The sequence below is a fragment of the Streptomyces sp. NPDC028289 genome (genome assembly GCF_055565975.1).
In genome coordinates, this window is the sequence record NZ_JBVHTI010000017.1 from 1 (window position 1) to 93,503 (window position 93,503).

84 protein-coding genes and 13 pseudogenes are annotated in these 93,503 nt (G+C 71.1%); 48 read left to right on the plus strand and 49 right to left on the minus strand.

Annotated elements, in window-relative coordinates; genetic code table 11:
• A partial coding sequence (locus ACZ4UV_RS49575; RefSeq protein WP_451019443.1) for an AAA family ATPase occupies positions 1-1,978 on the minus strand: 1,978 nt, incomplete at its 3' end.
• A gap of 428 nt (positions 1,979-2,406) precedes the next feature.
• Here ACZ4UV_RS49575 and ACZ4UV_RS49580 point away from each other — a divergent pair.
• The 5 genes and pseudogenes from ACZ4UV_RS49580 to ACZ4UV_RS49600 form a co-directional block, all read left to right on the plus strand.
• Positions 2,407-2,917, plus strand: a pseudogene (locus tag ACZ4UV_RS49580) (MDR/zinc-dependent alcohol dehydrogenase-like family protein); the annotation flags it as partial.
• A 122-nt stretch (positions 2,918-3,039) separates the two neighbouring features.
• Positions 3,040-3,435, plus strand: a complete 396-nt coding sequence (locus ACZ4UV_RS49585) for a carboxymuconolactone decarboxylase family protein (RefSeq protein ID WP_451019444.1) — start codon at positions 3,040-3,042, stop codon at positions 3,433-3,435.
• A 352-nt stretch (positions 3,436-3,787) separates the two neighbouring features.
• Positions 3,788-4,354, plus strand: coding sequence for an RNA polymerase sigma factor (locus ACZ4UV_RS49590; protein WP_467848966.1), 567 nt, complete (start codon positions 3,788-3,790; stop codon positions 4,352-4,354).
• Positions 4,351-5,568 (plus strand): CU044_5270 family protein, encoded by a 1,218-nt coding sequence (locus ACZ4UV_RS49595; protein ID WP_467848970.1) that lies wholly within the window; start codon positions 4,351-4,353, stop codon positions 5,566-5,568. The genes ACZ4UV_RS49590 and ACZ4UV_RS49595 overlap by 4 nt, the downstream gene beginning before the upstream one ends.
• 384 nt (positions 5,569-5,952) lie before the next feature.
• The gene (locus ACZ4UV_RS49600) at positions 5,953-6,738 is read left to right on the plus strand and encodes a L,D-transpeptidase family protein (protein WP_451019447.1); all 786 of its coding nucleotides are present in this window, start codon (positions 5,953-5,955) and stop codon (positions 6,736-6,738) included.
• A 580-nt stretch (positions 6,739-7,318) separates the two neighbouring features.
• Here ACZ4UV_RS49600 and ACZ4UV_RS49605 read toward each other — a convergent pair.
• The 8 genes and pseudogenes from ACZ4UV_RS49605 to abc-f all read right to left on the minus strand — a co-directional run.
• Positions 7,319-7,417, minus strand: a pseudogene (locus ACZ4UV_RS49605) (dihydrofolate reductase family protein); the annotation flags it as partial.
• A 30-nt stretch (positions 7,418-7,447) separates the two neighbouring features.
• Positions 7,448-8,010, minus strand: a pseudogene (locus ACZ4UV_RS49610) (transcriptional regulator).
• A 55-nt stretch (positions 8,011-8,065) separates the two neighbouring features.
• Positions 8,066-9,671, minus strand: a pseudogene (locus ACZ4UV_RS49615) (helix-turn-helix domain-containing protein).
• Positions 9,668-9,967 carry a helix-turn-helix domain-containing protein gene (locus ACZ4UV_RS49620; protein WP_451019448.1) on the minus strand — a complete coding sequence of 100 codons (300 nt, stop codon included), beginning with the start codon at positions 9,965-9,967 and terminating at the stop codon, positions 9,668-9,670. The pseudogene ACZ4UV_RS49615 and the gene ACZ4UV_RS49620 overlap by 4 nt, the downstream one beginning before the upstream one ends.
• Positions 9,968-10,049: 82 nt before the next feature.
• The gene (locus tag ACZ4UV_RS49625; protein ID WP_390035345.1) at positions 10,050-10,244 is read right to left on the minus strand and encodes a hypothetical protein; all 195 of its coding nucleotides are present in this window, start codon (positions 10,242-10,244) and stop codon (positions 10,050-10,052) included.
• 685 nt (positions 10,245-10,929) lie between these two features.
• Positions 10,930-11,493 (minus strand): CGNR zinc finger domain-containing protein, encoded by a 564-nt coding sequence (locus tag ACZ4UV_RS49630; RefSeq protein WP_451019449.1) that lies wholly within the window; start codon positions 11,491-11,493, stop codon positions 10,930-10,932.
• Between the two features lie 114 nt (positions 11,494-11,607).
• Complete coding sequence (locus ACZ4UV_RS49635) at positions 11,608-13,272, minus strand: ABC-F family ATP-binding cassette domain-containing protein (protein ID WP_451019450.1); 1,665 nt, start codon at positions 13,270-13,272, stop codon at positions 11,608-11,610.
• Between the two features lie 79 nt (positions 13,273-13,351).
• Positions 13,352-14,986: a ribosomal protection-like ABC-F family protein gene (gene abc-f, locus ACZ4UV_RS49640; RefSeq protein WP_451019451.1), complete on the minus strand. Its 1,635-nt coding sequence runs from the start codon at positions 14,984-14,986 to the stop codon at positions 13,352-13,354.
• A 435-nt stretch (positions 14,987-15,421) separates the two neighbouring features.
• Here abc-f and ACZ4UV_RS49645 point away from each other — a divergent pair, with 435 nt between their 5' ends.
• The 5 genes from ACZ4UV_RS49645 (at position 15,422) to ACZ4UV_RS49665 (ending at position 20,262) form a co-directional block, all read left to right on the plus strand.
• Positions 15,422-16,144 (plus strand): molybdopterin-dependent oxidoreductase, encoded by a 723-nt coding sequence (locus ACZ4UV_RS49645; RefSeq protein WP_451019452.1) that lies wholly within the window; start codon positions 15,422-15,424, stop codon positions 16,142-16,144.
• Positions 16,092-16,805 (plus strand): cytochrome b/b6 domain-containing protein, encoded by a 714-nt coding sequence (locus tag ACZ4UV_RS49650; RefSeq protein ID WP_467848986.1) that lies wholly within the window; start codon positions 16,092-16,094, stop codon positions 16,803-16,805. Before ACZ4UV_RS49645 ends, ACZ4UV_RS49650 begins: the two co-directional genes overlap by 53 nt.
• A gap of 446 nt (positions 16,806-17,251) precedes the next feature.
• Positions 17,252-17,644, plus strand: a complete 393-nt coding sequence (locus ACZ4UV_RS49655; RefSeq protein WP_467848989.1) for an ATP-binding protein — start codon at positions 17,252-17,254, stop codon at positions 17,642-17,644.
• Positions 17,645-18,019: 375 nt separating this feature from the next.
• Positions 18,020-19,633, plus strand: a complete 1,614-nt coding sequence (locus ACZ4UV_RS49660) for a tannase/feruloyl esterase family alpha/beta hydrolase (RefSeq protein ID WP_467848991.1) — start codon at positions 18,020-18,022, stop codon at positions 19,631-19,633.
• A gap of 44 nt (positions 19,634-19,677) precedes the next feature.
• Positions 19,678-20,262 (plus strand): DUF308 domain-containing protein, encoded by a 585-nt coding sequence (locus ACZ4UV_RS49665; RefSeq protein WP_451019456.1) that lies wholly within the window; start codon positions 19,678-19,680, stop codon positions 20,260-20,262.
• A 121-nt stretch (positions 20,263-20,383) separates the two neighbouring features.
• Here the strand turns inward: ACZ4UV_RS49665 and ACZ4UV_RS49670 are convergent, their stop codons facing one another.
• From ACZ4UV_RS49670 to ACZ4UV_RS49695, 6 genes are all read right to left on the minus strand, one after another.
• Positions 20,384-21,616, minus strand: a complete 1,233-nt coding sequence (locus ACZ4UV_RS49670; protein WP_467848996.1) for a cytochrome P450 family protein — start codon at positions 21,614-21,616, stop codon at positions 20,384-20,386.
• Between the two features lie 158 nt (positions 21,617-21,774).
• A complete protein-coding gene (locus tag ACZ4UV_RS49675; protein WP_467849000.1) occupies positions 21,775-22,623 on the minus strand; it encodes a Bax inhibitor-1/YccA family protein in 849 nt (282 codons plus the stop codon).
• A gap of 180 nt (positions 22,624-22,803) precedes the next feature.
• A complete protein-coding gene (locus ACZ4UV_RS49680; protein ID WP_467849003.1) occupies positions 22,804-23,271 on the minus strand; it encodes an SsgA family sporulation/cell division regulator in 468 nt (155 codons plus the stop codon).
• Between the two features lie 293 nt (positions 23,272-23,564).
• Positions 23,565-23,951 carry a hypothetical protein gene (locus ACZ4UV_RS49685; protein WP_467849008.1) on the minus strand — a complete coding sequence of 129 codons (387 nt, stop codon included), beginning with the start codon at positions 23,949-23,951 and terminating at the stop codon, positions 23,565-23,567.
• A 72-nt stretch (positions 23,952-24,023) separates the two neighbouring features.
• On the minus strand, positions 24,024-24,245 hold the full coding sequence (locus tag ACZ4UV_RS49690; RefSeq protein ID WP_451022159.1) for a hypothetical protein: 222 nt from the start codon (positions 24,243-24,245) through the stop codon (positions 24,024-24,026).
• Between the two features lie 412 nt (positions 24,246-24,657).
• Positions 24,658-24,789 carry a hypothetical protein gene (locus tag ACZ4UV_RS49695; RefSeq protein WP_467849186.1) on the minus strand — a complete coding sequence of 44 codons (132 nt, stop codon included), beginning with the start codon at positions 24,787-24,789 and terminating at the stop codon, positions 24,658-24,660.
• 220 nt (positions 24,790-25,009) lie between these two features.
• Here ACZ4UV_RS49695 and ACZ4UV_RS49700 point away from each other — a divergent pair, with 220 nt between their 5' ends.
• On the plus strand, positions 25,010-25,402 hold the full coding sequence (locus ACZ4UV_RS49700; protein ID WP_467849192.1) for a hypothetical protein: 393 nt from the start codon (positions 25,010-25,012) through the stop codon (positions 25,400-25,402).
• An 83-nt stretch (positions 25,403-25,485) separates the two neighbouring features.
• Here ACZ4UV_RS49700 and ACZ4UV_RS49705 read toward each other — a convergent pair.
• From ACZ4UV_RS49705 to ACZ4UV_RS49715, 3 genes and pseudogenes are all read right to left on the minus strand, one after another.
• Positions 25,486-25,674, minus strand: a pseudogene (locus ACZ4UV_RS49705) (helix-turn-helix transcriptional regulator); the annotation flags it as partial.
• Positions 25,675-25,893: 219 nt separating this feature from the next.
• Positions 25,894-26,250: a DUF2255 family protein gene (locus ACZ4UV_RS49710; RefSeq protein WP_451022160.1), complete on the minus strand. Its 357-nt coding sequence runs from the start codon at positions 26,248-26,250 to the stop codon at positions 25,894-25,896.
• Positions 26,247-27,122 (minus strand): helix-turn-helix domain-containing protein, encoded by an 876-nt coding sequence (locus ACZ4UV_RS49715; protein ID WP_467849016.1) that lies wholly within the window; start codon positions 27,120-27,122, stop codon positions 26,247-26,249. The genes ACZ4UV_RS49710 and ACZ4UV_RS49715 overlap by 4 nt, the downstream gene beginning before the upstream one ends.
• Before the next feature lie 202 nt (positions 27,123-27,324).
• On the opposite strand from ACZ4UV_RS49715, the gene ACZ4UV_RS49720 reads away from it, so the two are divergent.
• The gene (locus tag ACZ4UV_RS49720; RefSeq protein WP_451022162.1) at positions 27,325-28,248 is read left to right on the plus strand and encodes an alpha/beta hydrolase; all 924 of its coding nucleotides are present in this window, start codon (positions 27,325-27,327) and stop codon (positions 28,246-28,248) included.
• 66 nt (positions 28,249-28,314) lie between these two features.
• Here the strand turns inward: ACZ4UV_RS49720 and ACZ4UV_RS49725 are convergent, their stop codons facing one another.
• The gene (locus ACZ4UV_RS49725; RefSeq protein ID WP_451022163.1) at positions 28,315-28,743 is read right to left on the minus strand and encodes an SRPBCC family protein; all 429 of its coding nucleotides are present in this window, start codon (positions 28,741-28,743) and stop codon (positions 28,315-28,317) included.
• Between the two features lie 121 nt (positions 28,744-28,864).
• Between ACZ4UV_RS49725 and ACZ4UV_RS49730 the strand changes: the two genes are divergently transcribed.
• Entirely contained in the window at positions 28,865-29,404 is a 540-nt protein-coding gene (locus ACZ4UV_RS49730) for a CGNR zinc finger domain-containing protein (protein WP_467849023.1), read from the plus strand.
• A 75-nt stretch (positions 29,405-29,479) separates the two neighbouring features.
• On the opposite strand, the gene ACZ4UV_RS49735 is transcribed toward ACZ4UV_RS49730, so the two are convergent.
• Positions 29,480-29,860 carry a TetR family transcriptional regulator C-terminal domain-containing protein gene (locus tag ACZ4UV_RS49735; protein ID WP_451022165.1) on the minus strand — a complete coding sequence of 127 codons (381 nt, stop codon included), beginning with the start codon at positions 29,858-29,860 and terminating at the stop codon, positions 29,480-29,482.
• A gap of 527 nt (positions 29,861-30,387) precedes the next feature.
• Here ACZ4UV_RS49735 and ACZ4UV_RS49740 point away from each other — a divergent pair.
• Together ACZ4UV_RS49740 and ACZ4UV_RS49745 are read left to right on the plus strand one after the other, a co-directional pair.
• A complete protein-coding gene (locus tag ACZ4UV_RS49740; RefSeq protein WP_467849029.1) occupies positions 30,388-30,822 on the plus strand; it encodes a hypothetical protein in 435 nt (144 codons plus the stop codon).
• Positions 30,823-31,024: 202 nt separating this feature from the next.
• Positions 31,025-32,233: an ATP-binding protein gene (locus tag ACZ4UV_RS49745; RefSeq protein ID WP_467849033.1), complete on the plus strand. Its 1,209-nt coding sequence runs from the start codon at positions 31,025-31,027 to the stop codon at positions 32,231-32,233.
• A gap of 577 nt (positions 32,234-32,810) precedes the next feature.
• Here ACZ4UV_RS49745 and ACZ4UV_RS49750 read toward each other — a convergent pair.
• The 3 genes and pseudogenes from ACZ4UV_RS49750 to ACZ4UV_RS49760 form a co-directional block, all read right to left on the minus strand.
• Positions 32,811-33,089, minus strand: coding sequence for a hypothetical protein (locus ACZ4UV_RS49750; protein ID WP_451021502.1), 279 nt, complete (start codon positions 33,087-33,089; stop codon positions 32,811-32,813).
• 419 nt (positions 33,090-33,508) lie between these two features.
• Positions 33,509-33,816 (minus strand): annotated as a pseudogene (locus ACZ4UV_RS49755) (IS5/IS1182 family transposase); the annotation flags it as partial.
• Between the two features lie 270 nt (positions 33,817-34,086).
• Positions 34,087-34,656 (minus strand): TetR/AcrR family transcriptional regulator, encoded by a 570-nt coding sequence (locus ACZ4UV_RS49760; RefSeq protein ID WP_467849038.1) that lies wholly within the window; start codon positions 34,654-34,656, stop codon positions 34,087-34,089.
• A 292-nt stretch (positions 34,657-34,948) separates the two neighbouring features.
• Between ACZ4UV_RS49760 and ACZ4UV_RS49765 the strand changes: the two genes are divergently transcribed.
• The 7 genes and pseudogenes from ACZ4UV_RS49765 to ACZ4UV_RS49795 all read left to right on the plus strand — a co-directional run bounded on the left by ACZ4UV_RS49765 (position 34,949) and on the right by ACZ4UV_RS49795 (position 41,770).
• Positions 34,949-36,325 carry a carboxypeptidase regulatory-like domain-containing protein gene (locus ACZ4UV_RS49765; RefSeq protein WP_467849042.1) on the plus strand — a complete coding sequence of 459 codons (1,377 nt, stop codon included), beginning with the start codon at positions 34,949-34,951 and terminating at the stop codon, positions 36,323-36,325.
• 224 nt (positions 36,326-36,549) lie between these two features.
• Positions 36,550-37,461 (plus strand): NAD(P)H-binding protein, encoded by a 912-nt coding sequence (locus ACZ4UV_RS49770; RefSeq protein WP_451021499.1) that lies wholly within the window; start codon positions 36,550-36,552, stop codon positions 37,459-37,461.
• Positions 37,462-37,510: 49 nt separating this feature from the next.
• A pseudogene (locus ACZ4UV_RS49775) lies at positions 37,511-37,603 on the plus strand (IS5/IS1182 family transposase); the annotation flags it as partial.
• An 823-nt stretch (positions 37,604-38,426) separates the two neighbouring features.
• On the plus strand, positions 38,427-38,744 hold the full coding sequence (locus ACZ4UV_RS49780; RefSeq protein WP_451021498.1) for a hypothetical protein: 318 nt from the start codon (positions 38,427-38,429) through the stop codon (positions 38,742-38,744).
• Between the two features lie 113 nt (positions 38,745-38,857).
• Entirely contained in the window at positions 38,858-39,004 is a 147-nt protein-coding gene (locus ACZ4UV_RS49785) for a glutamate synthase-related protein (RefSeq protein ID WP_467849167.1), read from the plus strand.
• A gap of 1,411 nt (positions 39,005-40,415) precedes the next feature.
• Positions 40,416-41,353 (plus strand): IS5 family transposase gene (locus ACZ4UV_RS49790; protein ID WP_451021803.1). Its coding sequence is split into 2 segments (ribosomal slippage): positions 40,416-40,758 and positions 40,758-41,353, totalling 939 coding nucleotides; the frame shifts between segments, so codons are not numbered across the junction.
• Positions 41,354-41,437: 84 nt separating this feature from the next.
• On the plus strand, positions 41,438-41,770 hold the full coding sequence (locus ACZ4UV_RS49795; RefSeq protein WP_451021804.1) for a type II toxin-antitoxin system PemK/MazF family toxin: 333 nt from the start codon (positions 41,438-41,440) through the stop codon (positions 41,768-41,770).
• 104 nt (positions 41,771-41,874) lie between these two features.
• On the opposite strand, the pseudogene ACZ4UV_RS49800 reads toward ACZ4UV_RS49795, so the two are convergent.
• From ACZ4UV_RS49800 to ACZ4UV_RS49815, 4 genes and pseudogenes are all read right to left on the minus strand, one after another.
• Positions 41,875-42,111: pseudogene (locus ACZ4UV_RS49800) on the minus strand (IS701 family transposase); the annotation flags it as partial.
• A 58-nt stretch (positions 42,112-42,169) separates the two neighbouring features.
• Positions 42,170-43,744: an FMN-binding glutamate synthase family protein gene (locus ACZ4UV_RS49805; RefSeq protein ID WP_467849174.1), complete on the minus strand. Its 1,575-nt coding sequence runs from the start codon at positions 43,742-43,744 to the stop codon at positions 42,170-42,172.
• Positions 43,745-43,859: 115 nt separating this feature from the next.
• Positions 43,860-44,264 (minus strand): alpha/beta hydrolase family protein, encoded by a 405-nt coding sequence (locus ACZ4UV_RS49810; RefSeq protein WP_467849196.1) that lies wholly within the window; start codon positions 44,262-44,264, stop codon positions 43,860-43,862.
• Positions 44,168-44,455 (minus strand): serine aminopeptidase domain-containing protein, encoded by a 288-nt coding sequence (locus ACZ4UV_RS49815; protein WP_467849052.1) that lies wholly within the window; start codon positions 44,453-44,455, stop codon positions 44,168-44,170. The genes ACZ4UV_RS49810 and ACZ4UV_RS49815 overlap by 97 nt, the downstream gene beginning before the upstream one ends.
• 435 nt (positions 44,456-44,890) lie before the next feature.
• Between ACZ4UV_RS49815 and ACZ4UV_RS49820 the strand changes: the two genes are divergently transcribed.
• Positions 44,891-45,169: a hypothetical protein gene (locus ACZ4UV_RS49820; RefSeq protein ID WP_467849056.1), complete on the plus strand. Its 279-nt coding sequence runs from the start codon at positions 44,891-44,893 to the stop codon at positions 45,167-45,169.
• A gap of 140 nt (positions 45,170-45,309) precedes the next feature.
• The gene (locus ACZ4UV_RS49825; RefSeq protein ID WP_451021807.1) at positions 45,310-45,825 is read left to right on the plus strand and encodes a hypothetical protein; all 516 of its coding nucleotides are present in this window, start codon (positions 45,310-45,312) and stop codon (positions 45,823-45,825) included.
• A 37-nt stretch (positions 45,826-45,862) separates the two neighbouring features.
• Here the strand turns inward: ACZ4UV_RS49825 and ACZ4UV_RS49830 are convergent, their stop codons facing one another.
• From ACZ4UV_RS49830 to ACZ4UV_RS49840, 3 genes are all read right to left on the minus strand, one after another.
• Positions 45,863-46,453 (minus strand): malonic semialdehyde reductase, encoded by a 591-nt coding sequence (locus ACZ4UV_RS49830; protein WP_467849062.1) that lies wholly within the window; start codon positions 46,451-46,453, stop codon positions 45,863-45,865.
• A gap of 32 nt (positions 46,454-46,485) precedes the next feature.
• Positions 46,486-46,809 carry a hypothetical protein gene (locus ACZ4UV_RS49835; protein ID WP_467849066.1) on the minus strand — a complete coding sequence of 108 codons (324 nt, stop codon included), beginning with the start codon at positions 46,807-46,809 and terminating at the stop codon, positions 46,486-46,488.
• Between the two features lie 377 nt (positions 46,810-47,186).
• A complete protein-coding gene (locus ACZ4UV_RS49840; protein WP_451021810.1) occupies positions 47,187-50,039 on the minus strand; it encodes a helix-turn-helix transcriptional regulator in 2,853 nt (950 codons plus the stop codon).
• A gap of 157 nt (positions 50,040-50,196) precedes the next feature.
• Between ACZ4UV_RS49840 and ACZ4UV_RS49845 the strand changes: the two genes are divergently transcribed.
• Positions 50,197-51,732 carry a 4-hydroxyphenylacetate 3-hydroxylase family protein gene (locus ACZ4UV_RS49845; protein WP_451008874.1) on the plus strand — a complete coding sequence of 512 codons (1,536 nt, stop codon included), beginning with the start codon at positions 50,197-50,199 and terminating at the stop codon, positions 51,730-51,732.
• A gap of 19 nt (positions 51,733-51,751) precedes the next feature.
• Here the strand turns inward: ACZ4UV_RS49845 and ACZ4UV_RS49850 are convergent, their stop codons facing one another.
• The 4 genes from ACZ4UV_RS49850 to ACZ4UV_RS49865 form a co-directional block, all read right to left on the minus strand.
• Positions 51,752-53,971 carry a winged helix-turn-helix domain-containing protein gene (locus ACZ4UV_RS49850; RefSeq protein ID WP_467849072.1) on the minus strand — a complete coding sequence of 740 codons (2,220 nt, stop codon included), beginning with the start codon at positions 53,969-53,971 and terminating at the stop codon, positions 51,752-51,754.
• 134 nt (positions 53,972-54,105) lie between these two features.
• Positions 54,106-54,594 (minus strand): flavin reductase family protein, encoded by a 489-nt coding sequence (locus ACZ4UV_RS49855; protein ID WP_451020148.1) that lies wholly within the window; start codon positions 54,592-54,594, stop codon positions 54,106-54,108.
• A gap of 106 nt (positions 54,595-54,700) precedes the next feature.
• The gene (locus ACZ4UV_RS49860) at positions 54,701-55,570 is read right to left on the minus strand and encodes a dioxygenase family protein (protein WP_451020149.1); all 870 of its coding nucleotides are present in this window, start codon (positions 55,568-55,570) and stop codon (positions 54,701-54,703) included.
• On the minus strand, positions 55,563-56,885 hold the full coding sequence (locus ACZ4UV_RS49865) for a maleylacetate reductase (RefSeq protein ID WP_467849078.1): 1,323 nt from the start codon (positions 56,883-56,885) through the stop codon (positions 55,563-55,565). Before ACZ4UV_RS49865 ends, ACZ4UV_RS49860 begins: the two co-directional genes overlap by 8 nt.
• Positions 56,886-57,113: 228 nt before the next feature.
• On the opposite strand from ACZ4UV_RS49865, the gene ACZ4UV_RS49870 reads away from it, so the two are divergent.
• The 9 genes and pseudogenes from ACZ4UV_RS49870 (at position 57,114) to ACZ4UV_RS49910 (ending at position 65,652) form a co-directional block, all read left to right on the plus strand.
• On the plus strand, positions 57,114-57,956 hold the full coding sequence (locus ACZ4UV_RS49870) for a sigma-70 family RNA polymerase sigma factor (RefSeq protein ID WP_451020151.1): 843 nt from the start codon (positions 57,114-57,116) through the stop codon (positions 57,954-57,956).
• Between the two features lie 61 nt (positions 57,957-58,017).
• Positions 58,018-58,389, plus strand: a complete 372-nt coding sequence (locus ACZ4UV_RS49875; protein WP_467849083.1) for an SsgA family sporulation/cell division regulator — start codon at positions 58,018-58,020, stop codon at positions 58,387-58,389.
• 53 nt (positions 58,390-58,442) lie between these two features.
• Positions 58,443-59,303 (plus strand): DMT family transporter, encoded by an 861-nt coding sequence (locus ACZ4UV_RS49880; RefSeq protein ID WP_451020153.1) that lies wholly within the window; start codon positions 58,443-58,445, stop codon positions 59,301-59,303.
• Positions 59,304-59,525: 222 nt separating this feature from the next.
• Positions 59,526-59,837: pseudogene (locus ACZ4UV_RS49885) on the plus strand (CoA transferase subunit A); the annotation flags it as partial.
• Positions 59,838-59,873: 36 nt separating this feature from the next.
• Positions 59,874-60,919 (plus strand): annotated as a pseudogene (locus tag ACZ4UV_RS49890) (thiolase family protein); the annotation flags it as partial.
• A 101-nt stretch (positions 60,920-61,020) separates the two neighbouring features.
• Positions 61,021-63,198: a SpoIIE family protein phosphatase gene (locus ACZ4UV_RS49895; RefSeq protein ID WP_451020154.1), complete on the plus strand. Its 2,178-nt coding sequence runs from the start codon at positions 61,021-61,023 to the stop codon at positions 63,196-63,198.
• A 147-nt stretch (positions 63,199-63,345) separates the two neighbouring features.
• Complete coding sequence (locus tag ACZ4UV_RS49900; RefSeq protein WP_451020155.1) at positions 63,346-63,966, plus strand: TetR/AcrR family transcriptional regulator; 621 nt, start codon at positions 63,346-63,348, stop codon at positions 63,964-63,966.
• Positions 63,963-64,718: an SDR family NAD(P)-dependent oxidoreductase gene (locus ACZ4UV_RS49905; RefSeq protein WP_467849091.1), complete on the plus strand. Its 756-nt coding sequence runs from the start codon at positions 63,963-63,965 to the stop codon at positions 64,716-64,718. Before ACZ4UV_RS49900 ends, ACZ4UV_RS49905 begins: the two co-directional genes overlap by 4 nt.
• A 58-nt stretch (positions 64,719-64,776) precedes the next feature.
• Complete coding sequence (locus ACZ4UV_RS49910) at positions 64,777-65,652, plus strand: ABC transporter substrate-binding protein (protein ID WP_467849094.1); 876 nt, start codon at positions 64,777-64,779, stop codon at positions 65,650-65,652.
• A 378-nt stretch (positions 65,653-66,030) separates the two neighbouring features.
• Here ACZ4UV_RS49910 and ACZ4UV_RS49915 read toward each other — a convergent pair whose 3' ends face one another.
• The gene (locus ACZ4UV_RS49915; RefSeq protein ID WP_451020158.1) at positions 66,031-66,744 is read right to left on the minus strand and encodes an SDR family NAD(P)-dependent oxidoreductase; all 714 of its coding nucleotides are present in this window, start codon (positions 66,742-66,744) and stop codon (positions 66,031-66,033) included.
• Positions 66,745-67,176: 432 nt separating this feature from the next.
• On the opposite strand from ACZ4UV_RS49915, the gene ACZ4UV_RS49920 reads away from it, so the two are divergent.
• Both ACZ4UV_RS49920 and ACZ4UV_RS49925 read left to right on the plus strand, forming a co-directional pair.
• Positions 67,177-67,506, plus strand: a complete 330-nt coding sequence (locus ACZ4UV_RS49920) for a hypothetical protein (protein WP_467849201.1) — start codon at positions 67,177-67,179, stop codon at positions 67,504-67,506.
• A 77-nt stretch (positions 67,507-67,583) separates the two neighbouring features.
• Positions 67,584-67,757 (plus strand): annotated as a pseudogene (locus ACZ4UV_RS49925) (IS630 family transposase); the annotation flags it as partial.
• A gap of 66 nt (positions 67,758-67,823) precedes the next feature.
• Here ACZ4UV_RS49925 and ACZ4UV_RS49930 read toward each other — a convergent pair.
• A complete protein-coding gene (locus ACZ4UV_RS49930) occupies positions 67,824-67,979 on the minus strand; it encodes a hypothetical protein (protein ID WP_451020159.1) in 156 nt (51 codons plus the stop codon).
• An 872-nt stretch (positions 67,980-68,851) separates the two neighbouring features.
• Between ACZ4UV_RS49930 and poxB the strand changes: the two genes are divergently transcribed.
• The 10 genes and pseudogenes from poxB to ACZ4UV_RS49980 all read left to right on the plus strand — a co-directional run bounded on the left by poxB (position 68,852) and on the right by ACZ4UV_RS49980 (position 77,632).
• Entirely contained in the window at positions 68,852-70,585 is a 1,734-nt protein-coding gene (gene poxB, locus ACZ4UV_RS49935) for a ubiquinone-dependent pyruvate dehydrogenase (protein ID WP_467849102.1), read from the plus strand.
• 276 nt (positions 70,586-70,861) lie between these two features.
• Positions 70,862-70,921: pseudogene (locus tag ACZ4UV_RS49940) on the plus strand (MarR family transcriptional regulator); the annotation flags it as partial.
• Positions 70,922-71,303: 382 nt separating this feature from the next.
• Positions 71,304-71,793 (plus strand): annotated as a pseudogene (locus ACZ4UV_RS49945) (MFS transporter); the annotation flags it as partial.
• A gap of 632 nt (positions 71,794-72,425) precedes the next feature.
• Entirely contained in the window at positions 72,426-73,046 is a 621-nt protein-coding gene (locus ACZ4UV_RS49950) for a TetR/AcrR family transcriptional regulator (protein ID WP_451022213.1), read from the plus strand.
• Between the two features lie 42 nt (positions 73,047-73,088).
• Positions 73,089-74,222 carry a glycosyltransferase gene (locus tag ACZ4UV_RS49955; RefSeq protein ID WP_451022212.1) on the plus strand — a complete coding sequence of 378 codons (1,134 nt, stop codon included), beginning with the start codon at positions 73,089-73,091 and terminating at the stop codon, positions 74,220-74,222.
• Between the two features lie 211 nt (positions 74,223-74,433).
• A complete protein-coding gene (locus ACZ4UV_RS49960; RefSeq protein ID WP_451022211.1) occupies positions 74,434-74,907 on the plus strand; it encodes a nuclear transport factor 2 family protein in 474 nt (157 codons plus the stop codon).
• A 33-nt stretch (positions 74,908-74,940) separates the two neighbouring features.
• On the plus strand, positions 74,941-75,318 hold the full coding sequence (locus ACZ4UV_RS49965) for a hypothetical protein (RefSeq protein ID WP_467849110.1): 378 nt from the start codon (positions 74,941-74,943) through the stop codon (positions 75,316-75,318).
• Entirely contained in the window at positions 75,293-76,129 is an 837-nt protein-coding gene (locus ACZ4UV_RS49970; RefSeq protein WP_451022209.1) for a prephenate dehydratase, read from the plus strand. The genes ACZ4UV_RS49965 and ACZ4UV_RS49970 overlap by 26 nt, the downstream gene beginning before the upstream one ends.
• A gap of 121 nt (positions 76,130-76,250) precedes the next feature.
• Positions 76,251-76,700 (plus strand): HAD-IA family hydrolase, encoded by a 450-nt coding sequence (locus ACZ4UV_RS49975; protein ID WP_467849114.1) that lies wholly within the window; start codon positions 76,251-76,253, stop codon positions 76,698-76,700.
• A gap of 11 nt (positions 76,701-76,711) precedes the next feature.
• On the plus strand, positions 76,712-77,632 hold the full coding sequence (locus ACZ4UV_RS49980; RefSeq protein ID WP_467849118.1) for a TIGR03619 family F420-dependent LLM class oxidoreductase: 921 nt from the start codon (positions 76,712-76,714) through the stop codon (positions 77,630-77,632).
• A 156-nt stretch (positions 77,633-77,788) separates the two neighbouring features.
• Here the strand turns inward: ACZ4UV_RS49980 and ACZ4UV_RS49985 are convergent, their stop codons facing one another.
• A complete protein-coding gene (locus ACZ4UV_RS49985; RefSeq protein WP_467849123.1) occupies positions 77,789-78,331 on the minus strand; it encodes a TetR/AcrR family transcriptional regulator in 543 nt (180 codons plus the stop codon).
• A 208-nt stretch (positions 78,332-78,539) separates the two neighbouring features.
• Between ACZ4UV_RS49985 and ACZ4UV_RS49990 the strand changes: the two genes are divergently transcribed.
• Entirely contained in the window at positions 78,540-80,108 is a 1,569-nt protein-coding gene (locus tag ACZ4UV_RS49990; RefSeq protein WP_467849128.1) for an MDR family MFS transporter, read from the plus strand.
• Positions 80,109-80,167: 59 nt separating this feature from the next.
• Here the strand turns inward: ACZ4UV_RS49990 and ACZ4UV_RS49995 are convergent, their stop codons facing one another.
• The 3 genes from ACZ4UV_RS49995 to ACZ4UV_RS50005 form a co-directional block, all read right to left on the minus strand.
• Positions 80,168-80,650, minus strand: a complete 483-nt coding sequence (locus tag ACZ4UV_RS49995; protein WP_451022454.1) for an SRPBCC family protein — start codon at positions 80,648-80,650, stop codon at positions 80,168-80,170.
• Positions 80,651-80,790: 140 nt separating this feature from the next.
• Positions 80,791-83,583, minus strand: coding sequence for a helix-turn-helix transcriptional regulator (locus tag ACZ4UV_RS50000; RefSeq protein WP_467849137.1), 2,793 nt, complete (start codon positions 83,581-83,583; stop codon positions 80,791-80,793).
• Positions 83,584-84,307: 724 nt separating this feature from the next.
• Complete coding sequence (locus ACZ4UV_RS50005; protein ID WP_451022456.1) at positions 84,308-84,703, minus strand: GMC oxidoreductase; 396 nt, start codon at positions 84,701-84,703, stop codon at positions 84,308-84,310.
• 250 nt (positions 84,704-84,953) lie between these two features.
• Between ACZ4UV_RS50005 and ACZ4UV_RS50010 the strand changes: the two genes are divergently transcribed.
• Positions 84,954-86,348 carry an FAD-binding protein gene (locus ACZ4UV_RS50010; protein ID WP_467849181.1) on the plus strand — a complete coding sequence of 465 codons (1,395 nt, stop codon included), beginning with the start codon at positions 84,954-84,956 and terminating at the stop codon, positions 86,346-86,348.
• A 95-nt stretch (positions 86,349-86,443) separates the two neighbouring features.
• On the opposite strand, the gene ACZ4UV_RS50015 is transcribed toward ACZ4UV_RS50010, so the two are convergent.
• The 9 genes from ACZ4UV_RS50015 to ACZ4UV_RS50055 form a co-directional block, all read right to left on the minus strand.
• Positions 86,444-86,707: an EF-hand domain-containing protein gene (locus ACZ4UV_RS50015; protein WP_451023181.1), complete on the minus strand. Its 264-nt coding sequence runs from the start codon at positions 86,705-86,707 to the stop codon at positions 86,444-86,446.
• Between the two features lie 980 nt (positions 86,708-87,687).
• A complete protein-coding gene (locus tag ACZ4UV_RS50020; RefSeq protein WP_451023182.1) occupies positions 87,688-87,897 on the minus strand; it encodes a hypothetical protein in 210 nt (69 codons plus the stop codon).
• A gap of 48 nt (positions 87,898-87,945) precedes the next feature.
• A complete protein-coding gene (locus ACZ4UV_RS50025) occupies positions 87,946-88,278 on the minus strand; it encodes a TetR/AcrR family transcriptional regulator (RefSeq protein ID WP_451023183.1) in 333 nt (110 codons plus the stop codon).
• 146 nt (positions 88,279-88,424) lie between these two features.
• Complete coding sequence (locus tag ACZ4UV_RS50030; RefSeq protein WP_451023184.1) at positions 88,425-88,754, minus strand: hypothetical protein; 330 nt, start codon at positions 88,752-88,754, stop codon at positions 88,425-88,427.
• 54 nt (positions 88,755-88,808) lie between these two features.
• The gene (locus ACZ4UV_RS50035; protein WP_467849151.1) at positions 88,809-89,693 is read right to left on the minus strand and encodes a helix-turn-helix domain-containing protein; all 885 of its coding nucleotides are present in this window, start codon (positions 89,691-89,693) and stop codon (positions 88,809-88,811) included.
• 105 nt (positions 89,694-89,798) lie between these two features.
• A complete protein-coding gene (locus tag ACZ4UV_RS50040) occupies positions 89,799-90,650 on the minus strand; it encodes an alpha/beta fold hydrolase (protein WP_451023366.1) in 852 nt (283 codons plus the stop codon).
• A 246-nt stretch (positions 90,651-90,896) separates the two neighbouring features.
• Positions 90,897-91,682 (minus strand): creatininase family protein, encoded by a 786-nt coding sequence (locus tag ACZ4UV_RS50045; RefSeq protein ID WP_451023272.1) that lies wholly within the window; start codon positions 91,680-91,682, stop codon positions 90,897-90,899.
• Positions 91,683-91,700: 18 nt separating this feature from the next.
• Complete coding sequence (locus tag ACZ4UV_RS50050) at positions 91,701-92,768, minus strand: alpha/beta fold hydrolase (RefSeq protein ID WP_451023271.1); 1,068 nt, start codon at positions 92,766-92,768, stop codon at positions 91,701-91,703.
• A 242-nt stretch (positions 92,769-93,010) separates the two neighbouring features.
• The coding region (locus ACZ4UV_RS50055; RefSeq protein ID WP_467849159.1) for a helix-turn-helix domain-containing protein at positions 93,011-93,503 on the minus strand (493 nt) is incomplete at its 5' end.

Consider the following 93,503-nt stretch of genomic DNA (forward strand, 5'->3'; position numbering starts at 1 on the left):
TGTCGACGTGGGCCTGGAGTTCGCGGGCGTGGTCCGTGTCGCCGCGCAGGGCGGCGAGCAGACCGAGGTACGCCCGGCTGTGATGGGCGAACAGCGCGTGCCGGTGCGAGGTCGTCAGCTCCAGGCAGCGCTGTCCGGTCTGCTCGGCCTCCGCCCACTCGCCGACCGCGATCTGGTCGAGCATGATCAGGTGCAGCATCGTCATGCCGGTGACCATGGCCCCCGTCTCCACCTCGCGGTCCACGATGCGCTGGAGGTGCGGGCGGTACCGGCTGAGGGTGTCCACGTGGTACGCCGCGACCCCCAGTCTGCTGACGTCCCACGGTTCGAGGTCACGCAGTTCGGCGAAGGCGCGGTCCACCCGTGTGTGCACACCCGTACCGCGGCGCACCACGTCCCCCCAGGCGTCCTGGTAGATCCGGGAGAGCGGGGGCACCAGGTCGCCGAGGGAGCCCAGCACCTCGTGCGCCTGCTCCCACCCGGCCTCGTCGCCGGCGTACTGGCTGATCGCCAGCAGCAGGTTGACCAGACGCGTGAGCACCTCGCCCGGCTCCCGCGCCCCGCTGTCCCGGATGGTCTCGACCGCCGCCAGGACCTGGTGCCGGGACGACCGCACGTCTCCGTCCTCGTACAGCGCGACGTAGGCGGAGGTCACCACCGAGGCCGGGGACTCCTGCCTCCCGGACGCGGTGTCCGAGCGGACCAGGTGCTGCGCCTGGTCCAGCAGGCCCGCGTGTCCGGCGATGAAGGCCGCGTCGGCGATCCGGCGGGAGCGGTCCTCGCGGCTCTCGCTGAGTTCCGCCGCGCGGGTCAGCCAGGCGACGGCGGCCAGTGCCCCGCCGCGCCGGGTCGCGGACTGCGCCGCCCGCTCCAGCGCGGCCGCCACCTCCTCGTCCGGGTCCACCGTGGCGGCCGCCAGATGAGTGGCCCGCCGCTCCACGTCGTCCCGGTGCACCCCCGCCAGCGCCGCGTGCGCCGCCCGCCGCTCGTTCGGGGTCGCCATCTGGACCACCGTCGAGCGCACCAGCGGGTGCCGGAAGAGGAAGTCGCCGGTGAGCGGGTCGATGTCCAGCAGGCCGCAGGCCGCGGCCTCGTCGGCGTCCATCATGCGGTAACGCGTGCCCCGGGTGCGGCCGGCCGCCGTCCCCGCTCCGACGCCGTCCAGGGCGCCGCGCAGCAACTCGGCCCGCACCGGCCCGCCGAGGGACTCGATGCGCGCGCCGTACACGTGCTGGAGGCGCTGGGGGAGCGGGATGCCGGAGTAGCCGAGCAGTTCCTCGGGGGTGCGCTCCGCCCGGCGCCCCCGCACATAGGGAGGCAGTTCCAGCAGCGCCAGCGGGTTGCCCTGGGCCTCGTCCAGGACGAGACGGCGGACGTTCGGCTCCAGCCCCGGGTGGTGCATGTCCAGCAGTTCCTCGGAGGCCTTCTCCGAGAGGGTGGTCACCGTCAGGCCGGCCAGGGCGGCCGTGTCGAAGCCGGAGGGCACGTCGCAGCGCAGGCCGACGACGAGCTTCACCGAACTGCCGGTCAGCCGGCGCCCCACGAAACCGCACACCTCGGTGCTGGAGGTGTCGAACCACTGACCGTCGTCGAGGACCAGCAGCAGCGGCTTCTGCGACGCCGCGAGGGAGAGCAGGTCCAGGACGGCGATGCCGAGAGTCATGACGGAGGGCGGCGCGCTCTCGCTGCCCCTGCCGAAGACGACGTCGAAGACCCGGCGGTGGCCGTCGTCCAGCCGGTCGATGTAGGTGAGCAGCGGATACAGGAACTGGTGCAGCCCGGCGAACGGCAGCTCCGACTCGGCCTCCACCCCGGCCGCCCTGATCACCCGGTGCTTCTCGGCCGTCGCGATGTCGGCGGCGTGGTCCAGCAGAGCGCTCTTGCCGACCCCGGTGTCACCCCGCAGGACGAGGGCCCGTCCTCCCGGGTCCGTCACGAGAGCCGACAGCGTCTCCTGCTCGCTCTCACGGCCGACCATTGTCCCGACGCTCGACTCCACAGTCGCGCACTCCCTTCACCGCTGAACCAGTCCGGCCCGGACACTCCCGTCCGTGCGCGCGGATCGGCAGGCGTCATGGCGGGAGTACGTCGTCCTTGACGCCCGCCTGGCGAACACTTCCCCGCCGTCCGCCCCCTGGATCGAGGGTGTGTGCGGCCGGCCGCCGTGCCACACACCCGCTGTGTCCACAACTCACGCATACCTCGGGCACACCTTCACGCAGGAGACTAGATGCCTCCGGGGGGTTCCGTCACCTGGTATGGCCGAAATAGTTCTTGTTGAGGGACTTCCCGGCCCCCTACGGACCGTCCGGTCGGGCCCTCGGGAGCGCACGAGGAGTGTGTACCTTCTGCTGCGAGACATGTTCTGCCGGTCCGACGGCCCCGCCCGTCAGGAGGAACACTCCGATGCCCCACTCCGCCCGCGCGTTCTGGCTGCGCTCGCCGAGCCACGGCGAGATACGTGACGTCGTCCTGCCGGACCCCGGGGACGGTGACGTCGTGGTGCGCACGCCGCGGTCCGGGGTCAGCCGCGGCACCGAGACGCTGGTCTTCCGCGGTCAGGTGCCCCGCAGTCAGTAGGATGTGATGCGGGCACCGTTCCAGGAAGGCGACTTCCCCCGCCCGGTGAAGTACGGCTACCTCAACGTCGGCGTCGTCGAGGCGGGTCCGGCCGGCCTGACCGGCCGGACGGTGTTCTGCCTGTACCCGCACCAGACCCGTTACGTCGTCCCCGCGAGCGCGGTGACCCCGCTGCCCGACGGCGGGCCCGCCCGGGCGGGCCCTCCTCGCCGGCACGGTCGAGACCGCCGTGAACGCCCTGTGGGACGCGGCGCCCCTGATCGGCGACCGGATCGCGGTGGTCGGCGGCGGCAGGGTCGGCTGCTCGGTGGCGGCCCTGCTGGCCCGCCTTGGCGGACGGCTCCACCCAGAGCCGGGAGATCGCGATCTTCGGCACCTTCGCCGAGGACGGCCACTTCCGGAACCTGAGTGAGACCGGCTTCGACATCGCCGCTGATTCCCGAACGATCGGAGTACGACATGCCCCGCCTGACCGATCCGGACGCCGCGTCGTTCCCGGCCGAGACCCGCGCATTCCTCGACACCCTGCCGCCCGACCCGATGGTCAGGATGATGTCCCACTCCGCCGGGACGGTGCAGCCGTTCGTGCAGCTCGCCAGAGCGCAGTTCACCTCGCTGGAGCTGTCGGCTCGCGCCCGTGAACTGGTGATCCTCACCGTCGCCGAGTACACCGGCAGTACCTTCGTCGCCGCCCAGCACGACCCCATGTCGCAGTCGGCCGGGGTCGGCGAGCGGACCCGGCAGCTCATCCGTGCCCGGCAGATCGACAGCCCCGAGCTCGCGCCGGCGGACCGCGCCTGGCGCTACGGGGTCATGGTGCTCGGCGCGCTGCGGGACTGCACCTGCACGAAGTGACGGTGATACGGGGCAGTTCGGCGCGGCCGCGGCCGTCGGGCGCTCCTGGGCGCGGGGCCGCTGGGTGTGTTCCAGAGGCGCAGGCCGCTCCGTGATGTGCCGCCACCTCGCGGTATCGCGCTGTCGGCCGACAGGCGCTTCGGCGGAGCGAACCCGCCTGGAGGTGTGCGCTGTTCGGGAGACATGCAGTCGGTGGCAGGGCGTGTGCCCGCGCCGTGGTCAGCAGCAGGGCAGGTGATCCGGATACTCCTCGGCGTGACGCCGGTCACGGGAAGTTTTTTCGCGTCCACATGTAAGAAACAGGTCGCTGCGCGCATTCCCCGGTGTGAAAGCCGAGACGAGAGGAGGGCGCGTGACGCCTGCCGAGCGCTTCCACGGTGTCTACGAAGACCACTACTCGCGTGTCCTTGGCTATGCCACGAGCCTGGTCGGCAGGCAGATGGGGGAGGACATCACCAGCGAGACCTTCACCATCGCCTGGCGGCGGGTGGGCGACATCCCCCACCCGCCGCTGCCCTGGCTCCTGGGTGTGGCCCGCAACCTGGTGCGTGAACTGCGTCGCCGGGACGGCCTCCGGTACATGCTCGCCGCCGAGGAGGCACACCGCATCAGCAGCGGCCGGACCGACACCGGTGACATCGCGACGGTGGTCACGGACCGGCACGCCGCGCTTCAGGCCCTTGCGAGCCTCTCGGAGACCGACCGGGAACTGCTCACGCTGATCGCCTGGCACGGCCTGAGCGCCCGAGATGCCGCTCGGGTCCTGAACTGCACCGTCGCGACCCTGACCGTCCGGCTGTACCGGGCCCGGCGCCGTCTGGAGAGGGCTCTGGAGACGGCACAGGTGCCAGAGACGGCACTGCCCGTGGACGCCGCACACATCTCATGTCCCGCACATGGCCAAGGAGCGCCTGCATGAAGAACCCCACCAAGCGATCCGGGCGGCCCGACGTCATGAAGGCGCTCGCGGACGCGCGGCCCGGCGCGCTGGATCCCTCCCGGCTGTCGGATCCGACGCGGCAGCGGCAGGACTTCGCCCGCATCACCGCCGAAGCCTCGGACGACGGCCGCGCGCCGCGCCGCAGATGCGGTTTCCGTCCGCTGGGAGCGGTGGCCCTCGTAGCCGTGGCGGCGTCGGTGGTGGTGGCCGTGGGTACGGTCGGCCGGCAGGCACCGGCCGACCGGCCCGTCGCCCAGCCGCGTTCCTCCTCGGGGACGCAGTCGTCGGGCACCGGCAAGGACGTCCGCGTCGACGGTCACATCGAACTGCTCAGCGCGGCCAGGAACGCGGCGGCCTCGGCCGCCGAGGGCACGTACTGGCAGACCACCACGCGGTCGCAGAACGTGGACGTCGCCGAGGCGAACGAGCGGTCCTTCGCCGTGGGCAACTCCTCGACCCAGGAATGGTCGGTGGGTGTGCGGACCGGAACCAGGAGTCTGATGGTCACCGGACTGGACGACGTGACCGAGCCGTTGACCGCGGCGGACGAGGCACGCTGGCGTGCCGCGGGCTCGCCCCGCAACGTCACCGTGAAGGCCTGGAAGAAGGGTGACGTCGACAGGTCGTACACGTTGGGAAGCGGCCGGCCGACGGTCATGCGGACGAACGTCGATGACAAGATCTACGCCGTCGGTCCGGACAACGTCTCCTACCAGGACCTTCGGGCGCTGCCCGCCACAGGCGCGGAGCTGCGCCGCTACCTGGAGGGACTGTACGCGCAGGGCAGCAGCGCCGACAGCGGCACGTCGGACCGCAGCACCTGGATGCTGCGTCAGGCCGGCAACCTCGTCACGATGCCCGTGACGCCGGCCGTGCGGGCGGCGGCGTACCGTGTGATGGCCGCGCTGCCCGGAGTGCGGGTGGTCGGGCACGTCACCGACCCGCTGGGGCGCGAGGGTGTCGGCGTCGAGTTCCCCGAGACGTACCGGACGGCGTTGGGCACCACGAAGCAGCGGCTGATCGTCGATCCGGCCACCGGCGCGATGCTCTGCGATCAGCTCCTGCTGGTGGCACCCTCTGTCAGGGCCGAGGCGGCGGGCCTCGAGGCGGGCACGTCGGTCAACTACCAGGCGACCACCCGGATGAGCTGGGGCGAGCACCAGATCAGCGTGCCGAAGAACGCCCGCGGCTGAGCCGAGCCCCAAGCGGCGTGGCCCGCGCGAGGCAGGGCGGCACGCCGCCCTGCCCATGGCGGGCAGCGGACGGCCGGGGCGGGGACTGCCACTGACACGGCACGGCGGATCCCCGAAAGACGGCTCATGTCCCTGACCGCGTCCGCCTTGTGCGGGGCGGAGCGCCGTCTCGGCGCCACGGCCCGCGATTTCGGCGCCGTGGCCGGTCCCCGGCCTCCGGGCGGTCCCTGGCGTGTCCGTGGTGTCCCGGTCCGAGCTGCCGTGGAACCTCTGCGCGGCCTGGGCCGGCTCCCGTGACGTTCGTGGACGACACCTGTGCCGACGTCAGGTGTCCGTGCCCCCTCTCCCCCGATTCCTCCCCCTCTTCCGAGAAAGCCTGTACCCATGCGCCTTCCCAGGCCTTATCTGTCGGCGTCCGTGGCGGTCATCGCGTCCGCACTCGGCGTCGCCGCCTACCTCCACCTGCCCGAGGGCGGCTCCGCCCGGTCCGCGACCGTGCAGGACGCCGCCCGGGCGGCGGTCGGACAGCAGGCGCCCGCGCCCGCCGCGCCCCGCACGACGGCCCGGCCACGGCCGCCTCTTCCCGCCCGGTTGCCGGGGCTCGGGCCCAAGACCCTCGCGCGCATCCCGGCCGCCACCCGCCAGGTGCTCCTCGTCACGGGAGCGGGCAGGACATCGGCGTCCTCGAAGGCCGTGCTCTGGCAGCGTGTCGACGGGGGCTGGCGTCCGGGCGCGGTGTGGGCCGCGCACAACGGCTACCGGGGGTGGACCGACGAGCACTACGCGGGCGACCTGCACAGCCCCATCGGCGTCTTCGGCCTCACCGACGCCGGCGGGCGTCTGGCCGACCCCGGTACCAAGCTGCCGTACCACCGGTCCGGTGCCTTCTCGGTCGGTGGCACCGGCTTCGAGGGCGAGCCGCTCAGCGGGGCCTTCGACTACGTCGTCGCCATCAACTACAACCGGCAGCCCGGTACGTCACCGATGGACGGCGCCCAGCCGATGGGCGCGAACCGCGGCGGGGGCATATGGATACACGTCGACCACGGCGGCCCCACGCACGCCTGCGTCAGCCTCTCCAAGTCACACATGAAACGGCTGCTGCGCGCCCTCGAACCCGCTGACCACCCGGTCGTGGTGATGGGTGACGCGGCCTCCCTCGCCCGGTGATCCCGCGCGCGGGCCGGCAAACACTACACCGAGCGGTCCAACGTCGGCGTCTTCGGTCCGGCCCTCGGCGACACGACCATCGCGCCGCCCGTCCTCACACCCGGCATCTCCCGGAACGGGAACGCCGTCCGGGCCTACCTGCCGCAGTACGACGACGGCGCCCGGCGAGGAGGTCTCCGATCCCAACGGCGTCTCCCCGGCCGAGGACGTCGCACGGTACACCCTTCCCGCGAAGGACAGCGCATACAGGCTGACCCTGGACACCTCCCGTGATCCGGCGCTCACACCGGCCAGTACCCGTGTCAGGACGGTGTGGACCTTCCGTTCCGCCGAGACGCCACAGGGCGCGTGGCCCGCGCTGCCGCTGTCCGTGGTCCGCTTCACGCCCCGTCTGACGTCGGCGAGTACCGCGAAGGCGGGCCAGAGGTTCGACGTGGCCTTCCACATCGAGGGCGCCGCGGCGGGACATCCGACAGCGGTCCCGGGGAGTGTGTCACACACGTGCGGGTCCGCCCGCACTGTGCGGACGGACCCGTGATCGAGCGCCGGACAGGTCGTGCACCACGCGGTCGCCTCAGGGGAACTGCCGGATGGTGGAGACCCCGCCGCCGAGCCGTACGTCCTTGCCCCGCGCCGTCTCCCTCGCCCATGCCAGGGCCATGGCCGGATCGCCGTCGACGGTGCCGTGGGGGTGGTCCGGTGGTGGGGGTCAGGCCGCGAAGCCGACGTTGGTGACGTATTCGTACTGGCCCCACTCCGAGCCGAGGTCCACCGTCGCGTCGTTGATCCAGGCGTCGTCGAGGGCGTCCTCGTCGTCGTTGGCCCAGGCCTCCACGATCCGGTCCCAGTGGCGCACGTTGAGGGTGCGGAAGGAGACCACGCGCTGGTGCGGGCGGGTCACCTGGGACTGGTTGAGGGGATGGAACTCGACGCGGGTGCCGCGGCCCTCGCGGTTGGGGCGGGCGGTCAGGTAGCGGGCCACGTTGTGGCGGCGGACCGTGCGGTAGGCGGTCTCGATGGCCTGGAGGGGCTGCGTCTGCCGTCCAGCCAGGCCTTCAGGGTGCGGTCGGTGACGGTGAGGCCGGCCTCGCGGGCCGCCCGGCGGGCGTGGTCGGTGCGGTTCAGGTAGTGCAGCCGGGCGAGCAGACCGCGGCGCTGCGTGATCGGGGTGGTGACGAAGCCGGCGAGTGCGTCGAGCTGGCGGGCCGCCGCCTCGTGCCACTTGACGCCGCGGGCTCCGAACTTGCCGAAGTCGATGTTCCTCTCCGGCATCTCTCCACTCCTCGCTGCGCGGCCGGGTGACGGGTGCTCATGAGGGTACAGCGGTTCACGTGTCGTCGTCGGACGGCCCGGTGGCCACCGTGTACACGTCCTTGACCTTCACCTCGGCGACGCCCCGGCCCTCGGGGAACACCGCCCGTCAGTCGCCGGTGACGTGCAGTTCGTCGGTGCCCATGGCGCGTAGACCATCAGGCCCTCGTCGTAGGCGCGGTGGGCCTTCCACCACAGGTTGGCGAAGGCCTGGGAGCGGATGAGGTGCATCCAGTCGGTGCGGTACAGCTCGCGGTTGTAGTTGGACTCCCCCAGCGTGGAGACGAACTTCGAGTACATGGCCTTGACGTACTCCAGCGTCACCTCGTCGTCCTCGGTGATCGCCCGGTCCCGGGCGTCCTTCAGGGCGACGCGGAACTTCTCCAGCAGGCCCTCCGTCGCGCCGGACGTCCACGACTCGTGGATCCGCGGCGGTTCGCACAGCCCGTACTTCGGGCCCGACACCCGCAGCAGCAGGCACAGGGTGGGTTCGGTGACCCACAGCGGGCCGGGTTCGTCACGGCTGCCGATCGGGTTGGGCAGGAAGGCGTCGTGCTCCCAGGCGGGCGGGGTGATCAGGTGGACGCCGACGCGGCGGCGGTCGTGCTGGTCGCCGGTGGAGTGTTCGAGCTGGCCGAGCGGGAGGTGGGTCTTGAGCGCGCTGAGGTAGGCGCCGTTGACGTCCAGGGCCGTGATCTCGTGCTCGTCGGGCGGGAGTTCGGGCCTCGTCCACTTGGGGCGGGCCTCCCAGATCTGGTCGGCGCCGCGGGAGGACTGCTTGCGCAGCACGTCGGGCAGCCAGGGGTGGGCGACCAGTTCGTAGCGGCCGCCCTTGCGGCTGTGGTCCAGCAGGGCCATCGCGTCCGGGATCGCCCGTTTCACCAGTGCCGCGGTCGCCGCCTCGACGTCTCCGGAGTGCTCGGCGAGGGCGGCGGCGACGGCGGAGCCGGTCAGGTCCGGGGCGTCGGCGGACTTCAGGCGCCGGCCAACGGGCACGACCTTGACGCCGCGCCGCGGGGGCACGGGCGCGGATGTGGGTGTGGGTGTGGATGCGGATGCGGTTCTGCCGCCGTGGTCCGGGAACCGGGGGCGGTCGGCCGCGTCGCGCCGTCGGGTCTCGGGTGTGCCGAGCCGGGTGGGGGTCGAGGGGGATGGTGCGTCCTGCGCGGACGGGGTCGAGGGGGACGGTGTGTTGCAGTCTGCCGGGTCCAGGTGCTGGGCGAAGCCCGCTACCTGGTGGTGGGCCGGCTGTCCGCACAGGACACAGGGCTGGGGAGTGGTGAGCACCTCCCCGTCGTCACCACCATGGACGACCGCCCGAGTGTCGTCGGGTTCCTCCGGGTCGCCGTCCGCTTCGGCGCGGCGGGACCCGGCGGCGACGGCGGCGAGCTTGGTGCGTGCCCCTTCGAGGAAGTACGCGTACTTCTCCCGGGTCTCACCGCTCGGGTCGCGGCCGGTCTCCCAGCCTGCGACCGCGGACGAACTGACCCCCAGGGCCTGGGCGAGCTGGGGGCGGGAGAGGTTCAGCTCCTCGCGCAGCCTGCGCCGTTCCGCGGCGGCCGGCAGCGGGACCTCGTTCCTCGCCCCGGCGAGCAGGGCTCGATCGCTCCGAAGTCCGTCATCGCACCGCCCCCTCGACGGCGGTGGTACGTGCGCCGCCGGGTGTGCGGCGGCGGGCGACGGGCAGCGCCTCGACGGCCCGGGTCGGTCCCGCGAGGAGATCGAGCGCGTCGATGCCGTAGTGCGCGGCGACCGCCTCGCAGTCGCTCAGACTCCACGCGGCGGTGCCGGACTGACGGCGGCTCACCTGGGCCTGGGTGACCCCCAGCGCCTGGGCGAGCCTGGTCTGCGATTCGCCGGTGGCGTGCAGAAGCGCCGCCACCGCCGACCGGACCCGCTCCTCGAGGTTCATGCTCACGCCGCCGCCCCTATCGCTCGAAGCGCACCCGTCATACGGATAGCGCATCGCCGTTCGCCGGTTCGGCGGTCGGCCCGGGAGGCTACAGGCCCAGGTCGAGGGCCAGGCACGAGTAGTACTTCCAGCTGCCTTCGGGGGTGTACGAGTCCTTGGCGCCGCCGGGGGCGGCCTCCACCTCCTGGGTCATCTGGTCGAAGCGGATGCGCTCGGGGAGCCGGCCGAACCGGGCGTGACGCAGTTCCGCCGCGGCGGCGTCCGTGGTGAGTTCCTTCTTCATGACCATTCTCCACTTCGTGGATCGCATCCCTGCTCGTCGCCTGGACGGATATCAGCATGCCCCTTCGATCGTCACCAGTCAAGGCGGTGACGGAAGCGTGAGATCCAGACCCGGCGCGACCTCTCCACGTTTGATCAGGTCGGCAGTCAGCACATCCGCGAGTGGCAATGTTCGAAGGGGCCATGTGAAGGTCCGCGGATACCTCTGGTGCGTCCGCGCCCTCGCCCCCGAGGGGACGGAAGCGGGGCTGGGGCAGGATCATCGGCGTCCGCTCCGTCCGGCGTGACCGTGGGAACGGTGATCCTGGGATGGTCCAGCAGCCTGTTCTCCGGGTCCGCGTACCAGGGGTCGTCGGGCGCGGCGGCCAGTCGGTGCCGGTAGTTGTGGATCACCACGTTGACGTTGTCCGGTTGGTCCACGACGCTGCCGCCTGTGCGAACTCGGCCTCGGTGAACTGCCGTCGGGGCGAGTCGCGGTGCCAGACGACGCGCGCCAGGCCCTCCCGGTCGCGCTGTAGCCCCTGCCGTGCCACGCCCGGTCAGGAAGTAGAAGAAGTACCAGTAGCCCTCCTCCGGCGAGGGGGCCGGCGGGTTCTGGGCGGCGGCCGGGTTCTGGATGAGGTAGCCGTCGACGGAGACCGGACCGGTGCGGCGTCCGGGCCGCAGCGCGGCGGGGAGTCGAACGGTCAGTGTGCGGCCGCGGCGGGTTCCGTCTTCTTGCGGGCGCGGTAGGCGGCGGCCTTGATCCTGTTGCCGCAGGACTCCATGCCGCACCACTGGCGCCGCATGCCCCGGGAGCGGTCGATGTAGACGCGCGTGCACTCGGGGTTGCCGCACTCCTTCATCAGGGGGACGTCCGGGCCGCTGAGCAGTTCGACGGCCTGCCGGGCGACGGTCGCCAGCGCCTGTTCGGGGGTCGCCTCGGTGAGCCGGCCGTTCTCGGTGAGCTGGGGCGTCACCGGGGTCTTGCGGGCGGCGGCGTTGACCGTCTCGAGTGCCTCGGGATCGAAGCCCTCGCCGAGGCGGCGGTCGGTGACGAGCCGGTAGACCGCCTCGCGCACGGCGGTCGCCTCCCGGACGTCGTCCTCGCCGCCCGGCGTGATCGTGTCCACCAGCCCGGACTCCAGGTACCAGGCATTCAGCCGCTCCGGGGTCACGAACATCTCGAACCGGGTCGAGCGCCGGGCCCGGAGCGTGGCTGCGAAGTCGAGAGCCGGGTGGCCGCATACGAACACATGGTTAAGATTCACATCACCATCTTGACAGGTGACTCCAGGCGAAGCAAGGGTTCGTCACCGCTCCAGGTGGTGCGCGGTCGTGGGGCGTGCACGGAATCGTACGGCAGTGCGGGAGTTTTGTAGAGGTCAGGGCCCGGTCCGGGAGGGTTTCCTGGTCCCCCTGCCCGCCGCTCCCGGCGCCAGCCGCAGTTCGCGGCCCTGCCACCGCCGGCGCAGCCAGCGGTCGTGGCTCGCCACGACGATCGCGCCGGGGCCGGGGCCCAGCGCGGCCTCCAGTTCGTCGCACAGGGCAGGGGAGAGGTGGTTGGTGGGCTCGTCGAGCAGCAGCAGCTGGGGCGGGCGGGCCACCAGCAGGGCCAGCGCCAGGCGCCTGCGCTGCCCCACGGAGAGTTGCCCGACCGGCTTGCCGAGGTCCGCGTCGTGCAGCAGGCCGAGGGAGTTCAACGGCACCTTCTCGGCCCGCTGTACTCCCAGTGACAGCTCGTAGGTGTCCCGGACCGTACGGTCGGGCCGTTCGAACACGGTGTCCTGGCTGAGCAGCCCCACCGTCAGCCTGCGCCGCCGGTGCACCTCGCCCTCGGCGGTGAGCCGCCCGGCGAGCACGGCGAGCAGCGTCGACTTGCCCGCCCCGTTGCCGCCCGTGACCAGCAGCCGGTCGGTCGGCGACACCTCCAGCGCGTCCAGCGCCAGCCGGCCGGGCACCCGCACCCCGTGCAGCGCCATCAGCGGCTGCGGGCCCTCCTCGGCGTGTGCCGCGAGTTCGCCGCCGGTGAAGCGCAGCGGCCCCGGCGGTTCGGCGACCCGGGTCCGCTGCAGTTCCTCCAGCCGCCGCGTGGCGTTGCGTACCCGCCGGGAGACCGAGTTCTGCACCCGGCCCGCCCGGTGGCCGTAGCCCATCTTCTCGTTGTCGGTACGACCCCGGTCCGGCGCGACCCGGTGCGCGGACACGCCCGCCGCCTCGCGCAGCGCCTCCAGTTCCTCCTGCTCCTCGGCGAACCGCCGTTCCCAGCGCTCCCGTTCGGCGCGCTTCGCGGACAGGTAGGCGCTGTAGTTGCCGCCGTAGCGGACCGGGCCGTCCACCGCCGGGTCGAGGTCGACCAGGTCGGTGCAGACCGCGTCGAGGAACGCCCGGTCGTGGCTGGCGATCACCACGGTGCCGGGCAGGCCGCGGACCTGCTCCTCCAGGAAGGCGGCGGCGCCGTCGTCCAGGTGGTTGGTCGGTTCGTCCAGGAGCAGTGCGGACGGGCGCCGTACCAGCAGTGCGGCCAGGGCGAGACGACCGCGCTGGCCACCGGAGAGCGATCCGAGGGCGCGCTCGTGCCCGAAGGCGCCGAGGCCCAGGCCGTCCAGGACCAGGGCGGCGCGGCGGTCGGCGTCCCAGGACTCCCGGTCCTGGGCCAGTTCCAGGCGGCGGCCGTAGGCGTCGAGGAGTTCCCGGTGGCCGGGGTCGGCCTCCGGGACGAGCGCCAGCCGCTCGCCGAGCCGGTCCAGCTCGGCGAGGTCCTCGCGGGCCTCCCGCAGGGCCTCGGCCAGCACCGTGGCGATGGTCGACGACGCGTCGAACCGCATCTCCTGGTGGAGGAAACCGAGGTCGGCGGGGCGGGTGACGCTGCCCGCGTCGGGTTCGTCGACGCCGGCGAGCACCCGCAGCAGGGTGGACTTGCCGACGCCGTTCTCCCCGATCAGGCCGATGCGGTGGCCGGGGGAGGCGGTCAGGGAGACGCCGTCGATGACACGACGACCGCCCAGGCTGCGGACGAGGTCGTGGGCGAGCAGAGCGGGCTGGGGCACGGAAAACCGTCCAAGGTGATCGGTGGTCGGCCCGCCGGGCACGGGGCCTCGGACGCGGGCCACGTCACACACCGGCGGCTCACACCGCGGGAGCCCCCGCATCCTTGAGCGTCCCGTCGGCCAGGCGCAGCCGGCGGTTCACGCCGATCTCCGTGAGGAACCGCTCGTCGTGGCTGACCACCAGGAAGGCGCCCTGGTAGGAATTGAGCGCGCTCTCCAGCTGGCCCGCGCCGACCAGGTCGAGGTTGTTGGTGGGCTCGTCGAGCAGCAGCAGGTGCGGGGCCGGTTCGGCGCACAGCACACACGCCAGGGTGGCGCGCAGCCGCTCCCCGCCGGAGAGCACCCTGACGGGCAGATGTGCCCGCGCGCCCCGGAAGAGGAAGCGGGCGAGCAGGTTCATCCGCTCCGCGTCGGACCGCTCGGGTGCGAACGCGGCGAAGTTCTGTGCGACCGTGCGGTCCAGGTCCAGCAGGTCCAGGCGCTGTGAGAGATAGGCGATCCGGCCGTCGTTGCGCTTGATCTCCCCGCTGTCCGGGGCGAGTTCGCCGGTGATCAGCCGCATCAGGGTGGTCTTGCCCGCGCCGTTGGGGCCGGTGAGCGCGATCCGCTCGGGGCCGCGGACGGTCAGGTCGACCCCGCCCGCCGCGAACACGTCCTGGTCTCCGAGGCGGACCTGCATGCCCTCGCCGAGGAAGAGGTTGCGGCCGGCCGGTACCTGGGTGTCGGGCAGTTCCAGGGTGAGGCGCTGCTCGTCGCGCAGTGCGCGGCCGGCCTCGTCGAGGCGGGCCTTGGCATCGCTGACCCGGGAGGCGTGCACGGTGCCGGACCTGCCCGCGGCCTCCTGCGCGCCGCGCTTCATGTTGCCGGCGAAGATCTTCGGCAGACCGGCGTTCTTGAGGTTCTTGGCGGCGTTGCTCGCACGGCGCTCGGCGCGTTCGCGGGCCTGCTGCATCTCCCGCTTCTCGCGCTTGAGTTCCGCCTCGGCGTTGCGGACGTTCTTCTCGGCGACCTCCTGCTCGGCGCGCACCGTCTCCTCGTACTCGGTGAAGTTGCCGCCGTACAGGCGCAGTTCGTCGCTGCCGAGTTCGGCGATCCGTTCCATGCGGTCGAGCAGCGCGCGGTCGTGGCTGACCAGCAGCAGGCAGCCGGAGAAGTCGGAGAGCACGTCGTAGAGCTTGTGCCGGGCCTCGAGGTCGAGGTTGTTGGTGGGCTCGTCGAGCAGCAGGACGTCGGGACGCCTCAGCAGCTGGGCGGCGAGGCCGAGGGAGACGACCTGGCCGCCGCTGAGGGTGCTCAGGCTGCGGTCCAGGGCGAGGCCGGCGAGGCCGAGGCGGTCGAGCTGGGCGCGGGTGCGCTCCTCGATGTCCCAGTCGTCGCCGATGGTGGTGAAGTGCTCCTCGTCGACGTCGCCGGACTCCACGGCGTCGATGGCGCGGATCACCGCGTCGACGCCGAGCACCTCGGCGACGGTGAGGCCGCCGGTCAGCGGCAGGCTCTGTGGGAGGTGGCCGAGGGTGCCGCCGACCGACACCGAGCCGGTGGCGGGCCTGAGCTCACCGGCGATCAGCTTGAGCAGGGTGCTCTTGCCGGAGCCGTTGGGGGCGACCAGGCCGGTGCGGCCGGGGGGCACGGTGAAGGACAGGTCGTGGAAGACGGGGGTGTCGTCGGGCCAGGCGAAGGACAGGTTCGAGCAGACGATGGAAGCGTCGGACACGGCGATGACCTCGAACGGTGTGAGGGCAGGGAAGAGACCTCTGCCCAGGGCAGACGTGGGAAAAGGGGTACGACGAGACGGGCCACGTCAGCCGCGCTCCTGTGCGCCTGCCGGTGGCCGTCAGAACCGGGTCTCACCCGGAGATGTCGTCTTCACCCGCCACGTCTGTCACTCCTCGATACACGGTCAACGTCTTCCTGAGCCTAGCAGCCGATGCCCCGCGCCCGTTCCGTACGGGACTCGTACGTGTGTGCTCTGCGACATATGCCGTCGGGCTGGTCCCGTCTGCCACGTTGTTGACAGGCCGAGGAAGGCCGTGTCACGATCGTCACCAGTTTAACAGGTGACGATGTCGTACGAGGGTCCGACAGTGTTCACACGTGTGGGTACATCCGGCAGCGCCGGATCGTCGCCGCCTCGAAGGAGCACACTGGCATGACAAAAAGGCCGAAGCGGGGGTCCGAGGGCGCGCCGGTGGGCCGGCGGGCGATACTGGGCATGCTCGGGGCGGGTGCGGCGGGGCTCGCCGCGGCGCCCTTTCTCCAGCGCGGCTGGGAGAGCTTCCTCGCCACGGCGTCCCAGGTCGACGCCACGGGCCTGACCGGACTCCTGCCCGACCCGGGCGGCTTCCGGTACTACAGCGTCGTGGGCTCGGTGCCGCGCAAGGACGAGACGAACTACGCGCTGCGGGTCACCGGGCTGGTGGAGCGGGCCAGGAGCTACACCCTCGACCAGCTGCGCGCGATGCCGCAGACCCGGGTGGTGCACGACGTCGTGTGCACCGACGGATGGCGGGTGGAGAAGACGCCTTTCGACGGGGTGCGGTTGGCGGACATCCTCGACGACGCCGGGGTGCGCTCGCCGGGCGCGGCGGTCCGCTTCACCTGCTTCGACGGCGCCTACAGCGAGAGCCTCACCCTGGAGCAGGCCCGCCGTTCGGACGTCCTGGTGGCGCTGAACATGCAGGAAAAACCCATCACCCACGAGCACGGCGGGCCGGTGCGCCTCTACGTGGCCCCCATGTACTTCTACAAGTCGGCCAAGTGGCTGTCCGGTATCTCGGTCACCGACAAGGTCGTCCCCGGCTACTGGGAGGAGCGCGGTTATGCGGTCGACGGCTGGCTCGACGACGCCGACCGGCACGGTGACGCGGCCTGAGGCGGCCGAGCGGCTCCGCCGCTTCACCGCCGCCGAACGCTGGGTCCACCGGACCACCGGCCTGCTGATGCTGGTGTGCCTGGTCACCGCCGCCTGCCTGTACCTCGGGCCGCTGGCCCTGCTCGTCGGACGGCGGCACCTGATGGTCACGCTCCACGAGTGGTCCGGCATCCTTCTGCCGCTGCCCGTCCTGCTGGGACTCCTGTCGCCCGCGTTCCGCGCGGACCTGCGCAGGCTCAACCGCTTCGCGGTGCACGACCGGCAGTGGCTGCGCGCCGTCCGCAGGCGACGCCACGGGCCCGGAGTCCGTCCGGCCGGCAAGTTCAACGCGGGGCAGAAGCTCTACGCGGGCTGGATCGCCGGTGCGGCGCTGGTGATGATGTCCACCGGCCTGCTGATGTGGTTCATGGGCCTGCTGCCCTTCGTCTCCCGCACCAGCGCCATCTTCGTCCACGACATCCTGGCCTGGGCGATCGTCCTCGTCGTCCTCGGCCATCTGCGCAAGGCCTTCGAGGACCCGGAGGCCAGACTCGGAATGCGAACCGGATACGTCAGCCGGTCCTGGGCCGAGCGGCACCACTCACGGTGGCTGGCGGAGGACCGCACGGGTACCGAAGCCGGGAAAGCCGGGAAAGCCGACAAGGTGCGACATGTCCCATGAGCGGGGACGGGTCGTGCCGGAGGGCTCATGGGCGACCGCAGCGTGCCGGACGCGGAAGAACCGGTGCCGTACGGCCGGGGACAGGCCTCCGCCGGGGTGCCCGGCGGAGAGCTGACCGCCGTCCTGAACCGGGCCGTGCACCAGAACGCCCATCACCTGAATGCGGCGGCGGCCGTCTACCTGCTGGCTCCCGACGGCGGCGAACTGCGTGCCGCCGTGATCGGCGGCCGCCCGCCGTTCGTCCCCACCCTGCCCGGCCGGATGACCCTGGACTCCCCGTACGCCTCCGCGCGCGCCCTGGCCTCGGCAGCTCCGGCGGTCCTGGCGGACCCCGATCCCCTCGCCGACCCGCGCCACGACGCCCTCGTTGTGACGACGCCGCGCTGCTGCTGGCCCGGTACGAGGGGACGGACGGCGGCCGGGCCACGCGCGTGGCCGGGATGCACGTGCACCGGCGTGATCTGCGGGCGGTCCGGGAGGCCCGCGGCTTCGTGCCCGAGCACCTGGACGACTGGGGCCTGGCGGACATGTCGGACGACCTCACGCTCATCACGTCGGAGCTCGTGACGAACGCGCTCGTCCACGCGGGCAGCGATGTGGACGTGCGGCTGCGGGTGACCGGTGACCGGCTCCGGCTGGAGGTGCGGGACGCGGACGCCGACCCGCCGGTGCCGGCCGCCTACTCGCTCACCGAGGAGGGCAGCGCACAGGCCGAGCACGGGCGCGGCCTGTACCCGGTCGACGCGCCGGCGCACACCTGGAACACCTCGCCGAGCGGCCGGGGCAAGACCGTGTGGCTGGAGATGGACATCCCCGGTGCGGACGGCGAAACCGGCTGACGGCAGTACGGGGGCCGTCGTCTGACCTAACACGTTTTTCACCGGGCGGGCCGGTGCCGTCGGTGTACAGACCGTCAACTGACTGATGTGGCGGGGTGGGCTGTGCGGCCAGGGTGGAGCCGGGTTCGAGACAGCCCGCACAACCCGCCCCTTCGATTCGGCACACCCCCTTTCGTCACCGCCTTAACCGGTGATAAAGTCTGGCTCAGTCTTCGGCGAGCCCGAGCCTGCCCCGGGGCGCATACCGAGGTCACGGAGGTACCCGCGGACGCCGTCCGCGGTGAGTCCCGTCGGCCCGCCCACTGTCGTTCGCGATGTGACGTGCACATGTGTCGCCGCAGCCGGGCGCACACCTACTTCTCTGATGGGAAAGCGATGAAGAAAGTTCTCACTGTCCTCGCGGCCGGCGTGCCGCTTGCTGCGGCGGTGTACCTGCCGACCGCCTCGGCGGAGCCCCTCACCTCCGTCGCCGCACCGCCGGCCTGTGCGGCGCCGTCGGTGAAGGCCCCGTCCGGCACCAAGGTGGAGTCCGTCACGGCGGTCCGCCAGGAGGGCGGCACCATCCACGGCACCGGCCTGCTCGGCGGCGACGTCTCCGGCGTCCCCGCCTTCTGCCAGGTCACGGTGACCATCACCCACCCGGGCGACAACGACCACGCCAAGGTGCAGACGTGGCTGCCCCTGACCAAGTGGAACGGCCGCTTTCAGGCCATCGGCGGCAGTGCCTACAGCGCCGGTGACAACGGCGTCGGACTGGGCACCGCCGTCAAGAACGGCTACGCGGCCACCACCACGGACGCCGGCATCGGCGACGTCCTTGACACCAGCTGGGTGCTGAACAGCAAGAACCAGGTCAACGCCGCGCTGCTGAAGAACTTCGCCTCCCGCTCCCAGCACGAGGCCGCGGTCGTCGGCAAGGAGGTCGTGAACGGGGTTTACGGCAAGCGTGCCGCCTTCTCCTACTTCACCGGCTGCTCCACCGGCGGGCGCGAGGGCTACATGGAGGCCCAGCGCTACCCCGACGACTACGACGGCATCCTCGCGGACGCGCCCGCCATCAGCTGGGACGAGTTCGAGGTCGCCACCCTGTGGCCACAGGTCGTCATGAACAACGAGAAGACCTACCCGACCGACTGCGAGTTCAAGGCCTTCACCAATGCCGCAGTCAAGGCCTGCGACAAGCTCGACGGCGTCCGGGACGGCCTGGTCGACGACGCGTCCCGCTGCGACTTCGACCCCCGCCGTCTGATCGGCACCAAGGTCGTGTGCGACGGCAGGGAGCTGACCATCACGGCGGCCGACGCGAACGTGGTCCGCAAGATCTGGGACGGTCCGCGCACCGCCTCGGGCAAGAAGCTGTGGTCCGGTGTCCCGGTCGGTGCCGACCTGAGCGGTCTGGCCGGCACCACGACGGACACCGACGGCACGGTCAAGGGCGCGCCCTTCCAGGTGCCCGCCCTCTGGACGCAGCTCTTCCTGGAGAAGGACCCGTCCTTCGACGTCTCGAAGATCACCTACAGCGACTTCACCCGGCTGTTCAAGCAGTCCGAGGCCGAGTACGACAAGGTCATCGGCACCGACGACCCGGACCTGTCCGCCTTCCGCAAGTCCGGCGGCAAGCTGCTCACCTGGCACGGCGGCGCCGACCAGTTCATCCCGACCGACGGCACGGTGCAGTACCGCGACCAGGTCGTGCGGGAGATCGGGAGCGCCAGCAGGACCGCAGACTTCTACCGTCTGTTCATCGCCCCGAACACCGCCCACTGCGGTCTCAACGGCCTCGACGGCTCGGCCGACGGCCTGGCCGCGCTGACCTCCTGGGTCGAGCACGGCAAGGCGCCCCGGACGCTGCCCGCCACGCTGATCAACGCCGACGGCAGGCAGGTCGAGCACGACCTGTGCAGCTACCCCGCGGTGTCCCGCTACAGGGGCCACGGAGACCCGGCCCTCGCGTCCAGCTTCCGGTGCGTCTCCCCGTCCCGGCACTGACCGGCCCCGCGACCACCCTCTGACCTGAGAAAGGCCGAACCGACATGAGCACGCAGACAGCCACGCCGGCGAACGCGGCGGGCGAACGCTCCTCCCTGCTGAGGCTTTACCTGACCCGCGGTGTCCTGGCGGTGGTGTGGGCCCTGGCGTTCGCCAAGGCGCACGAGGACGTCGACGCCGTGGCGATCACCCTGCTGGTCGTCTACCCGCTGATCGACGCGGTGTCCTCGCTGATCGACCACCGTGCCACCCCTGAAGGGTCCGAGCGCCGCGTCATCGCGTTCAACGGAGTGCTCAGCACAGTGGCCGCCGTCGCGCTCGGTGCCGCCGGCGCCGGCGGTGTGGCACCGGTGCTCCATGTCTTCGGTGCCTGGGCCCTCGTCTCCGGTGCCGCCCAGGTGGTCGTCGGGGTACGGCGGCGCGGTCCCGAACTGGGCAAGCAGTGGCCGACCCTGATCTCGGGCGGTCTGTCCTTCCTGGTCGGCATCACCTACAACATCCAGGCCGCGGGCGACAACCCCTCGCTCGACGTGCTCTCGGTGTACGCCACGGGCGGCGGGGTGTGGTTCATCCTCCAGGCCCTGCTGCTGGGCTGGAAGTCCCGCCAGCTGCGCACCCGTACCGTCTGACGGCCGTACCCCTCCGGGGCCCGACCCGGCCCGCGCCTCCCCCGGCGCGGGCCGGGACGTTTCCGTGTGCGGGCCTGGCCGTTCTCGTACGAGAGCCTGGGCGTTGCCGTGCGGGGCCCCGTCAGCCGACGCGGTAGCGCACCGGGAGGGACAGCACGCCGCGGATGATGCCGGAGCCGATCCACTCCAACGACTCCACCGGAGCGGCCAGTTCGAGTTCGGGCACGCGGGAGAGCAGGACCCGCAGGGCGGTCGTGGCCTCCAGACGGGCCAGCGGGGCGCCCAGGCAGTAGTGGATGCCGTGCCCGAAGGCGAGGTGGCGGGCGCCCGGCCGGGCCACATCCAGCGCGGCGGGGTCACCGCCCTCCGGCTGCGGGGCGTCGCGTCCCGCCGCGCCCAGGGCCACGACGACCATGCTGCCCCGGGGGACGGGCACCCCGCCCAGCTCGATGTCCTCGGCCGCGTAGCGGCTGGTGGAGCGTTCGACGGAGGTGTCGTAGCGCAGGAACTCCTCCACCGCGCCGGGCATCAGCTCGGGGTGCTCCCGCAACAGCCGCAGCTGCCCCGGGTGTTGCAGCAGGGCGAGCACGGCGTTGCCCAGCAGGTTGACGGTGCTCTCGTGGCCGGCGACCACCAGCATCATGGCCGTGCCCACGAGTTCCTCCTCCGTGAGCCGGCCGTCCTCCTCGTCGTGTACGGCGACCAGGGCGGACAACAGGTCGTCCCGGGGACGGCGCCGCTTGTCCGCGACGAGCTCCGCCAGCAGGCCGTGCAGCCCGGCCAGGGCCGCGCGGTGTCCGGGCGAGGCCACCTGGAGCGCGTGGCCCGCCCAGCGGCGGAAATCCTGGTGATGCTCCTCGGGGATGCCGAGGAGTTCGGCGATGACGGTGGCCGGCAGCGGGGCGTTGAACGCCGAGACGAGGTCCGTCTCGCCCGCCGGTGGCAGCGCGTCGACGAGACCGTGGGCGATCTGCTCGACGCGCGGTGCGAGTTCGGCGGTACGGCGCGGGGTGAAGGCGGCCGCGGCCAGTCGGCGCAGCCGGGTGTGCTCGGGCGGGTCGGCCTCCATCATCTGCGCGCCGAGACCGACCGACGGCCTGTGCAGGACGTAACCCGCGGCGGCCAGTGCCTCCGCCGCGGGCGTGGCGTCCTTGAGCAGGGCGGGGTGGACCAGCGCCTCCCGGGCCAGGTCGTGACCGACCACCACCCACCCCTTCAGGCCCAGGTGGAACTCGGCCGGGTGGATGGGGCCGAGCTCCCGCAGCCGGGCGTACCGGGCGGGGGCATCGGCCTTGAAGGCGGGATCGATGACCACCCGGCCGTCGCGGTACGGGCATTCCTCGTCGAGGCTCATGGCGCATCTCTCCCGTTCTCGCCGTCGGACCGTCGTCATCAGAACGAGCCGGGGACCGGGGAAGTTCAGGGGGCGGACCCGCGCACGAAGGCGCCGAAGGGGCACGCGCGGTGCGCGTGCCCCTTCGCCGCCGGGAACCCCCGGGAGGGAGGAGGAACTCAGTTGTCGTTGTTGAAGAGGGTCAGCACGCGCAGTACCTCCAGGTAGATCCACACCAGTGTCGTGACGAGACCGAAGGCGGCCAGCCACGCCTCCTCGCGCGGGGCGCCGTAGGCGACGGCGTCCTCGACCTGCCTGAAGTCCAGGGCGAGGAATCCGGCGCCGAGCACGATGCCGACGATCCCGAAGAGGATGCCGAGGCCGCCGCTGTGGAAGCCGAGTCCGTTGCCCGCGCCGAAGGCGGAGAAGAGCAGGTCGGCGGCGAGCAGCAGCAGGAAGCCGGTCGCGGCGGAGGCCACGAACCCGGCGAACCGACGGTCGACACGTATCCAGCGCATCCGGTAGGCGAGGAGTACGGCGGCGAAGACCGTGAAGGTGCCGAGCACCGCCTGGACGACGACACCGGGGGAGAGGTACGTCGAGACCGTGCTGGAGAGCACACCGAGGAACACGCCCTCGAACGCCGCGTAGCCGAGGATCAGCGCCGGGGACGGCGTCCGCTTGAACGACTGGACCAGCGACAGGACGAAGGCGACGAGGGCGGCGCCCACGGCGAGACCGTAGGAGCGGCCGAGGTCCGCCTCGTCGACGGGCAGCAGCAGCCAGGAGAGCACGGCCGTCAGGGCGACGGTGCCGAGCGTCGTACCGGTGCGGACGACGACGTCGTCCATCGTGACGGCGTCGCCGGTGCCCGCCGCCGAGGTGCCGGCAGCGGGGGCGTACGGGTTGTCCTGGTAGCCGTCCGCCGGCCGGCCGCCGACCGTGGCGCCCACCGGCTGGGGCGCCCGGGCCGGCTCCGGGGCGCGGGCGGCGCCCCAGCGGGAAAAGACCGGGTTGCTGGTCCTCACGTTCTTCCTCCTCGTCCGCCGCACACACGCGGCCTGCGGCAAAGTGTTGTCATCGGGGGCCTGGGGCGGCATACGTGTGGCAGTGGCCACGCACCGGCTGACGACGGCAACCCTGTTCGTCACCACTCTGACAGGTGACGCAGGTGGAGGCAAGTCATTCGCGGGCAGATCCGGCCGGCTTCATTCGGAGGGTGCCGCCGGGCCGCCGAGCAGCTCCCGCAGGAAGCCGTCCCAGTTCAGGCCGTCCAGCTCCGTCTCGGCGGAGGTGATCCGGTAGGTCGCGTCCAGCCACTCGGCCAGCTCGGCGGTCGGTACCTCGAACAACGCCTCGACCTCCTCCGATTCGAGGAGCAGCCAGGACGCGGGCTGCCTGCCGGGCAGCGTCGGCCACATCCGTACGTCACCGGTTCCGCTCATCGCCGTGATGCCCCGGTGCAGGAGTTCGCGGCCGAAGAGCCAGACCAGGCTCGGTCCGCGTTCCGCCAGGAACTCGACCGTGATCACCGCGGGCATGTCCGGGTCGAAGCGGAACCTCGCCCGTATCGGCAGCCGGGTGAACTCGTCGAGCATCTGGTCCAGGTCCAGGAACAGCGAGGGCACGAGCTCGGGCGCCGAACGCGCCCGCAGGGGTGGCAGGTCACGGTGCATCACAGGAGTTCCCCTCCGTGGGACGAAGTCTGTGTCCACCACTCTTGGCCGGGGGGCACCACCGGCACATCGGTCAGTTGACGGTCAAGGCGGGAGCCGTGGTGCGGCAGGGACCGGAGCGTGATCCGCGGCGCGGACGGCGCCTGACGTAAGTCACATGTCTGCCGTGCATCTTCACCCGGTGACCGTGCCGGGCGACGCTGCCGCACTGCACACGCAGGTACACGGCGAACCCCCGCCCGCGGCCGGAAGGAGAAAGGGACCACGGGCGGGGGCGTCGGGGCGCTCCGGTGTCAGGTCACCGGCGCGAGGTTGGGGCCCGTGGTGCCGAGCTGCTCGGTGGAGACCACCGGGGGCACCGGCCAGGTCACGCCCTTGGGCGGCCAGCTCTGCCCGGTCGCTTCCAGGAACCCGGCCGGCGGCTCGTACAGCGGCGGCTGGTTCCCGTCCGGGATCATCGAGGCCCATCCGACGCCGTCGGTACGGTCCTTGTACTCCTGTTTCGTCGCGTCCAGCGGGTCCGGCTGCTCGATCAGGTCCACCGCGGCCGCAGCCAGGTAGCGGGCGGCCGACAGCAGCGCCTGGTGGCCGATGTTGGTGGCCGCCGTCGCCGTGACACCCCAGTTGTGGTTCGGGATGCCGGGCGGGTAGGCCGCGGACAGCAGCACGGCGGTGGGCACCTGCCAGCTGATGTCGGCGGTGTCGGTCGCCAGCCCGCCGGTATAGGCGGCGGCCGGGGGGAGCGAGCGGGGTCAGCGTGGTCGGCAGCCCACCTCGGGCTTGCCCAGCGACTTCTGCACGGCCTTCGCCAGGGCGTGGTCGGCGTCGGTGAACCGTGGGGCGCCGATCTGCTGCATGTTGTCGTTGAGCAGCTCCGCGCCGGCCTTGTTCGCGAGGAGGTTCCAGGTCGCGGAGTGGAACTTGTGCACGAGGCGGGTCTGGCTGGCCTGCGCGGCGGCCTTCCCGCACTCCACGTCTTGTCGTACAGCACCTGGGCGCGAGCCGGGCTGCCCTCGCGGACGAAGAACCAGATGGAGCACATGTCCGGGGTCACGTTGGGCGCGCCGCCGCCGTTGATGATCGCGTAGTGGAAGCGGCCCGACGGGGCGACGTTCTTCTCCCGCAGGTACTCCGACATCGTCGCCATCAGCAGTGCGCCGTCCAGGCGGCTCTTGTTGCCGAGCGGGGTGCCGCCGTGCCCGGAGGCGCCGAGGAAGGTGAAGGTGGCCGAGACCAGCGCGCTCGTGGTGTTCCAGAACGGCACCGTGATGCTGAACGGGTGCCAGTCCAGGAACGCGTCGAGGCCGTCGTAGACGCTCTCCCTGACCGCGTACGCCTTGCCGACGAGCTGCTCCTCACCGGCGCTGCCGAACAGCTTCCGGGCCTTCAGGCCGCCCGCGCGGATCGCCCGGCGGCGGTGCCGCCCGCCCCCAGGGCGTTGTGGGCGTCGCCGTGACCGGCACCGTAAGTCGGGCCGTAAGCGTCGTAGTTGTAGACCAGCGGGTCGTGGCTGCCCACACCCTTCTTCTGCGACAGGCCGGCGCGTCGTACTCGGCGTTGAAACCGAGCGCGGGACCCTCGGTGCCGTACGTGGCGACGAAGGCGGTGGGGAAGCCCGCCGCGCCCCACTCGACGGTGAAGCCGTTGTCCTTCAGGAGTCTGGCGTGGGCGAGGGAGGACTTCCACTCGCGCAGCGACAACTCCGCGTGCCGCCACACCTCGTCGCTCAGCGGACGGAATGGCCGTCCTGCGGGACCGTGCCGAGGGCCGTGACCTGTGGCACGTCGGCATACCGGGCTCGGAGCCCGGACAGCTCGTCCTGCACCCCGACGGGCGGCTGGTCCTGGAGGCCTGGCCCGCGGTTCCGCTCCGGGGCTCGGGCGACATCGACCGCAGGGTGGCCGCCGCCGTCACCGACCAGGGCCGTCTGGTCCTCACCGACCCCGACGGGGGCCTGCGCTGGAGCAGGGATCCGCTGAGCGAGGCCGAACTGGCCGCGTACCGGCCGGCGACCGGCTGCTGCCCGGACAGGTGCTGTCGGCGCCGCCGCACCGCGGCGATCACGGCATGCCTGGCCTCTGCGTCAGCCTGCCCGGCGAACCGGTGCACGGCATCGAGGGCCCCCTCGTGACCCCGGAACACCGCGAGGTCGGGCGGGAGCTGCCGGGGGACCTGGTGGGTGCGCGGGGTGGCGGCCTGCACGAGACGCCGTCGCTCGGACTCGTCCAGCTCGAGCGAGTCCAGCAGTTCGCTCAGCGTGGAGCGGCGCGGCAGGCTCCGGCCCCGTTCCATGTCGCTGATGGCCCGGACACTCACCCCCGAGGCCTCCGCGAGACCCTCACGTGTGAGTACCGACCGCTGCCGCATCTCCCGCAACAGGCCGCCGAACATCTCCTTGCTCATCCCACTCCCGCTGTCGTGCCCTGGGATGCCTGCCGTGAGCTCGGCGTCATACTCCGCGGCGCTGAGCAACGTAGCAGTTGTGGAATGAGTGTTCAGCTCCGATGTCACATGTTGGTCCCACACCGGTTCCACACCGGTTCCACACCGGTTCCGCGTCGGTCGAGGTGTCGACGGGAGGGGTGTCGCCGTCCCGAGTCTCGGACGACAGCGGCTCGGTTCTCACACCGGATCGATCCGGATCGTGGCGGCACGGGCCTTCGGGGCGGCGACCAGGGCGTCCGCCACCGGGCCGTACTTGTCGCGGAAGGCGGCGTCGAGTCCGGCGGGCGGCCGGAGGCCGTCCGCCGTCAGGCGGACGTCGCGGGTCACGGAGCCCAGCCGGATCCTGCCGCGCCCGTGTTCCCGGGCCGCGCGGTACCAGCGGGAGCCAACGCCCCGGTAGGCCCGGACGTACAGTTCGCCGTCCACGAGCGCCATGCCGATCTCCACTCCGGGGCCCTCCCCGTCCCCGGCGGTCAGGACCAGGGAGTAGGTATCGGTGAGCAGGGTCCGCTCCTCGGGTGTCCAGGTGTTCATCGGGTCAGGTCCTCGGTTCGTGGTGTGCCGGGTCTGCGCGCGGTCCACGAGTTGAGGATGCGCAGGGCGTCGTGGGAGGTGGTGCCGGTCTCGGCGGTGAGGGTCATCAGGCGCTGTCCTGAGCCGTCCGGGCTGGTCCAGGTGTCGCAGTCGAGGGTGAGGTCGCCGACCAGCCGGTGGCGGTAGTGCTTGGTGCCGTGTCCGGCGCCGGTCACGTGGTGTTCGGCCCACCAGGTGCGGAAGTCCGCGTCCTGGATGGTCAGGGTGCCGACCAGACGGGTGAGTTCCGGGTCGTCGGGTTCGGCGGCGGCCGCCATGCGCAGGGCGGCGACGGCGTCCCGGGCGTCGTGCTCCCAGGAGAGGTGCAGTTCACGGACGACCGGGTCGGTGAACAGCAGGTACACGTAGTTGCGCCGGTCGACCGGTACGGCGGCGAAGTCGGTGTAGAGGGCGACGGCGGCCTGGTTCCAGGCCAGGATGTCCAGGCGCCGGCCGAGGACGAGCGCCGGTGTGTCGGTGAGCTGGTCGAGCAGGCGGCGCACGGCGGGCCGCACCTGCTGGGCGGGCCGGCGGCGGCGCTGGCGGGCGCCGCTCCGGCCGGCGAGTTCGTACAGGTAGGTCTTCTGGTCGTCGTCGAGGCGCAGGGCGCGCACCAGGGTGACCAGCACGGGCCCGGAGGCGCGGACCCGGCCCTGCTCGAGCCGGGTGTAGTAGTCCACGCTGATCGCGGCGAGCCGGGCGACCTCCTCGCGGCGCAGCCCGGCGACCCGGCGCGGGGTGTCCGCCTCGGGCAGACCGCACTCCCGTGGCGTCAGCTGCGCCCGACGCGCCCGGAGAAAGGCACCGAGAGGGGAGTCGGGTGTCTGTTTCATGTCCCCAGTGTCATGCGGCCGGGGCCGGCGCGACACAGGTGTGAGGGGGCAGGATCTTTCCCAGGCAGAAACCTGGCTCTCCCGGCCGGGGCCGGCCGGACGCATGGTGGATGTGTGCCCGGCACGGACGGTGCGGACACCGAGCCCACCGACCGGTGCGGCGGCCACCGGACTTCATAGTCACCCACAGGAGAGTTCCCCCATGACCAGGACCCGTGTCACCTTCGACAGCGCCGGCATCGAGATCGCCGGTCACCTCTACACCCCCGGCACCGCGGCACCGGGTCCGCGGCCCGCGATCGTGGTCGGTCACCCCGGCAGCGGGGTCAAGGAGCAGACGGCCGGTCTGTACGCCGGCCGGCTGGCCGAACAGGGCTTCGTGGCGCTCGCCTTCGACTCCGCCTTCCAGGGCGAGTCCGGCGGTCTGCCGCGCGGTCTGGAGGACCCCGCGCACCGGGTCGAGGACCTCAAGGCCGCCGTCTCCTTCCTCACCACGCGCGACGAGGTCGACGCCGACCGCATCGGCGCCCTGGGCATCTGCGCCTCCGGCGGCTACGTGCTCACCGCCACCGGAGGCGACCACCGGATCAAGGCGGTGGCCACCGTCAGCGGCGTCGACATCGCCCGCCAGTTCCGCCTCGGTGCCGACGGCACCCAGGACCCTGCCGTCTTCCAGGGCATGCTGGACGCCGCCGCCCAGGCCCGTACCGCCGCCGCCCGCGGCGCGGAGCCGGCGGTCCTGCCGATCTTCCCGGAGACGGCCGAGCAGGCCGCGCTCGGCGGCGAACACGGTGCCGACGGCTTCGACTACTACTGCACGCCCCGCGGGGCGCACGAGCGGTCCGCGAAGTTCTTCGTCTGGGAGAGCGTCGACAAGATGGCCGCCTTCGACGCCTTCCAGGCCGTTCCCCTGATCGGCGACCGTCCGCTGTTGCAGATCGTCGGCACCCGTGCCATCACCTCGTGGATGGCCGTCGACGTCCACCAGCGTGCCACCGGCCCGAAGGAACTGCACTGGATCGAGGGGGCGAGCCACGTCGACCTCTACGACAAGAAGGAGTACGTCGACCCGGCCGTCGCGAAGCTCACCGACTTCTTCACCGCGGGCCTCGGCGCCGGGAAGTGACCCCGCCCACGACGGCATGACGAAGGGGCCGGCGGCTGGTGCCGCCGGCCCCTTCGTGCCGGGGGGTCACTTGGCCTGGAGGGGACCCGCGAAGGACTTGCGCAGGGAGCCGGGGGCGGCGAGGGGGAGCAGGGAGGCGAGCATCTTGCCCTTGAGGGTGGCCGGCTGTCGGGTGAGCTCGACGTCGACGCGAGTGCCGTCGCCCTCGGGGGTCATCCTGAACACCCAGCCGCCGCCGGCGCCGAAGAGCTTGGAGTCGAGGGTGGTGACGGTGACGGTGTCGCCGCCGGGCTGCCATTCGTAGCGGGCCCGCTCCCAGGCGGCGGCGGTGCCCTCGGTGACCTCGGCCCAGGTGTCGCCGAGGTCGTGGACCTCGAAGTGGTCCGCGTGGATGGTGGGCCAGGACTCGGCGCGGGAAGGACCGAAGTCGGTCAGCACCCCCAGCACGTCCTTGGGAGCGAGCGTGGAGACGAGGTGGAAGCGTACGACTGCCATGGGATGTGTCCTCACCGAGAAGTAACTGGTCTGGCCGGTGACGAAAGGCTCGCACGCATTCCCGTCACCCGTCAAGCCGGTTACTCTTGAAAGGTGTTCAGCCACCTGTCAGGAGGGTCTCGTGAGACATGTGTTTCCGTGCGGGACGCCCGCGCTCGACTTCGTGGGCACCCTTCAGGCGCGGCGCGCGCCCGCTCCGATCGAGCGGCTCACCACCCCCGGACTGCTCGACTCCTGGTTCGTCGAGTCCGGCCTGCTCGATCGGGAACCCGGCTCCGGTCAGGCGGACCTGCGCGCGGCGACAGCGCTGCGCGAGGCGATCTACGCCCTGGTCGGGGCGCGTCTCGCCGGTCGGCTGCTGCCCGCCGTGGCGGTCGCCGCGGTGAACCGGCAGGCCGCCTCCGTGCCGGTGACGATGTGCCTGGGTGCCACGGGCACAAGTCGCTACGGTACGGCCGGCCAGGCCCTGACCGACCTGGCCCGCGCCACGGTGGAGATGGTCGCGGGCGCCGAGGCGGACCTCCTGCGTGAGTGCGGGCACCCCGACTGCACACACGTCTACCTCGACCGCTCGAGAGGCCGCCGACGTGAATGGTGCGCGATGCGGACCTGCGGGAACCGTGCCAAGGCGGCTGCCCTGCGAGCCCGCCGCCGAGGATGAACGCGGGCCGGATCCGACCGGTTGAGCGCGGCCTCGGGTTCGTCTCCGGAACGTGCCCGCGGGCCCGACGCGTGCTCAGTCCAGGGCCCGCAGGGCTCCGCTGACCGCCGATTCCAGGAACGTGCGGTCCACGCGTGCCTGGCCCACCACACGCATGCCCTGGACGAACGTGGTGAGGAAACGGGCCAGTTCCACCGGACTGCGCTCGCCGTTCAGCTCCCCCCGCTCCCGGGCCCGCTCCAGCGCCTCGGTCAGCACGGACTCCAGGGCGGTCATCGTCAGCCGCACCTGCTCCACCGTCACGTCGTGCGCTGCGCGTTCGGTGGCCGCGTTCACCAGCAGACAGCCGCGCTCGGGGTCGGCCGCGTCGGCCGCGACCATCGCCACCAGCAGCGCGTGCAGAGCCGTACGGATGTCGGCGCCGGCCCGCACGTCCCGGTCGAGGGCCGCCACCATGACGTCGCAGTAGCGGGCCAGGGCGCGGGCGTACAGGCCGTCCTTCGAACCGAACGCCGCGTACAGGCTGCCGGTGCCGATCCCAGCAGGGCCGTGAGCTGCGGCATCGCCGTGGCGTGGTAGCCCTGCCGCCAGAACAGGCCCATGGCCTGCTCCACAGCCACGTCGGTGTCGAACTCACGAGGGCGTGCCACCCCGGGCTCCTTTCCTCGGCGGGGCCGTCGGGCCGGTGTGCGCCGGCGGGGTCTCCGCGGCAGCACGAGGGCGTCGATCGGCGTACGGCGGGGGTACCCGGTCCGGGGCCCTGGACATGGAGAAGCGGAACACGGGCCCGACACTTGCAGGACGGCCACCCACCGGCATGAGTCGATCGACTGCAAACATGGAATCGGGGGGGTGTTCTCGTCCTTGCCCCGGTGCGACTCCGCGTGCGGCCGGGTTCCATGTCGATACGGGGAGGGGCATGCTCGGCCGGGCATTGTGCGTTTAGCCTCGTCCACATTGACGGCAACAGCCCGAGGACCAACATGCAGGTGCACCTGAACCCCCCGCTTGAGCCCGGCAACGCGTCCCGGCACGCCGCCGCCATCGTCGCGACCGCGGCCGACATCAGCGGTGCGGACCTGGACTACAGTCCGGAGAGCATCGTGCTGGTGGAGGACATCGTCGACGGGTTCCGGGCCGAGGGTGTCACCGGTGAGGACATGGCGGAGTCCCTCGTCGCCTTCGGCTGCTACGTCGGTGAGATCCTCACCCGGCACGCCGGCGGAGTCTGGCGGTACGCGCAGGCCCCGCAGTCGGCGGACCTTCCGCTGGTGGTGGAGCTGCCCGACGCACGGGAGTGCCACCCGATCGACTGGGTCTTTTGCCGTCTCCGGTTCGGAACCGATGTCAGCATCCGCGACCTCTACGCTGCCGCCGGCACCGGGCACGGGCCCTCGGACGAGCCGGCGTCCGGATGACCACGTATGCGGCGGCACGCCACGCACATGCGACAGAGGTGAACGCACAGGGGCATGGGTACGCAGACGGGCGGTAGGGGCGCATACCGGTGCTGAACACACACCCGCGAGTACGTACGCGAACGGAATCTGCCGGGGACGGCGCACGGAAGGAACTTTCGTCGTTCCGGGAGATGTTCCGGGAGATGTGGGAGGGCGTGGAGTGAGGACGCACATCGGCCGGAACAGCACGGACCGCGACAGCATGGGTCCCGGCAGTGCGGGGCCGGGGGAGACCGGTCCGGACGATGCCGGTCTGGTGGGCCGTGACCACGAGAAGCAGCTGATCACCGAACTGCTGGCAGAACTTCCCCGGGGCGGACGGGTGCTGCGCGTCCGCGGCGCCGCGGGGACGGGCCGGTCCGCGGTCGTACGCTTCGCGGAGGCGGCCGCCGGGCGCCGGGGCATTCGGGTGCTGTCGACGGCATGGGCGTCCGCCGAGCGGACCCTGCCGTACGCCGCGCTGCACGGCCTGCTCCGTCCCGAACTGGCACGGCTGGGCGAGCTTCCGGCCCCGGAACGCGCCGTGTTGGACGCCGCCTTCGGCGGTGGCCCCGCCACGCCGGACCCGGCCGGTCCGGCAGCAGCCGCACTGTGCCTGCTGGCCGGGGCACCGGAGCCGGTGCTGCTGTGCGTCGACGACCTCGACCGGCTCGACTCCGCGAGCCGCGACACCCTGAACGCCCTGGCGCGGCTCTGCGGTGACACGCATGTGGGCATGATCGTCGCCGAGCGCGCGGCCCCCGGGACCCCGTCCGCGCCGTCGGACCCGCTCACCGCCGCGCTCGAAGGCCTGCCCGCCCCCGAGGCCCGGATCCTCCTCCACCGCGCGGGACGGGTCGTCGGGTACACCGAGGAGCAACTCGTCCTGGCCGTCGCCGGGGGGAACCCGCTGGCCCTCACGGAACTCTCGCTCGGGGCAGGCCCGCTCGGCGACACCGCGGGCTTCGGCATGCTGCCGGCCACGGCGCGGCTGGCCGAGGCGCACCGGGAGGATCTCAAGGGGCTGTCGGTGCCGGCCCGGAGTGTACTGCTCGTCGCCGCGCTGAGCGCGGCACCGCTCGCACGGGACGTCCTGGCGGCGAGCACCCTGCTGCTGGGCAGCACCGACGCGGCCCGAGCCGGACTCGCCGAGCTCACCGGTCACGGCCTCCTCACCGCGCCGCCGCCCCGGGCCGGCCCGGATCCGGCCCCGGCCGGTCTGGAGGTGCCCGGCACTCTCCGGGGGAGATTCCCCTCGGGTCCGGGCGTGCGTGGAGGTCTCATGGGTTCCTTTCCGGCGTGGCCGAGGACGGTGCGGTGCTGCGGGGAGGGGGCGGCCGACCGGTCTTCTCGGCGGTCGGGCCCTGCCACACGTGCGGCACACGACTGATACCGGTCCGCGGACGCAGACTCAAACCGGCGCATCGGCGGCGCGGCCGAGTGCGGGCGGCGCACCACCGAGCGCTCCGTGTCGCGGACGGCGTTCGGCAGTGGGGGAGTTGCTCCTAACCGCCCATCCTGTGAGCGATGACGGAAACAGGGCGCCGCCCCGCGCTCCTGAGTCCAGATGCCCATGTGTGCCGGGTCCCCGAGCGGCTCGAAGTCGCAGGGGGTGGTGCGAACGAGCCTGCCGGCGGACGCCGGGCCACGGACGGAGTCCAGCGCTCGTCGGCCTGCTGAGCAGGCCGGGAAGGTCCATGACGTCTTCGAGCAGACGCCAAGGGATCTCAGCCGACGTGGGCTGCCGAAGGCAGCACGCAAACCGTTCGGCGAGCCGGGGAGCGCTTATGCCGACACACTTGCCCACCCCGGAGATGTGTGCCGCGGTCTGGTCTCCGTTGCGCAACCACGCCGTGATGCACGCATCGCGTAGGGCGGCAGCATTCCGGCCGAGTGGCGAGTCGATCTCGTGCGATTCCAGCACCGCCGACCGCGCCTGCCTCCACACCTCCGATAGGCTGAGCCCGTCAATGGGCGCCCGTCGTCGAGGACGAACATGAGGTCATCGGGGTGGAGATCACACCGGCAATCTCAGCCTCCAGAAGCGCCACCAAGTCCGGGCACGCGGGAACCCGCCGCGCGATGACCGCACCGGTCGCATCCTCCACACGACGCTGTCGGCCCTGCGAGTGGATCAGCAGAACCTTGCTGTCATCTTCATCGAATTCCAGGTCTCGTACACGCAGCGCCAGCCCTTCCTCCGACCGCAGTGCCGCAAGAGCCACGGACGCCAGAAAGGCACGCATCACGAGTCATTTCTGCGACCGTGAACCACCCAGTCCAAGATCAAAGAATACTGCCGCTCGGTCAGGAACGACGATCCTTCGTCAGCAACTACATTCACGGGAAGGCTCCTTGGGAGTAAAAAATGGGGACGGGCATAACGCCGGGTTCGCCGCACGCGATCCCAGAGCAGCCGAACATCTTCAATGATCCGGAGAATCAGCGGTTTGGGTAACCGGCGATCCCGTGTTATGTTGCCGCTCGCACCGCAGGCGTCGCTGGTGCCGCCGCCTTCCAACAACCGTTCTAGGTTTGCTTGAAGTCAGCGATCTATTCCAGCCCGTTCGGGCCTCAACCTGTCTGCTGTCGGCGAATCATCGTGAAGGCCGCACCCCAAAGCACCCATGACAAACACCTCAACCACAACTATTTAGACCGTGTCCTATGTGGTGAGGGGGACTAGTCGCTTGTAGCGGCACAAGGCGGCGAGGCCGGGAAAGGCCAGGAGTTGCGGGGGTGGCGTTCGTAGCGGGGGCCGAGCCGGCGGTAGCCGGACAGCCACAAGATCGTCCGCTCGATCACCCGCCTGCGGCGGCCCAACCGTTCGCTGGACTCGATGCCTTTGCGGGCGACGCGCACGCCGATGCGCATGCCTCGTAACCATTTACGCAGGTGGGGGACGTCGTACGCCTAGTCGGCGTGCAGGCGTTGGGGCTTGAAGTAGCGGCCGCGATGGGGGTCGTGTCTCCTTACGTTGTTCCTGGGTCTGATTCCGGTCACTCGTAGGATCGGAAGGCCCAGGGATGCTGGGTGTGGCTGCGTGTCTCCAGTCCGTTGGTGGCTTCAAACGATTGGCCGCCTGGCATCCCACGACGACTCGGCCACTCATTGGGATGCGCGGCAAAGGATCGCTTGGTAAGAACACGCTGGCGAGGTCGTCTGTTGGTACACGGGAACGACCTCGGAGGTGGCGGTGCCTGCGGGGTGATACCGAGACCCGAAGCGGTCGGGGGCGCGGGCTCAGTCGGCCGTCGTGACCGCGTCCCTGATGAGGCGGCGGGCGGCCGCGTCGGTACGGGCGACATCATGGGTCACCAAGCGGTCCTGGCACAGACCGCGTAGGCCGGAGACGATGAGCGTGGCCGCTGTCCGCGCCTGCTGTGGCGGGTGACCCAGCCGGACGTAAGCCGCGGCGATGGGGCCGATCATGACCTCGACGGTCTCGGCCGCGATGTCGCCGTACTGCTCGGGATCGGTGGCGGCCAGGCTGAGCAGCTGCAGCAGCATGCGGACCGGCCCGGACTGCTCCCCGACGGTCATCGCCTCCCACAGGGTATGAGCCGCCTTGCGCAGCCCCGCGCTGTCGCGGACGTCGTCGAACATTGCGTGCGCGTCGGGACGGCAAGCGGCCAGCGCCTGGGCCAGCAGGTTCTCACGGCTGCCGAAGTAGTACAGAAGCATGCGTTTGGTGGTGCCGATCGACTCGGCGAGCGGACTCAGCGACATCTGCGCGACGCCGTGGTGCTGCAGGTGGTTCACCACCTGCTTCAGCAGCTCGGCGCGCTTCTCGGCGTTGACGGGGCGAGGCACGCTTTGACTGTACCGACCGGTACGCGTATGGTCCAGGCAGACGTAAATGTGCCGATCGGTACGTTAATCGAGGTGGCGCCATGGCGACGGTCAGGCGCGGCACAGCCGAGGGAGGCGCCGTGAACCTGGTTGGATCGCGAACAGTGAGGGACCACCGGTACCGGAGGGGCGGCCTAGTGGTGACCGGGGATCTGGTCGGCCGAGTGTGCCGCGGTCTCTGCGGCTTGGCCCGCCGTGGCGGCCAGGGGGTGGTCCTGTGAAACACCGGATCGCGCGTCCCCGGGGCATATCCGTGGCCAGAGTCCTCGTCGAGACCCTCACGATCCCCGCAGTGCTCTTCCTCGGCCTGCTGTTCAGCTTCCCCATGGCCTTCCACCAGCCTCAGCCCCACCACACCAAGCTCGTGATCGCCGATCCCGCGGTGGAACACAGGGTCGAGGCCGCACTGCAGCGGCAGCATCCCGGCGGGTTCGACGTCACCGCCGTCCCGGACGCCCGGGCAGCCCGCCGGGCGGTGCTGGACCGGGACGCCGCGGCAGGCTTCGCCGCCACGGGTAGACATGCCGCGGTGCTCTACGTGGCCAAGGCCAACGGCGCGTCCCTCGAGCAGGCGCTGTCCAAGGGCTTCACCCAGCTCGCGGCGCACAACCACCAGAAGCTCACCGTCACGGACGTAGCCCCCACGGTCAGCAAGGACGGGTCCGGCGCGACCCTGGTCTACTTCGGGATCGCCTGGAACGTCCCCGGCTACATACTCGCCACGACCCTGCTGCGGGCGGTGACCTTCAACCGGCGCAACAAGCTCATCACGGTCGCGGGCGCCGCCGGCCTCTTCAGCGCCGTGGGTTTCCTCGTCGGCGCGGGACTGGGCTTCTTCCCCAACAACCCCGCGGCCCTGGCGATCGCCTTCCTGCTCACCACGGCCGTGGCCACGTTCTCCCTCGGCATGGCTCCCTTCGTCAAGCACTTCTTCCCCCTGGCGGGTCTGGGCCTGTACGTCGTGCTGAGCGTTCCCTCCAGCGGCCTGGTCCCCGTCCAGCTGCTGCCGGGGTTCTTCCAAGCCCTGCACGCCGTCATGCCGCTGGGCAACGCGGTCGACGCCCTGAGAGGAGTGCTGTACTTCGGCGGCGCCGGGGTGCTGAAGCCGGTCCTCGTCCTGTGCGGGTGGATCGCCGCGGGTTGGGCGCTGCTGGGCCTCGACGCCTGGCACCACCACCGCATGGCCGTACGACGGGGAGCGCAGGACGAGCCGCAGGACATTCCCGAACCGCCGGTGGAGGACCCCTCCCTGGAGACGCCCACACCCACCGCGCTACCTGTCCACCCCCACCACTTCGGCGAGCCGTTGCCGATGCTGGAGGGCACCGTCCACGACGGCGAACAGCAGCCCGTCCGCCATGCCGCGGTGACCGTCATGGACACCGGCGGCCGGCAGTTGGTGCGGACCACGACGAACGCGCGCGGCGAGTACGCCGTGACCGGACTGCCCGAGGGATACATCAGCGTCGTCGTCTCGCACCCCGGCCGAGACCCCCTGGTCCACCAGAAGCTGCTGCAGTCCGGTGTGGCCGTCCGGGCCGACTTCACCCTGCACGACCGGCGCAACGGCACGTCAGTCCGCGCGGGCGCTCCACGCCTCGACCTCGGACACGCGAGACACGGATCCTGAGACCACACGGATGGCGCCAGCCGGGGCCGACGAGTTCGATGCCCCATGCGCGATGCACACCGCGACGATCTTGGTTTCCCGGGAAGCCGCCGCGCCGCGTGGCGGTGGCCCCCGGAACCATCGCACGGCTGGAGGATGCGGCCGAAACCATCGCTCTCTTTGCTGGATGTAAGCGGAAAACAAGAACGCCGGGATCGGCAGCGGCCCGCCCTGGAGGGAAACACATGTCTGACAAGAATCACGCCACGGTGGCGGTCACCGGGGTGACCGGTGCGCTCGGCAGCCGGATCGCAGCCCGACTCGCCGACCACGGCGTCCCGCAACTCCTCGTCGGACGTAGTCCCGACCGCATCCCCGAACTGCCAGGCGCCCAGCGACGCGGTCCGGCCGCCTACGCCGACGCCGCAGACATGCGCAGGGCGCTCGAGGGCGCATCGACCCTCATCCTGGTCTCCGGACACCGTACGGGTCGCCGGCTGGAAGAACACGCCACCGCGGTCGAGGCCGCGATCGCGGTCGGCGTGAGCCGGGTCCTGTATGTGTCCCTCGTCAGCGCGGCGCCCACCGCCACCTACCTCAACGCCCGTGACCAGTGGCTGACCGAACAGTTCCTGGCAGGGACCAGGATCCGCCACACAGTGCTCCGGGCGGGCTTCTACGCGGCGACCCCTGCCGCCCTCGCCAACGAGGAACTTGTCGTAAGCGGCCCTGCGCCGACAGGCCGGGCCGCCTTCGTCACCCACGAGGACATCGCCGACGTGATCACGGCCGTCGCCATCGAGGACGGTCCCCGCTCCGAGTACGACGGCGCGACCCTGGAGATCACCGGGCCCGAGGCCCTGACTCTCGACGAAGCTGTCACTCGGATCGCCGCAGCCACCGGTCGGCACTACCGCTACGAACCCGAGACCCTCGAGGAAGCCTTCGCACGGCGATGGCGACTGGGCATGAGCGGGGAACAGATCGAGACCTGGATCTCGTGGTATCAGGCGATCGAGAGGGGCGAGGTTTGCACGGTCACCGACGTGGTTCCTCGGCTCACCGGCTCACCGGCGACCCCGATCTCGAACGCAGCCTGGTGGCCCGCGCCGAACACCGCCCGGGGTACCGCTGAGTTCAGGCGGAAGCGAAGCTAAGGCGGTGCCCTGTGTGGTGAGGCGGTCGTTGGGCTGTGCATGGAGCGGGGTGAGTTGGGTTGTCCCGGACGGTCTATCGGGGATCGCAAAGCCGCTGATGCCGCGGTCGAAGGTGCGGCCTCAGGGTGGCGGGACGCACGACAATCGACGGTGCCGCGAAGTGCTCACGCAGGTGGTCGGCGGCGCGCACGAGACCGTCGGAGCTGAACCTGCTGCCGGCGAAGTCGCCCCGGGCTCCTCGATGCCGGCGAGATTCACATTGAGGACCGCGATTCCGTGTCCGGCCAGCTCCCGGCGGATCCGGGCGGCCGCCAACCAGTCCCTGCCGCACGTAAAAAGCAGGGGCGAATACGGCGTACGCCCAAGGCGTCCCCTCAGGAAGGCCCAGGCGAGCCTCGGGAGCGCTGTCCATCAGTGCGTGCAGGCATGCTGCAGTACGAGAACAAGGCTGACACCGAGGACGAGTGCGATCACTCCCAGGACCATCACTTTCGTCTGATCGCAAATCTGCGGCCGTTCATTCGTGCGGAGGGCTCGGTTCCTACCGGCGACTCGAAGTCCTTGACGGCCCGGACAGCGAGCCGGCCGTCGCCCGCACTGCAGGCCCGCAAGACCTGCCGGACACACCCGACATCCGCGCGGGCGAGGGGCTACTGGTTTTCTACCTGGTCAGAATGGCACGGCAAGGAACTGAGGCGCATCACAATGATCTGGTGTCCGACCGTTCCCTCCCTTGTCGCGAGTAATTCCTCCTTACTGGTGACCGTGCGTTGGCGACGAGATACCCGACGACGCACACAGGGATCGCCCTGAGTCGATCTTTCTGCGGTCAAGCCCGAAAGGGACGCCTCGAAGAAGGGTGGCGAGTCGCACGCCGACCAATCACTCGATCGTGCGATGCTCCCCGCCCTTTTCCGATCCATAGTGATTCCTGTTAGCGGTCGATAAAACAAGGAGAAATAATCATGGAAAAGCTCGCACATCGCATCGGGATCGCGACTGCGTCTCTTGCAGTCACCGCAGGTGTTCTCTTCGCTTCCAGCAGTTCGGCGAGTGCGGCCGCTTTCCCGGCGATAACGCCCACCCCCGCCCAATCAGGTGTGGTTGCGGGGACGGGAGCCACCGGCTGGAACCACGGCGGGTACGGCGGAGTCAGGAGTGAGGGCTGCCGCCACCACGGGAACCCCTCGGACGGGCACTGCGGCCGCTACGCCTACGACCGCCTCGACCGCTTCTACCCCTGGGTCTGGGACCAGCTCACGGAGCTCGGACACGTCAGCTGACCCGGGGTGTCCGTCAACGCGAGACCCCCGCACCAGCATCACACCCCGAGCAACCGGCAGCGCCAGAAGCCGCCCAGCCCTCCACCCCTCGCCGTCGAACGCATCCAGCGCATATCTGCCACACCAACACCTGCCCCGTCGGCCTCGCCACCCAGGACCCGCTTCGCGTCAGCGCATCGGACGTCCACGAAACATCGGCTCGAGTCCACCGCTTCCAGTCCGCCACGGCGCAAGATCATCGCTTCGCCGGCCGCATGTGAACCCGCTGATTGTGCCAGCGCACGCTGCGCCGACGTGTAGACCTGGTCACTGCCCAGTCCCATGCGGAGGAGAGGGAGTCTCCTCGTGGCCAGAACCTCGCCCCCCGTCATTGAGGCTGGAGGAGCGCCACCAGCTTGCGGTGAGGCCGCAAGCTCCTCATCCACGCCTACCGCGTACTGCGCGAACTCGACGCAGCACACCAGGGAGAAAGTCCAGCTCACGACTTGATGACCCTCCGCACACGGACTTGACGACTAATCAGTGAGAGCATCACCCTGCGTCATTAGATCTGTCGCGATGCCCACAAGGAGCTCCGCGCCAGGAGTGCTGACTGCGCAAGGACCGCTCACTGGATTATGCGATGCACAGCGAACACTGATGGTGTTGCTATTCAGTTCCTGATAGAAGCCGGGGGTGTTTTGCACGATGAGCGGTATTGAAAGTGCCCTGAGCTCTACGCCAGCTGAGTCTCAACCTTCCTCGTCTTGTCACACGCGCATCCCGGAGTGCGCCACCACCGATCTCGACTCTCCGAAGTATGAGCCAGGCCAAACATTCACAGACGGACTGGAGCCCTGGCTTTCAGCCTGGCTGGCAGTCGGTCAGGAGAATCACTGACATGAAATGCCATTCACCTCGTTGAAGCTGATGAGCCGACAATGGTTGACACCGTCATCTGGTTGATCGGATTCTGCTACCACGTTGCCCCCGATCGTATAATTCGGTGCTTCTACCTGGTCGACAACGCCAGGGACCAGCAAGAGACTCGGCGGATCGCCGCCGAACGGGCAGAGACACCCGCCGAACGTGGACGACGCAAGCACCTCATTCTTGACCAGGCTTGGACCGAAATACGGTGCCTGCACTGTGACTCCATCGGCAGATGGAAATTTGAGCTCGCGGAGGATTCCCGCTGAACGTCGTCCGCCACGGCCCAGCACGGAAGCGCCAAGCCGGGCATGGTGCAGTAGCCGGTGAGTCAGTCAGAGCTGGGGAGCGTAGCGAGGGTTTGGCATGGGTGGGACGGTCTCGGACGGGCTGTCCCACCAACGTGTGTCCGCGCCGCAGCTCGTCACAGCGGCGGGGGCGTACTTGGTGGCGACGCCACCATCCGGACCAGTTCACCGCGTCGTCGCGGCATGCAGGAGGGTGGCGGGCTTCAGCTGCCAGCCGACGACGGATTTCAGCTGGTGTGAGGTCCACGAGGTCGGGTGCGTCGGCCGGGTCACCCCATATTCTCACTTCTGGACGGCCCTCACCGTGAGGAACGCGTGGGTGAGCATGGTGAGCATGATGTGCCGGTAACGTGCCATGTAGCGGCGGACCTCGTACTTCTACGACAGTGGCCGCCAGCGGGGCGCAGGCGAGCTAGGGCGTGTCTCTTCGATCAGGTAGCTCGTTGTTCTGGGCATGCTCAGCAGGGGGGATCTGACCGACGACGAGTGGGCCGTGCTGCAGCCGCTGTTGCCGGTGAGCAACAACCGGTGTGGCCGCTGGCGGGACCACCGCCAGGTGGTCAACGGGATCATTCACCGGCTCAGCACCGGGGTGCAGTGGCGTGAGCTGCCTGAACGCTTCGGCCCGTGGAAAACCGTGCACAAGCGCCACTTGCTGTGGTCGGCCGACGGCACTTGGGAGATGTTGCTCCAGCACGTCCTGGCCCTTGCTGACGCCGAGGGGAACATCGACTGGGCCATCAATGTCGATTCCACCTCGGTGCGTGCCCACCAGCACGCCGCCGGAGCGCCCAAGCAGGCGCCGCCGGCACCGCCCAGCTCTTCAAAAGGGGCTCCAGAAAGATCGGTTCCGGTGTCGACCACGGTGAGTCTGCGGCTCCTGCTGGAGGAGGCGGTGCGGCAGGCGAGGCCCTCGGCCGCTCCCGTGGCGGTCTGACCATGAAGATTCACCTAGCGGCGGAGGGGAAGTGCCGCCCGCTGTCGATGGTCATCACGCCGGGGCAGCGGGCGGACTGCACCCAGTTCGAACCGGTCATGGAGAAGATCTGCGTGCCCCGCAGGGGGCGTGGCCGTCCGCGTCGCACCCCTGCCAGCGTGAGCGCGGATAAGGCGTACAGCAACCGCAAGATCCGCTCCTACCTCCGTAAGCGCGGCATCCGGCACGTGATCCCGGAGAAGAAGGACCACAAGGCCGCCCGCCTGTGGCGGGGTTCACGTGGCGGACGGCCCCCGGGCTTCGACAAGGAACGGTACAAAGACCGCAACACGGTGGAGCGGGCCATCGGGAAGCTGAAGCAGTTCAGAGCCGTGGCCACCCGGTATGACAAGCGCGGATACGTCTACCTCGGCACCGTCACCGCTGCAGCAGTCGTCATCTGGCTCCGCTCGTGATCGGCCGGAGCCTCTGGGGGGCGACAATGGGTGTTCGAACCGGGGTTCACAGCAGTGTTCGCCCGTTCCATGTCAGGAGGAGCTATGCAACGGGGCGAAGTCTGGCGGGCCGATTTCGGCGAGCGGCGCCTGGTCGTGCTGCTCTCGGGGGAAGAAGCATCCGAGGTCCGGGCGATGCAGGTCGTCGCTCCTGCGGGCACCGAGCTCAGCGGTATGGCCGCTGAGCTGGCAGTAGGAGCCTGCGAAGGATCCCCTCTTGAAGGTGTGTTGCGGGTTGCACTTCCGCGGCCAGGCCTGATCCCCTGCACGTGGCTGGTCACCCTCACCCGGGAAGACCTGATCGAGCGGGTGGGAGCCCTGTCGTCCGCGAAGCTCGGTGAACTCCAGGATCTCCTCCGCCTCGGAGGACTTGAGTAGGCGCTCGTGGGACAGCGATCACCCGCTACGACAGGCGCATACGTCCAGCCCGTCACCGCCTCCGCACTCCTCCTCTCCGATCATGATCGGAGAGACGCGACCTAGTACGCGAATTCGTCGGGCTCGCTCATGCTGCGGCGAGCCAGCATCCGCCGCTGCCGGGTCGGCTCGTCGCCGCCGAACTCCCACACTGCGGGCAAGCGGGCGGCTGCCCAGTCGTAGAACCGTTCGCCCATGGCTCCCGCACCCGCCGACAGATGCTGCCATGCCTCGGGCGGGGCCTGGGCGAGGACGTGGTCGATGCGCGGGCCGTGCACGGGCCGCGACTTGGGCACGGCGAAGAGCGGCGGGGGGCCGGCGTCGATGGCGCACCCCGCCCGCTCACCGCGGCGAGACCAGTCAAGCGGCGAAACGATCAGGATCGGCGGCCTTCCAGTCCACCGCCCAGGACTCCGGCGGCTCGATCAGCAACTGCCCCGGGTCCAGCCATTCATAGAGCTCCGCGTAGGAGCGGACCGTGACCGGATCCACGCGCCGGCGCAGCATGTGCGGGCGCAGCTCGGCCGGTCCGTTCACGCCGAGCGAGGCGATGATCTTCAGGGAGCTGTTCACCGTGGCGGACTGGAAGCGCTGGACCCGGATCGACTTGTCGCCGACGTGCAACGCGCGGGCGCGGCGCGGGTCTTGTGTGGCGACTCCGGCGGGGCAGGTGTTGGTGTGGCAGCTCTGCGCCTGGATGCAGCCGATCGCGAACATCATGGCGCGAGCCGCATTGGTGAAGTCGGCGCCCTGCACCATGCGCTTGACGATGTCGGCTCCGGTGGCCACCTTGCCGCTGGCGCCGATCCTGATCCGGTCCCGCAGGCCGGCGCCGACCAGAGCGTTGTGGACCGTGATGAGGCCCTCGGTGAGGGGGCTGCCCAGATGGTCGGCGAACTCCAGCGGGGCGGCTCCGGTGCCGCCCTCCGCTCCGTCGACGATGATGAAATCGGGCGCGGTGCCCTCCTCGATCATGGCCTTGCACACCGCCAGGAACTCACGCCGGGAGCCCACACAGAGCTTGAAGCCGACCGGCTTGCCCCCGGACAGCTCGCGCATCTCGGCGATGAACCGGATCAGTTCCCTTGGGGTACTGAAAACCTCGTGGTAGGGGGGCGAGATGACAGTCCGCCCCTCGGGGACTTCGCGTACCCGGGCTATCTCGGCGGTGACCTTCTCCCCGGGCAGCACTCCTCCGATGCCGGGTTTGGCTCCCTGGGACAGCTTCAGCGACACGCACTTCACGCTGTCGTGAGCAGCCTTTTCCGCGAACCGTGCCCGGTCGAAACGGCCGTCCGCGGTGCGGCAGCCGAAGTATCCGGTACCGATCTCCCACACCAGGTCGCCACCGTGCCGCAGATGGTATTCCGACAGGCCGCCCTCACCCGTGTCGTGTGCGAAGCCCCCGAGGGCGGCGCCCTGGTTCAGGGCGAGGATGGCGTTGGCGGACAGCGAGCCGAAACTCATCGCCGAGACATTGAACAAGGCCATGTCGTAGGGCTTGGTGCAGTCCGGACCACCGATGCGGACCCTCGGCTGCTCCGCCGGCACCGGGCGTGGCCTCATCGACGACTCGAAGTACTCGTAGCCTTCGGCATAGACGTTCCGTTCGGTCCCGAACGCTTGCTCCGCTTCCAAGCCCTTGGCGCGCTGATAGACGAGGCTGCGCACATCCCGGTCGTAGGGACGGCCGTCGTAATTGCGCTCAATGAAATACTGCTGCAACTCCGGTCGGATCGACTCCAGCATGAAGCGCACATGTCCCAGCACAGGGTAGTTGCGCAGCACCGAGTGGCGCTTTTGGAGGAGATCGTGGGTACCCACGCCCGCCAACGCCGCGCACAGCGCGGCGGCTGGCCACCACCAGGGAGATACGGTCGCTGCGAAGGATCCGAATGCGACTGCGAGGACTCCAATAAATGCGATCGCTGCAATTCTAATCACGTGCGAAACCTACTCCTGCCTCAGTGGCGTCACAATGTCTGAATGATGCGATATACGGCACATTCGGCGCACGGAAGTCCTATCGGCTCGGGGTATGCGAATTCCGTCACGCCGGCCCGGCCTGGACCGAACCGCGTGCGTAACGGCCGGCCCATGCGGCCAGCAGCGTCGCGACATAGCGGGCGTCGGCATGATCGGTGAGCAGATGGTCGGCGCCATCTATCGCGACAAAGGACTTGGGGTGCCGTGCTGCGTCGAGGATCCGCTGGGCGTTCTCCACACCTACCGTCTCGTCGATCCGCGAGTGCAACACCAGGAGCGCGTGCCGCAGTCGGCGGATGCGCTCGGCCTGAGGCTGCGCGGAGATGTCGTCGAGGAACTCCCGACGGATGTGGAATCCGCGGCCTCCGAGACTCACCTCGGCCTCCCCGTTCCGCTCGATCTCCTCCCGGCTGCCGCCGAAAGTGTGCACGACGTGCTCCGGCTCCGCAGGCGCACCGAGCGTGGCCACGCCGCCGTCCCGGGTATCCGGTGCGCGGCGGCCAGCACGGCTGCGCCGCCCAGCGAATGCCCGATGAGGAGCGACGGTGCCGTGAAGTTCTCGCGCAAGTGGTCGGCGGCGCACACGAGATCGTCCACATCGGAGCTGAATGTACTGGCGGCGAAGTCACCCCCGGACTCACCGATGCCGGTGAAGTCCACACTGAGGACCGCGATTCCGCGTTCGGCCAGCTCCCGGCAGATCCGAGCGGCCGCCAATCAGTCCTTGCCGCATGTGAAGCAGGGGGCGAATACGGCGTACGCCCAAGGCGTCCCCTCCGGCAGGTCCAGGCGCGCCACGAGCGGGACGCCCTGCGAGCCTACGAACTCGATTTTGCTACTGCGCCTGGACATCCCGGCCCTCCATGCCCCCGACCCCGATCTGGTTTCGTGTGCCACTTTTCTTCGGCAGACGACCGCCGAGTCAAGAAAACTTGTGACTACCAAGTCTCGACTCAAGCTCACAATACATACCTGCAGCACGGCCCCACCTGGGCAGCAGTCAATCACCAGATCATGCGATGCACTACGCACCTTCCTGATCGAATCTGGCTGCGTTGACGGTTTCTACTCTCCGGAAACCGAGGAATGATTGTTTTGCGCACCAAGAACAAGCTCGTACAGCGTATAGCGACCACCGCCGCCGCTCCGGCATTCGCCGGAGTCACCCTCCTCGTCGCCGGGGGTTCCGCGAACGCGGCTGCTCTTCCGGCCGACGCGCGCGTCCCTGCGCGAGCGGGTGCGGTGGCCGAGACGGGAGCCGTCGGTGGGCACCACGACGGACATCGCGGGCACGTCTGGGACTGTTCCAGGTACGAACGCTTCTACCCGTGGATCTGGGAGCAGCTGGAGACGTTCGGGTTGGCACGCCCGTAGTGGGTGACACCGGCATCGCCCGCGGCCTGAGAAGTTCGGTGGCACACCGCGGGAATATCCGGAACGACGTTACGGCTGTGCCCATGTGGAATCCGGGAAACCTGCCGGTGTCGGAGGAAGTGCGCGAGGACGGACCGCAAGTGACCAAGGAACATACCGGCCACCGCGGCCTCGCGCCGGACCGCCGCAGGAGGCACACCGCTGAGCTGCTCGCCACGTGCGCCGCCTGTCTCATACCCTGGACCGTGATGCTGGGTCTGACGCTGCCGTCGTCCCACCACGTGCACGAGTGGCGCCTGACCTGGGTCGGATTCGACGTGCTGCTCATCATGGCGTTGGCGTCCACGGCGTTCCTGGCCTGGCGGCGCAGCCGTTCGGTCATTCTGTACGCGCACGCCACAGCAGTCCTGCTGATCTGCGACACCTGGTTCGACATCTCGCTCGATGTCGGAACTGAGGACGTCTGGATGGCGGGGGGCCTTGCCCTGGCCACCGAACTGCCGCTCGCCGCCTTCCTCATCCACCGGGCCCACTCCCTGATCGCCCTGCTGCCATGGCCGCCCGTGCACACCGCCATCGGCGACACCGCCGGGAGCCGGACGGAACCGGTCCCGGAGGGGGAGACCATCCCCCCGGGCCTGCGGACGCGTGGATGACCGGAGGGGTTCCGGAGCTCAGATGCCTGGCAGTGGATCAGACGGTCGTGACCACTTGGGCGTACGTCAGGCGTGGGGAGCGCGGGAACCAGGCATTCTCGCCCGGCCTGCCGATGTTGACGACGGCGAGAACCGAATGCTCGCCGCCGCTGAAGAACTCCTTGTCGATGCCCTCGGCGTCGAAGCCGGTCATCGGTCCCGCGGCCAGGCCGGCCGCGCGGACGCCGATGATGAAGTAGCCGACCTGGAGGAGCGCATTGAGCGTTGCGGAACGCTCACGCACCGCACGCTCGGCGAAGAGATCCCTTGCCTGCGGGAAGTGGGGGAACTGGCTCGGCAGTTCCTCATGGAACTCATTGTCCGCGGCGAGGACGGCGACGAGAGGGGCGGCCACGGTCTTCTTACGGTTTCCCTCGGACAGGTGTCCGGTCAGGCGTTCACGCGCCTCGGCGGAACGAACCAGCACGATCCGCAGGGGCTGCTGGTTCATGCTGGTGGGACCGTACTTGACCAGTTCGTAGATGGCCTTCACCTGATCGTCCGCCACCGGGTCGTCGGTGAAGGTGTTGGCGGTACGAGCCTCCCGGAACAGAAGGTCCTGGGCTGCGGGGTCGAGTGCGAGTGACATGGTGAACCTCTTACTGTGTGCGGCTTTGGCATCTAGGTGGTTCGGCGAACTGAGAAACAGAGGAACTGGGCGCTGACAGCGAGCAGATAGACAGCCGTCGTGGTCGTCCCGACGAGCCCCCACAGGAGGGGACCCGAACAGCACGATGCGAGCAACAGGCTGACCAGCGCAGCGAGAGCCGCCATGGGCAGATGGAAGGCGGCCCATATCCACGTGCCGGCCGGGGCGGATCTCTCCGGCTTCATGGGGGAGCCGCCGTACGCGACGGCACCCAGCCCGACGAAGGCGAGCGTCGCACCGGCGAGGAGTGCCAGGACTTCGCCCGTCCCTGGGGCGCCCCGATCGGACGACGTCATGGCGGTGGCGGTCCACAGCGCCAGGGTGTATCTCCGTGCGGGGCCGCGCTCGCGGCCACGGCTGCACGGAGCTGGCCGCGGTATCCGCGTCCGGCGACCGCGCCGGTGCCGACCGACCCGGGCCGCGGTTGACCATCCGTCCGCGACACGGGGGAAAGTCCTCCCACGCCGGTACTCCTTCTCGAGCGTCTGGTACGCGGCCCGGTCTGCGCCAGGGGAACGACCCGGTCGGTCTCCGGGCTCAGCCGTCCGCATGTGATCGGGTCGCTGACGGCACCGTGCCTGTGGCGCCGTCGCGACCAGGATCACCCGTACGTCAGCCGCCTGCATCGCCCATTCACGGGATCCTCGCCGCCGCGCCCCGCCGCCGGCGTCGCTCAGTCCGCCCCGTCGGCGATGCCGCCCCGTTCGATCGCCAGCCGGGTCAGTTCGACTCGTGTGTTGATGCCGAGCTTGGTGAAGATGTGCTTCATATGCGTGTTGACGGTATGCACGGACACGTAGAGCCGGTCGGCGACGGCCCGGTTGGTGAGGCCCTCCACGACGAGCGGGATGAGCTTCCGCTCGGATTCGGTCAGGCTCTCCCATCCCGCTGCGCCGGTCGTGTGGTGCCGTGGGGCAGCTGTGCGCACGCCGAGCTGTCTGAGGCGCCGCATGATCCGTTCGTGATCGCGCAGGGCTCCGCATGCCGACGCCAGCTCACCCGCCTCTTCGAAATACGGGATCGCCGACATGCTGTCGCCCGACGCGGCCACGCAGTCCCCGAGGTCCTCGCAGACCGCGGCCAGGGCCAGCCGCCTGCCGGTGCTCCGGTAACCGGTGACGGCGGACGCCAGTGCGCCCCGGTCGTGGTGGAGCAGGCCGTCCACATGAGCGCGGACCGTCCCGACGATCTGCTGGCCGCCGTCCTGTGCGGCCAGGGTGCGCAATGCGCCGGACACGGCCTGCGCGAGCGAGGGGTCCTCGCCGCGGAGCGCCATGCGCACGATCCCGGGCCAGTGGGACGGCGGCACCGCAAGCAGGCGAGCCGGCTCGGCGTCCGTGAAGCTGCCGCCCATCGCCGCTGCCGCTGCGGTGTCCCGGCCCTCCGAGTCGGCCAGGCAGGCGCGTGCGAGCGACACCCACAGGCCGAACCGCTGGGTGCTCGTGCCGGATCCGGCTTCGGCGGCGCGGAGATGGTTCCTGGCTTTGGCGAGGTCACCGCGTCTGATCTCCACCAATGCCAGGACGGAGCGGGCCTGCGGATTCGGTTGGGTGATCTCGAGTTCGTCGGCCACCATCAGACTGGACTCGGCCTCCACGGCCGCGTCGTCCAGCGCCCCCTGTTCGAAAAGCGCGCAGGCACGGCTCGCATGCCAGTGGGGAAGCGACCAGCCCAGGCCCAGCGTCTCCGCTTCGCGCTGGCCCTCCCGCAGCACCCGCTCGGTGTCCGCGAGCCGGTCGGTGGCGGTCAGCACCGTGGCCAGCCACAGCGCGGGAATCCGCGGAGGCCGCAGGTAGAGTACGCCGGACTCCGTGCCGGCGGCGCGTGCCGTGGCCTCCTCGGCGAGCTCAAGGGCGCGGGCCAGGCGCCCACGGTAGAAGAACGTCTGCGACTGGAACACCATGGCGCTGACGACGACGGCCGGGTCCTCGCTGCGGTAGGAGGCCTCGACCAGTCCGATGTCGGTCTGCTCGGCAGCGGTGATGTCCCCAAGGTACACGTGGCCCGTCGCCTTGGTCTTCAGCAGCCTGATTCGCAGGTCAGTCGGCAGCCCGGGAAGGACCAGAGCCTGCTGGAGGTGTGTCATCGCTGCGGCGTCGTCGCCCGCGGCCTGGTGGATCTCGGCAGCCACCAGGCGCAGACGCGCCTCCTGCACCGGCTCCAGCCGGTCCGACAGGGTCGCGTCGACCAGGTCGAGCGCCTGGTAGACCCGGCGGGTCCGGCCGAGGTACTCCGCGGCGTCGGTCAGCAGGGCGATGCGCCGCCGGTCGTGCAGGGGCAGCAGTCCGGCGATCTGCTGAGCCAGGTCCGCGGCCGCGTCAGGGGCCGACGAGGACAGTTCCCGTACCGCGGTGGTCAATGTGGTCACGGCGTCGTCGTCGACCGGGCCGCCCGACAGGACGACGTGCCAGGCCACCTCGGCCGATCGTGCCCCGATGCCCCGGAGAATGTCGGCGGCCTCCCGGTGCAGAGCGGTCCGTACGGCCGGCGCCAGATTCTCGTGGACGGCCTGCCGCATGAGGTCGTGGCGGAACGCCAGTCGCGGCCCGTCGCCGGAGAGCAGACCGGCGTTCAGGGCCGCCTCGACGCCCGACAGCAGGCTGCCGACCTGCCTGCCGAGCATGCGGGCGGCCGTACCGAGGTCGAACTCCCGGCCGAGGACGGACCCGATCTGGAGGAGGCGCACGGCATCCTCCGGGAGCCGGTCCAGACGCGCGGCGACGCTCCGCCGGAAACCGACGGGGATGCCGTCGTGCAGGCTCGCCACGCCCGCCTCCACTTTGACAGCGTCCGTGTCGACGAAGGCGCGCACCAGTTCGATCGCCAGGAACGGATTGCCCCCGACGCCCCGCAGGAGCCGGGCCAGACCGGGTGACGGTTTCGCCCCGAGGACGTCGGCCGCGATGTGCTGCAGCTCCTGCTGCGGCAGGGGACCGAGGGTCAGCCACCTGGCTCCGAGGCGTTCGAGGTCCTCCCGCACCCTGGCAACGGTCGGCCGCTCGGTCTCCGACCGTACCGCCAGCACCCACAGGATCCGCGAAGCCGCCAGTCGCCGGGGCAGGGTGCGCAGCACCAGGAGCGTGGCCGGATCCGCCCACTGCGCATCGTCCACCAGCACGGCCACCGGGGCGCGCTGGGCACGCTCCTCGAGAGCGTCCGTGATGCTGTCCAGCAGCCACAGCCTCTGATCGTCGGTGGCCGCGGCCGCTCGTTCGGAACCGTCGGAGAACTGCAGGGCGGACTGCAGGGCGGCTCCGGCGGCGTACTGGTCGAGTTCGTCGGCCCGTACGGACACCACGTCGAACCCGGACCGCCGTGCCATCTCGTCCAGCTCCGCCAGCAGCCGGCTCTTGCCGACGCCGGGTGCGCCTTCCACGACGACGCAGGCACCCCGCCCGCCACGCACCGCGTCCAGGGCCTCACGGACTGCCGCCATCTCGCGGCCCCGTCCCCTGAAGCGAAGGCCGTTCACGGCCCGGTGCCCACGCCCACTGGGCCGGTCACCCACGGGGTCTGTGCTGCGCATGGGGCCAGCATGCCGCACGGCCACATCGCCCTCAACGCCGGTTCATGTGTGCCCGGCGCTTTCACCCGGGTGATTGCCGGTTCCGTGCCGTCCGCTCACCCCGCCACGACACATCCTTCGAGGCGTCCAGATCTCTTGCCCCCGAGAGGAGCACGACGTGCGTACAGGCAAGGAATACCTCGCGGCACTGAACGACGGCCGCACGGTGTGGGTGGGTGACGAACTCGTCGACGACGTGTCCACGCACCCCAAGACCAGGGCGTACGCCCGGAGCATCGCGGACTTCTACGACCTGCACCACCGTCCCGACCTCCAGGACGTCATGACGTTCCTGGACGAGGACGGTGTCCGGCGGTCCATGACATGGTTCCAGCACCGCTCCAAGGAGGACCTGCTGCGCAAGCGGCGCTACCTGGAGACGGTGCAGCGGGAACTGGGCGGCGGTGCGATCCCGCGCACGCCGGACGTCAACAACTACGTCCTGCTGACCTACGTCGACGACCCCGAGCCCTGGAGCAGCCAGTCCGTCGGGACCGACGGGCGGGACCTCACCGGTGGGATCCTCGACTTCTGGAACGTGATGCGGGACGGCGACCTCAACGCGACGCCGGCCTTCGTCGACCCGCAGGCGGACCGCTCGCGCGATTCCGCACAGGCCATCTCCCCCGCACTGCGGGTGGTCGCCACCTCGGACGAGGGCATCACCGTGCGGGGTGTGAAGTCGATCAGCACCGGCGCGGCCTTCGGGGACTGGATCCACATCGGCGTCTTCTACCGCCCCGGCATCGTGTCGGAGCAGATCATCTACGGGGCGGTGAAGCCCAACACCCCCGGGGTCACCATCATCTGCCGCGAGAGCAACGTCCGCGACGGCGAGGAGGTGGAGCACCCGCTCGCCTCGCAGGGTGACGAGCTGGACAGCATCATCGTGTTCGAGGACGTGCTCATCCCCTGGAACCGGGTCTTCCACATCGGCAACCCCGAGCACGCCTCGCTGTACCCGCAGCGCGTCTTCGACTGGTTGCACTACCACTCGCTGGTGCGTGCCATGGTCAAGGCCGAGCTGATGCTCGGTCTGGCCCTGCTGATCACCGAGCACATCGGCACCTACCAACTGCCGCCCGTCCAGGCGCGGATCGCCCGGTTCGCCGGCTTCCTCCAGACGCTCAAGGCGCATGTGATCGCCTCGGAGGACGAAGGCTTCTTCACTCCCGGCGGCATCTACAAGCCGAACGTCCTGATGTTCGACTTCGGGCGGGCGTACTACATCGAGCACATCACCGACCTGACCCACGAGCTCATCGACCTGTCCGGTCGTGCCGCGCTCATCTATCCCACCGAGGGGCAGTGGGAGCGGCCCGAACTGCGGCCGTGGCTGACGGCGCTGCAGACCGGACCGGTCGGCAGGCCGCACGACCGGCTGAAGATCAGCCGGGTGATCCGCGACATGTTCCTGTCCGACTGGGGCGACCGCATCAGCACCTTCGAGAACTTCAACGGCACGCCCCTGCTGGCCATCCGAAGCCTCACGATGAAACGTGCCGAGATGTCCCCCACCGGCAGCATGGCGGACCTCGCGCGCAAGGTCTGCGGCATCGAGAGCGTGAGCAACGACGGGGAGCAGGAGACCGCGTACCTGGCCCAGGCGGACTACGCCCGACGTCAGGACGCCTCTCGTCAGAACGCCTCGTAGCAGGATGCCGGGGCCCGGGTCAGAGCATGCCGCACTCCCGGGCCCTGGCGACCGCTGCGCTCCGGTCGTGCGCACCGAGTTTGCGGAAGACCGCCCGTACCTGTGTCTTGACGGTGTTGTGGGACACATAGAACTCGGCGGCGATCTCACGCAGTGTCAGCGGACCGCACAGGGCGCGGAGCACCCGGCGCTCGCCGAGCGACAGCTCCTGGGGGCCGGACACGAGGAGCGGCACGACGGTGTCCTCCCCGACTCCCCCGAGCAGATCCGTGAGCACTCCTGGTGACTCGCACCGGGCCGCTGCCCGCTCGGCCGCCTCACGGGCTTCCCGCGCGGCGTCCGCGTCGCGTCGCGCAGTGGCAAGTCGTGCCCGTGTGCCGTGATACAAGGCGTGCATCTGGGGTTCGCTTCCTGTCCTGGACGAGTCCGCGAGCGCCGCTTCCGCATCGGCCAGGGTCCGTTCGGCCTCGTCGGCCCGTCCCTCATCGAGGAGCAGGCCGGCCCTGCCGATGTAGGCGGGCGCCGCGACGAAGTGCCGCTCCAGCCCGGCCGTCCCGGCCGCGTCCAGGGCTTCGTCGCTCAGCATGCGCGCCGGCTCATGGCGTCCGGCCAACAGGGCGCACAGCGCCCGCAGCCCCAGCGCGCGGACGAGCGTCAGGCCGTGCCCGGCGGCATGCGCGTCACGGGTCGCCTCGCCGAGCAGCGCCTCGGCCTCCGCGTACCGGGAGGTCCACAGCAGAGCGGTACCGCGGGCCGTACAGGCCAGGGCACGCCAGGAAGTCAACGGGACGGTGCCGGCGAAGACGGTTTCGGCGAGACGGTCGCCGGTCAGGACCTCCCCCTGCAGCCAGCAGGCCACTGCCCGGGCGACGGCCGCCGCATCGGACACCGTGCTGCCTTCGCCGACCTTCTCCGCTCCCGGCCCTCTGAGCCGGACCACGTCCAGCCAGCGCCGGGCCGTTTCCGGAGCACCCCCCGACAGGGCCGCCATCGCCGCCACGACGCACAGTCTTGCGTCGGCGGCGACCGTGCGGAGCGGCAAGAGCTCCAGCCATTGTCTGACCTCCCGACCGCGGCCTGCCGAGATCGCCTGTTCCCAGCCGTGGAGTATCGACGCGACGGCGGCGGCCTCGTCACCGCCGCGCACCCAGTGCCGTACGGCCGCGGTCGTCTCGCCCTGCCGTGAGTACCACCGAGCCGCCGTCCGGTGCAACGACACGGCGGTCTCTCGCCCTTCGGATCCGAGAAGGTCGCGGAGCAGCGCGGACAGTGCGCGGTGACGCCGGTATGCCGAGGGATCGGCGGCCACGGGTACGAGCAGTTGGACGGTCCGTGCGAGCTCGCGCAGCAGTACGCCCGCCCGGTCCCCGGCGAGCGCTCGGCACGGCCCGGCACTCAACTCGTCGAGCACACTGGTACGGAGCAGGAACTCGCGCTGCTCGGTGGTGAGCCGGTGGAGCACCTCGGTGGCCAGGTACTCGTTGACCGCTCGCCTGCCGCGGGCCAGGTCGGCCGCCGTGTCGGCGTCGTCCGACGAGCGAGCGAGGGTACGGCCCATGATGCACAGCGCCGCCGCCCACCCCTCGGTGGTCTCGTACACCGCGCTCAACGTGTCCGGGGCCGGAGCGGACCCGAGCAGATCGGTGAGCACGGCCTGAGCCTCCTCGGGGGTGAAGGCCAGGTCGTGCCGGTCGAGTTCGGCGATCACGCCCCGGGCGCGCAGGGTGGGTACGGGTCCACCCGGAACGTGACGGGTCGACAGAACGACGCGAAAGCCCTGCGGAAGCCTTGTCAGGAAGTCCGAAAGGCTGCGGACCGCGTCGACGTCCGTGATCGATTCCACTCCGTCGAGGATCAGCGCGAGCGGTCCCTGTCCGTCCAGTCCGCTCAGGAGGCTCGGCAGGATCTCCTCGAGCCACGCTTCGAGTGTCCACTCGCCGCTGTGGGGGCGGACGGGCAGTTCCGGCCGTACGTGCTGCAACGCCCGCAGGATGCCGGCCCAGAGCCGGCCCGGGGCGTTGTCGTACGCGTCCAGGCCGAGCCAGGCGCACGCGCCACGAGTTGCGAGGCTTCGCGACCACTCGGTCAGGAGCACCGTCTTTCCGGCACCGGCGGGCGCGGAGACCACCACCACGGGCTCGGTCGACGCGTCCAGCCGGCGCAGCAGCCGGGGGCGGGTCAGCTGGTGCGGGGGCTGGTCCCCAGGACGCAGCTTGAAGGTCGGCACGGAACTGGTCATGGCACCTTCGGTGGAGTCGTCAGGACCGTTGGAGCCCCCGGCGTCCGTGGCTCGCCTGCAAGAGCCGGACGCCGGGGGCCGTAGTGGACCGGGGCAGGGATACGGCAGCCTTCGTCGGGCCGCTGTCACCCGCGCTAGCAGGGGACCCTGAGCGTGCCGAAGTCTCCGCCGAAGTGGAGCAGCGGCCGGCCTTCCATCCGGTGTTCGAAGTGACGGACGTCGCCCACGAATATGGTGTGATCGCCGCCGGGCAGCGCCGCGGCGACGTCGCACACGACAGCCGCGATGGCGTCCTTCAGCACCGGCACGCCGTGGTCGTCGATGGTCTCCACACCCGCGAACTTGTCCGGCTTGGAAACGGCGAAGTTCCGCGCGAGGTGCTCGCTGTCCTCGCCGAGGACGTTGACGGCGAAGCGGCCGTGCTCCGCGATCGCGGTCCGCGTGTAGAGCTGGTTGCCGATGCACACGAGCAGTTGGAGCGGCTCCAGCGACAGCGCGGAGACGGCGCTCGCCGTCATGCCGATGGGCGTACTGCCCGAGCATGTGGTGATCACGCTGACACCCGTGGCGAGCCGGCTCATCGTGGCTCGGAACCCGAAGACGACATCAAGGGTTTCACTCATTTGAGGACCTCCGTGAATTCGGGGCTGAACCCCGCGGTGTGATGGAGTGTTCGACGTCGGCCGTCCTCGTGGATGACCGGCTCCCGTCGTGGTGACGCCGTGAGGATCAGTCCGTGACGCAGGGTTCGAGGACGAAGGTGTGGCGCAGTAGGGTGTACGGCACGTCGGTCATGCCCCGGCAGGGCCCGGCCTCGGCCGGGTAGGTGTCGTAGCGGTCGACCAGCGACTCCTTGACGCCGAACACCGGATCGGTGTCCAGGTGCGGGTCGTCCGAGGGGAACAGCATGGTGGTCACGCGCTGGAATCCCGGTGCTTCGATCAGCAGGTGCACATGGGCGGGACGCATGAGCGACCTGCTGGTCGCGCTCATGAGTTCGCCGACCGGGCCGTCACCGGGTATCGGGTAGCTGGACGGGCGGATGGAACGGAAAGCGAAGTGCCCCGTCTCGTCGGTGCGGAACAGCGCGCGCATGGCCGGCTCGTCCAGGCCGGGCACCTCCATGTCGTAGTGGCCGTCCGAGTCGCTGTGCCAGACGTCCACCGCCGCGTCGGCCACCGGCGCTCCCTCGTGGTCCACGACCCGTCCCTCGAAGAACAGCGGGGTACCGGACAGACCCCCGGAGATGTCTGCGGCGTCGGCCTGCTGCGGCCTGTCCTCCCTGAAGTACGGGCCCAGCACGCTGTTCTGCGTGGCCTGGCTGGGGCGTCGGTTGCTCAGGGCGTCGACCAGCATGGTGACGCCGAGCACGTCGGACAGCAGGATGAACTCCTGACGCGTCGGGGTGCACCTCTGCCCGGTGCGCGTCAGGAAGTCCACTCCCCGGGCCCATTCGTCCTCCGTCAGTTCGACGTCACGGACGAACGCGTGCAGGTGCCGCACCAGTGATTCCAGGATCTCGGCGACGCGGGAGTCCTTGGTGTCCCGCATGGTCGAGATCACGGCCTCGGTGATGGTGTCGCTGGTCAGATCACGCATGACGCGCTCCCATGGTGGTGGAGTGGTGGACCGCGGACTCGGTCCGGGGATGTCCGTCGCCGGATGACGTGCACGGCGGCTGTCCGGCCCAGGCGCGGGCCAAGAGGGCGCGTACCGGCGTCCGTTCGACTGGTCGCGGGTTCCAGTAGCCGTCCCGCACGATGAGTTCGGCCGCCTGCTCGATGCCCGATTCCGGCATGCCGAGGTCCCGCAGCGCCCTGGGGGCGCCGAGCCGTCCCGCGAAGTCGAAGAGTCCCTTCGCGGCGTCGGCCGCCGACAGCGCCCTTGCGATGCGTGCCATGGCCTCGGGCGCCGCCGGTGCGTTGTAGGCGAGCACGTGCGGCAGCACGACCGTGTGGGTTTCGGCGTGCGGAAGCCCGAACGTGCCACCCAGGACGTGGCACACCTTGTGATGCAGGGCCATGCCCACCGTGCCGAGGCACGTGCCCGCCAGCCACGCCCCGTACAGGGCATCGGCCCGCGCCTCGCCGTCGTCCGGACGTTGTACGACGACCGGGAGGGAGCGGATGAGGGATTCGAGCGCTTCACCGGCCATCAGGAAGGCGAGCGGGTCCCGGTCCTGTGCGTAGAGGGCCTCCACCGCGTGCGCCATCGCGTTGATGCCGCTGACCACCGATGCCGCCGCGGGAAACGTGAACGTCAGGTCGACGTCGTACACCACGGTCTTCGGCAGCACTTCCGGCAGCCGGCGGGTCGTCTTCCGGCGCCCTTCGGTCTCTCCGAGGATCGGCGTCATCTCCGAGCCGGCGTAGGTGGTGGGCAACGCCAGCTGTGGCAGCCCGGTCCGCAGAGCGATCGCCTTGCCGAGGCCGATCGTCGAGCCACCGCCGATGGCGAGCACCGAGTCCGCTCCCACGGTTCTGGCATACGCGACCGCCTTCTCCGTGACCTCGACGGGGGTGTGCGGAGCCGCTTCCGTGAAAGTTCCCACCGCCGCCGTACCCAGTACGTCGTGTACCTTCACTGCCTGGCCCGCTTGACCAGGTGTGCACAGGATGAGCACCCGACGGCATCCGAGGGCATCAGCCTCTTCAGGGATACGGCTGCGCGTACCGCTGCCGAAGACCACCTTGGTGATCTGTCCCCGATGCACGAATGTCTTCATGAGAATTCCCCGGTCCCGCCGTCTGCTTGGAACCAAGACTTTCGATGCCTGAGTGAGGGGGGTCAACGTAATCCGCGAGGGATAACGGGCACCGGCGTTGAAATACCTTGTTCGTGCGACAGGCTCCGCGCCCGGGGCCTCCGGCTCTCGACGGACATCACTCGTCTGCGCGATGCGGTGGGTGTCCATGGGCTGGATCGTGGATCCGGACCTCTGTCAGGCGGATATGCCGGTCGAGGTCACCGGAACGGCGTCCGAGGGGTCCGCATTCACGAGCGGCGAGGGTTCAGGTCGGGGGGCGCCGAACCCAGGAATACGGCCGCTGTCCGTGCGTCTCCCGGACCAGGTGCGGACCGGTCCGGCGCGCACCTGATCGACGGCTGAGATCCGGCCGTCGTCCCCACCCCAGGAGGCACCATGACCGGAACCGGACCCGACTGCGAGGCCGACCCCGACATCCCGCTGAGTCCGGCGGCGACGGGGAAGACCGATGAGGACGCGAAGGCCGTGGCGGACCACGACATGCAGGCCCGCTTCGAACCGGCACTGGTACACCGTGACCGGCTTTTCGCGGCCGCCGTGCGGATGACCGGCAGTCCGACCGACGCCGAGGACCTGCTGCAGGAGACGTACGCCCGGGCCTACGCCTCGTTCCACCAGTTCCGCGAGGGCACGAATCTCAGGGCCTGGCTGTACCGCATCCTCACCACCACGTTCCTCAACTACCGCCGCAGTCAACGCAGGCGGCCGCAACGCGACGACACGACGGCGATCGAGGACTGGCAGATCGCCCGCGCGGCCTCGCACACCTCGTCGGGACTGCGCTCCGCCGAGGCCGAGGCGCTCGACCACCTGCCCGACTCGGACGTCAAGGCGGCGCTGCAAGCCGTCCCGGAATACTTCCGAACGGCGGTGTACCTCTTCGACGTCGAGGGCTTCACCACCCGTGAGATCGCCGACATCATGCAGACTCCCGTCGGCACCGTGCTGTCCCGACTGCACCGAGGTCACCGACGGCTGCGCTCAATGCTGGAGGGCTATGCCCAGGAGCACCGTCTCGTCCCGGCGGGCCACGTTCGAGGCAGTGGGTCCGCACCACGGGCTGGTGAGCGAGGTCACCCGGGACGGCGGCGGAAGGCGGGATGCACGCAGGGGGCAGCGGTGTTCCAAGAGCGCATGGAACACCCGTTGACAGCCCTCCGGCCCGGTGTCCGGGACAGCCCCGGGCCGGAGGGCTCGACTCCCGTACCGAGTGAGTGAGGAAGAGATGCCGAGACCCAGCACCGGTGCCGTCGATGCCGAGCTATGTGCACTCCTCGTCATGCCGGACGGCTCGGCGGTGCCCGTGTCCACGCGACTGGGCTATCGTCCCGACGATCCCTACGCGGTCCGTGCGACCTTCCGCCTCGGCGGTGACCGGGCGGTCGAGTGGTTCTTCGCCCGTGAGCTCCTGAGAGAGGGGCTGCTCCAGCCAGTCGGTATCGGCGACGTCCGCCTGCGCCCTGCTTGGCACCAGGGACAGCACATGGTGCAGATCGTCCTCACGCCGCCCACAGTTCGGGCGGACCTCATGTTCCCCTGGCCGGTGGTGGCGGAGTTCCTGCAACGCACCGATGCGGTGGTGTCATCCGGCACCGAGCACGTGCATGTCGACCTGGACGCTCAACTGATGCATCTTCTCGCAGAGCACTGACCCACACCCACGATCGATCATCGATCACAGCGATCTCGGGACAGGAGACCACGATGATGACCGTGCTGTCGCCGATCTTCGCTCTGCTCGCAGCGGCAACCAACGCACTGGGAACCGTGATGCAGCGCCGGGCCGCCACCGTCGTCCCACAGTCCAGCAGTCTGCGCATCGGCCTGATGTGGGACCTGCTGCGCACACCGGTCTGGCTGCTCGGCATAGGTGGGGTCGCCCTCTCGGCGATCTTCCAGGGCGCCGCGTTGGCCACCGGCGCCCTGGCGGTCGTACAGCCGCTCTTCATGCTGGAGTTGCCGTTCGTGCTGCTGCTCGCGAGCATCGTCTGCGGGCGCCCGTTGCCCCGGGCCGGCTGGGTGCCCGTCGGCAGTATCGGGGGCGGCCTGGGCCTGGCGTTGTTCGCGGCCGCGCCGACCGGTGGCACTCTCGGGATCCCCGCGGCCCGGTGGACAGCGGTACTGACCTGCTGCCTGCTCGCCGTGGTGGTGCTGTGCAGCGTCGCGGTCAGGCTGCCCAACGGCGCGGCGCGCGCCGCGTGCATGGGCCTGGCCGCCGCCGTCTCCTACTCCCTCACTGCCGCGCTCATGAAGTCCTCGACCGCCGCCCTCGGCCGCCGGGGTACGGGTGCCTTCTTCACCACATGGCAGACCTATGCGTTCGCAGCCCTCGGCGTGTGCGCCCTGTTCCTGCTGGAGAACGCCATGCAGTCCGGACCGCTGGTCGCCTCCCAGCCTGCCCTGACCCTCGGGGACACCCTGGTGAGCCTGGCGCTCGGCGTCACCCTCTACGGGGAAAGACTGCGTGGTGGCTGGTGGCTGCCCCTCCAGGTGCTCGGGCTCGCGCTGGTGGCGTACGGGGTCGCCCGCCTGTCACGTCAGCATCTCGTTCCCGCAGGAATGTGAAATACCCGATTCGTGCGAGAGCGGCCGACGGCACAACCCTTGAATCGCAGCCAATATCGCCGATCTGCGGGATGGCCAAGCGCGCCGTGGCATCGGACCGTGGAACCACGTCTCAGCGGACGGCCCCGGCAGGCTGAATGCACATCGGGCGGACATGTCGGCGGCATAAAACACTCCGCGATGGACACAGAATTCACGCGAGCATCTAAAGATCCGAAAAATATGGGGAAATTGGCCAATACGGCCCCGGAGGCCGTGGCGGATGTGCCGGATGGAGCCTCGTTGGCCGTGGGCGGGTTCGGATTGAGTGGTGTGCCGAACGTGCTGATCCAGGCCCTGTTCGAGCGAGGCGTCGGCGGGCTGTCGGTCGTCTCGAACAACTGCGGGGCAATGGATTCGGGCCTGGCGGTACTGCTCTCGGCGGGCCGGATCGGACGGGTGACAGGATCGTATGTCGGGGCGAACAAGGAGTTCGCGCGGCAGTACCTGTCCGGTGAGCTGGAGGTGGAGCTGATCCCGCAGGGCACGCTCGCCGAACGGCTGCGCGGGCATCCCCGCCTTTTACACCCCGGCAACGCCAATGGCGCCGGCGAGGAGAACCGCAACGTGGCCCGCATGGCCGCCCTGCTCGCCGGCCTGCCCACCAGCGTGCCCGGGGCGACGGTCAACCGGCTGTGCGCCTCCGGACTCGAAGCCGTCATCCAGGCCGCCCGCGCCATCGCTGTCGGCGACGCCTCCGTCGCCATCGCCGGCGGCGTGGAGTCCATGACCCGCGCCCCCTACGTCCTGCCCAAGAACGACAGACCGTTCCCGGGCGCCCACGCCGAGCTGTACTCCACCACGCTGGGCTGGCGCATGGTGAACCCGGCGATGAACCCGCAATGGACCATCCCTCTCGGGGAGTCAGCCGAGCTGATCGCCGAGAAGCACAAGATCGGCCGTGAGCAGCAGGACGAGTTCGCCCTGCACAGCCACCAGAAGGCCGCAGCCGCCCAGGAACAGGGACTGTTCGACGCCGAGTTGGTGCCCGTCCCGGTCCCGCAGCGCAACGGCGACCTCCAGCTGTTCGCGGCCGACGAGTGCGTACGCCCGAACGCCTCCCTCGCGGCGATGGCAAGGCTCAAGCCGTCCTTCCGTACCAAGCAGGGCACGGTCACCGCCTGCAACGCCTCCCCCCTCAACGACGGCGCCGCCGCCCTGCTGCTGGCCGATGAGGAGGGTGTGAAGGCCATCGGCCGCGAGCCGCTGGCACGCGTCTCAGCGACCGGAGTCTCCGCGGTCGACCCCGACTACTTCGGCCTCGCCCCCGTCGAGGCCGTCGCCCGGGCGCTGGCCAAGGCCGCCCGGACCTTCGCCGATCTCGACGTACTGGAGCTGAACGAGGCCTTCGCCGCCCAGGTCCTCGGCTGCCTCGCCGAATGGCCGGAGTTCGACCCGGCGATCCTCAACCCGCAGGGCGGCGCCATCGCGCTCGGCCACCCCTCGGCGCCTCCGGCGCCCGCCTCGCCGGCACCGTCGCGCACCAGCTCGCCCGCCGCGGCTCCGGCACGGGCGTCGCCACCCTCTGCATCGGCGTGGGCCGGGGCCTCGCCCTCGTCCTCGTCCTCGAACGCTGACACGAACGGGGCGAGCAGACCGTCGTGGGGAACAGCGTCCGAGACGGGAGTCGGCAGCGGCCTCCGCGCGGGGTCGGCGGGTGCGGACGTACGGTACTGATATGTGCGCCATGCGGGAAGGCGGCGCGGCGCAGCCCTACGGGCCCCGCTCCCCTTCACCCACCGCCGGGTCACTGCGCCGGGCCGATCTGGACCGGCTGCTGGAGCTCGCCGTGCGCGACACCGGCGTGCACGCGGGAGCGGTCTTCCTGCTGGCGTCCGACGGCCAGACCCTGCGGCTGGAGGTGGCCGCAGGCATGCCGGCGGAGTATCTCGCGCCCTGGTTCGGGGTCCCGCTGTCGAGCCGCTTTCCCGTGACCGATGCGGTGCGCGAGCGGCGGCTCGTCTGGCTCGGCGACCCGGAGGACCTCGCCCGTCGCTATCCCCGCACGGCGATCGCCCTGCCCTACCACCATGCGGTGGTCGCGGCACCGCTCCTCACCGGAACCACGGTCTGGGGCGCACTGCTGCTGTTCTGGCCCGGCGCCGGCGCCACCAGTACCGACGGCCCGAGCCCTGAACGGGTCCGTGCCGCCAGTCGGCGCCTGGGACGGTTCCTGCGCGACGCCGCCGGCACCGGCCACGCCGTCGGCCCGGGACCCACACCCCGCACCCTGGCGCAGCCGCCCGCCGGCAAGCGGGGGCCGGCCGAGGCGCTCGCCGCGGCCGACCTCGTCGAGCGGCTGCCCTGGGGCAGCTGCTCCCTCGACCTCGACGGCAGGTTCACCTACGTCAGCGCCACCGCCGCCGTCCTGGTGGGCGCGAGCAGCCCCGACGATCTGATCGGCACGCGTCCCTGGCAGTCCTTGCCCTGGTGCACCGACCCGGCCTTCGAGGACCACTTCCGCGCCACCGTGGTCAGCCGGAAGCCCGGCTACTACACTGCCATGCACCCGCCGGACCAGTGGCTCGCGTTCGAGCTCTATCCCGACGGCTCGGGGGTGAGCGTCCGCATATCGCCGACCGGTCCGGGCGGGGACTCGCAGCCGGGGCCCACCAGGACGGAGACGTTCCGGGGCGAGCCGATCCGCTTGGGCGAGATCTACCGGGTGCTGCACCTGGCCGCCGCCCTGTCGGAAACCGTGAGCGTCTCAGACGTGGTCGATCTGGTCACCGAGGAGATGCTGCCGGCGTTCGGAGCCCGGACCGTCGCCCTGCTCGCGGCCGAGGACGGCAGAATGCGGGTCATCGGCCGCAGCGGCTACAACCCCTCGCTGCTCGAACACTTCGACGGCGTGCCGCTGACCCACCCGGCACCCGCGGTCCGGGTCCTCGCCACCGGCGTGCCCAGCTTCTTCGCCTCCTTCGACGAGCTGTCCCGGGCCTACCCGCCCGCCCCGCTTCAGAAGGGTCTGCATGCCTGGGCGTTTCTGCCGCTGATCGCCTCCGGGCGTCCGGTGGGCTCGTGCGTGTTCGCCTTCGACCGGCCCCACCCCTTTCCCGACCAGCAGCGGGTCGTCTTCATCGCGCTCGCGGGACTGATCGCACAGGCGCTGGAACGGGCCCGCCTGTACGACACCAGCAACGAACTCGCCAAGACCCTGCAGGCGGCCCTGCTCCCCGACTCGCTGCCCGACCTTCCTGGACTGGATGTGGCGGCCCGCTATCTGCCCAGCGGCCGCGGCATGGACATCGGCGGCGACTTCTACGACCTGGTCCGGGTCGACGACACCACCGCAGCCGCGGTCATCGGCGACGTCCAGGGCCACAACGTCACGGCCGCCGCGCTCATGGGCCGGGTGCGCCCCGCCATCCGCTCCCACGCCGCCTCGGGGGCCACGCCGTCACAGGCCCTCGCGCAGGCCAACCGCCTGCTGGTCGCCATGGACCCGGGCCGCTTCGTCAGCTGCCTGTACGCCCAGCTCGACCTCGCACGCCGCCGGGCCGTCCTCGCCACCGCCGGCCATCCCCCGCCCGTTCTGCGTCACCCGGACGGCCACGCCGAGGTCCTTGCGCTCCGACCCGGCGTGCTGCTCGGCATCGACCCCGACGCGGACTATCCCCCCACCGCGATCCCGCTGACACCCGGCACCGTCCTCGCCCTGTACACCGACGGCCTCGTCGAGACTCCCGGGGTCGACATGGACGACGCCATGTCCGGGCTCGCCGCCCAGCTCGGCCGGGCCTCGACCCAGCCCATGGACCGGCTCGCCACGACCCTGATCGACCATGCACGGCAGACCGCGCCCCGGACGGACGACATCGCCCTGCTGCTCATCGGGCTCGCCACCGCCGGGTAGCGCGCTCCCGGCCAGACCTCGCCGGCAGGCACTTGGGACGTACGGCATGCCTTGACAGCGAAGAGACGGAGGGAAACGATGGGAACTATGGAAACTAATCCAGTTTCTCGAGTTTCCACCAGTGGCGAGCGGCGTGCGGACGTGATCGTGGAGGCGGCCGGCCGGCTGTTCTTCGGGTCGGGTTTCGCGCGGGTGAGCATGGACGATCTCGCTCGTGAGCTCGGGATGAGCAAGAAGACGATCTACCGTCATTTCCCGGACAAGCGCAGCCTGCTGGCCGCGGTGCTGGACCGCCAGTTCGCCGCGGTGGAGCGCACGCTGGTGGCGGCGACCGAGGACGCGGAAGGGCAGCCGTTCGCTGTGCGGGTGCAGCGGTTCCTGATCGCGGCCGGCAGTGAGCTCGGGCGGATCGGCGCGCCTCAGCTCGCCACCGGGCGGGGCGACACGATGCTGCGCCAGTACGTGGAGCAGCGTGTGGACGCGGTGGTCTACCGGCGGCTCGACGAGCTGTTCCGGGAGGGACACCGGCAGGGCTTGCTGCCGGCGCCGCCCGAGCTGCTGAGTGAGATCACCCGCGGCGCGTTGGAGCGGCTGCTCATGTCGGAGTTGCCGCGCGATCTGGACTGGACCGCGGCCGATCTGCTGCGGGCGACCGTCGACACCGTGCTGTACGGGGCGATCCGCCCGACCGGCCAGGGCCTCGACGACGAACAACCCCGGGCGGTCATCCCGACGGCCCGCGACGACGAGCAGGAGGTGGGCCCATGACCGGGACAACCGGCAGGGTGGCATTGGTGACGGGGGCCAGCAGCGGAATCGGCGGGGCCACGGCGCGACTTCTGGCCGCGCGAGGAATGCGCGTGGTGGTCAACTACCTCCGCAACACCAAGGCGGCCGAGGAGGTCGTGGCCGACATCGAAGCCGCGGGCGGCCAGGCCATGGCCATGCAGGCCGACGTGCGCGAGGAGGCGGCCGTCGAGAGCATGGTCGGACAGGTCCTGGCAGCTTGGGGCGGCATCGACGTGCTCGTGCACAACGCGCTCATCCCGTATGCGGTCAAGCCGTTCCAGGACATGACGTGGGAAGAACTGGGCGGCAAGATCGACGCCGAGATGCACGCGGCGTTTGCGGTCACCAAAGCCGTACTGCCCACGATGACCGAACGAGGGTGGGGACGCCTCATCTACATCGGCACCGGACTCAGCCGCCTGCCTCGGGCGGGCATGATCGCGCTGGGCGTTTCCAAGGCCGCACTCGAGCAGTTCGCCCGGTATCTCGCCCAGGAACTCGGCCCGCAGGGCATCACGGTCAACGTCGTCTCGCCCGGCCCGGTGGAGTCCCGCACCGCCGATGCCGTGCTCGACGACGCGACGAGGCAGCGGCAGGTGGCCGCCACCCCCTTGGGCCGCCTGGCCTACCCGGCCGATGTCGCCCAGGCGGTCGCCTTCTACGCCGCCGAGGACAACTCCTTCATGACCGGTACCACGGCCGCGGTCAACGGCGGCATGGCCATGCACTGACGCCCCCCTGACCTCCGCACACGCGGCCGCCCCCTTAAACGATCAAAGAAAGACGTTCATGCACACGATCGACTTGGCCTACGTCGGACGAGGCCTGCACGAGGAGCTGGCCGCCTACATCGCCGACCAGCAGGACTACTACGCCGAGGAGGGTGTCCACGTCGCGCTGCGCGACGGCTGCACCTGGGACGTGGAACGGCTGCGCCGCTGCGCCACCATCGGGCTCGGCCGGGCACTGCTGTCACGACTGACCGACGGCACCCCGTGGGTCGCACTCAGTGTCAACACCCACCGCCCGCTGTTCTGGTTCCTCGCCCGCCCCGGCCTGACCTCCCTGGCAGACCTGGCCGGGCGACGGCTGGCGGTCCACGCCCCGCACACGCCGCCCGGCGCATTCGCCCGGATCGTGCTGCGCAAGGCCGGCCTTGACCCGGACCGTGACGTGAAGACCATCGTCCGCTCGCCCGGCGACTACGGCATGGATCTGCGCCGGCTCAACGACGGCAGCATCGACGCCGCCTACGTCGGCAGCACCATGGCACCGGAGGCGGTGGCCGCCGAGCACGGCTGGCAGGTGCTGGCCTGGGTCGGCGACCACTTCCAGATCCCCACCGTCGGCGTGGCCGTCGACCCCACCTACATCCCCCCGGACGACCCCGCGGTCCAGGCCGTCGTACGAGCCCACCGGCGCGCCCTTCAGGTGATCCACGACGACCCCGACACCACGGTGCGCCACATGCAGACGTTCCTCGGCGGACAGACCGCGGAAGAGGCCCGAGCCCACTACGACACGTTCATCGCGCCGTACTTCACCACGGACGGCCAGGCCGACCTCGCTGTCGGCGACAAGGCGATCACCGCGGTCGCCGCCGAACTCGGCGTCCCTGCCACCGTCACCGCGGCCGAGTTCTGCCGCACCGCGGCCACAGCCTAGGCATGAGGAGTCGAGTCGTAGGGTGCGAAGCCCTGGGCCCGCGGGCCGATGGTGTCACTCCGGTGACCGCGACCGCGGCGTGGTTCTTCTCAGGTATGGGTTTCCTCCCTCCGAGCCGCCGGTGGACGTGCCGATCCCCGGCACCTATGCCGCAGCGTGCCCGAGCGAAGGCAGTGACGGAGCGGGCAGAACCCAGGCGACGTCGAGGACACCCGGGCGAAAGCCTTCGGGGCTTGCCGGGACAGGTGGCGGCCGATTCCTTTGAGGGTCCGGTGGGCGTACTCGCCTGTGAGCTTCGTCCGGTAGACCGCGCCGTCGCCGGTGGGCGTGTTGCGGAGCGTCTTGTCCGGCGCATGCGGCGCACGGCGGCAGCGGTGTTCAGTGTCCGGCGCTCTGACCGCCGTCGACATGCAGGATCTCGCCGGTGACGAAAGGGGCCTGCTCGAGATAGACGATCGCTTCGACGACGTCTTCGATCTCGCCCATGCGCCCGAGCGGGTGCATGCCGGCCAGGGCTTCGTGGGTTTCGACCGAGTGCATAGGGGTGCGGATGACACCGAGCGCCACGGTGTTGACGCGGATGCCCTGGGAGGCGTACTCGACGGCCAGGGACTTGGTCACCGCGTTGAGGCCGCCCTTGGTGAGGGAGGCGAGTGCCGAGGGCACCCGGGAGTCGGCGTGGTCGACCAGGGAGGTGGACACGTTCACGACGTGGCCGCCATGGCCGGCGGTGAGCATGACGGCGACGGCGCTGCGCGAGATGTCGAAGAACCCGCGCAGGTTGACTCCGGTCACGGCGTCGTAGTCGGCGTCGGTGTAGTCGGTGAACGGCTTGCCGATGAAGATCCCGGCATTGTTGACCAGCGTGTCGACGCGGCCGAACCGGGCCAGTGCCTGATCCACGACCTGGGCGCCGGTGCCGGGCCGAGCGAGGTCGCCGGGCACGGTGAGCATCTCGGGATCCTCGGAGGGGCGGATGGAGCGAGCGGTGGCGACAACGCCGTAGCCGAGCTTGCGGTACGCGGCGACCGCGGCTGCTCCGATGCCCTGGGAAGCGCCGGTGACGATGGCGATCTTCTTCGCGGAAGCCATGCCTGATACTCGCTCTCGATGATCTTTCGCATTACGGACTGCGGCGGGTGGCGCATGATTTCCACCGTCGGGGCGCTGGGGCGGCCGATCATCGGGCAAAGTCACTGACCGCTCCCCGGGCCGGAGACTTCTCCGGGCGCAAGTCCGGCCGTCGAGCGGGACAGTGGTGCCAGCGGACTGCGAGACATCGAGCGCCACACGAGGAGAGACCTGTCCACGTCCATCCACTTAAGCACGGTCTGCATGAAGTTTCCCGAGGACAACGCGCGTCTTGATCTCACAGACCTCGACGTCGACCCGGCTCCCGGGGAACCGGGCAGCACGCTGCCGATCACCGAGAACCCGTTCACGACGGAATGAGCGCCACACCGCCGTTCCCGAGGACATCCGACCTCCGTCCCGACGTGGTCGACCGGATCACCATCGAGACCGGTGACGATGCCCATCGGTCGCAAGTGGCGGCGACGCTCTCTTCCAGGACACCTGGGTCGGCCGTGGCGGCGCCGCGCGGCGGGCCAGGCAGGAGAGGCCGATGCACGGATTCCACTGGCGGACCAGAACGCTTTCGCTGGCAAGAACATCCAGCGCTTGGCCCCGGACGTGCCAGACAGCATGCTCGGCCGCGATCCGGTGATCGGCGTGTGGGCGACGGTCAGTGTCCGACGCGAGAACGCACCCGCGCTGCTCCTGCTCCTGCTCCAAGATTTCCCACCCGCGTGGGGGATGTACGAGCCGCTGCCGGCGCGCCATGCCGACCGCTGACCTCTGATGGCACCCGAGTACCCCGACTTCGGGCACAGCAGCGCTCCCGCACCGGCCGACTTCGGGCACGCCTTCGAGCACACGTCAAGCGCAGTCTGGCCAACCTCGCCTCGGTAGCCCTCGACCGCCTCGGGACCCTGGTCCGCATCCGACTCAAACGCCTGCAGTACCGACCCGCCGTCCTAGACGGCTTCCTCGCCGGAACCGGACTCGACCTCGACCTCGACCTCGACCCACCACCGTCACCCTGAAACGCTGATCTCAGGTAACCCCGTGTCCAACATCCGGGGTCAGGCCCCTCCGGACCGCTCGGGTTGTCAGGCGGGCTCATGCCGGTGTGCCTCCAGGGTTTTCGCCAGGAGGGCGTGGAGCTGCCGACGCTCGCCTGCGTCCAGTCCTGCCAGCAGTTCGGCCCGGGCCTGGTCGGCGTGGGACTGGATCTCGTCAAGGTAGTGCAGGCCCGCCCGGTTCACAGTGACGACATCGCGGCGTCGATCCTCCGGGTCGGCGCGACGGTCGACATGGCCCCCGGATGTGAAAGTTTTCCGGCGGACAGGTGTGCGCGGCCGTCGGCGCAAGGTGTGTCACCTAGGGGGACGGCGTGGCGGAGTCACGACGAGTACGACGAGCAGCCGCCGCGCGGCGCGGAGGTGTCCTGGGCTCCGTCTCCGCCGGCTGGTCCGCGCTGGCCGCCGGCTGCTGGCTGTTCGGCCGGAACGGTACCGCGTCGGCCGGCCCGGACGACATCACCGTCCCGTCGGTCTCCGCCGGTCGTGTGTGCCGGTCCGCACTCCCGCGTGGCCTGGAACTCTCCTGCGGTGCCCACGGCTTCGGTGACCTGCGGTACCGCTGTCCCGCGGCCCACTCCGACGGCGCCCGGTGCGCCCGGACCGCGCAGGTCACGGTGCGCAACTCGGGCCGCCCCCGGGTGTACGTCAGCTGGACAGCCGGGCCCCGGCAGGGGTGCGGGAGGAAGGACCGGGGCGGCCCCTGGAACCGGGCGGTGAGGCGGCCCTCCGTCTCGGCGGCGGACGACTGCTGTTCGACATCACACTGCGCGCCACGGAACGCGGACCGAACCGGCTCGAGGTGATCCGGGTCGGCTGACCTCGGACCGCCCCGCCCCGCCCCGGCACGCCCGTACCGGCGTCGGGCAGCAGTCCGGCCCAGGTGCCGGGACGGGCCGGAGGCGAGGAAGCAGTCATCCGACGGATGCGTGCGCAATGTCGGCTTCCCGATACTGACGGCGGCTCGTCCACCCGGCAGGCCCCGGTGCCGTCGGCCCCGCCCCGCGCGGTCCGCCCCGCGCACCGGACGCGCTCACGACCGACGAAAGGCAACCCGTATGCGCACCTTCGCCGAACACGTCATCGCCTCCCTCAAGGCCTCCGGCGTGCGCCGCCTGTACGGCCTGCCCGGCGATTCGCTCAACGGCCTGACGGACGCCATACGCCGGGAGGAGGACGTCGACTGGGTGCACGTGCGGCACGAGGAGAGCGCCGCCCTCGCCGCGGCCGCCGAGGCCGGGCTGACCGGAGAGCTCAACGTCTGCGTCGGCAGCTGCGGTCCGGGCAACCTGCACCTGATCAACGGCCTCTTCGACGCCCAGCGCAGCCGGGTTCCGGTGCTCGCCGTCGCCGCGCAGATCCCGGGCGCCGAGATCGGCTCCGGCTACTTCCAGGAGACCCGCCCGCAGGAGCTGTTCGCCGACTGCAGCGTCTACGCGGAGACCGTCACCAGCCCCGAACACGGGCCGCGCATCCTGGAGACGGCGATGCGGGCCGCCGTGGAGCGCAGGGGAGTGGCGGTGGTCGTCGTACCCGGCGAGATCTTCCTCGGCAGGGTCGGCCGCGACCTGGCCCCCACGGTCGTCCGCCCGGCCCGCAGCGTCGTCCGCCCGGACGACGAGGCCCTGCGCGAGGCCGCCGCCCTGCTGAACGACGGCGAGCGGGTGACGATCCTGGCGGGTGCCGGCGCCGCCGGTGCCCACGACGATCTGGTCCGGCTCGCCGAGACCCTCAAGGCCCCAGTGGTGCACGCGCTGCGCGGCAAGGAGTACGTCGAGTACGACAACCCGTACGACGTCGGCATGACCGGCCTGCTCGGCTTCGCCTCCGGCTACAAGGCGATCGAGGAGGCCGACACCCTGCTGATGCTGGGCACCGACTTCCCCTACCGGCAGTTCTACCCGCAGGGCGCGAAGGTCGTGCAGCTCGACATCCGCGGCGAGCAGATCGGCCGCCGCACCCACGTCGACCTGCCCCTGGTGGGCAGTGTCCGCGACACCCTGCCCGCGCTGCTGCCGCTGCTGACCGTCAAGACCGGCCGGAAGCACCTCGACGACGCCCTCGCCCACTACGCCCGCACCCGCAGGTCGCTCGACGCGCTCGCAGTCAACGACCACGAACGCACCCCGATCCACCCGCAGTTCGTGGCGAGCACCATCGACCGGCTCGCCGACGAGGACGCGGTGTTCACCGTCGACGTCGGCTCCCCGGTGGTGTGGGCGGCCCGCTACCTGACCTTCAACGGGCGGCGCCGGCTGCTCGGTTCGTTCAACCACGGCACCATGGCCAACGCCCTGCCGCACGCCGTGGGCGCGCAGGCGGCGTACCCGGGCCGGCAGGTGGTCTCGCTGTCCGGCGACGGCGGTCTCACCATGCTCCTGGGCGAGCTGTTCACGCTCCGGCAGAACCGGCTGCCCGCCAAGATCGTCGTCTTCAACAACGGCTCGCTGAACTTCGTGGAGCTGGAGATGAAGGCGGCGGGGATCGTCAACTACGCCACCGAACTGGACAACCCGCAGCTCGCCGAGGTCGCCGCCGCCGTCGGGCTGTGGGCCCGCCGGGTCGAGCGGCCCGGCGATCTGGAGGACGCGCTCAAGGGCGCCTTCGCCCACGAGGGACCCGCACTGGTCGAGGTCATGACGGCCCGCCAGGAACTGTCCGTACCGCCGGCGGTCACGGTGGAACAGGCCAAGGGGTTCACCCTCTACGCGATCCGCACCGTCCTGTCCGGCCGGGGCGAGGAACTCCTCGACCTGGTCACCACCAACGTCGCCCGCCGGCTCCTGCGCTGACCGGCACGGACCGACGGACCCGTGCGAAAGACGTATCAACCCTGAGGTGTGCGTCAGCGCACACCTCAGGTGTTTGCCGAAGGCGACTGACCGACGCCATAGTCGCCTTGGGCAATGACAATGGAGGTACATGTGGCCGAGAAGGCCGAGTACGGGGAACTGGTGCGCCAGCTGGGCGCCGTCGGCTCCGAGCGGCGGGAGCTGGGCCGGATCCTCCCGGACGGCTGCTCCAACGGAGCTGGCACCGCCCTGGCGCTGCTCGGCCGCGACGGCGACATGCGGATCGGAAGGCTCGCCGAACTGCTCGCCGTCGACCCGTCGGTCACCAGCCGCCTCGTGGCCCACCTGGCGGCCCGGGGCCGGCTCGACCGCAGCCCCGATCCTGCCGACCGGCGCTGGCGCTTCCTGCGCCTGACCGCCGATAGCCGGGTCCGGCTCGCCGAGCTCTCCGACCGCACCGCCGAGGAGCTGGCTCGGCGGCTGAGCGACTGGAGCGACGACGACGTCCGTCGGCTGACCCTGCTGCTGGCCCGGCTCAGGGCCGGCTTCGACGACCCGCGGCCAGCGCAGAACACCTGCGCCGCGCCGCCGCGGGCCGCCCCCTCCCCCCCCGTACACCCGCTGTCACACGCACGTAAGGAACCCGGAACCATGACAACCACTCCCAGCGCAGGTGTGCGGACGCACGCCACCGAGGAGGAGGGGAGCCCCGGAGCCGATGGCCCACGCGCAGATCATGCGCGCCCTGTCGGGTCTGCTGCTCGGCCTGTTCTGCGCCATCCTGTCCTCGACCGTCGTCACCAACGCGCTGCCCCGGATCATCGGCGACCTCGGCGGCGGCCAGAGCGCGTACACCAGGGTCGTCACCGCCTCACTGCTCGCGGTGACCGCCTCGAACCCGCTGTGGGGCAAGTCATCACGACACCGGCTGGCTCGGCTGGCGCTGGTGCCTGTTCGTCGGCATCCCCTTCGCCGTCGTCGCCCTGGTCGTGCTCCAGCGCACCCTGAACCTGCCGGTGACCAGGCGCCGGGTCAGGGTCGGCTGGGCCGGTGCCTTCTTCGTCACCGCCGCCGTCCGCACCCTGCTGATCCGGGTCACCTTCGCGGACGACAGGTACGACTGGCTGTCCTGGCAGACGTACACGCTGGTCGGTGCGTCGCTCGTGCTGACGCTGGTCTTCCTGTACGTCGAGACGAAGGCCGGCGAGAGGTCATCCCGCTGCGCGCCTCCAGCGGTCTGGCCCAGGCGGCGGAGGAACTCCGGAACGCCGAGGCCGCCGCGGGCGTTCCGGTGGCCGCCGAGGCCGTCGACGTGGACGCCCGGGACCTCGCCGCCGAGCGGGCGGCGGTCCGCGGCGGGGTCGGGCGTCGCCGGGAGCGGCGCCGTACTGCAGGGCACGGTCACGCTGACCACCGGGGAGGGCCACGAGCTCGGCCGGTCCGCAGTCGGGCCCGACGGCACGTACTCGCTGCACGCGCCGGGGGACGGACGGTACGTCCTCACCACGGCCGCCGACGGCTACCGGCCGCAGGAGTCCGCCATCGTGGTGGCCGGGCACCCGGTCGTCCACGACGTCCGGCTGACGGAACCGGCGGGCTGACCCGCTGTCCTGCGCGGGTGTGAACCTCGCTGTCCCCGGCGCTCGTCGAAGGGGCGGAGCCGACTCCGGTGCCACCGGGCGGCGTTGCGTCCGAAGCACGTCGAAACAGGGGGAACCGGAGCCCGCCCGGACGGCATCCACGCCTGAAAACGGTGGTGGCGGCTGCCGGACGACAGCCTCCCGGCGGCGACCGGGCAGGGACGACCACCGGGCACGGCGCCTTTCCTAGACTGGGTCCCATGACGTCCCGCACCTACCGTTCCACCGTGCGTGAACGCGCAGCCGCCGCGACGCGGACGGCCATTCTGGACACGGCCGGGGCGCTGTTCGCCGAGCACGGGTACGCCCGGGTCACCATCAGGCGCATCGCCGAGGAGGCCGAGGTCGCCCAGGGCACCGTCTACGCGGCCTTCGGCAGCAAGGCGGCCCTGGTCGCCGCGTTGACCGAGCGCGCCGCCGGTGACGCGGGCATCGGCGAGGTCTTGGCGGCCGTCGAGAGCGCCACCACCGGCGACGAGGTGGTACGGCTGGTGGTGCACAGCATCCACGACCTGGTCCGCCACCACCGGCACACCATGACCGCGCTCTTCGACGCGGCGACCGTGGACGAGGGCGTCGCCGTCCTGCTGGACCGGATCCGCCGGCTGGAACGGGAGCGCTTCGCGCTGGTGACCGGCCGGCTGGAGCGGCTCGGCGCGCTCCGCCCGGGGGTCACGGCGGGCGACGCGGTCCGGGTCCTGGAGTACTTCGTGACACCGCCGTCCTGGTTCCGGCTGCTGGAGATCGGCTGGGACTGGGACGGCGCACGTGTCTTCCTCACGGACGCCGTGTGTTCCGCCCTGTTGCTCAAGTGTGACTGAATTCGTTGAAGTGTGACTACATCAGAGTCCTAGACTGCCGGTATGCGTATCCTCTTCTCCAGCACCCCGGCGCACGGCCACCTCATGCCGCTGCTCCCGCTCGCCCGCGCCTTCCGCGACCGCGGGGACGACGTGGCCGTACTCACCTCGGCCGCATTCGGGCCGATGCTCGAGGCGGAGCACCTGCCGCTGCTGGCTGTCGGCCCCGAGATGCCCGAGCTGCTCGCGGAGGGCGCGCGCCGGGCCGGTGTGGACGATCCGACCGTGCCCAGCCCCGCCGTCGCCGCCGAGGTGTTCGCCGGTGCGCGGATCGAGCTGGGGGCGGACGCGGCGATCGCCGCGGCACGCGAGTTCCGGCCCGATGTGATCGTCGCCGAGGCCACCGACTACGTGGGACCGTTCGTCGCCGCCGCGCTGCAAGTCCCGTACGCCAAGCATGCGTTCGGGCCCCTGATCCCCGCCGAGTTCACCGACGTCTTCGACGCGGTCGCCGAGCCCGCGTACAAGGAACGCGGTCTGGCCGTGCCGACGCCCGCCTGGTACGTGGACCCCTGCCCCGAAGTCCTCCAGGGGCCTGGCTGGCAGCCGCCGCAGGGCCGCCTGCCGCTGCGGACCGAGGCCTATCGCGGCCCCGCCGCGACGGACGGCCCGGTCACGCCTGCCGCTCTCGCCGTCCGGAGCCGGCCGAAGGTGCTGCTCTCCTTCGGTACCCACTTCGGGGCACCCGCGCTGCTGCGCCCGATCGTCGACGCCCTCGCGCCGCTGGCCGACCTCGTGGTCACCCTCGGTCTGACCGCGACCGCCGCCGACTACGGCGACGGGCTCGACCACGTCGAGTTCGTCGGGTTCACCCCGCTCGCCGAACTGCTCGACGGCGTCGACCTCGTCGTCACCCACGGCGGTGCGGGCACGACGCTGGGCACCCTCTCGCGCGGCCTGCCCATGGTGGTCGTCCCGCAGGGCGCCGACCAGTTCCTCCAGGCCGGAGCCGTCGCGGCGGCGCGTCTCGGGTCCGCCGTACTGCCGCCCGCCGGACCGGAGGCCGTGGCACAGGCCGTGACCGAGGTGCTCAGCGGCGCCGAGTACCGGGACAACGCCCGCCGCGCCGCCGAGCAGATCGCCGCGATGCCCGCCGCGAGCGAGGTCGCGGACCGGCTGGCCGCCGCCCTGGCCTGAGCCCGGCGTCCGTCGTCGGCCGGGGGCCCCGCCGGGCACGCACATGTGTCGGTGCCCGGCGGCCGGGGCCCCGGCCCCCGCCCGGCCCCAGGTGTGACCCCGCGCCTCCGACCAGGTGTCTACGGCGTGGCAAGCTGGGTGTCGGCCGACGCGCAGCTCCGGGTACCGGAGGCGGCGCGCGACCCCCGGCCCGTCCCGCCTGGAGGCGATCATGTCCACATCCCCCCGTACGCCCGGAGACCGGACGCCGAGCCACCGTGCCGTCGAGAACCTGATCGCCCGGTACGCCGAGCTGGTGGACGACGGGGACTTCGGCGGACTCGGCGAACTCCTCGCCGACGCCGTCTTCACGGGCAGCGGCGAGCCGGTGAGCGGACGCGACGCGATCGAGAAGATGTTCCACGACACACTGATCGTCTACGCCGACGGCACCCCGCGGACCCAGCACGTCACCACCAACGTCGCCGTCGAGGTCGACGAGGAGGCGGGCACGGCGGCGGCACGCTCGTACGTCACCGTGCTTCAGGCCCTCCCCGGACTGCCCCTTGAGACCATCGCCGGCGGCCGGTACCACGACCGCTTCGAGCGCCGGGACGGTCACTGGCGTTTCGTGGAGCGGCGGGTCCGCATCAACCTGGTCGGCGACGTGAGCAGGCACCTTCGTCAGGCGGCCGGGCGGGATTAGGACAACGGCAGGGCGAGCGGACGCCCCGCGCCCGTGCCGCTGCCGGGCAGGGAGCCGCGCGAGGCGGTGGTCCCCGCCGAGCTGGCCGTCGTACTCCACGACGAGCGGCAGAGCCTGGCCGCGATGCTGCACGCCGCTCCTTCGGCCCGCCACGGTCTGGCGCCGTCCATGGAGGAACGGCTCGCCCACCACGTCGAGCAGGCGGGCAACGCCGTCCGGTACGTGGTCGCGGCCGCGTACGAGGTCCTCGCGTCGGACCGCGACGCCGGCGGACACCCCCTGGTGCCGTTGGTCGAGACGAGTTCACCGATACTTCAACAGGTGCGGTTCGCAAGGGAGCTTCTGCCGCGCGACGACAGGACCTCCTTCGGAAAGGGCTCAAACGGTGACAACCGTCGCATATCAGGGTGAACCAGGCTCGAACTCGGCGACGGCCGCCAAAGAGCTCTACCCCGATGGCCGCGAACTGCCCTGCACGGGCTTCGAGCAGGCCCTGGACGCCGTTACCCTCGGCAGCGCCGACGTGGCCGTGATCCCGGTGGACAACTCCGCGGCCGGCCGCGTCGCCGACGTCCACCACCTGCTGCCCGAGTCGGGGCTGGTCATCGTCGCGGAGTACTTCCTCGCCATCCGTTTCGACCTGATGGGGACGCCCGGCGCGACCCTGGACCAGGTGGAGTGCGTGCGCAGCCACGTGCACGCCCTCGGGCAGTGCCGCAAGGTGCTGCGGGAGGGCGGGTGGCGCACCCTCGTCAGCGACGACACCGCCGGGGCGGCGCGCGAGGTGGCCGAACTGGGCGACCCGCGGCACGCGGCGCTCGCGCCGCCCGCCGCGGCCGCGCTCCACGGTCTGGAGGTGCTGCGGCCCGAGGTCGAGGACGACCCGGACAACACCACCCGGTTCGTCGTCCTGTCCCGGGACGCCGCACCGGCCCCGGAGCGGGGCGAGCCGACCATGACGAGCCTGTTCTTCAGCGTGCGCAACATCCCGAGCGCGCTGTACAAGGCGCTCGGCGGGTTCGCCACCAGCGGGGTGAACCTCACGAAGATCGAGAGCTACCAGATGGGCGCGGGGCTCAACGCCAGCCGCTTCTATGTCGAGATCGAGGGCCACCCCGACGACCCGGGTGTCGCACTCGCCCTGCACGAGCTGCGCTTCTTCTCCTCCGAGGTACGCATCCTGGGTGTGTACGCGGCACACCCGCACCGCCTGAAGGGCTGACCGCGCCCCGGCCCGGTCGGTTCCGGGATCGGCCGCGCCCGCCGGGGTGGTCCGCGGTCCCGCCGCCTCCGTCGGTGTCGGGGCGGGACCGCCGCCGCTCCGGCACCCTAGGCACAGGGGTGTGCGAAGCGGTCCGAAAAGGGGACGCGCCCCCATCCGGTACCAGGTCGCCCGCGACCGTGACCGTCGTGACCAGTCCCACGGCGCGGCCCGGCGGGCCGGGGTCAAGGTGGGCATCCTCTCCAACACCGTCGGCCTGACCCCGTGGAACCTGTACGACGGCTACGGGCTCGACACGCTGTACGACGCGGTGGTGCTGTCGGAGTCCCACGGGATACGCAAACCCGAACCGGAGATCTTCCGCCTCGTGCTGCGGGCACTCGGCCTGTCCGCCGAGGAGTGCGTGTTCGTGGACGGCACCGAGCACTACCTGCTGCCCGCCGCGGAGCTGGGATTCGCCACGGTGCACGCGACGGACCCCGCGCGGACGGTCGCCGCCCTGGAGACCCTGCTGGGCCTCCCGCTCACCGAACCGGCCCCCGCCACGGCCCCCGACCGGCCCACCCTGTGAGGAGACACCCCATGAGACTGGGCCTGGCCCTTCCCACCTTCGGCCCCGACGCCACCGCGGAAGGCATCCTCCGGATCTCCCGTACCGCGGAGGAGGCCGGATACGACTCCCTGTGGACGGGCGACCGCGCCCTTGCGCCGCCGGTGCCGGGCGCCCCCTATCCGAGCGGCGACGGCGAGATGCCACGGGTCTACGAGAACCACATGGACCCGCTGGTGGCCCTCACCTTCGCGGCCACCCACACCACCCGTGTCCGGCTGGGCACGAGCACGCTGAACGGCCTGTGGCAGCCGCCGATCGTGCTCGCCCATTCGCTGACCACCTTGGACGTCCTCAGCCAGGGCCGTCTGGCCGTGGGCCTGGGCCTCGGCTGGATGCCAGAGGAGTACACCGCGGTCTCGGTCCCCTGGAAGGGACGCGGCGCGCGGCTCGACGAGACCCTTGACGTCCTGGAGAAGTACTGGACCAGCGACGTCTTCTTCCACCAGGGACCGCTGTTCACCATCCCGGAGACCGTGGTGGGGCTCAAGCCGAGCACCCGGCCCGCACCGTTGGTGCTGCTGGCCGCGTTCACGCCCGGCGGTCTGCGGCGCATCGGACGGCGGCTGGACGGCCGGCTGCCCGTGGCGATGCCGCTGCCCCACCTGATGGGCATGTGGGACGTCGTCCGCAAGGAGGCGGCCGCGGCCGGACGCGACCCGGAGAAGCTGCGGATCGCGCTGCGCGTCAACCCCGAACTGACCGACACCCCGACCGACCCCGGCGGGATGCCCCGGGCGGGCACGCTCGGCCAGTACGCCGACTACGCCCGCGCCGCGGCCGAGGCGGGGGGGGTCCACGAACTGTTCGTGGACTTCGGGCAGACGCCCGCGACCCTCACCGGGCGCATCGACCTGGCCGGCCGTTTCATCGCGGGAGTCCGCCGCGGCTGACGGCCGCCCGTCGCCCGCCCGGCCCCGGAGCGCGTGACCCCGGCCCATACCGCCCCCGGGTCCACAGGGGCCCTGCGCACAGCCGTACCGGCCCCCGCAGCACACCCGACGTGTGCTGCGGGGGCCGTCGGTGTGTCGGGGGGTGCCGAGGCCCTGTCAGGGGGTTCCGAGGCCGTTCAGCAGGGTGTCCACGACGACGTCCGCGGCCTGCCCGGGGGTCAGCTCCGGCAGTTGCCGGTTCACCAGGTGCATCAGCTGCGGCAGCAGCGCGCTCGCCCAGCCCCGCGGCAGATCCCGGCGCAGCAGGCCCTCGCCGGTGGCCCGTTCGAGGAAGGTGTCGACCTCGCGTACCGAGGCGTCACGGCGGGCGCGGACGGTGTCGTCGGCGAGCATCCGGCTCAGGTCGACCGGCCAGGTGCGGTTCACGCCGATGACGTTCTCCACGTAGCGGTGCAGTGCGACGGCCACGGGTGCCTCGCGCAGCCGGGCGTCCTCGATGGCGTCCTCGACCGCCTTCAGCCTGGCTTCGTAGATCGCGGCGAGGAGGTCCTCGCGGGAGGCGAAGCGCCGGTAGACCGTGCGCCGGTCCACTCCCGCCTCGGCGGCGATGCTCGCGATGCTCGCGCCCGGGTCGGCTGCGAGCGTGCGCGCCCCGGTGGTCAGGACGGCTTCCAGATTGCGTGCTGCGTCGGCTCTCACCGTCCCGAGTCTAGTGACCGGATGTGCAACCTGAGGCAGGTAGCGCCCCTCCAAGGTGAAGTACCGCCAATCAAGTGCTACATTAAAGTGACAGTTAGAACGGATACGGTCAATCGGGTGAGGCGTCTACGTCTGTCGCGCACTCCGTCACCTCCGTCACCTCTGGCACCCTCTGGCACCTTTGACCCTTTGCAGAAAGGCAGTTCCGATGCCGACGACACAGCAGGCGGCCCGGCCCAGGGCCGGCGGGGTCGCCGCCGCCATGAGCGCGCTGATCCTCGCGGTCCTCCTGGCAGCCCTCGACCAGACGATCGTCTCGACCGCGCTGCCGCGCATAGCGCAGGACCTGAACGGGTTCGACGACATCGCGTGGGTCAGCGCCGCATACCTGCTCGCCTCCACGGCGGTCACACCGTTGTGGGGCAAACTCGGCGACATGTTCGGCCGCAAGCGGCTCTACCTGGCCTCGACCTCCGTCTTCCTGATCGCCTCGGTGGCCTGCGGACGCGCGCAGAACCTCCCCGAGCTGATCGGCGCCCGACTGCTCCAGGGCGTGGGTGGCGGCGGCATGATCGTGCTCACCTTCGCGCTCGTCGGCGACATCGTCGCCCCCGACCGACGCGGCCGCTACCAGGGCATGTTCGGTTCGGTCTACGGCGTCGCCAGCATCGTCGGACCGCTGCTCGGCGGAGTCTTCACCGACCAGCTCTCCTGGCGCTGGGCCTTCCTCGTCAACCTGCCCGTCGGCATCGTCGCCCTGGCCGTCGCCGCCCGCGCGCTGCCTGCGGCCGCCCGGGGCGCCTGGGCCCGTATCGACTACCTCGGCGCCACCGTCCTGGCCGCCATCGCCACCGGCCTGGTCCTGGTCACGTCCTTCGGGGAGCGCTGGGGCTGGGGCTCGCCCGCCATCGTCGGACTGATCGCCGCCACCGTCGTTCTGGCCCTGCTGCTGGTGCCCGTCGAGCGCCGCGCCGCCGCGCCTGTCCTGCCGCCGGCCATGCTCGGCTCACGGACCGTGGTCCTCTCCTCGCTGATCGGTTTCCTCGCGAACGCCGCGATGTTCGCCGTCCTGGTCTACCTGCCGACCTACCTCCAGATCGTCGACGGCGTCTCCGCCACGCTCTCCGGCGTCCACATGCTGCCCCTGGTCGCAGGCCTCGTCATCAGCCAGTCCCTCGCCGGACGCCGGTCCGCGCACGCCGGGCGGCTGCGGATGATCCTGCTCGCCGGGCTGGCCGCGAACCTCGCCGGACTGCTCCTGCTGGGCACCATCGGCGCCGGCACCGGGACCCTGGTGCTGAGCGGCTACTTCCTGCTGACCGGTGTCGGCATCGGCATGGTCCCCATGGTGGTGCTGACCACCGTCCAGAACACCGTCCCCGCGTCCGACCTCGGCGCCGCCAGCGCCGTCGTCACCTTCGCCCGCTCCATCGGCGCGGCCTTCGGGGTCGCCGTCTTCGGCACCCTCCTCAACACCGGTTTCGCCCACCGCACCCGGGCCCTGCCGACCACCGGCGGATTCGACGCGGGCCGCCCCGACACCATCGGCCGGCTCCCCGCCGCCCTGCGCGACACCGCGCTGGACGCCTTCGCCCACGCCACGGCCACCGGTTACCTCTGGATCGCCCCCGCCCTGGCCATGGGGATCGGACTCGCCCTCTTCCTCCGGCCGGCCCGCGCCGGCGAGGGCAGGACCGCCGATGCCGCCCGCCCCGGCGCGGGCAACGCCGTCACCGCCGCCCGCGCCACCGGTGAGGGATCCGTCCCGGCCGCCTGACCCGCCGGACGGCACGACCGCGACCGGCCGACGCCCGCGGCGGGCGCCGGCCGGCGGTGTCATACGTCGCCCGGCGCGGTCTCCGAAAGCCTCTTGAGCTGGGCGAGCCACAGGGCGTTCAGGCGCTGGGTCCACAACGGTGCCAGTGCGCCGAGGGACCTGGCGGCGGGGCCGCGGACCACGTTCTCGGTCACCACATGGGTGCCGCCCGCGACCGCGGTCAGCAGCCAGGCCTGGTACAGCTGCACACCGGCACCGATGCCCGACCAGCCGAGCCGGCTGTGCGGCACCCGTTCTCCGAGGCAGATCTCGAACCGGTGCCCGTGGAACCGCACCAGGAAGCCGCCGGACAGGGCTCCGGCGCGCACCTCACCGACTTCCGGCACCCATTCCGGCCACCGCTCCACACCGCTGAGCAGTGAGAAGGCCGTGGCGGGCGGAGCGTGGACGACGGCCTGTGCCTGACAGAAACCGTGCGCCTGGTCGGGTGCGAGGCCCGACGGCCAGCGGATGTCCGGATGGCTGTCCGAGGCGCCGAACATCCGGTTCCCCTCTCGTGGTGCCGGGTGGCGCACCACCCGGCCACCGGGGGACGGTCCGCGGGGACGTCCCGCCTCCACTGTGCGCGGTGGCCGGGACCCCGGCATACGTCGAATGACTGGTCGAAGCCGGAGCCGCCGGCTCAGCCCTCGTCGCCCCTGTCGAGCCGGGAGAGGGCGTCGCGCAGTGCGGCCCGCGAGGTGATGCCCAGCTTGGGATAGATCTGGTACAGGTGCGTGCCGATGGTCCGGTGGGAGAGGAACATCCGTTCCGCGATCTGCTTGTTGGTCAGTCCGGTGGCCGCCAGCGTGGCGATCTGCAACTCCTGCGCGGTCAGTGCCACGGTCCCGGGGCGGGCCGCGGCGGGCGCGGACTGGCCGCTGGCCCGCAACTCGGCGGCGGTACGGGTCACCCAGGGCTTGGCCCCCAGCCGCTGGAACGCGTCGAGGGCCCGCGTCAGTTGCTCCCGGGCCTCCGTCGTGACCCGCAGCCGACGCAGCCGCTCGCCGTGGAAGAGCCGCACGCGCGCGACGTCGAAGGGCCGGCGTGCCGCGTCGGGCAGGGACAGGGCCCGTTCGAAGAGCGGAACAGCCGCCTCCGCGGGCGTGGTCAGGGCCTCGCAGGCGAGCACCAGCAGCTCCAGCCGGGGCGACAGCCCGGCCATCCCGGTCGCGCGCATGGCCGCCGCGTGAGCCGCGGCCTCCTTCTCCCGGCCGGTCCGGATGGCCGCCTCGACCAGGTCCATCGTGCCCCACATGGCGATCGGCACGTAGGGCGCGACGGTTCCGGGCGGGCTGAGCGTGCTGCCGTGCTGGTAGGCGGTCTCGAAGTCGCCGCTGCCGAGGGCGGCCAGAGCCCGCGCGTGGCAGGCGAAGAAACGCGCGCCGTGGGTCCCGCGGGGTGTCGCCCAGCGGACGATCTCCTCGGTCAGCGCGGCACTGGTCTCGCCGTCGCCCTGCACCCCGGCCACCGCCGCCTGGACGTACTGGAAGTACCAGGTGAAGAACCGGTAGTCGTGGTCCTCGCACAGGCGGAGCCCCTCGGCCGCCAGCTGAGCGGCGTCGTCCCACCGGCCCAGGTGGAAGTAGTCCAGGCCCAGGTGCATCAGCGCGCCCAGGTGCCGGCGGACCGGCGCGGTGCCCGCCCGGCCCTGGTCCACCAGCCGGCGCGTGGCCCACCGGAACTCCCCGAGCCGGTCGGGGAAGACCGCGGCGGTGCCCACGCGCACCACCCGGGTGGGATCGTCGCCCACCGTGGCGATCAGCTCCGAGAGCCGGGGCAGTGCCGCGGCACCGGTGCGGGCCGGGTCGCCGAAGGTCTGGGTGATCACCCACAGCAGCTCGGGGGGCTCGGGGACGAGCCGTTCCACGAACGCGAGCAGGGGCTGCCACAGCTTCGGGTCACCGCCGTACCAGCACAGCAGCACCAGCAGGTGCAGCGCCTCGACGAGGGCGGGGTCCGAGGCGTCGTAGCCGTGCTGACCGGCCTCGATCGCGCCGACCAGCAGCCGGTACGCCGTGTCGATGTCGCCGTCCCTGTTGATCAGCAGGAACGCGGAGGCCGCGGCTGCGTGCAGGGACTCCCGTTCGGTGGCGGGGTGGACCAGCCGGGCCCCGGCGAGCAGCCGCGAGGCGTCCTCCAGCTCGCCGCCGGAGTCCGCACCCACATAGGCCGCCTCGGCCAGCCGGCGGCTCTCGTCTGCCGCCGCGGGGCTGAGCCCGGCGGCCCTGGTCAGCGCGGCCACCGCGCCGAGCGCGTCGCCGCGTTGCAGCCGGCGCCGGCCGGCCTCCTCCAGCAGGGCGGCGACCGTCTCGTCGGGCCCGACGGCGGCCTCGCCGAGGTGCCAGGCGCGGCGCTCCAGCTGGTCGCCGAGGACGTCGGCGAGCGCCCGGTGGGCCCGTCTGCGCTCCGAGGCGGTCGCGAGCTCCACCACCGCCGAGCCGATCAGCGGGTGCCGGAAGGACAGCCGCCGGTTGTCCGCCGAGACCGAGACCAGCCGCCTCTGCTCGGCCGGGGCGAGGTCGTCCACGGAGGCGCGGCCGGCCACCGCCGCCTCCACGGAGGCCAGGTCGCCGGTGCCGTCGAGGGCGGCGATCAGCAGCAGCTCCCGGCTGCGTTCGGGCAGGCCCGCCACCCGGGAGGCGAACATGGCCTGCAACCGGTCGCTCAGCGGCAGCACGGCGGGCACCGCCGCCAGGGTCGCACGCTGCTCGGCGGAGAGCGCCGTCGGCAGCTCCACCAGCGCGAGCGGGTTGCCGCGGGCCTCGGTCACGATGCGGCGCCGCACGGCCGGGGAGACGTCGGGGTGGGTGAGGGCGAGCAGCTCGGCCGACGAGGACTCGTCCAGCGGCTCCAGCCGCCGCTGGGTCAGACCGCTGGGCTCGAAGAAGCTGTCGGAGCCCGCGCGGGAGGCGGCGAGGAAGCCGATGCGGCTGCCCACGAGCCGACGGGCCACGAAGCCGAGCACGGCGTTGGTCGCCCGGTCCAGCCACGGCAGGTCGTCGACCACGATGAGCAGGGGGGTGTGGACGGCTGTCAGCCGGAGCAGCAGCAGGGCCGCGGTGGAGGTCAGGAGCCGGTCGGGCGGCGGTCCGCTGCCGATGCCGACCGCGACCCGCAGGGCATCGCGGTGCACGTCGTCGAGGATGTCGAAGTCGTCGAAGAGCGGGACGAGCAGCTGGTTGAGACCGGCGTAGCTGATGTCGGCCTCGAACTGCACACCGGCCGCGCGCAGGACCCGGATGCCGTTGTGCACGGCGCCGGCCGCCACCGCGTCGAGCACGGCGGTCTTCCCCACCCCCGCCTCGCCCGAGAGCAGCAGGGCCGCGCCTTGGACCTCGGAGTTGCCGAAGAAGGAGTGGATGAACGCGAGGTCCCCGTCGCGCCCGACCAGCCGTGTGGAGGCCGGGCAGACGGTCGAGTCCAGGTCGCTCACAGGCTGCCTCCCACGGCCGGCTTCATGGAGGCCCGCACCCTCCTCGGGCCTGGCTGCGCCGGCACCAGGCTGCGTGCGGCCCCTGCAGGAATGGAGTCTAGAGGACGTCCTGATTTCGCCCTTGTCGTGTTCCCGGTTCCGGGCCCGCGGCGCGGGACGCGGGGGCGGGCCTCCCGGCCGCCTGCCGTCGGCGGGTACGCACCGGCCCGGTCCTCGAGGCGCGGGCCGGTCGCGGCGCAAGACCGTCGGACAGTGGGACGAGCAGGCCGCGTTCCCCGACCGGCACCGGGTCGGACCGTCACCACGGTCGTCCGGCGCTGGTGTACGGCCGGCGCCTGCGGTGACCGGTGCATGGCCGGCTGCGTCACCTGGCGAGTGGCGGCACAGCGGGTGCGGCGTCTCCTGGTCCCGGGATCGGGACATGCTGACGTACAGCGGAGAGATCCAGCCGCTTGCGCGGGTTCCGCGGACCGTGACGGGTGCGGGGCGTCCCGGTCCGCACCGGCGGCGCGTGACGGGTGCGGAGACAACCACGGCCCTGTGCGACCCTGATGCCCGCGACCACGCCCGCCTCCCGCGTGACGAAGCCGGCCGTCGCCACGACCTCCTCGGGGCCGCGCCGGTCCACTGCTCCGGCGGTGCTCGGGGGCCGTGCCGGTCCGCTGCTCGGGTGGCGCTCGGGACCGTGCCGGTCCACCGCTTCGGCGGCGCCACCGCGCGCGGATCAGGCGTGGCGGACCAGTTCGGCGGCCCGTTCGGCGATCGCGTACACGGTCGCGTTGGTGTTGTTGGACGGGATGGACGGCATCACCGAGCCGTCGGCCACCCGCAGGCCGTCGAGCCCGCGCACCCGCAGCTCGGAGTCGACGACGGACACCTCGTCCTCGCCCATGAGGCAGGTGCCGACCGGGTGGCAGTAGGAGCCGAAATACCTGCGGGCGTGCCGCGCGAGCGACTCCTCGTCCACCGCCGCGAGCCCCCGGCTGACCTCCTCGATGCCCCATTCGGCGAGCGCGTCCGACCGCGCGATCCGGCGGGCCGTGGTGATGCCGGACACGACAGCCCGGACGTCCTGCTCGGCGGTGAAGTAGCGAGGTTCACCAAAGAGCGTACCAGTGATTCAAACCAACGATTCGTCAAATCCGATACCGGTGCGTCATGACAGACCAGGTATCCCAGGATCACACACGTATCCGTGATACCTGTCTTCCGTGAAGAAGGAACATGTGGTTCTGGACACGTGACTTCTGGCGTGTCGAGTGTGAACGGAGGAGGGCCTCCGTCTCGTCTCAGTGACGTCAGGTTTCGGCGCGGAGCAGGCCGCGTGTGCGAGTGAGGTTGTGATCGGAATGAGTGCGGACGTGTCCAACATGCCAAGTGTGGCCCTGCGGCCGGAAGACGTGACGGCCCTGCGGCGATCTCTGCGCGGACCCGTCGTGGTGCCCGGGGAGAAGGGCTACGAGGCCGAGTGCGCCACGTTCAACCTCGTCTGTGGCCTGCGGCCGACGCTCGCGGTGGGCGCGACCTGCGCGGCGGACGTCCGGGCGGCGGTCCGGTTCGCCACGGCGAACGGGCTCCCGGTCGCGGTGAAGTCCGCGGCCCACCAGATGGTCGGCGCGGCCGAGGGCGGCCTGCTGATCACCACCCACCGGATGAAGGACATGTCCGTCGACGCCCGGAACCGCACCGTGTCCGTCGACGCGGGTGTGCGCTGGAGCGATGTGCTGCCGCGCACGGCGGAGTTCGGACTGGCTCCGGTGGTCGGCTCCGCGCCGGACGTCGGCGTCATCGGCTACACGCTGGGCGGCGGGCAGAGCCCGCTGCTGGGCCGCACCCACGGCTACGCCGCCGACCAGGTGCGCCGGCTGGACGTGGTCACGGCGGACGGGGAACTGTGCCGGGTGACACCGCACGGCGACCCCGACCTGTTCTGGGCGCTGCTGGGCTGCAAGGGCAACTTCGGCGTGGTGACCGCGATCGGGTTCGAGGTGTTCCCGGTCCCGCGCTTCTACGGCGGCGGTATCTACTTCCCCGGTGAACACCTGGAGCAGGTGCTGGAGGCCTGGCGCGCCTGGCTGCCGACGGTGGGGGAGGACATGACCTCGTCCATCGGCGTCCAGCGGCTGCCCGACATCCCCGCGCTGCCCGAGCCGCTGCGCGGCGCCTTCGCCGTCCACCTGCGCATCGGCTACCTGGGTTCCGCCGCCGACGGCGCCGGACTCGTCGCCCCGCTGCGGGCCGCCGCGCCGCCGCTGCTCGACCTGGTGGGGGAGAAGCCCTTCACCGCGATCGGGGAGATCCACATGGATCCCGTGGACCCGATGCCCTACTTCGACCGCAGCATGGGCCTCGCGGAGTTCTCCGGGAAGACGGTGCAGGCACTGGTGGAGCTGGCCGGCGCGGACTCCGGCTGCACCCTGGCGAACGTCGAGATCCGGGCGCTGGGCGGCGCCTTCGACCGAGAGCCGGAGGTCCCCAACTCCGTGGCCGGCCGGGGACTCGCGTACACCCTCTTCGCCTTCGCGCCCGGTGCCCCGGAAGACGCCGGACGGCTCCGGGCCCAACTGGATCGGGTCATGGACGGGCTGAACCCCTGGGCGGCCGAGCGGGGCATGCCGAACTTCCTCTCGCCGGAGGAGGCGACCGACACCGAGGGCATGCGCGCCGTGTTCGGGGCGGAGCGCTACGACCGCCTCGCCGCGGTGAAGAAGCGCTACGACCCGGCCAACGTGTTCCGGTTCAACCACAACGTCAGGCCGGCCTGACCCGGCCCCTGGAAACAGACGAGCCCCGTCACCAGGCCGTCCGGTGGGACCCGGCGGCCGGTGACGGGGCGGTCGCCCCGAGGGGTGCGCGCCCGCTACCGGACGAGCTTCGCGTACTCATCGAAGTCGATCTGACGATCACCGTCGTCGTCGGCGATCCGGATGACCGCGGCGACGTTCTCGTCGCTCACCCGGGGGTTGGTCTGAAGCGAAGCGGCGAGCTCCGCCGCGGAGACGAAACCGTCATCGTCGGTGTCGATCTCGTCGAAATCCCGCCGCTTCGATTCGATGTCGCTCACGACTTCCTCTGGTAGATGAGGGTGTGTTGCCGGTGAGGAGAGCGCGATCGGTGCGGCCACGCGGCACACTCACTCATCGGCTGAACGGAGCCGCTTCCCGACGGAGTTCACACACCGGGCAGATTCCCCGCGCGCCGGCGGCGTATGTGACGCAATGTCCGGCCGGACGCGTCCGAAACGCTGTGCTGGACCGCCATGCCGGCCACGGACCGGCATGTGCACACGTATGGAAAGACACATGGCAAGCCGACTCGCATGGCAGACTCTGCGACACACCCCTCCCTGGCCGCCCGGGTGGAGCGGCTCCTGGAGAGCCGGGGGCCCGCCGCCGATCGTCGGCGCGGGGGATCCCGTAGTGCGGCGCGCCGCCGAGCCGTACGGCGGGCAGCTGGACGACGCGCTGCTCGGCCGGTTCGTGGCCGCGCTGCGCGAGACGGGGCTCGCCGCCCCGGGCGTCGGGCCGGCCGTGGTGCAGCACTGGTCCTGGCCCCCCCGAGACCGCCGCCCGGGAGCTGGGTTTCGAGCTGCCGTGACTGCCGCGCCGGGGCGGCCGCGGCCGTTTGATCCCACCGTCAAGTGACTGATGCGCGCGGTTCGTCCGACGGCGGAGGCAGACGACGGCAGGACGCCGCTCCGCCGCCCGGCGGGGTCGAGGGCGGCGGTACGTCCGACACGGAGTAGAGGAGCTGACGTGACACCCGTCGAGCAGCAGCGTTCGCTGACGAGCAGCAACCCGGTACTCTCCCGACCCCAGTTCAGGCGGCGGGGCGGGCAGAAGACGGTGGCCGGGGACCCACGGTCCGGCATCGCCGTCCCCGGGGGCCGGTCCGGCTCCCGGCCCCCGGAGCCGCCCCGGGAGGACCCTTCCGCGCCGCCGCCCCTCCTCGTCGCCGACCTGATGACGATGGACGACGTGCTGCTGAACCGTGCGGCGGCCGGGCTCGCCGTCACGGTCGTGGCGGCGACGCTGTCGTGGACGCTGCTGTCCCTCCTGCCCCTCTCGACGGCCGCGGCCTACGGCACCGCCGCCGGCGGCGAGGTCACCCGGCGGACCTCGCGCCCCCGACGGCAGCGGTGCCGTGCGCGGTGCCCGAAGGGCACAGCCCCCGCAGGAGCACGTCGAAGAGCCGGGCCGCGCGGGGGTGTCCGAGCCCGTCCTCGCCGACCCGCCACAGCGGGCCGATCAGCAGGAGCACGTCGTCGGCCGTCGTACCGGGCTCGATGGTCCCGGTCGCCCTGTTGGCCTCCACCAGCGCCGAGAGGGCGTCGAGCAGCGGCTGACGGGCCTGCCGGCAGTGCTACGTCGGGGTGCCGGCGAACCCGCGCATCGCCTCCGCGAACTCCGGTGTGCACCAGCCGAGGCGCAGCAGGCGCCCCAGCCAGGCGCGCAGGGCGAGCGGCGGGCACAGCGCGTCCAGTAGGACGGGTACGGCGGTCACCAGCCCCTCGACCTCCTCCCCGTACACCTCGAGCACCAGGGACTCCCGGGTGGGGAAGTGACGAGAGAGCGTTCCCTGGCCCACGCCCGCCCTGCGGGCTATGGACTTGAGCGAGGTGTCGCCGGGAAGGGCGAGCACTTCCGTCGCCGCTTCGAGGATGCGCAGCCGGTTGGAGCGCGCGTCCGATCTCATCGATGCTCCGGTCTCTCCGGTGGGGATCCCACTGGGGCCACCGAAAAACACGTTTCTACGGCTCTACCGACACCCGGGGACGGGGTCCCCGCGGTCCGGCGAGCCCGCGCGGCCGGCTCCAGTGAGACACGTATTCTGAAGGAAACCTACACCGACCCGCCGCAGGACACCGGTACACCTCGCCACAGCCACTCGGACACACCGGCCGGCGGGACACGACCCACACGCGGCCGCCCGAGCCGAGCAGAAGACCACTGATTCCCCTGCACCGTGAGACAGCCGCTCTCCTCGCCGTCCAGGACCGGCCCGCGCCGTCCGCCGAGCGACTCGCCGCGCCGGTCCGCCGGCTCACCGAGGACGGTGCGGGTGGCCGCGAGGCCGGCGGTCAGCGCCTTCCAGGTGTCGCCCGCCGAACCCCCGATGCCGGGCAGGAGGATGAGCCGGGGCCCGCTGCCCGGGATGTCGTACGCCGGCATGTGCCGCTCCTTCTCGGACCTCTCCAGGGGGACGAGAGGAGAAGGTGTGCGGGTTCAGCCGCGCGGTGCGGTGTCCGCTGCCCGGCGCGGGTCCGCCCGCTCGGGGGCCCAGGAGGTGAGGATGCGCAGGGCGTCGTGGGAGGGGGTGCCGGTCTCGGCGGTGAGGACCATCAGCCGCTGTCCGGAGCCGTCGGCACCGTTCCAGGTGTCGCAGTCGAGGGTGAGGTCGCCGACCGCGGGGTGCCGGTACTGCTTGGTCCCGTAGGTCGCGCTGTTGACGCGGTGCTCGGCCCACCAGCTGCGGAAGTCCGCGTCCCGCGCGGACAGTTCGGCGACCAGGCCGTCCAGCTCCGGGTCGTCGGGGTCGGCGGCGGCCGCCATGCGCAGGGCGGCGACGGCGTCCCGGGCGTCGTGGCTCCACTCCCGGTGCATCTCCCGGATCGCCGGGTCGGTGAACAGCAGGCGCAGGTAGTTGCGCCGGTCGGCCGGGATCCCGGCGAAGTCGGTGTAGAGGGCGACGGCGGCCTGGTTCCAGGCCAGGATGTCCAGGCGCCGGCCGAGGACCAGCGCGGGCGTCCCGGTGAGCTGGTCCAGCAGGCGGCGCATGGCGGGCCGCACCTGCTGGACGGCCCGACGGCGGCGCGGGCGGTCGTCCGTGCGTCCCGCGAGTTCGTAGAGGTAGCTCTGCTGGTCGTCGTCGAGGCGCAGGGCGCGGACCAGGGTGGCGAGCACGGGCGCGGAGGCGCGGACCCGGCCCTGTTCGAGCCGGGTGTAGTAGTCCACGCTGATCGCGGCGAGCCGGGCGACCTCCTCGCGGCGCAGCCCGGCGACCCGGCGCGGGGTGTCCGCCCCGGGCAGACCGCAGTCCCCGGGATCCAGCTGGGCCCTGCGGGCCCTGAGGAACTTCCCGAACGCACGGGGGTCGGTGTGTGAGGTCATGGCGTCCATTCTCCCGTGCTCCGTGCACCCGTGAGGTGTGCCGTGCGGTGTCCGTGGCAGCTCCCGGGGCGGCGGGGCTGTCCGCCCCGCCGCCCTCCGGGCGGGTCAGCGGACGGTGGCGTGGGCGGCTCGCTCGATCACGCCGGCCACCAGGTGGGGGTGGGAGACGGCGACCGAGTGGGACGCGGCGACCTCGGTGGTGCGGGCGTGGGCCCGCTTGGCCATGAAGCGCTGCACGGCCGCGGGGATGTTGAGGTCGTGGGTGGTGACGATGTCCCAGCTGGGGATGGTCTTCCAGGCGGCGCTGGTGGCCTTCTCCTCCAGGGCGGACTGGGCGATGGGCCGCTGCTCGGCGGCCATCAGCGCGGCCTGGCCGGCGGGCACGTCGGCGGCGAACTGGTGGCGGAACTTGTCCTGCCGGATGTACAGGTCGGTGGCGGTGGAGCCGTCGGCCTGCCGGTAGGTGACCGGGTCGAGGGCGTCCGGGAGGGTGGAGCCGGGGTACTTGCCGGTGAGCTCCAGGGCGCTCTCCCCGGGGGCCGGCAGGAAGGCCGCGACGTAGACCAGGGCCTTGACGTCGGGGTCGCCGGTGGCGGCCTCGCTGATGACGTTGCCGCCGTAGGAGTGGCCGACGAGGACCTTCGGGCCCTTGACGTGGTCGAGGACCGTGCGCAGGGCGGCGGCGTCGGAGGACGGGCCGCGCAGCGGGTTGGCGGCGGCGACGACCGGGTATCCGTCGGCGCGCAGTGCGGTGATGACGCCGTTCCAGCTGGAGCCGTCGGCGAAGGCGCCGTGCTCCAGGACGATCGTGGGCTTGGCGTGGCTGTTCGCCCGGGCGCTGTTCGTCGCGCCGCTGGCGGTTCCGCTGACGGCGAACGCGCCCAAGGCCAGACCCGCCGTGACCGTGGCGACCGCGCCCGTCACCAGCCGCTTGCGCCCACCCTTGATGCCGACCATGACAAAACCCCTCACATGTTCCGCGAATATTCGAAAAGTCCTGGAGGAGGACGGACCGGCCCGACCGGGCCAGCGTCACCGCCCTGACTGGTGACTAACCTGTCACGCCCCTCGTCACCTGTCAAGGCGGTGACGAAGGGTGGGGGCGGGTGCCGACCGCCGACGCGGCCGGGAGGGGCGATGCCCTCCCGGCCGCATGCCGTGGAGCCGGAGACATGTGTGCCCGGGGCCCCGCCCCGCGCCTTCTCAGGGCGTTGGCAAGGGCTCTGGCCGCAGCCGTGCCCACGGGTCCTCGAGGATGATCTCCGCCAGTGCCGACGCGCAGCCGGACGGCATCCGTTCGCCCTTCTCCGGGCTCGCCGCCCGGGCGTCGCCCGCCACCCCGGTCGGGGTGGTCCGGTCGAAGGGGACCGCCATGTACACCGGCTCGGTGGACTCCGCGGGCAGCGTGATACGGGGACCGTGCGCCTTGCCGAGGTGCTCACCGCGGATAAGCCCGGGGTGGGCGGCCATCATCATGGACGTCTCGCCCTCGCAGGCGTGCATGAGGCCGTCCTGCGTCTCCAGGGTGTCCCGCACCACCTCCCGCCCCACGCCGAAGTAGCTGGCGAACGCGATCGGCGTCGACAGTTCCGCGGTCAGTTCCGTCGTGAGGGCGTTGAGGGCGGTCATGTTGCCGCCGTGCCCGTTGACGATCAGGATGCGGGAGAAACCCGCCCGGACCATGGAACGGCACAGGTCGCGCAGGAGCGCGTGCAGGGTGGGCAGGCTGATCGAGAGGGTGCCGCCGAAGGCCATGTGGTGCTCGGAGAGCCCCGTGGCGATCGACGGGGCCACCACCACACCGGTCTGCTCGGCGGCGAGCAGCGCCGCCCGGTGGCACACCTCCGCGGCCAGCAGGTCGTCGACACCGGTGGGCAGGTGCGGACCGTGCTGTTCGGTGGCTCCGACGGGCAGCAGCACCACCGCGTCGCGTGCCGCCAGGGCGCGCAGTTCGGCCGCTGTCAGCCGGCTCCACAGGACTTCGCCCATCCGGGTCTCCACCGGGTCTCAGAGGCGGTCGGCGTCGACCACGGCCTGGGCGAAGGTGGTGGGCGCCTCCTGCGGCAGGTTGTGGCCGATGTTCGCGACGGTCCGGTGCTGGTACGGGCCGGTGAAGTGGTCGCGGTAGGCGGCGCCGTCGCCGGGCGGGGTGAAGGGGTCGAGGGCCGCGTCGAGGGTGACCGTGGGAACGTCGATCGGGGGCTGGGCCGCGAGCTGCTTCTCGTAGCGGTCGTAGCGGCGGTCGCCCTCGATCAGGCCGATACGCCAGCGGTAGTTGTAGAGGACGATGGCGGCGTAGTCGGGGTTCTTGAAGGCCTGGGAGGTGCGCGCGAAGGTGGCGTCGTCGAAGTTCCAGTTCGGCGAGACGAGCGTCCACACGTAGCGGCACAGCGCGATGCGCTGGTCCTCGTTCTCCATCGCCTTCCTGCCGCGGTCGCTGGCGAAGTACCACTGGTACCACCAGTTGTGCTCCACGGCCGGGGCGGCGGGTTCCAGCTGGGCCTTCACGTTGGTGATCAGGTAGCCGCTGGTGGAGACGAGCGCCTTGACGCGCTCCGGCCACAGGGCGGCGATGATGTCCGCGGTGCGCGAGCCCCAGTCGAAGCCGGCGAGGACCGCCTGGTGGATCTTGAGGGCGTCCATGAAGGCGATGATGTCCAGCGCGATGGCCGACTGCTCGGCGTTGCGCGGGGTGTGCCCGGACAGGAAGCGGGTGCTGCCGTGGCCGCGCAGGTACGGGACGAGGACGCGGTAGCCCTGGTCGGCGAGGAGCGGCGCGACGTCGACGAAGCTGTGGATGTCGTAGGGCCAGCCGTGCAGCAGGAGGACCACCGGGCCGTGCGCGGGGCCCGCCTCGGCGTACCCGATGTCCAGGACGCCGGCCTTCACGTGCTTGAGCGAGCTGAACTCCGTGTGGGTGCCGGGTGTGATGGTGGGCACCGTGGGAGCGGGAGAACCGCCCGCCGTGGGCTTCGGGGCCGCGGCCGACGCGCTGGTCTGGAGGCCGGACAGCGAGACTGCGGCGGCGCCGGTGCCCAGGCCGACGGCCTTGCTGAAGGTGCGCCTGTTGATCATGTGAATCCCTCTCGTGCGTTTCCGGTGACCGGCCCGCGCCCGGGACGTCTCCCGCTCGCTTCGGCGTGTGGGATCACCGCGCGGCTCATTGGCGCGACGACCCTCGCACAACGCCCGTCACCTGTCAAACAGGTGACGATTGGTGGTTCTGCTGTGCGGCCGGCTGATCCGAGGTCGCTCTCCTTTACGGGAACGCGATCGGTGATACACACTCTTGTCGGTAGGGAAACCGGACACATCAGTCATATGACGGTCGGCCGCGGACGGCCACACGAGGGCCTGCGGGATGGCCCGTGTCCCGCCGGGTGCCGCAGGTGAGCACATGTGCCGCCGAGACCGGTCCGTCGGAACGAGCCCAGGGGCGCGGCCGGGTGTGCACGCTCCTCAGTCATTCGACTGAGGAGGGTGCCCCGGCGCCTTCGGCCACCGTGCCCGTCCTCCAGCCTGCCCAGCGCGTCGCGCAGGGCGGCGCGGGAGGTGATGCCCAGTTTGGGGAAGACGCGGTAGAGGTGTGAGCTGACGGTGCGCGGGGACAGGTGCATCCGCTCGCCGATCTCCTTGTTGGTCAGACCGCCGGCCGCGAGATCGGCGATCCGGCGCTCCTGCCAGGTGAGCGCGGCCAGGTGGGCCGGGGAAGTGAGGCTCGCTGCACCGGCAGCCCGTAGTTCGGCCCGGGCCCGCTCGGCCCAGGTGCGCGCGCCCAGCCGCTCGAACGCCTCCGCGGCGAGGGTGAGG

Bases quoted from the DNA above. Each gene is read 5' to 3' on its own strand.
- ACZ4UV_RS49585 (WP_451019444.1), top strand. From the start codon at position 3,040: ATGCCCCGCCTGACCGATCCGGACGCCGCGTCGTTCCCGGCCGAGACC.
- ACZ4UV_RS49595 (WP_467848970.1), top strand. From the start codon at position 4,351: ATGAAGAACCCCACCAAGCGATCCGGGCGGCCCGACGTCATGAAGGCG.
- ACZ4UV_RS49600 (WP_451019447.1), top strand. From the start codon at position 5,953: ATGCGCCTTCCCAGGCCTTATCTGTCGGCGTCCGTGGCGGTCATCGCG.
- ACZ4UV_RS49625 (WP_390035345.1), bottom strand. From the start codon at position 10,244: ATGAAGAAGGAACTCACCACGGACGCCGCCGCGGCGGAACTGCGTCAC.
- ACZ4UV_RS49645 (WP_451019452.1), top strand. From the start codon at position 15,422: ATGACAAAAAGGCCGAAGCGGGGGTCCGAGGGCGCGCCGGTGGGCCGG.
- ACZ4UV_RS49650 (WP_467848986.1), top strand. From the start codon at position 16,092: ATGCGGTCGACGGCTGGCTCGACGACGCCGACCGGCACGGTGACGCGG.
- ACZ4UV_RS49660 (WP_467848991.1), top strand. From the start codon at position 18,020: ATGAAGAAAGTTCTCACTGTCCTCGCGGCCGGCGTGCCGCTTGCTGCG.
- ACZ4UV_RS49665 (WP_451019456.1), top strand. From the start codon at position 19,678: ATGAGCACGCAGACAGCCACGCCGGCGAACGCGGCGGGCGAACGCTCC.
- ACZ4UV_RS49670 (WP_467848996.1), bottom strand. From the start codon at position 21,616: ATGAGCCTCGACGAGGAATGCCCGTACCGCGACGGCCGGGTGGTCATC.
- ACZ4UV_RS49680 (WP_467849003.1), bottom strand. From the start codon at position 23,271: ATGCACCGTGACCTGCCACCCCTGCGGGCGCGTTCGGCGCCCGAGCTC.
- ACZ4UV_RS49700 (WP_467849192.1), top strand. From the start codon at position 25,010: ATGGCCGTCCTGCGGGACCGTGCCGAGGGCCGTGACCTGTGGCACGTC.
- ACZ4UV_RS49710 (WP_451022160.1), bottom strand. From the start codon at position 26,250: ATGAACACCTGGACACCCGAGGAGCGGACCCTGCTCACCGATACCTAC.
- ACZ4UV_RS49715 (WP_467849016.1), bottom strand. From the start codon at position 27,122: ATGAAACAGACACCCGACTCCCCTCTCGGTGCCTTTCTCCGGGCGCGT.
- ACZ4UV_RS49720 (WP_451022162.1), top strand. From the start codon at position 27,325: ATGACCAGGACCCGTGTCACCTTCGACAGCGCCGGCATCGAGATCGCC.
- ACZ4UV_RS49725 (WP_451022163.1), bottom strand. From the start codon at position 28,743: ATGGCAGTCGTACGCTTCCACCTCGTCTCCACGCTCGCTCCCAAGGAC.
- ACZ4UV_RS49735 (WP_451022165.1), bottom strand. From the start codon at position 29,860: ATGGTGGCGGCCCTCGACCGGGACGTGCGGGCCGGCGCCGACATCCGT.
- ACZ4UV_RS49740 (WP_467849029.1), top strand. From the start codon at position 30,388: ATGCAGGTGCACCTGAACCCCCCGCTTGAGCCCGGCAACGCGTCCCGG.
- ACZ4UV_RS49750 (WP_451021502.1), bottom strand. From the start codon at position 33,089: ATGCGTGCCTTTCTGGCGTCCGTGGCTCTTGCGGCACTGCGGTCGGAG.
- ACZ4UV_RS49770 (WP_451021499.1), top strand. From the start codon at position 36,550: ATGTCTGACAAGAATCACGCCACGGTGGCGGTCACCGGGGTGACCGGT.
- ACZ4UV_RS49780 (WP_451021498.1), top strand. From the start codon at position 38,427: ATGGAAAAGCTCGCACATCGCATCGGGATCGCGACTGCGTCTCTTGCA.
- ACZ4UV_RS49795 (WP_451021804.1), top strand. From the start codon at position 41,438: ATGCAACGGGGCGAAGTCTGGCGGGCCGATTTCGGCGAGCGGCGCCTG.
- ACZ4UV_RS49830 (WP_467849062.1), bottom strand. From the start codon at position 46,453: ATGTCACTCGCACTCGACCCCGCAGCCCAGGACCTTCTGTTCCGGGAG.
- ACZ4UV_RS49835 (WP_467849066.1), bottom strand. From the start codon at position 46,809: ATGACGTCGTCCGATCGGGGCGCCCCAGGGACGGGCGAAGTCCTGGCA.
- ACZ4UV_RS49840 (WP_451021810.1), bottom strand. From the start codon at position 50,039: ATGCGCAGCACAGACCCCGTGGGTGACCGGCCCAGTGGGCGTGGGCAC.
- ACZ4UV_RS49850 (WP_467849072.1), bottom strand. From the start codon at position 53,971: ATGACCAGTTCCGTGCCGACCTTCAAGCTGCGTCCTGGGGACCAGCCC.
- ACZ4UV_RS49855 (WP_451020148.1), bottom strand. From the start codon at position 54,594: ATGAGTGAAACCCTTGATGTCGTCTTCGGGTTCCGAGCCACGATGAGC.
- ACZ4UV_RS49860 (WP_451020149.1), bottom strand. From the start codon at position 55,570: ATGCGTGATCTGACCAGCGACACCATCACCGAGGCCGTGATCTCGACC.
- ACZ4UV_RS49865 (WP_467849078.1), bottom strand. From the start codon at position 56,885: ATGGACACCCACCGCATCGCGCAGACGAGTGATGTCCGTCGAGAGCCG.
- ACZ4UV_RS49870 (WP_451020151.1), top strand. From the start codon at position 57,114: ATGACCGGAACCGGACCCGACTGCGAGGCCGACCCCGACATCCCGCTG.
- ACZ4UV_RS49875 (WP_467849083.1), top strand. From the start codon at position 58,018: ATGCCGGACGGCTCGGCGGTGCCCGTGTCCACGCGACTGGGCTATCGT.
- ACZ4UV_RS49880 (WP_451020153.1), top strand. From the start codon at position 58,443: ATGATGACCGTGCTGTCGCCGATCTTCGCTCTGCTCGCAGCGGCAACC.
- ACZ4UV_RS49895 (WP_451020154.1), top strand. From the start codon at position 61,021: ATGTGCGCCATGCGGGAAGGCGGCGCGGCGCAGCCCTACGGGCCCCGC.
- ACZ4UV_RS49905 (WP_467849091.1), top strand. From the start codon at position 63,963: ATGACCGGGACAACCGGCAGGGTGGCATTGGTGACGGGGGCCAGCAGC.
- ACZ4UV_RS49910 (WP_467849094.1), top strand. From the start codon at position 64,777: ATGCACACGATCGACTTGGCCTACGTCGGACGAGGCCTGCACGAGGAG.
- ACZ4UV_RS49915 (WP_451020158.1), bottom strand. From the start codon at position 66,744: ATGGCTTCCGCGAAGAAGATCGCCATCGTCACCGGCGCTTCCCAGGGC.
- poxB (WP_467849102.1), top strand. From the start codon at position 68,852: ATGCGCACCTTCGCCGAACACGTCATCGCCTCCCTCAAGGCCTCCGGC.
- ACZ4UV_RS49950 (WP_451022213.1), top strand. From the start codon at position 72,426: ATGACGTCCCGCACCTACCGTTCCACCGTGCGTGAACGCGCAGCCGCC.
- ACZ4UV_RS49955 (WP_451022212.1), top strand. From the start codon at position 73,089: ATGCGTATCCTCTTCTCCAGCACCCCGGCGCACGGCCACCTCATGCCG.
- ACZ4UV_RS49960 (WP_451022211.1), top strand. From the start codon at position 74,434: ATGTCCACATCCCCCCGTACGCCCGGAGACCGGACGCCGAGCCACCGT.
- ACZ4UV_RS49980 (WP_467849118.1), top strand. From the start codon at position 76,712: ATGAGACTGGGCCTGGCCCTTCCCACCTTCGGCCCCGACGCCACCGCG.
- ACZ4UV_RS49990 (WP_467849128.1), top strand. From the start codon at position 78,540: ATGCCGACGACACAGCAGGCGGCCCGGCCCAGGGCCGGCGGGGTCGCC.
- ACZ4UV_RS49995 (WP_451022454.1), bottom strand. From the start codon at position 80,650: ATGTTCGGCGCCTCGGACAGCCATCCGGACATCCGCTGGCCGTCGGGC.
- ACZ4UV_RS50010 (WP_467849181.1), top strand. From the start codon at position 84,954: ATGCCAAGTGTGGCCCTGCGGCCGGAAGACGTGACGGCCCTGCGGCGA.
- ACZ4UV_RS50025 (WP_451023183.1), bottom strand. From the start codon at position 88,278: ATGAGATCGGACGCGCGCTCCAACCGGCTGCGCATCCTCGAAGCGGCG.
- ACZ4UV_RS50030 (WP_451023184.1), bottom strand. From the start codon at position 88,754: ATGCCGGCGTACGACATCCCGGGCAGCGGGCCCCGGCTCATCCTCCTG.
- ACZ4UV_RS50035 (WP_467849151.1), bottom strand. From the start codon at position 89,693: ATGACCTCACACACCGACCCCCGTGCGTTCGGGAAGTTCCTCAGGGCC.
- ACZ4UV_RS50040 (WP_451023366.1), bottom strand. From the start codon at position 90,650: ATGGTCGGCATCAAGGGTGGGCGCAAGCGGCTGGTGACGGGCGCGGTC.
- ACZ4UV_RS50045 (WP_451023272.1), bottom strand. From the start codon at position 91,682: ATGGGCGAAGTCCTGTGGAGCCGGCTGACAGCGGCCGAACTGCGCGCC.
- ACZ4UV_RS50050 (WP_451023271.1), bottom strand. From the start codon at position 92,768: ATGATCAACAGGCGCACCTTCAGCAAGGCCGTCGGCCTGGGCACCGGC.